Here is a 115343-nt window from a genome sequence, read left to right as displayed (position 1 = left end):
ATACCATTCCGAATGCCATTGCAGTGTTTGAGCGCTATGCAGGTCCTGAGTTTAAACATCAAGAAATGGGGCAAAAAAACGTTAGTACTGAGCGCCGTGAGCTGGTCGTACGCTGGATAAGTACGATAGGTAACTATGATTATATTTTTGACTGGGTGTTTGAGCCAAACGGTACGATCGGTATCGACGCTGGGGCAACTGGTATCGAGGCTGCTAAAGGCGTACTTGCAAAAACCATGCACGATCCAACGGCCAAAGAAGACACTCGCTATGGTACGTTGATTGATCATAATATCGTCGGTCCAACGCACCAGCATATCTATAACTTCCGTTTGGATATGGATGTCGATGGCGAGACCAATCATATCAAACGTATAGATCCCATCGTCGCTGACAATACACGCGGAGGGCCGCGTACTAGTGCGATGGAGACTCGCGAAACCACAGTGGTGACCGAGACGGCCGCCAAAGCAAACTTCGATCCTGCTTCTGTGCGTCTAATCAGTAATGCAAGCAAAGAGAACCGTATGGGAAATCCGGTATCGTATCAGATGATTCCGTTTGCAGGCGGGACTCATCCTATCGCAAAAGGCGCCAACTTCGCTGACGATGAGTGGATATACAATCGTCTTAATTTTATGGATAAACAGATTTGGGTGACCAACTATGATGCAGATGAGCAATATCCAGAAGGCAAATACCCCAATCGCTCTGACAAAGATACCGGCTTGGGGGCGTTTACGAAAGACGATGAAAACATTCATAACAAAGACTTGGTGGTGTGGCTAACGACAGGTACCACCCATATTGCCCGTGCTGAAGAGTGGCCTATCATGCCGACAGAATGGGTAAACGTGCTACTCAAACCGTGGAATTTCTTTGATGAAACGCCATCGCTGCATTTGAATCAAGATAAAGGTGAAAGCGAGAGCAAATAAGTACCTAAGTAAATAAACGCCTTTAGAATATTAGGCCATAACCCTAACCATAAGAGTAAAAAAATGAAAGAATTTAATTTAATTATCAACGGTGAAAGTGTTGGCACCACTGACTATTTTGACGTTATCAACCCAGCGGACAAATCTGTCATTGCTCGTTGCCCAAAGGCTACCACTGCGCAGTTGAATGATGCGGTAGCAGCGGCCAAATCAGCGTTCCCTACTTGGTCGGCATTGACTTATGAGCAGCGCCGAGATCGTTTGATGCAGCTTGCTGATGCTATCGAAGATAACGCTGAGGAGCTGATGACGCTACTGACCAAAGAGCAGGGTAAGCCGACCAAAGGCTTTGCAGATCTAGGTGCAGGCTTTGAGTTTGGTGGCACACTCGCTTGGATACGCGCGACCGCCAGTATGACATTGGAGCCGCAGGTCATTCAAGATAACGACACCGCACATATAGAGCTACATCGCAAGCCACTTGGGGTAGTAGGTTCGATTACGCCGTGGAACTACCCATTGCTGATAGGTATCTGGCACATTATCCCTGCACTATTGACAGGTAATACAGTTGTCATGAAGCCCTCTGAGATGACCCCATTGACCGTATTACGATTCGGTGAAATCGCTAAAGACATTTTGCCCGCTGGTGTGTTAAATATAGTGACTGGCGAAGGGGAAATTGGGGCTGCGATGACGTCACATCAAGATATTCAAAAAATCGTATTTACAGGCTCGACGCCCACGGGCAAAGCCATTATGAAAAGCGCAGCTGACAATCTTACCCGCTTGACACTAGAGCTTGGTGGCAACGATGCGGGTATTGTCTTAGCAGATGCCGATATTGCTGCTTGTGCGCCAAAGATATTTGCGACCTCTTTTATTAATAATGGCCAAACTTGTGCTGCCCTAAAGCGCCTTTATGTCCATGAATCTGTGCATGATGAGCTATGTGAAGCTTTAACGAACATGGCCAATAGCATGAAAACGGGCAATGGCTTTGATGAAGATACTGACTTTGGACCGCTACAGAATCAAGAGCAGCTTAATATCGTCAAAGCACTTGCCAAAGATGCCAAAGAGCGCGGCGCCAACTTCTTATGCGGCGGTGACGTCACGGACGAGAGCGGCTATTTTTATCCAATCACGCTCGTGAGCAATATTAATGATGGGGCAAGGCTGGTCGATGAAGAACAATTTGGGCCCATTTTACCTATTATTAAATTTAGCGATGTAGAAGAGGCGATAGATAGCGCCAATCGCTTGCAAGTGGGGCTTGGCGGCTCAGTGTGGTCGCAGAATATCGAAAAGGCACAGAAAATTGCTTCTCGCTTAGAGTGCGGTACGGTCTGGATCAACAACCATGCCATGATTCAGCCTGATGCGCCATTTGGCGGTGTGAAAGACTCAGGGTTTGGGGTGGAGTTTGGAGAAGCTGGCCTAAAAGAATTCACCTTCATCCAAACCGTACAGACGTTTAAATCTTAAAACCACTTTTACTGATAACAAGGGTCATTAAAGATTCTATGCTGTAGTCACGTTTGCAGCATAGAGTCTTTATTTGTATTTGACTCTGATTAGGCGCTGGCATATATTCAATGGTTGGTGATAATAATATGATGACTTTTAGCCATATAAAGAAAGGCTATGATGGCATCATACAAAATGGACTGCGTCATAAACAATGGAGTGTACAGAGTGAAAATATACAGTCATGAAAACTTAAGTCTGCATAGACCACTGCCTTACTTTTCGTATGGAAAAATGCATGAGCCGCTAGAGATACCAGAGCGTATGGTCGAGATGTTAAAAGCACCAGCGGCATTAGGACTGGAGGTGACGAATGCCAAAGAGGTCGGGATGGGACCGATCTTAGCGGTGCATGACTTTGGTTATGTTGAGTTTTTAAAGCATGGCTATGACGAATGGATGGCGGTAGAAGAGGACTTAGGGGACCAAGTACAGACAGGGATTTTTGTGCCGTATGACAATCCTGGACTGGGCATCATGGCAAAAGCGGCCAAATATCAGGCCGATGATAGCGCGCCAATCAGTGAGCATTCATGGATATCTATCTATTGGTCAGCGCAAACGGCGCTTAATGCAGCTGAGGCTTTGCTTAACGATGATAGCGACTCAAGCAATGACACCGATGTACAACTTTGCTTTTCACGGCCGCCCGGTCACCATGCACGCAAGAGCGCAGCAGGTGGATTCTGTTATCTAAACAACGCTGCCATCATCGCGGAACACTTACGACAAAAATACGCCAAAATAGCCATCATCGATACCGATATGCATCACGGTCAGGGTATTCAAGAGATATTCTACGAGCGTAAAGATGTCTTATATACCTCGGTACATGGCGACACCGTTAATTTTTATCCGGGTGTCACTGGTCATGAGTTTGAAAGAGGGACGGGTGAGGGAGAGGGTTATAACGTCAACTTCCCAATGCCGCATGGTACTGATGAGGACGGCTTTTTTGAGTATGTCGATAAATCCATCGATACTATAAAAACCTTTGATCCTGATGTCATCGTCCACGTCTTAGGGTTTGATGTCTACAAAGATGATCCAGAAGCGAGATGTAAGGTCAGTACAGAGGGCTTTAAGATATTGGCGCAAAAGATGAAAGCGTTAAACAAACCTTTGATTGTACTGGTAGAGGGTGGCTACTATATCCAAAAGCTCAACCATAATTTACAGGCGTTTTTATCTGGGTTAGTAGGAGAAGATAGCTAATCATTTGTCTGATTATTTGACTGACTGTTTGACTGGTTATCTGATAAAGATGGCTTTATTAAAACCCGACTTAAAATATAAAGGACACGGTAACAGTTATCGTGTCTTGTTCCATATTGTCGTATATTTGTCCATTGGTCGCCTAAAACTTAATAAATCTTTTGGCATATAAATGCCAAGTATTCTTTATAACGCTTATCCAACCTGTCAATTTACGCTATAATCATCAGCAATTTATCCAATCTAGTCGCATAAAGGGTCCGCGAGTCATGATTAATACCAAAATATATAAGTCCATTTATGTGCTAGCCGAAAAGCTACTAGAAGCCGATAGCAAAAATGATCAAGAAACATTTGACGCTCTCTATGCACAGCTAAAAGATCTTTGCATCGAAAATGAGAAGAGCGATAAAGACCACCCAGAGCAATGGGAGACGCTCGCTGACTTCACTGAAGACTTAGAAGCTGCGCTTATCATTTATGAAAAAGCACTCAAAAAAGCCACTGCTATTAATTCAAAAGATCATATGGCATCAATTGCGTTTTCTATGGCTGAGTTACAGATTGAATTGGGCCAAAAAGACGCGGCTCTCACCAATCTAAAAAACGCCAAAACCAGTGCCAATAAAATTGAAGATAAAGAATTTAAGACTGAGATAAACAAGCTACTTGCCACGCTATCGGCAGAGTAACTGTCATATAAAAGGGCGTTTGAACCGCTTTAATTTTAAAGTTAAACGTCTATACCTAAGCGCACCTGCTTGCCTTTTGTCGAAAAATTGTCCAAAATGCGACAACGAAAACGTGTTAGCGGGTTCGTTGCAGATTTACCTCATTGTCATGTCTGTTTTAGTATTCATTATTTTGAGGTTTTTTTAATAAGGAAGTTAATAGGAATATTGCTATGGGTTCAATCAATCACGAAGAGCGCGTCCGTCATGAAGGTTTGCGTGAAAAAATCATGTCTGCTGAACAGGCCGCTTCATTTGTACAAAACGGCATGACGCTTGGGGTCGCAGGATTTACAGGGGCAGGCTACCCAAAATTTGTACCAACTGCTATCGCTAATCGTGCCAAAGACGCTCATGCTCGTGGCGAAGCGTTTGGCATCGGCATGCTAACGGGCGCCTCCACCGCTCATGACTGTGACGGTGTCTTGGCAGAAGCCAACTGTATCAATTTTCGTGCGCCGTTCCAATCTGATCCTGCCATGCGTAACCACATCAATGCTGGTAATACTCACTACGTTGATATGCATTTATCACACTTTGAGCAGCAGGTTCGTTTTGGCTTCTATGGCGATATGGACATTGCCTTGATTGAAGCAACAGGCATCACCCCAGAAGGCAAAATCATTCCTTCAATGGGCATTGGTACTAATAACCAGTGGCTCAAAACGGCCAAAAAAGTCATCATCGAAGTAAACTCGCGCCAAAGCATGATGCTAGAGGGCATGCATGACATCCCAGCAGACCTTGGTGAGCCGCCGTTCCGTCAGCCTATTCCTATTGTCAAGCCAGATGATCGCATCGGTACGCCGTACCTAGAGTGTGACCTTGATAAGATCATCGGTATCGTCATGACCGATGCGCCAGATCGTAATAGTAAGTTTGCTGATCCAGATGAAAACTCAAAGACCATTGCTTCACAAATCATTGAATTCTTAGACCATGAAGTCAAAAAAGGCCGCTTGCCAAAAAACCTATTACCACTACAGTCTGGTGTGGGTAACGTGGCAAACGCTGTATTAATGGGTCTACAAGACAGCCCGTTTGATGATCTGATGGGATACACCGAAGTACTACAAGACGGCATGCTTGATCTGGTACTTAGCGGCAAAATGAAGTCAGCGTCGGCTACGGCACTGTCGTTTAGCCCAGATGCGCTAAAGCGTTTCAATGATAATATTGAGTTTTTGAGTGACAAGCTTATCTTGCGCCCGCAAGAGTTTACCAACCATCCAGAGGTGATTCGTCGTCTAGGTATCATTGCTATGAATGCGATGATTGAAGCGGATATTTACGGTAACGTCAACTCAACCCATATCATGGGTACCAAGATGATGAATGGTATCGGCGGTTCGGGTGACTTTACTCGTAACTCGCATTTTTCATTCTTTGTGAGTCCATCTACGGCTAAAGGTGGCGCTATCTCTACTATCGTGCCGATGGTATCGCATCACGACCACACTGAGCATGATGTGATGTTTTTGGTGACTGAGCAAGGATTTGCTGATTTGCGTGGTAAGTCACCGCGTCAACGCGCCAAGCTTATTATTGATAACTGTGCGCACCCAGACTATCGCCCAATGCTACAAGATTACTATGAGCGTGCTGCTAAGGCCAGTGGCTTACAAACCCCGCACCTTTTAAATGAAGCTTTGTCATGGCATCAGCGCTTTGTTGAGACGGGTGATATGCGTATCAATAAAATGCGCCTCGCGGTATAAGTGATTTATCGTTCTAAATTTATAGCAGTAAAATAGTATTAACGCCTCTTATCTGTCATCAGATAAGAGGCGTTTTTTTTATATCTAAAAATAGCTCCTAAATCGCTGTAGTCAGTTCACAATAAAAGAGATACGCTTAAAATAGCGTTCTGCTGGTATAAATTTTCCTCGCTTGCTATGCGCTTTGCACTCCAGAGGCTTCAAAAAATTTATCCCAGCAGCACTATGCTGTTTTTGAGAGGTGTTTTTTATTTATTAAAACTGGCTTGCAGGCTTCTATCCTTTAAAGTCAGCCAGCATCTTGGTGATGCGCTCATCTTTTTCGCGCCATATATGCTCAACCCATTCAAACATTCTGGCTTTGACGGCATCATCATCTTGATAACCACCATTTTGAACAGCTACAGATAAACCCTTTGGTATGTCGATATAGCGGACATCGACGCCTAAGCGCTTGATATTGCCTTTCCACAAGTCACTATAAGTCGGTACGCCATCAGGATAGACAATCGTTATATCCAATATACCGTCTACTTCGGCACCCAACGCATTGATAGCCAGCGCCAAACCGCCCGCTCTTGGCTTAAGCAGGTGCGTGTAGGACGACTGCTGTTTCTCATGCTTAACAGGCGTAAAGCGCGTTCCTTCTAGATAATTGAGCAAGGTAAAGGGCTTGTCTTTAAGTAGCGCGCAGGCACGTTGTGCTTCTTTGAGGTCTTGACCTTTTAAGGCAGGGTTCTTTGCGATATCCGCTTTAGAATGCCGGCGCATCATGGGGAAATCTAAAAAATAAAAGGTTTGACCGACGATAGGAATGTATAACAATTCAAACTTAGTAAAAAACCGCGTCAAAGGCAGGCGATCTTGGCTAATATACTGAACAATACTGGTATCAACCCAAGATTGGTGATTGCTAATCAGTAGGTATTTGCCGTCTATATATACATCATCAGGTAAGCTAATTCGCCAGTCTTTTTGTGGTAACACCATGTCAATCACAGCGTTATTACTATTAATCCAATGATTGGCGATTTTGATCACCGCCTTGTCAGCGATAGCTGCGCCAGTAATCATTTTGGTCGCACCCATAAGCCACACAGGGATGCTACCTGCAAAACTATTCCCTGCGATAACGCCCGTCGCCGTTGCGAGCGATACTACTTTGGCAAGTTTGGGCGTGCGGTCGTGCATTTTTTGAAAAACGGATGCCAAGCGCATATCAAATCCTTTCTATTTGTCTATTGTTGGTTATTATAAGCATCATGGCATAATTTTAGCAGATATACATACTTGTGCAGCACTGGCGGTGTGACTGGCTGTTACAAATAATGAATATAGCAGCAGAGAGTGAATGAGAGCGCATTGTAGGTGCATTTCAACTGCTATCATAATCGAGTGTTTGAGTTATCGTAAGAAGTAAAAATTCATTTTGAGTGAAATACTATTTTGGAGCGCAACTATGGAGATCATAGGAATTGTTTTATTTATTATCGGTGTCATCATCTCTTTTATCTACGGGATTAAGCTGATTATTATTGCCTTTCAAGAATCCATACTTTGGGGTCTGTTATATCTATTTCTTCCATTTGCCAACTTATATTTTATTATTACACGCTGGGAAAAGTGCAAAGCGTCAGTTTTTAAGATACTGATGTCAATTCCGCTTTTAGTGATAGGCGCTATGCTTGGTTCAATGCAATAAAATGTTAGAAGTAACGCCCTATTTATAAATCCTCAACCATGCCCCATATAGAAGAGAAGCATTTAAAAACCAATTATTTAAAAGAAATAAAAGACAACTATGATTTTTATCAGTAATACCATCAGCTTAAGCGATAGTGAAGTCGAGATTAGCGCCATCCGCGCGCAAGGGGCAGGCGGGCAAAACGTCAATAAAGTCTCCTCCGCTATTCATCTACGCTTCGATATCAATGCCTCGAGTCTGAATGACACCCAAAAACAGCGTTTATTAGATAGCAAAGACAGTCGTATCACTAAAGAGGGGATATTCGTCCTCAAAGCTCAGCAACACCGTACCCAAGAGCGCAACAAGATTGACGCGTTTGAACGTCTTAAAGCCTTCATCTTTCAATCTACCCAAGTCGCTAAAGCTCGCAGACCAACCAAGCCGAGTAGAAATGCTAAGCGTAAACGCGTCGATCAAAAGACGCAGCGCGGCAAAACCAAGGCATTGCGCGGTAAGGTTGATTATTAAGCGGGCTATTATAGTTAGTATTAAATAAAAAAGTTACAACGACTAAAAAGTGCTACTGGTATAAATTTTTAAGTCGCTTAGCCATATTAAATCGAATTTGGACACTATCCTATGCTAATTAATGCAGATTTTTCATCTCGAGCTGAGCTAACGGCTGAAGAGCATCAATGGATTAAATCACCGCAGAATGGTGTCGAGCGCGTCATGCTTGACCGCGTAGGCGCGGAGAAGGCGCGGGCGACTAGCCTTGTGCGTTATGCGCCTAATTCGTATTTTCCGCATCATCAACATCCGGGCGGCGAGGAGATTTTGGTATTGTCAGGTACTTTTTCTGCCGATGATAAGCACTATCCCACTGGCTGGTATTTACGCAATCCGCCAGCATCAGGCCATACGCCTTATAGCGATGAAGGGGCGGTGATCTTTGTAAAGCTGCGACAGATGTCACCATCTGAAGAGCGCCATGTCGCTATCGACACGCACGATAGTACAAACTGGCAATGGATCGGCAATCGTGAGGTGTGTGCTTTATTTTTGAACGATAGTGAACAGGTGAGCTTGCAGCGGCTGAGCGCAGATGATGCATTGTTTACAAAAGATCTTATGACTCACACAGTGGCAGGTGGCGCAGAGCTGTTGGTGGTCGAAGGTACGCTGCTAGAAGGCGACCAAACCTATAAACAAGATAGCTGGCTACGCTTGCCCGCAGGTGCGCAGCCACAGATAAAAGCAGGTGAGGAAGGCGCTACGGTCTATGTTAAGACTGGACATCTTGCTCACGTCATTGGCGCAGATATCGAAGGTTTAGACGTTTAATGAGCTAAAGCATGTTATCCATAATTTAAGATGTTAAGCGCTTTCAATGAAAAATAAAAAGAAAACTTCTATGCAAAAATTAGATATAACAAATGTACCTGTAGCAATTATCGGTGGTGGTTTGAGTGGTCTATATGCGGCTTATTTATTAGAGCAAAAAGGCATTGATTATATATTGTTAGAAGCGCGTGATAGTTTGGGCGGTCGCATTCTCGCTAGTAAGCTTTTAAAAGATTCGGCCTTAGAGCGACCGACTTCACAACATCTTGGCTCTGATAGTGTACAAGAGATAGATAGCTTTGATTTAGGACCTTCTTGGTTTTGGCCTGATTATCAGTCGCAGTTGAGCGATCTGGTCAATGAACTACAGCTGGAGACTTTTGCACAGTTTGAAGAGGGCGATATGATGGTTGAGCACGCTCCTAACGAGCCTGCTGTTCGTATGCAAGGCTATAAAAGCTCGCCACCTTCAATGCGTCTAGTCGGTGGTATGGCCGCATTGATTGATGCTTTATATCGTCGTCTTGATTCCTCACGTGTTTTTAATAGTCAAATTGTACGTCGGTTGCATAAAGCAGATGAGCACATAGAGATAACCAGCGAAGACACGTCTGGGCAATTCACGACTTGGCGAGCGCAGCATGTATTGCTGGCGCTACCGCCTCGTTTGGTGGAAGACAGTATAACGTTTGAGCCAGCTTTACCGTCCGATATGATAACGCAATGGCGCAACACAGCGACTTGGATGGCGCCTCATGCCAAGTATTTTGCCGTTTACGATACGGCTTTTTGGCGCAAGCACGGTCTCTCGGGAGCCGCGCGTAGCTCGCAAGGGCCAATGGTTGAGATTCATGATGCCTCTAGCATGGGTGGCAGGGGTGCGTTGTTTGGCTTTATAGGAGTACCTGCCTCCGTACGCCAAAGCGTCTCTGAAGATGTGTTAAAAGCACATTGCCGTGCGCAATTGGTACGTCTATTTGGCGAGCAGGCAGACACGCCCAAAGCTGAGTATCTGAAAGACTGGTCACAAGATAAATTCACCGCAACGACTGCCGACGCAAGTAGTGATGGTCAGCATGCGGTGGCACCTGTTTCTAAGGCAATATCAGGTGTATGGAGTGATTGCCTAACGGGGATAGGCAGTGAATGGTCGCCACAGTTTTCTGGTTATATTGCTGGTGCTATTGAAGCGGCAAGCCTTGCGGTACAAAACTTGCCTGAAAAGATGTAGTTTTTAATTTTATTAATAGTATTGTTATTAAGTAGCGTTCTTCTAAATGGTGAAGCTATTAACGTCCCGTCCATACTGCATGGCGCTTTTCGATAAAGGCATCAATGCCCTCGCTCACATCGTCTGCCATCATATTGCAGGTCATCACTTGTCCGGCATATTCATAAGCATCCGCTAAATCCATGTCCAACTGTTTATAGAACATATCTTTGCCCGTTTTGACCGCGACAGAGGATTTGGCAGTAATGGCATCGATTAAAGATTGCAGCGTTGCATCCAACTGATCCGCTGGCGCGACACGATTAATGAGTCCTTGCTGCAAGGCCGTATGGGCATCGATAAACTCACCCGTGATTAGCATCTCAAAGGCCTGCTTGCGAGACAAGTTGCGGCTGACGGCAACGGCAGGGGTTGAACAAAACAGTCCGACATTTATCCCAGAAGTCGCAAACTTAGCGTCATTAGAGGCCACCGCTAAGTCGCAGGCTGCCACCAGTTGACAGCCTGCGGCGGTAGCAATGCCTTGTACTTTGGCAATTACAACTTGCGGCATTTGATTGACGGTCAACATCATCTGACTACACTGCTTAAATAATGCACTGTGGAATGCTTCATCTGAGTGTGCGCGCATCTCTTTTAGGTTGTGACCTGCACAAAACGCTTTGCCATTCGCGGCAATGACGACCACGCGAATACTACTATCTTGAGCGATGCCGTCCAGCTCTGCTTGCATGGCGGATAACATATCGACTGATAGCGCATTGAATTGCTTAGGACGGTTTAAAGTAAGAGTGACGACGCCGCTTGCATCTTTGCTATCGTCTCTGATAACTAATGGCTCGCTGGTGGGGGCGTCTGTATTTGTAGTATTCATTTATCATCCTTGATAATTGGTGTGTAAACGTAAGGAAAGATCTAAAAAAGCATCCGAATAATACTCTAAATAGTAGCATGACTTATAAGTTATACAATAGAGTGCTGATATTGAAATTGCACATATGAAAATAGCGCATTCATAATATGAGTGCGCTATTCGTATCTTTATTAAGAATAAATCGACATGTAGAGATAAGTCCGATTTTTTTAACTTTCATAACGAAGCGTTATTTTACTCTTAAGCGCTATACCTAATACGCGCCTTCGCTATAAATAAGCTCATAGCTGTGGCTGTATATTTCAACGATATTGCCGAACGGGTCTTCCATATAAATCATACGGTAAGGTTTTTCGCCGGGATAGTAATAACGCGGTTTTTCCATACGCTTTTTACCGCCAGCAGCGACAATGCGTTCAGCGAGCTCTTCCACGTTTGGATCTTGCACGCAGAAGTGAAAAATACCTGTCTTCCAGTATTCAAAGTTGTTTTCAGGGTTTTCTTGATTTTTGAATTGAAAGATTTCAACGCCGATACGGTCACCGGTAGAGAGATGAGCAATACGGAAACTGCCCCAGCCTGAGCTAAAGACTTCCGTACACATCTCACCAATCGGGCTGTCATCTTCAATGATTTCAGTCGGTTCCATGATGGTGTACCAACCCATCACCTCGGTATAGAATTTTACCGCTGCTTCTAAGTCAGGGACGGAAAGGCCAATGTGTGAAAAGCTTCTTGGGTAAACGTTATTCATCGTTCATACTCCTGTTTTGATATGGGAGTAGTTTACAAAGCTATATCCATTACGTAAAATTATCCTTTATTATAAAGTTAAGTATATATCGTAATGATGAATATCACATGGCTACGTACGTTCTGTACCCTTGTTGAAGTGGGGCATTTTACCCGCACTGCCGAGCGCCTACATATGACCCAGTCAGGTGTCAGCCAGCACATACGTAAGCTTGAAAGTCAGTTAGATGTCGACTTGCTCATCCGTCAAGGGAAGCAGTTTTCATTGACGGATGCCGGCGAGGAGCTGTATAGGGAGGCGGGTGATATCTTGCAGCGCTTAACAAATCTAGAACAGCGTATCGGTGATGACCCCGCCTATGCAGGGCTAGTGAGACTCATGTCTCCTGGCAGCGTGGGCTTAAAGTTATATCCAAAGCTTTTGATCTTACAGCAACAGTATCCACAGTTGGTGATTGACTATCGCTTTGCGCCAAATAGCGATATAGAGCGAGCGCTTGCGAATCATGACATTGATATTGGGTTTATGACGGAGATCTCAGATGACGAGGGAATAAGTTGCCAGTCAATAGCTCAAGAAGCGCTCATACTAGTGACGCCTGTGATGACTAATGAGCTAAGCTGGGAGACACTCATAGCGCTTGGGTTTATCGATCATCCTGACGGTACTCATCATGCCAGCATGCTGCTGAGTGCCAATTATATCAAGTTCCAGCATATTAATGACTTTAAGAAAAAGGGCTTTTCTAATCAAATTGGTTTGATTTTAGAGCCTGTTAGTAGGGGGCTTGGCTTTACCGTATTGCCAGCACACGCGGTTGCAGCATATCCAAACCCTGAGCTTATTAGCAGCCATCGTTTGCCCGTGCCAATGAGTGAAACACTATATCTTGCCGTACGGTGCCAGCAAGCCCTACCTAATAGAATGCAAACCGTCATTAACGAGGTAAAAAAGTGGTTGTAAAATTATAAAAAATAGCGATATTTAGATTTGATGTCGGTCAATCAATTAACTTGTAGGCTGTTTCTATTTCATACTTTGCCCCAACTTCATAGCCGCGGCAATATTAACCGCGGTAGTCTCAATACTTTCATAAGCATTGCTTAGCACCTTATCAAGGGTGTCCAGCTTCTGGATACTCGGCATGACGACGTCAAATTGCGTGGTCTGAGCAGGATTTAAGCCGTCAACGCTACCGCAAATAGCGATCACGGGCTTGTGACTGGCTTTGGCCAGTTGACTAATACCGCCAGCGACTTTACCCATTAAAGTTTGTGCATCAAGCTTGCCTTCACCAGTAATCACCAAGTCAGCACTAGCAATGTGCTCTTCTAGACTGACAGCCTCAGTGACGGTATCAAAACCTGATTTAAGATTAGCGCCGCAAAATGTCATTAAGGCAAAGCCGAGACCGCCTGCTGCACCTGCGCCTGCTATATTCTGGTAATCCTGATAGCCGTGCTGTCCAAATACCATCGCAAAGTGACTCAAGGCTTTATCCAATAGCGCCACTTGCTCGGGACTGGCACCTTTTTGTGGGCCAAAGATAGCACTGGCTCCTGATAATCCGCATAATGGATTGGTCACATCGCATGCCACTTCAAAGACTGTGTCTCGCAGCTTTGGATGAAGCTTTTCGCCTTCTATCTGCTTTAAGTTAGCCAGTTCGCTACCACCTTGTGCTAAAGACTTACCGTCATGGTTATAGAAACCCACTCCCAATGCCATGAGCATACCGAGTCCTGCATCGTTGGTGGCACTACCGCCCAGACCGATAATAATACGTTTGACGCCCTCACTCAAAGCATCTGCAATAAGTTCGCCGACACCGTAGCTGCTGGTAATGAGCGGATTTCTTTCTTCACTTGTCAATAAATGCAAACCGCAGGCGTGAGCGATTTCAATTACGGCCGTCTCATTTTCTAATAACAGATACTTGGCAGTAATTGGTCGCATTAATGGATCGTTCACAACCACGTTTTTCCAGCGCCCGCCCAACACATATGACAACACCGCTGATGTGCCTTCGCCGCCATCTGCCATGGGCAATAACGTATAGTCTGCATCAGGGAAAATCTGACGAAACCCAGATTGAATAGCGCGACAAACTTCTAGCGCTTCTAAGCTTTCTTTAAACGAATCAGGGGCGATTAAAATTTTCATGAAGCTCTCTTGGAATATCTAAGTAAAAATAAAGTGGGTAAGCAAGTTTTTTTTATAAACGCTATTCTCTAGCAATTTATTTAATAAAATTAGTTAAATAAATACCAAAGTTAATAACCAGATAAACAATATGCTGGTAATACCTTGAATACCGGTAGCCATTGAATGAGCTTTATAAGCTTGTGCTACACTCATGCGGCTAAACTGGCTAACAATCCAAAAGAAGCTGTCGTTAGCGTGCGAGATGGTCATCGCGCCCGCACCAATTGCCATCACACAAAACACCCGTCCAAGCTCACTGTCGAGACCAATTTGACCTAATAACGGTGCGACCATCGCTGAGGTGGTGACCAATGCGACGGTGGTTGAGCCTTGCGCAGTTTTTAGCGCAGCAGACACAATAAATGGCATAAAAATTCCGAGCCCCAATGCCGATAGTGTGGTGCCTAAATAATCGCCTATTGGAGTGACTTTTAGCATCGCACCAAATGCACCGCCAGCCCCAGTGATCAAAAGGATTGGCGCTGCTACGACTAGACCTTGAGAGATAGCATCACTAACTTGTTGCGTTTTTTCTTTACCATTTATCAATAAAAATGATAAAAACAGACCAATAAGCAGCGCAGTAAGTGGATTACCAATAAATATGAGTATGTCAGCCAATAAGCCTTCGCCTAAAGGAGCGGTAGGGAAATTGGCAAAAGAGGATAAACATATTAAAACGATAGGCACGATAATCGGTAAAAACGCCATCGTGGCTGATGGCATACTGCCATAATCATCGCGTGTTTTAAGATTATCAGGCAATGTCGCTGCAGGGGCGTTTTCGGCATCTATATTGTCTGGCTCGACATTAAGGAAACGGTTTGACCACAACCAGCCCGCCAATACGGCGACGGCCGTAACGACAACACCAACCATAATGACCAAACCTAAATTTGACTCTAATCCTAAGTTCCCAGCTGCAGCAATGGGTCCTGGGGTCGGCGGCACAAAGGTATGGGTGGCGTATAGGCCAGTTGCTAAAGCAATACTCATGGCTACGCTTGATACTTTTAAGCGCTCCGCTAAAGATTCTTTTAACGAGTTTAGAATGATAAATCCTGAATCACAAAATACAGGAATCGAGACGACGGCGCCGACAATAGACATGGTCAGCGTAGGAAAACGTGGCCCTAAAAAGTCAATAACCGTTTCGGCCATTACAATTGCTGCGCCCGTCTTTTCAAGGATTAACCCGATAATAGTACCAAATACAATCACTAGACCAATGTAACCTAAGATGCCACCAAAGCCATCAGAGATAGTCTTAGCAACGGTATCAAGAGGTACTTGGTAAAATAGCGCTACCAAAAATGCCGATAGTATCAATACTAAAAAAGGATGCCATTTTAATTTTGCAGTGGCAAAAATAATAAAAAGAATGGTTAATACAAGCCAAAACACAATCATCGTAACCTCTATGGGGCTGTAGTATTTGTTATTTTAAGACGTGTTTCTTAAGGAATGTTCAAGACATCATTCTATAGCAAATGTTATAAGCTAGATAAGAGAGTTTGTTTAATGATTTGTTTAAGGCTATCGTTTTTAACAATTTAAATGGCTACTTGGTATATTTGTTAGAGAATAAGATAGGTAGCTCAAGAAAATAAGCATAATCTGCTACCATAGTCCCACGTTTTATTTATAACCTTTAGGATGCTTCCCTTGACCACCTTTACCGCGCCAACCATTGCCGATATAGAAAATAATAACTTACGCCAAGAACTGCAAAAGATTATAGATCTAAAGACCAAACCACTTGGCGCACTGGGCCGTTTAGAGACGCTGGCGTTGCAATTGGGCATGATTCAAGGGACAACAACCCCGCATATTAATCAGCCACAGATTCGAGTGTTTGCTGCTGATCATGGTTTAACTAAGCATGGCACCTCAGCCTATCCAAGTGCTGTTACCGCGCAAATGGTAAATAACTTCTTGCAGGGCGGCGCTGCTATCAATGTCTTGGCGCGTCAGCATAATATCGAGCTAAAAGTCGTCGATGCTGGGGTCGATGCAGACTTTGCCAACTCTCCTTTTAAAGACCATCTACAATTGCTCGATTATAAGGTCCGCCGTGGTAGCCGAGACGCGCTCACAGAACCCGCCATGACAAAAGAGGAGTGCTTAGCTGCACTAGAAAACGGTATGAAAGTAGTGAAAGGCTTGGCGGGTAATTTGCTCATCGTCGGTGAGATGGGCATCGGTAATACCTCAGCGGCGAGTCTTTTGCTGGCGAGATTAGGTGATGTACCGATCGCTGATTGTATCGGTCGTGGTACCGGTCTCGATGATGGAGGTCTACAACATAAGACGGATATTTTAACGCAAGTATTGGCGCGTCATAATGAAGCACAGTCTCCGTTAGATGCGCTCGCGGCATTAGGCGGGCTTGAGATAGCCATGATGGCAGGTGCGCTGATTCAGGCCGCTAGCGAACGGCGTATTCTATTAATCGATGGCTTTATTGCCAGTAGCGCGTTATTGGCTGCGGAGCGCCTATCACCCGGTGTCGCTCAATACGCCATATTCGCCCATCATTCAGTCGAGCCAGGGCATGCGCATTTATTAAAATTACTTAACGCTGAGCCATTACTCGATATGGGTATGCGCTTGGGCGAGGGTAGCGGGGCAGCGCTTGCTTACCCACTACTGCAGTCCGCTTGCGCCATCATTAATGAGATGGCAAGCTTTAGTGATGCTGGAATTAGTGAGCAAAATAAATAATGTCACAGCCATTAAAGCAGGAATCAAAACAGGCGTTAAATCAGCCAGAGCCGTTACAGCAGTCTTCGCCTAAAAGCGTTGGTCAATTCATAAAGCATGAATGGATATTGTTACTGGTCGCCATGCAGTTTTTAACGCGATTGCCCGTGCCGCCATTCAAAAATTATAATCCGCAGTGGTTACACCAAAGCAGCCGTCATTTTCCCGCCGTTGGTTTGCTGGTTGGGCTACTTTGCGCTGGCGTGTTTTGGCTTGCCAGTGTGCTATTTACGCCCTTAGTTGCTGCGGTGCTAAGTACGGTATGCGGGATTAAGCTCACGGGCGCTTTTCACGAAGACGGTCTTGCCGATAGCTGTGATGGTTTGGGCGGCGGTCTGACACGTGAGCGCACGCTGACTATCATGAAAGACTCGCGCTTGGGTACATATGGCGTGTTAGGTCTGGTCTCTGCGCTATTGCTAAAGATTTCCTTGTTAGCCACCATGCCGTTATCGGTGGCTATCGTCGCGCTGATTATTGGGCATACCGCGTCGCGTTTGCTATGTATTAGCCTGCTTGCTCTGCTACCGTATGGCGGTGAGATAGAACATGCTAAAGCCAAACCTATGGCGCAGCAGTTGACAGCGTTACAAGGATTGTTCAGTAGTGGTTGGTTGCTCGTGGCAGGAGTTTTAGTAATGGTTATATTTCCTAATGCCATACAGCAGATTAGCATCGGTCAGTGGTTATTGGCTTTGGTGTTGGCTTTAGTTGCCACTGATTATATGCGGCGCTTATTACGTAGGCGTCTGGATGGCTATACTGGTGATGGTTTAGGGGCGACACAACAGCTGAGTGAAGTTGCCATTTATGCAGGTTTGGCAGCGACTATACCTTTTTTATAATTCAAAAGAAATCTAAAGTATATAATCAGTCCTAAATAAAATAAGTGCAAGTATCATAACGCGCTACTGGGTAAATTTTCCTTGCTTGCTGTACCTACGCAGACAGATGCTACGAAAAATTTATCCCAGTAGCATTGTGTGCGTTTTATAGCGGATTGGCTACAAAAAAGAAGGCTAATCAATCAATGACTCTTTATATTTGGCGTCATCCTAAACCCATTGCTGCTGAGGGTATCTGTATTGGGCAAACAGATGTAGGAGTAGATAGGCGTAAATTAAAACGCCTTGCCAATCAAATCGAGCGCTTTACCCGTGTTCATCAATTACCTAAAGTGATTTGGGTCAGCCCATTACAACGCTCACTAAAAGTCGGGCAGATACTGGTGCAACGTGGCTTTCAATGTCGAGTCGCGCCTGAGCTTGCTGAGATTGATTTTGGCGAATGGGACGGTCGCCCTTGGGAGCAAATCGCTAAGCGAGAGATTGATGATTGGTGCAATAACTTTGCGCACTTCGCGCCCGATAATGGCGAAAGTTTGCAGCAGCTATTTGACCGTGTTAAAGGGTGGTTGAATAAAGTCTCGACTGAATCCGATCACACCCCAATACTAGCTGTTAGTCATGCGGGCTGGATTAATGCTGCTAAGATGATAGATGCTGGGCAGGAGGTACCGAAGGTAGCGGTTGATTGGCCATCTTCAGTTGCTTATAGGGAGTGTAGTTGTTTGGAACTTTCAGGAATATAGCTATCGCTCATTTATGTCTAAACGGCATTACCAATAATCCCCATAGCGAGGCATTTTGCTTGGCTGATGGATATTCTTTTAACCCAATATCTAGCTCATTATCAGGCTTCTGCGCTTGACCCTTATAACTACCAAAGATCCAATCCCACCAAATGACACTAAAGCCATAGTTTGAATTGGTCTCGCTGCCGCGCTGGCTATGGTGAATACGATGCAAGATTTGGGTCATCAATACGAGGCGTGCAGGTTTTTCAATGGCAGGTGGCAGACGAATATTGGCATGATTAAACATTGCCAAGCCATTTAGCGCAATCTCAAATATCAGCACTGCAATGGCAGGAACGCCCAATAAGTTGACGGCAACGAGCTTCACTAAAATGCTTAAGACAATCTCAATGGGATGAAACCTTAAGCCTGTGCTAGCGTCGATATGCGCATCAGCATGATGGACTTTATGCAAACGCCAAAGAATAGGTACGCGATGAAATAATCGGTGCTGCCAGTAAATAATAATGTCGAGCAATATTAAGCTTAATATGATAACGACGATGCTTGGCAAATCGATAATATTAAACAGACCAATTCCATGCTGCTGATTATAAAGCGCCACAGCCGTTAGACCGATAGGCACCGCTAGACGAGCAATAACGGATGACGCAAACACCAAGCCAAAGTTAGCAAACCAGCGTTTATGGCTTTTAATGGGTGCGGTGCGTGCAGGCATGCGCCACTCAATCAGCATCATGATGACTAAAATGCTTAAAAAGAACCCAAGTCGCCACCATACTTCATTAGTCATTGCTTACCTCTTGATTGGTACAAACTGCATATTTTTAATGGGCATTTACTTCTAGTTGTTTGAGGGTATGGTAGCCACCATGGATACGGGTAAAAATCGTAATGGCGCAGGCAGTTGCAAAAATGCCAGCGAGTAATATAAAGTGCTGCGGCCAAATGCAAAAGGCAACAAACAGCGCGATGGTTTCGGTGCCTTCCGTCAAGCCGTTTAAATAATAAAAGCTTTTATATTTAAACTGTGGTTTATCCAGTTTAAACTTTTCTGCAGCGATGGCAAATGCTAAAAAGCTGGAGCCTGTACCAATAAAAGCGGCGAGTAATAAAGCGCCTGCAATGGCGTTTTGTTCAGGATTTGCCAAGATAAAGCCTAGCGGAACTGCTGCATAAAATAAAAAGTCGAGCGTAATGTCTAAGTAGCCGCCTGCGCTTGAGCTTTGCTGTGCATGACGAGCTAGCGCGCCATCAAGACCATCAAAAATACGATTCAATACAATCGCTGCAAGTGCGCCATACCACAATTCAAACGCCAGCAGTGGTAAGGCTAACATGCCGATTAAAAAGCCCGCCACCGTGAGTTGATCAGCCGTGATACCGCGTTTGTGCAATACAACGACCACAGGGGCTAGCATCGGCTTAATCATGGGCGTGAGAAATTTGTCTAGCATGCGCTTGCCTTTTATATTTCGCTTCAATGTTTAAGGTTATAATTCTAAGACTACAGGTTTAGAGCTACAGGTCTAAATGAATGACTTTACCCTTTGCGGCCTCAGCATCGCTATGATCGTGCGTGACCATAATGGCGGGGAGTTTATGGGTGCGGATTTGCTCAAATACCAGTTGGCGCGTGTCTACTCGCAGCTGGGTATCGAGCTTGCTAAAAGGCTCATCAAGCAGTATCGCTTTTGGCTCGCTCAATAGTGTTCTAAGTAGCGCCACTCGTGCTTGTTGTCCGCCCGATAAATTATCGGGATGGCGATCTCCCATGCCTGCTAGCCCCACTTGTGCCAGCGCTTGTGCTATTTTTTCACGGCGCTGTTTTTTATTGCCCACTTTATTGCCTTTAGGCATCGCAAAAGCAATATTACCTGCGACCGATAAATGAGAAAACAGTAGAGCATCTTGATACAGTACCCCAATATGCCGTAGATGCGTCGGCAAATGACTTACGTTTTCATCATTTAACCAGACCTCACCAGTAGCAGTAAAACCATTGGGTAAGGTACCTGTTAGCCAGTTCAATAAGCTCGATTTACCACTGCCAGAGGGGCCCATGACGGTCAGTATCTCACCACCAGTAATTTGCTCATCTAGGCTGAGTAATAGCTCGTCTTGTCGATATAACTGTAAGTCTTTTATCTGTAACGATGATTGCATCAAGGGCCCTTTTTTGTGTTTTTAACGACTGAGTTTTTAACGTCTGGATTTCTAACGAGTGCCACTTTTAAAGAAATACTTCGGCAATACCCACGCCAATATAAAGCCAATTAACGGCAGTGCCATTTGGATGATGGCATACACCGCACTGGTGCGCCTACTGGCACCATTGGCGAGAGTCACCGCTTCGGTGGTGATGGTGGCGATACGTCCGCCGCCTGCCAGTAGCGTCGGCAGATACTGACCAAAGCTAATGGCCAAACCAAGGGCGATAGCAATCAAAATCGGTGCAAACAGCTGGGGCAATTTGACCTGCAAAAATACTTTAGCAGGAGTTGCACCAAGGCTCGCCGCCACATGAGCAAAACGCGGGTCTAGACGCCTGTAGCTACTGGCAAGCGATAAAAACACATAAGGCAGCACAAAAAGCAGATGGGTGAACGCCACATTAAAAAATGCCGTTTGGTTATTCATTAACTGCTGTAGCCATACCAAACCAAATAAAAAGGCAATGCTGGGCACTAATAGCGGCAAATAGATAATGAAACTGGTAAATCTTGAAAGTGGCTTTTTACTTAATTGCTCGGCTTCTAAACATAATAAAGTCAGCACAATGGCAAATACCGTACTCACGATACCGATCGTAACGGTATTAAATAATGGCGTACCCATTTGCATAAAGGCACTTTGAAAATGTAATAACACAAGCTGCTCTGGCAATACGGCGGGAAAGCGCCAAAAACCAGCCACAGACCACATGACCAGTCCAATGAGCGCCAGCAAAATAAAGCCAATCACTACAGTGGTAAGCGTGGCGGCGATTTTTTGCCAGAGTGCATCGGCATAGTGGCGCTTGCCATTGAGCAACGTGCCATTAAAGCAAGCTTTTATTGCTCTCTCACCACCGAGCCACAAGGCGATTAAGCCACCCGTCAACGCCAGCTGTAATAATGCGCCTGCCGAGGCTTTTATACGTAAGTTTAAATCCACATCGTTAAACCATTGCATGATGGTGACTGCTAGTGTTGGCGGCGTATTTGGACCGAGTATCAATGGCATTTCTACGCTGGCACTGGCATAAGCAAGGACGGCTAAGATAGGCAAACGTAAAAAAGGATAGAGAATTGGGAGGACAGCTTTAAAAAAGGCAGTGATGGGATAATAGCCGAGATTTAGTGCAACTTTATATTGTAGACGCAGCTTTTTACCAAGCTCTGGTTGTGCCAATGCGCCTAGTGCCATTAATAATAGAAACGGCAGCTCTTTTAACGTCAAACCTAAAATAATACTGATGCCGTAAGGGTCATGTGGAAACATACCGCTTGGCGCCAACTCCCAGCCACTTAGCCGCGGTGAAATGAGGCGTGAAAACATACCAGAAGGCGCAATTAAAAAGCCAACCGCGATGGCTGCCGCTGCATGAGGAATGACCAAGATTGGGCTCAACAGACGCTCAATACGAGTTAGCCAAACACTATTAAAAAATGCCGCCAATATCATTAAAGATATGACAAAAGCGAGTAGCGTACTTATCAATCCAGTAGCGATGCTGAGCGCTACCATTTGGCTAAGACCGGGCGTCTGCCACAGATCGTTAAATCCTTGTAGACTAACGGTCGTTTTTTCAAGTGCGGGCACCCAGCTAAAGGCAGGCAACAGCACGCTGATCAAACCACCGAGTACGGGTAATATTAACAGTAGCAGTAAAAATTTCGGACTTAACAATACAATGCGCGTAAATAGGTCTGTTTTATAAGGATCTATCGTTCTAGTGCTTGCATCAGCCGTTTTATTATTAGAATCTTTACTCATGGGCTGACTCCATAACGCGCCTGCCAGCCTTGCATAATGGCATCAACCCAGCTCGGATGTGGTTCATTCACGGTACGCTTTATAGCGTCAACCGGTAGGGCGCTCGGATGCGGTTTGCTAGTCTTAAATAGCGCTTGTTGCTCAGGGTCGAGCGTCGATTGGACAAGTACAGTTTTATCACCCCATACAGCAGGCATTTGCTTTTTAGCCTGTGCTTCTGGGCTCAGCAAGAAGTTTGCCACCAGCTGCGCGGCTTGCGGATGGCTGGCATTATAGGGAATGGCCACAAAATGCGTGTTACTCAAGCTGCCATCGCTCATCGCATAGCTACGAATACTCTTGGGTAAATCATAACGCTGCACAGCAGCAGGAATTTCAGGCGCGGAAAAGCTAAAGGCTAAGCTAAGCTCGGTATCATCAACCAAGCGCCGCATGTGCGCGCCCGTTTGCACAAATTGCTCACCCTTACGCCATAGAGTTGGATGTAAATCATCTAAAAATTTCCATAAAGGGGCTAATACCATGTTTGTATTCTGCTCAGTGGCTGGCAAGTTGAGCTGTGCTTTGATATTTTCGCCTGTTTTAGCATCCTGTTGTTCGTGTAGCATGACTAAAGCGTATTTTAAAAAGCTCATTCCTAAAAAGTCAGGTGGCTTTGGATAGCTAAAACGCCCGGGGTTTTGCGCCGTCCAATTGACCAGCTCATTTAAAGTGGTTGGTGGCTTGTCAGTTGATAAGCTGTCGTAATAAAAGGTCAGCGAGGCTTGACCCCATGGTGCTTCCATACCATTGGTCGGTACACCAAAATCAAAGTTAACGGCAGGATTATTCTCTGGATCGGTCAGTGCGAAGTTAGGCAGCTTGTTTGCCCATTGTTTCAGTAATAATGAGTTCTCACTCATGGTGGCAAAGTTTGCGCCATTTATCCAGATGAGATCGACGCTGCCTTCCTCATTATTATTGGCAGATTTTTCTGCGAGTACGCGACTAACGGCTTCACTGGTGTCACTCAATTTGACATGAACCAAATTGATATTATATTTATCATCGACTTGCTTGGCCGCCCACTGTAGATAGGCATTAATCTGCGGATCGCCGCCCCACGCATAGAAGTAAACGTCTTGGTTTTTACCTTGGGCTTCTATCTGCTGCCAAGATGATAAAGTTTGATTAAGGTCACCGGTAGTGGGTGAGACAGTGCTTGCTGATATGCTTGAAGAAATAACTGCACAAACGCTAAGCACCATAGCATAGGTGCTATAGCGGCTTAAGTTTTTTAACTTTGGCAAAGCTGGTAGAGATTTAATAACGTACATTTATGTTCTCGTTATAACCCGTATTAAATGACATTCAGTCATAGATTCTGAAGCGTGCCGTTGGTACAAATTTTCTTCGCTTGCTGTGTGACTCCGTCACTCCATAGGCTTCAAAAAATTTATCCCAGCAGCACTTATTTCTAAAGCAAATCGATCGTCTTCTATAAGTCGATAAAACTAATGAATGCTAACAGCATTGAGTTTCACTGGAAAGCTAATCACCCTCGACGCCATGTATGGTATTTCTCAAGCCAGTTTAATACCGTTTCAGGCGCATGATTGCGTTTCCATTCACCAGCTACGTATTTATTACCCTCCGCCCACGTTGGATACATATGAATGGTGCCGAGTATTTTATTCAGACCTAAACCGTGCTTCATCGCTAATATAAATTCCGGCATGATATCCCCAGCATGCTCAGCGACGATGGTCACGCCGAGTATTTTATCTTTGCCTTTAGGCGTAATCACTTTGATAAAGCCATCGTTGGCGCTTTCCGTAACCGCACGATCTAAATCTTTAAAGTCGTAGCAGGTAATCTCAAAGTCGATGCCTTTTTCAATAGCCTCTTGCTCATTTAAACCCACGCGCGCGACTTCTGGGTCTATAAAGGTCGTCCACGGAATCACGCGATAATCTACTTTAAACTTCTTTAGATGCCCAAATAGGCCGTTGACGGCGGCGTACCATGCCTGATGGGAGGCCACATGAGTAAATTGATAAGGGCCAACGACATCACCTGCCGCGTAGATATTGGGATAGAGGGTCTCTAGATAGTCATCCGTCTCAATAGTACGCTCAGTTTCAACACCTAATGCTTCTAGGCCATAGCCTTCTAAGCGCGCACTACGTCCAACGGCACAAAGCAATTCGTCATATTCAATCGCGATTTCTGCCTCATTGTGTTTCACCACAATATATTTTTTGTCGTCACGTATCTCACAGCGTATCGCTTGATGCGAGGTTAAGACATTTACGCCACTCTCAGTGAGTGCTTTTTGCGCAAATTCAGAGACTTCCACGTCTTCTTTTTTCATAAGACGTGCGCCTCTCTCGATTTGGGTCACGTTGGAGCCTAAGCGTGCAAAAGCTTGTGCCAGCTCTGAGCCAATTGGCCCGCCGCCAAGAACGACCAACTTTTTTGGTGCTTCTTCTAACTCGGTAAACTTGTTCCAAATAGTATCGCTGGTCACATAGCCAGTTTCTTCCAAACCTGGCAAGTCTGGTACAAATGGACGCGCGCCAGTCGCAATAACGATGGAGCGTGCGGTTAGTCGCTGCGTGCCGCCATCGTTTAGCGCAATCTCTACCGTCCATGGGTCGATAAATTTAGCATAACCTTTTAACACTTCGACACCCAAGTCCGTATAACGCTCGACGCTGTCGTTTGGCGCGATGTCAGCGATGACTTGATAGATACGGCTCATGACATTTTTGAATGAAAACTCTGGTGGCGTATTGTCTAAACCATAGCGCTCAGCATGGCGCATTTGTTCGGCGACTTTCGCGCTTTTAATCAGGGCTTTACTCGGTACACAGCCATAGTTTAAGCAGTCGCCACCCATTTCACCCGCTTCGATTAATGTCACTTTTGCTCGGACGGTCGCCGCGATATAGCTGGTGACTAGCCCGCCAGCACCAGCGCCAATCACAATCATATTACGGTCGAATTTTTTAGGTTTGCTATAGTTTTTATAGACGCGGCGTTTTTTTAGCATATTTAATATCCCTTTTGCTATTAATGGGAAGAAGCCTAATAACGCAAATGAGACAATTAAATTAAATGATAAAATCCCTGACAAGCTGTCAATTTGCGCCAGTTGCGTACCGGCATTAACGAATACAAAGGTGCCCGCAAGCATACCAACTTGGCTTACCCAGTAGAATGTCCTTGCTTTAATCGCGGTGACGCCCATGAGTAAATTAATCAAAAAGAACGGAAATATCGGTACTAAGCGTAAGGTAAATAAGTAAAACCCGCCTTCTTTTTCAACGCCAGCATCAATGGCTGCTAAGCGTTCAGGAAAGCGCTGCTTAATCGTATCACGCAGTAAATAACGTGAGGTTAAAAACGCTAGTGTCGCACCAATACTGGAGGCAAATGAGGCGACCAATAAGCCTTGCCATAAGCCAAATAATGCCCCAGCCGCTAAGGTTAAAATAGCTGCACCAGGTAAGGATAAGGCGGTGACGACGACATAAAGTAAAAAGAAACCGCCAATAATCAACAGCGGTGATTGCGCTTTATAGTCGTTAAATTGCGCCATCGACCCTTTTAAGCCGTCAAGCGTCAATAATTGATTTAGGTCAAAGTAGAAAAAGCTTGCCGCTAATATCAATATTAACAGTATCAAAAATATTCTTTTAATCATGAAATGTCCGGCTAAATAGTGGGGCAAAGGTTAAAGATACAGTTAAAGATACAATGGTTTTTTCGGTTAAGCATCTGCATCGTCTTAAGAGTAGCAGCCATTACATTGAATGGTTTGAACGGCCTATTGGTTTATTAACCACAAAACAGCCAACTTATCATTCTTAACAGTATATAGCCTGTGTTCTGCTAACTAGTATTTATATTACCATTATCAAAATGAGGACATGCTTTAGTCTAATAATAGGCACGATCTAATAAACTCTACTGAATAAGCTCTATTTAGTAGGTACTTTATGAGTTTGCGTTAAAAAGGTTTTTTTGCCTAACGTTAACGTGTCCCAATCTCGCATTAAAAATAACGCGACACAGGCAGCTAACATTGGCCACGCGGCAAAAAACAGTAGATTATCAAAAGGTTTGAGGTATAAGCCAAAGGTTGAGAAAGTCGAGATAGCATGGAGCAATAAGACGGCGCCATAAGTCCAAGTTTTAAATAAACCGACAGCAAATGTCAAAATAAGAACCAATTGAGCGATACCTATAGCGAGGAATATCGTCTCACTCATGGCCTCAAGACCATAAAATTTTGAGAAAACACCTGCAGCGTGTTCGGGATGAATAAGCTTGTCGAGCGTCCAAACTAAAAAAACAATGAAAATACCAAGTCGAAGCAATAATAATGAAAGTGGCAAATATTTTGGCATAACTTTTTGCATAAGTTTTCGCTTTTGAGAAATTTTGAAAGTGGGTTCAAACAATTAATGAATAAAATGAGTACTGATACTTTTCATCATCATAGAACAGACATAAATAAAATATTTATCATATTGAGTGATTGCTCAAAAATGAATACAATATTGCTGCTAAACACTATAAAGAAACTTATTGTAGTTGTTCTTGAATGATTGTTCAAGTTTGTATTGTCTGGTACGTTACGGTTATAAGAATTCGTTACACTCTTTTACTACATTAGCAATGCTAGCTTAAAGGTGATTATTTTATATACACTCAACGTTATATATGATTAGCCTTTTGAGCTGCACAAATCGTAATAGGAAATATTTTTCCTAATTAATTTCAGCAAAACGCGATTTTAAATAGAAACGGGTAAAAGAGATAGACAAATAAAAAAGGCTGAGCCAATGCTCAACCTTTTTTTAAATCAGATATCTATAATACGATATCTAAAATACTGTGTTAGATAATTAACCTTTCAAAACTTTGACCATCGCATTGGCGACATAGTCGACGTTATCGACATTTAGGCCAGCGACGCACATACGCGAATTGGAAACCATGTAAATACCAAACTCGTTTTGCATGCGTTCAACTTGCTCAGGCGTCAATCCTGTAAAGCTAAACATGCCGTTTTGATTAGTCAGGTAATCAAAGTTACGATCAGAAATTTTGGCCTCTAGCACCGACTTTAGCTTCATACGCATGGCTTTAATACGGTCACGCATGCCATAAACTTCACCGATCCATTGCTCGTGCAAGGCTTCGTCATTCATGATGATATCGACGACGCGTCCGCCATGTGATGGTGGGCTTGAGTAGATACGGCGTACTGTAGAAGTCAGCTGACCAAAGACACGCTCGGCTTCATCAGTAGTTGGGCAAACGACTGATAAGCCGCCGACACGCTCACCGTATAACGACAGGTTTTTGGAGAATGAGTTGCTGACAAACAGCGGTAGACCCATATCGACTGCCTTACGAATAGCATAAGCATCGCTGTCCATATCTTCGCCAAAACCTTGATAAGCGATATCCATGAATGGAATCAGCTCGCGCTCCTGAATGACGTTTAGCACTTGATCCCACTGCTCTTTGGTCAAATCCACGCCCGTTGGGTTGTGGCAGCAAGGATGAAGTAAAAGAACATCGTCTTTGTTTAACGTCTCAAAAAACGCAATCATCTCATCGAATTTGATGCCGCCAGTGGCTTTATCGTAGTAGGGATATTTGCCAACTTCAACATCACTGCCCTCAAAGATAGCAATATGGTTGCCCCATGTTGGGTCGCTCACATAGCATTTAGATTGCGGGAACCACTCATGAATAAATTCAGCACCTACTTTTAATGCGCCAGAGCCGCCGATAGTAGCGATGGTAGCGACAAGACCGTCTTCTAATACTTGTGCATCTTTACCGAATAACAGTTCCTGACAACCTTTACGGTGACCTGGCAGTCCTGCCATCGGTAAATAAGGACGCGGAGAGACAGGGTCTGCAATGCGCTGTTCGGCAGTTTTTACACATTCAAGTACCGGCATTTTACCGTCTTCGTCGTAGTACACACCCACGCCCAAGTTTACTTTATCGGGATTGCTGTCTTTTGCAAACTTGTCCATCAGCCCCAAGATTGGATCACCCGCGTAGTAGTCGATACGTTCAAACATTTTTTTTCCTTACAAGAATAAAATAAAGCACAAGAATAGACACGAAGCCGCCAAAAAGCATAAACCAGATTGACAATTAACTCAACGATAGATTCAACCATATTGATTAATTAACTGATTAGATGAGCTATTTGATCATCTAAATATATTTTTAGCCAATTAAATGGCTAACAACCATTTAAAAATAGCGTCTACTTACGTTAGCTTCCTTTATAATCGTTAAAATGGCTTGCAAAATAAGTCTGCAAAAACTCTTTAAAAGCAATACTGGCAGGCGATAGCGCTCGCGATGAACGCTGATATATAAAGAACCTACGCACTTTAACAGGCTGTGCGAGTGGGCGCATTTGTAGGCCATTGGCACTTACCCAATCAATGACTTCTGGCATATAAGGCAAGCATAAAGTAATACCAAAGCCCTGACGCGTCATCTCAAGTGCAGTCGACATAAAGTTGACTTTATAGCGTGCTTGCTGAATATGAGAAGCAATGGTCTCATCCAGCTCGGCGGTCACTTGTTCAATAAAAGGCCCTTGTAAGGTAATAAGCGGAATATCTATCAAATCCTGCCAGATCACCTCGCTTTGCTTAGCCAGCGGATGATTATCTGGCATCACCACGCAAAATGGCAACTCATATAACAAATCGGCTCTGATGTCGTCTTCACTTTCCATGAAACCAAGCTCCGTACCAACGCCCAAATCGACTTCAATATCTTGAATATGTTGCAAAACGTTTTCTGCAGAGCAATCTATTAAAGACACGCTGATATCAGGATATTCTTTAGCAAACTGAGCGATAACCGCAGGTATAGAAGAAGCAGCAAATTGTGACACCGCTAGCCGGACTTGACCTTGCGCAAGACTCATCAGACTGCTCGCTTCGTTTTCAAACAATTGCATCTCATTAAGGACCCGCCGAGCTTGCGGCAGTAAATGTCTGCCTACGACCGACAAAGATAGCTGACGCGTGGTGCGATCAAACAACACGATGCCAAGACTGGTCTCCAACTCTTTGATCAATCCGCTCACAGCTGATTGGGTCAAATACATCTGATCACTAGCACGGGTAAAGCTGCCACTATCAGCGACTTTGATAAAAGCGGTCAATTGGCGAATACTGATATTCATAAGTAAACCTGATAAATAAATTAAAAAAAACAATTAGTCTTATAAATAAAGCTACTCTAAGATGGACACATCGTCAATACATTGCATTGATATATACAACTTTTATATGGATTTCATACCACCGATTAACGTTAAGGATGATTACAATGGCAGATTTATTTGAAAACCCAGTAGGCTTGCAAGGGTTTGATTTTGTCGAATTCGCCTCACCACAACCTGAAGCAGTAGAAGCGCTTTTTGAGCAGCTTGGTTTTACCCATGTCGCCAATCATCGATCTAAAGATGTCTCTTTATACCGTCAAGGTGACATCAATCTTATATTAAACCGTGAGCCAAGAAGCCAAGCCAGTTACTTTGTAGAAGAGCATGGGGCAGGAGCTTGTAGCATGGGTTTTCGTGTGAAAGACTCCAAAAAAGCTTACGAGCTGGCAATTAAAAATGGTGCCCAGCCAGTAGAGGTACCGACAGGGGTGATGGAGTTAAGACTTCCTGCTATCAAAGGTATCGGCGGCTCACTGATTTATCTGATTGATCGTTTTAAAGATGGTGAGTCTATCTATGACGTCGATTTTGAGTTCTTCCCAGATGTAGATAAGTATCCGGTTGGTCATGGCTTCAAGGTTATTGATCACCTGACCCATAACGTTTACCGTGGGCGCATGGCTTATTGGGCAAACTTTTATGAGCGCATCTTTAACTTCCGTGAAATCCGCTATTTCGATATTAAAGGCGAATATACTGGCCTGACCAGTAAAGCCATGACGGCGCCTGATGGCAAAATCCGCATTCCGTTAAACGAAGAATCAAAGCAGGGCGGCGGACAAATCGAAGAGTATCTAATGAGCTTCAATGGTGAGGGTATTCAGCATATTGCTTTAGCCAGTGATGACTTATTTGCCAGTATCGATAAACTAAAAACGGCGGGTATACCGCTTATGACCGCGCCAACGGCCGCCTATTATGAAATGCTGAGCGAGCGCTTACCGAACCATGGTGAAGACGTCTCTGAATTACAAACGCGCGGCATCTTACTCGATGGTACTACCGAGGGCGGCACACCGCGTCTGCTATTACAGATTTTCTCTGAAACTATCTTAGGTAGCCCAGTATTCTTTGAATTTATCCAACGTAAAGGCGACTATGATGAGGGCTTTGGTGAAGGTAACTTTAAAGCACTATTTGAATCGATAGAGCGCGATCAAGTGCGCCGCGGCGCTATCGGTCAGTCTGAGACAGAAACCGAAACAGAGTAAACTTATCCACCAAACAAACATGGCAAGGCAAAAGGCGATTTGTCTTGCCATCGTTCACGCTGTAGTATCGAACATATAGCGTTATTAAAGTACTGACACAAATAAAACGGATATACGGAAAAAGGAGCATCGGCATGGAACGCCAAAACAAACAACCCTATCTCTCGCATCAACCTGATGCCAATGGTCACATTCACTACAGTGATGATGAGCATGCCATGTGGCAAGCGCTGCTCGAGCGTCAAGCCAAACATACACCCAACCGCGCTTGCTCAGAATATCTAGAGGGACTTAAAAAGCTCAATCTACCGTCAGATCGTATCCCGCAATTGCACGATATCGATGAAGTGCTACAAGCGACGACAGGTTGGCAAACAGCCGCGGTGCCTGCTTTGATTAGCTTTGGTAAGTTCTTTAAACTTTTGGCCAATAAATCCTTCCCTGTTGCGACCTTTATCCGCCGCTTTGATGACATGGATTACATCGAAGAGCCGGATATCTTTCATGAGATTGTCGGACACTGTCCGCTACTGACTCATCCTGCTTTTGCTACCTTCAATGAAACTTATGGCAAGCTTGGTCTTAATGCCAGTAAAGAAGAAAGGCTATTTTTGGCACGTCTTTATTGGTTTACCATTGAGTTTGGTTTGGTCGGGCAAACGCAGGATACCCGCCGAATTTATGGCGGCGGTATTTTGAGCTCACCATCTGAAACCATTTATGCGCTCAGCAACGAGACTCAAAACCAGTCAAACCCTCAATCCCATCATCAACCTGAGCACCGAGCCTTCGATTTGCTAGATGTGTTACGTACCCCTTATCGTATTGACCACATTCAGCCTATCTACTATGTTATTGATGATTTAGATACGCTATTTGATATCGTGAATAGCGATATCATGGGAGTGGTCAAGCAGGCGATGTCACTTGGCATGTTTGAGCCAACATATCAGGTTGAAACCAGTTGATCATTTAATAATCGATTACTTAATCAACGAACGACTTTACCAAAAGTACTGCAACATAGATTGTTTAAGTAAACAATCATGTCAACATAGACGTGCATTTAATAAAAACTTAATAGTTAAAATAAAAGGAATTTACTATGACAACATTATCTCAAGCCAGCTGCGAAGCCTGCCGTATCGGTGCCCCAACAGTCGAGGAAGGTGAAGCACGTGAGCTGCTGCAACAAATACCTGATTGGTCACTCATTGAAGACAATGGTATCAATCAGCTACAGCGTCAATATAAATTCAAAAACTTTGTCACCGCTATGGCGTTTGCCAATCAGCTTGCAGATATTGCAGAAGCTGAAGGTCATCATCCTGGCATATTGGTAGAGTGGGGCAAAGCGACGGTTACATGGTGGTCACACAGTATTAAAGGTCTGCATCGCAATGATTTTATCATGGCAGCCAAGACAGATAGTCTATATGGTCAATAATGAGTATAGTAATAATCAAAGCGACTTAGTAAACTTACCACATTAAAATCCAACCCCAAACCAATTTTAATTGGTCATTTAAGGATGTGTGATGCCGCCACAAATACTTACTCAGTTTTCACCTAGACTCGCATTTACTATCGCCATCACTGTCATCGCTATTATGGGTATCACCATGATCGGCTTTGGCTGGGTACCTCATTTGTCGTTGATACTTGCTATCTGTGTGCTATTGGCTATTGGACTATTCAAAGGTCTAAGCTTTGATGACATGCAAGGACAAATGGCCTCGGGCGTAATGCGCGGTATCGGTGCTATTTATCTGTTTTTCTTTATTGGTTTGATGGTTGCTGCACTTATGATGTCTGGCGCCATACCGACACTGATGTATTTTGGCTTTGAGCTGATATCACCAGAGTTTTATTACATCTCAGCCTTTGTACTTACCTCGATCATCGGCATTGCACTGGGCAGCAGTTTGACCACTGCGGCGACCTTGGGCGTGGCGTTTATTGGAATGAGTAATGCGTTCGATGCCAATGTCGCTATCGCTGCTGGCGCTGTGGTATCAGGGGCGTTTTTCGGTGATAAAATGTCGCCATTATCTGATACCTGTACCATCGCTTCATCAGTCGTAGGTATTGATTTATTCGAGCACATTCGCAATATGATGTACACCACGGTACCTGCTTGGATACTGACGGTCATACTGTTCTGGTTCTTCTCAGGACAAACTGTCAGTGGTGATTTGAGTCAAGTAACAGTTTTGCAAGGACAGCTGATCGAAAGTGGTTTGGTACATGGTTATGCAGTATTACCGTTTGTGGTACTTGTAGGGTTGGCCTTGTTTCGGGTTAATGCCATCTATACCATTATTTGTACCATTGTTGCGGCATTGATTGTCACCTATTTGCACAGTTCACCGAGCCTTGGACAACTAGGAGGATACTTCTTTGCAGGCTATGCGCCCGCTGAGACATTGGAGCTTGGAGAAGTTGGCGGTATGCTCTCACGTGGCGGCGTACAAAGCATGTTCTTTACTCAGATGATTGTGATATTGGCACTGAGCCTTGGTGGCTTGCTAAGCGCTTTAGGTATCCTGCCAGCGCTGCTATCAGGTATCAAAGACACTTTGACCAGCTCGGGGCGCGCAATATTTGCCGCGGCCATGTCAGCACTAAGCATCAACGTGCTGATCGGTGAGCAGTATTTAAGTATCTTACTCTCAGGTACCGCGTTTCGTCCGATATTTGAGCGCTTAAACTTACATCCAAAGAACTTATCTCGTACCATCGAGGATGCAGGTACAGTCATCAATCCACTCGTACCTTGGAGTGTGTGCGGGGTATTTATCAGTCAAGCATTAGGCGTGCCAGTACTGGATTATCTACCTTATGCGTTTTTCTGTTATTTATCGCTACTGTTGACGTTGTTATTTGGTTTTACGGGGCTTACCATTAGTCGTAAGGATGGCACCAAAGTATCCGCTCGATAGTTAAGTTTTAGTGACGATTCTATATTTTGCTAATGCTTACTTAAACCAATAAAGCCGTCCCAAATTTTTGGTGACGGCTTTATTGGTTTTGAGTCAGTCAAAGGCTGATTTTAGGCTATCTAACAGTTTTGCTATCTGTCTATCTCACTGTCTAACCTAACAATGTCATTATCTAACAATGTCATTATCTAACAATGTCATTATCTAACAATGCCACTATCTAAGGCTTTCGCCCAACTCTTACATTCACAGCGCACGCACCGCTGATCTGGTTTAATAATATAATCGACATAACCACAATGCATGCAAGCATAGCAATGCTTTGGGTCTATCTCGTCAACTGCTTGGTACTGCTTAGGAAAAAGTGGCAAACCATACTGTGTTTCATCGGGCGCAAATAGCAATAAACTAAATGAGCCATCAGTTTCTAATAAGCCGACACGTACCTGGCCTAAGTGTTCAACCCCTTGTTGGCGCATTTCAGCAAAAAATTCGTCATGTGACATTTTGCCTCTTTTAATTTTATCCAGTACTAACGTGCCATCTTCGACGATATAAAGCGACTTTCCTTCCAAAAGATCCTCAAAAGGCTGATATTTCATCATCATCCAAGTGCAGAGTCGATACATGATAATCACAATACTCATGATGAGCAGTGCTTGAATGATGGGTAAGTCCTCGGTAAACATCGGATCACCAGCGATAGAACCTAGTGACAAAATAATCGTCAGCTCAAAAATAGACAGCTGCCGGACACCGCGTTTACCAGTAAAACGTAAAAATATAATAATCATGCTAAACATTACTACTACGCGTATCACGATTTCGGCGGCAAATGCCCAAGTAGTGTCATGAATAAAGATGCTTGCCAGATCCATGTATGTTTATCCTTTTTTAGTGATCGATTATTATTATTAATCATGCCATCGTTATTACTACTGCCTTCAATTAAAGTCATGCTTTGCTGCAATGGTTTCACGTCATAAATAGAGCCTATGACAAACCGCTACAGCGTGTTTGAATGACTGCCGCATTATAAATCAATATCTTTATACCTTATAACGTAAAGCAATATAAAAGCTAAAAATAAGGATTAAAAAATAGGGACTAAAAACATAGATATTAAAAACATAGCTACTAAAAAAACAAAACGTTCGAACATAGATGAGTTTTCCTAACTTACTCAAAAGCCTAGGAATCGCTTGCAATATTGATGAATTTAAATTACCTTATACGTAAGTAGTTAATCTATACGTAATTTTATATTTGTGATTTATCTATAATTATTTGATAAGATTTGTCTTTTATCACAGTGATTTTTACAAAAATAGTTTTTAAACCAATTAGCTAGCAAGGAGCCACCTATGTCAACGAGTGACAAAAACCTTTCCTCATTTCTCGATATCGCAAGCGATTCTGATTTTTCTATCCACAACTTACCTTATGGCATCTTTAGTGACACTGCCGATGGTAAGCGCCGTGCTGGTGTCGCCATTGGTGAGCACGTTTTAGACTTAGCGGTACTTGAAGCCGAAGGCTTACTTAAATTAGAAGGCGGTAGCTATTTTGATCAGCCGACATTGAACGCCTTTATTGATTCTGGTCGGAATAATTGGACTAGCGCGCGTAGCACCATTCAGACCCTGTTATCTGCTGACACGGACACGCTACGTGATAACCAAGACTTGCAAGGTAAGGCGTTATTTAAGCAAGCCGATGTCACGATGCATCTGCCTGTTCATGTGCCTGGTTACACTGATTTTTATTCGTCCAAAGAGCATGCTACTAACGTTGGTACGCTGTTCCGTGATCCTGCTAATGCGCTATTGCCTAACTGGACAGAGATGCCAGTCGGCTACAACGGACGCGCCAGTACGGTCTTTGTGACAGGTGCTACAGATATCATTCGTCCGTCAGGTCAGCTCAAGCCCAATCCAGATGAGCGTCCTATTTTTGCGCCTTGTAAGCGTCTTGACTTTGAGCTTGAAACCGCCTTTATCGTGGGGCAACCTAACAAAATCGGTGAGCCAATTTCTATCAAAAACGCATGGGATCATATTTTTGGTATGGTGCTGTTTAACGATTGGTCAGCCCGTGATATTCAAAAATGGGAGTATGTGCCATTAGGTCCTTTTAATGCCAAAACCTTTGCTTCAGAGATATCTCCTTGGATTGTCACCTTAGATGCGCTAGAACCTTTTAAAACGTCAATTCCAAACCAGGATCCCAAGCCATTGGCTTATCTACAAGAAACAAAATCTGATAACAGCTTTGATATCAATTTGTCAGTAGAGTTGCTTCCAGAAAATGCGGAGAGCGCTACCGTCATCTCTGAAACCAACTTTAAATACATGTATTGGTCGATGGCGCAGCAATTGACGCATCACACCATTACTGGCTGTAAAGTTGAGGTCGGCGATATGATGGGCTCAGGTACTATTTCAGGACCAACGCCAGATTCGTACGGCTCAATGCTTGAGATTGCTTGGAACGCGACCAAACCTGTTGAGCTCGAAGGCGGGAGCACACGTACCTTTATCGAAGATGGCGATACGGTCATTATGAAAGGCTATAGTGAAAAGGATGGTATTCGAGTCGGCTTTGGTGAAGTACGCGGAAAGGTGCTACCAGCTTTAAACTTTGATTTTGACGTATAAAATTTACACAGTATAAGCGCAAAACAGTCAATAGCTGTTATTAATATGAATATTATCAATAGTTTCATCGTTAATATAAACAGCTACTTGGCTTAGGTTGTATGCCAAAAACACTAGTGAAAGCATTCCTCTTAGGTTTTGCGCCTTATCAAAAGGATATTGATATGAGTTTTAAAATAGAAAAAATTCACCACGTAGCCTATCGCTGCAAAGATGCTAAAGAAACCGTAGAGTGGTACAAAAAACACTTAAACATGGACTTCATTTTAGCGTTCGCTGAAGACCATGTGCCTTCTACCAAAGCCTTTGATCCCTACATGCATATCTTTTTAGATGCTGGTAACGGCAATGTATTGGCATTTTTTGAAGTGCCCAATCAGCCTGAGATGGGGTTTGACCCTAATACCCCAAGTTGGGTGCAGCACTTAGCACTTAAAGTTAAAGACCGTGACGAGCTTATGGCTGCCAAAGAGCAGTTAGAGTCTGCTGGCATCGATATTGTTGGTGTGACCGATCACGGTATTTTTCACTCTATTTATTTCTTTGATCCCAATGGCCATCGCTTAGAGCTGACCTATGATGACTCTGCCTCAGAAGCAAAAATCTCGATGATTACTGAAGAGATGAAGCAAGAAATGCTTGATGAATGGTCACGTACTAAACGTGCACCAGCTCATACGCAGTTTTTGCATGCCGAAGAGTTAAAAGAAGCTAAAGAGCAAGTACCTGTAGGGGAGTAGGTATCGCTTCATACTAAGCTTTAATAGGTATTAATAGTGAGAACTCAATCATCAAGAAAGGACTCTACGATGAAAACCAAACTATCTACTAGAATCGCTCTGGCTACCGTAATTACTATGTCTGGGCTATCATTATTTGGATGTTCTGATAATGATCAAGCTACATCAGCCAATGGTGCCCCAAATGATGTGACGACGCTTAGGTTCTCACATTTTATGACAGCTAACGATAATATGAATACTGAAGGCTTTGAGCCATGGGCCAAAAAGATTGAAGAAGAGTCAAATGGTCGTCTAAAGATTGAAATTTATCCTTCCGCTACTTTGAGCAAGCCGGGCGCCACCTACGATGCTGCGGCAAAAGGCACCGTAGATATTGGTATGCAAGTGCAGGGCTATACCGCTGGACGCTTTCCTTTGACTCAAGTCGTAGAGCTACCAGGCATATCCAATACAGCAGAGCAGCAGACCTGCATTCTATATAAACTCTACGACGATGGAATTATTTCAGATGAATATGAGGACACTCATCTGCTTGCTTTAATGGGTTCAGGACAGGGAGCGCTGCATACTGTTGACAAGCCTATACGTACGCCAGCAGATATGAAGGGTATGCGCATTCGTCAACCATCTGTGGTTGCCAGTCACATTATCGAAGCTACTGGTGCAGCGCCCGTCGGGATGCCCGCCAGTGATACCTACACTTCGCTACAGCGCAGCGTCATTGATGGTCTAGCTTTCACTTGGCAACCTATACAAGCTTTTCGTCTTGATGAGCTACTTAACGCACACACCAATATACCTTTTTATAACTCTACCTTTGTAGTCACCATGAACAAGGATAAATACAATAGTCTGCCTGATGATCTCAAAAAGGTGATTGATGATAATTCAGGACTAGTCATGTCAGATCGTATCGCCAAAATATTTGACAAAAGTAACGAGGAAGCAATGGCTGCCGCTCGTGCCAAAGGCGATACGATGATAGATATTCCAGATCCTCTAAATGATCCTGAGTGGCAAGGTCCATTACTCGAGGGTACGCAGAGATATCTAGATGAATTAGCGGCCAAAGGCTTGGATGGTCAAACCGTTTATGAAAAAACCAAAGTGGCCAGCACAGCCTGTCTGTAAAGTTTAACTATCTCTGATAGATTAAATGAGCGATTTTTGCAGATACACTAATTAGTAAAATAGCTAAGTAATCTGATAACGCTTAGCTATTGCTAATATTCTATCCCTGACTTGCTGATTATCTAATGGAAGTTGTTCAGCAGTACCGATAATAGTGAGCGCATATTCTAATAGCACATCGTTAGTAGATGAGTCGATATCGTTAATATCTTTAGACTGCGGTAAAATGACGGGTATGCTAATGGCATTAATCCCCATTAGCATATCTCCAGCAACCGTGGCATAACCTTGCGTACGAATATCGGTTTGCAGTTTAGTAAACGCTTGCCATTTAGCAGATAGTTCAGCGTTATCAGGCTTGGTAGTGGGAACGGCAGCCAAAATATTAATATCTCCTTGCCACTCTGCAAGCACCAAAGGTTTGATAATAGTCTCAGGCTGATAGCTGGCAAACAGTCTACCTGTCGCAGAAGACGCCAGCGGCATACGTGAGCCTATACGAGTAATGATACTGATCGGACTGTCCGGCTCAAAAGAATGAATAACGATGGGCCCTTCACTGAACCACTTAGCGATTTGTACCCCGCAGTTAATGGTATCTTTGATTTCAGTCGCCGCATGGGTTAGGCGCTGCAAAATATTGTTTTGATCGAAGCTATTGTGTCCCAGTGCATTGACTCGGTTACCGAGCCCGTAGCGTCCATCGCTCAGCTTGCGTGCATAGTCTTTACGAATGAGACTGACCAAATAACGATGCACTTTTGCAGGGTGCATTTGCATCGCTTCAGCAATGTCTTTTAGCATCATAGGTTTATGGTAATCTATAAGCACATCTAGTACAGAGAGACCAATCTCAAGTGATTGAATACCGCCTTGATTCTTATTTACTGCTGTTTCTGTTGATGACATCGATGACTCAGTTGAATAAAAAAACGATTTGATGGTTAGGTTTGACAGGTTTACTACCATGGCTAATTATATAGGTAATAAAGAGCGTTTGGTATATATAGAAAAACGCTCATTACTAATAATACAGTGATAAGTTTGGCCGAATTTTTTGAATGGAATCATGTGTTGCTCAATATCTACAGCTCAGCACTTACAACGACATAGGCAGGAGAATAACTATGATGACACTTTATGGCTACTTTCGTAGTGGCACTTCACACCGTACACGTATCGCGTTGAACCTAAAGGGTTTAGATTACGATGCAATCTCTATTAATTTGGCAAAGGATGAGCAGTCTGAGCCAGTATTTAAAGCTATTAATCCGCAAGGCCTAGTACCAGCCTTACAGACGGACGACTTATTGCTTTATCAAAGCCCAGCTATTTTAGAGTGGTTAGAAGAGGTTTATCCGCACAATCCATTATTGCCCAAAGACGCTGCTGGCCGTATGCAAGTACGAGCGCTAAGTGCGATGATTGGCTGTGACATTCACCCGATTAATAACCGCCGTATTTTGCAATACCTACGCAATGAGTTGTCAGTTGACGAGGATGAAGTGTTGGCATGGTGTCAGCGCTGGATAGAGGAAGGCTTTGCTGCATTAGAGACGTTACTGGCAAAAGATGAGGCGCGCGGCAAATTCTGTTACGGTAACAGTCCAACGTTTGCAGATTGCTATCTAATCCCGCAAGTCTATTCAGCTCGCCGCTTTAAGGTGGATTTAACACCTTACCCAAATATCATGGCCATTGATGAGCACTGCCGTACGCTCCAAGCATTTTTTGATGCAGATCCTATGAATCAGCCTGATGCACCGCATTAAGAATAACGCTTAAATGCGTTCACCGCTGATTTAACTATTAATTATTTTATTGTCATTCATTTCATTAAGCCGATAGCTATTTTGTTATCGGCTTTTTGCTGTCGTTTTATGACTGATAGAATGTTTTTTTAAGGTAATGCTTTTGATTAGACTATCAAAGAGCGTGAATCATTAGGCTTAATATCAGTACCTACTGTCCAATCCTTCAATCCAATGTCTCAATTTGAGATATAATCTTAATACTTGAACAAGAGTTTTTATTAATAAGACGATCAGCGTCGCCACAATAATGCGCAAACCGTTTGCCAGTTTAGATAGGCTTATACAGTTTGCATAATTAAATGAAAGCGATAGTCAATCAGCTTTTGCTGCTTTTGTATTTACATGAGATAAAAATTATAAATGATGAAAACCGAAACCAGTAAGCCCCTTGCGTTTAGAAGATATCCATCGACGACTGCGCTGCAATGTTTTGAGACGGCCGCGCGGCATCTGAGCTTTACCCATGCCGCGCAAGAGATGCATATGACACAAAGCGCCATCAGTAAGCAGGTTGCGCAGTTAGAGGAGATGTTAAACATTTCACTCTTTTATCGTACGCCGCACCGGATTTCATTGACGCCAGCTGGCAAGACTTATTACCTTGAAGTGCTAGAGATTCTCAAGCATATTGAGGTGGCGACCACTAGTTTGATGTCACATAGTGATAATACAGAAGTGCTCAAAATTGTCTCACATCCCACGTTTTGTTCACGCTGGCTGATACCTGCGCTAAAAGGGTTCAGCCAAGAGCATCCGTTGATTAATATAGATATTAAAGAGCTGGCTGAACCCTTTTTTTCTGAGGATCAAAACGTCGATATTGCTTTTTTATATGGTGATGGCATTTGGGGCGGTATGGAGGCGATTAAGCTGTTTGATGAATATTGTGTGGCGGTCTGCCAACCAGAATATTTGTATGATAAAAATCAAGATAAAAAATTTTGTACGAGCAATGCAGACGATTGCACCTTGCTACAGTTGAGCTCACGTCCAAGTGCTTGGTATGAGTATTTTAAACAACAAGACATTAGTATCGATGGGACGTTTGTCGGTCCGCGTTTTGATACTTTTCACGCGTGCATTGCTGCTGCCCTGCTTGGTTATGGTATCGCACTCGTACCCCTGCGGTTGGTTGCTCCTGAGTTGCAATCAGGGGCGCTAGTGACAGCATGGAATTATGCATCAAAAGGACGGGGCTCTTACTATATAACTTATCCTTTATCTTTGGGACGTTCCCACAAGGTAAAAGTCATTTTAGAATGGATCTCAGCGTATCTTGAAACCTCTAACCAGCATGAGAATGCGATAGATTTTGTGTTTTAATCGTTGAAATGGTTTTATATTTACCCTTATCGGCAAGTCTATGTCGGACTCTACCCAAAGACCTTTCTTTATTCAAAACTTGCTTTTTATCTAAAGCATATCCTAAAGCGCATCGCTAAACTTAAAATCAATATGTAAACATATATGTCTTAGCAAAGAGGAGTGATTTTTCTTTGCTAACTCATGTATTAAATCTAACATTCTATCGGCAATGACAAAAAGGAATGAGCGCATAACTATTATTCGTTTGCTGAGCAGGCAGGGTTTTGCTCAAATCAGTGACAAGCGTCAAATAAAATTTCTGAGATTTTAACAAGGATGTCTATCTGTGAATCATACGTTTATAAGTCGCGATGATATTCGCCACGAGTTTTCTATGGCGATGTCGACCATGTACCAAACCGAAGTCCCACTATATGGTGATTTGCTTGATTTGGTTGCTAAAGTGAATACTGAGGTGCTAAACCAAAACCCTGAGATTAAAGAGCAATTGGCGCACACCGGAGAGCTTGATAGACTCAGTATGGAGCGCCACGGTGCGATTAGATTGGGCACAGCGGACGAGCTTAGCATGATGCGTCGTCTCTTTGCTGTCATGGGTATGCACCCTGTGGGCTATTATGATTTGGCACCTGCTGGCGTGCCCGTTCATTCTACGGCTTTTCGAGCCATTGATGCGCAAGCATTAAATCAAAGCCCGTTTCGTGTATTTACCTCTTTACTGCGCCTTGACTTGATTAATGATGAAGCATTAAAACAAGACGCCATAACTGCGTTAGCCAACCGTCAAATCTTTACCGATAATGTCGTTAGCCTGATTGAGCGCTTTGAAGCGCAGGGCGGTTTGACGGCAGAGGAAGGCGAGAAATTTATAAAAGAGGCTTTAGAAACCTTTCGCTGGCATGATAAAACACCGATTTCAAAAGAGCTATATCAACGCTTATTAGCGCAGCACGGTCTCATAGCTGATGTGGTCGGTTTTAAAGGCCCACATATCAACCATTTGACTCCTAGAACGCTGGATATAGATACCGTACAGCAAGGCATGCAGGCAAAGGGCATCCCGCCAAAAGCAATTATCGAGGGGCCGCCAAAACGGGAGTGTCCGATTTTATTAAGACAGACGAGCTTTAAAGCATTAGAGGAAGCCGTTCTTTTTAAAAACCCAAACGGCGAGTACGAACAGGGTCATCATACCGCACGCTTTGGTGAGATTGAGCAGCGCGGTGTGGCATTAACACCAAAGGGTAGAGCGCTATATGACGAGCTGCTTAGCCAAGCACGCAGTCAATTAGGCGCGACTCCGAACGCAGACAATGCCTCGGAGTATTATCAAATTTTAGAGAGGGCGTTCGACGCGTTCCCTGATGATTATCAAGCCATGCATAATGAGGCGCTCGCTTACTTTTATTATCAAGCAGTCGATAATGCTGCAGATGTAGACAGTGCTATGCTTCATTTAGAAACCGTTGATGCACAAACGGTCGATTCAAAACAAGTAGTAAACGCTTTGATTGAGAAAGGCACTATCCGGATTGAACCTATCGTTTACGAAGATTTTCTGCCTGTTAGTGCCGCTGGTATTTTTCAATCTAATCTTCAGCAAGGCAAGCAAAGCAACTATGATGGCAATTCAAATCAGCATGAGTTTGAGCAAGCGCTTGGCGCTAGTATCTATGATGAGCTGGCGTTATATGAAGAGATACAAGCTCAAAGCTTAAAAGACTGCATAAATGCTTTAAACAGTTTTGTATAGGAGTACGGGTGTATATAAAACAGCTATGGCCGAAGGGCTGTTATGTATAACAAATACATATAGCGGTTTTATTTATTCGCTATTCCAAAATGGAATGACTGTAAGAAATTTATTATTTTGCAAGTTATCGCGTTGCAAGGTAGCTTAAATATCTATTAAGGATATTACAAATAACTATACAAGGGATTGAGTATGATTGAGCAATACATGTCTGCCATGGGTGTCAAAGAAGAGCAATATCAACATGGCGATTTTGAAGTCAATACGCCTATAGACGGTACGGTTATTGGCAAAATAACCTTAGATAGCGTCGATGAGGTTAATAATAAAATCCAAAATGCCAAAAAAGCGTTTAAGGAGTGGCGGGTCGTTCCTGCGCCCAAGCGTGGCGAATTGATTCGTCTGCTCGGTGAAGTGCTGCGCGAGCATAAAGAAGATTTGGGCATGCTGGTGTCGTTTGAAGCTGGCAAGATCAAAGAAGAAGGCCTAGGTGAAGTACAAGAGATGATCGATATCTGCGACTTCGCTGTCGGCGTTTCACGTCAGCTCTATGGCTTGACGATTGCCTCTGAGCGTCCAGGTCACCATATGCGTGAGACGTGGCATCCGCTTGGTGTTATCGGTGTCATCTCTGCGTTTAACTTCCCTGTGGCAGTATGGTCTTGGAATACTGCGCTGGCCATCGTCTGCGGTAACCCTGTAATTTGGAAACCGTCAGAGAAGGCACCTTTGGTCGCTTTGGCCTGTCAAGCCATGTTTGAAAAAGCCTTGGCAAAGTTTGGTGAGGCACCAGAGCATCTATCTCAAGTGATATTGGGTAAGGTAGATGTTGGTAATGCTTTAGTTGAAAACAAAGACGTGGCTTTGGTGAGCGCTACTGGAAGCACGCGCATGGGTAGAGCTGTCGGGCCAAAAGTTGCCGATCGTTTCGGTAAATGTTTACTAGAGCTTGGTGGTAATAACGCTATGATCTTGGCGCCGACAGCCGACTTAGATCTTGCGTTACGTGGCATTATATTCTCAGCGGTTGGTACAGCTGGTCAGCGTTGTACCACATTACGCCGTCTCTTTGTCCATGAATCTATTAAAGACGATATTTTACCACGTGTAAAATCTGCTTATGAGACCGTCAGTATTGGTCATCCCTTAGAAGGCAATTTGGTCGGTCCACTGATTGATGAAGACAGTTTTAACAACATGCAAGCCGCGCTAGAAAAGGCTCGAGAAGCAGGCGGCACAGTCACAGGCGGTGAGCGTGTCTTAGCAGACAAATATCCTGATGCTTATTATGTCACGCCTGCCATTGTAGAGTTTGATGAGCAAAACGACGTTGCTAGAAGCGAAACCTTTGCGCCGATTTTATATGTCATGACCTATAAAGACTTTGATGATGCTATTGAGATGCAAAATGATGTTCCGCAAGGGCTCTCGTCATGTATCTTTACCAATGATTTGCGTGAAGCTGAAACTTTCCTCAGCGATCGTGGTAGTGATTGCGGCATCGCTAACGTCAATATCGGCACTAGTGGCGCAGAGATTGGCGGTGCGTTTGGCGGTGAAAAAGAAACAGGCGGTGGACGTGAGTCAGGCTCTGATGCATGGAAAGCTTATATGCGTCGTCAAACCAACACCATCAACTATTCGACAGAGTTACCACTTGCCCAAGGTATTAGCTTCGGTTAATACAAGTGTGTGCAGTCAGTAATTAAAGTTTCGATTTAATTTGTAGCTTCTATATAGATTGATTGAATATATATTGCTCAGCACAAAACATTACGTACAAATCGCTGGACACCAACTGCCAAGTATACTCCACGTAGGCTTGGCAGACTAAAAATAATAAGCAACTAAGGATTGGTTGCAAGACCTATTGACGACTACTAAGGAAGGTAGATCTATTATGATAGATGACAAACCGCACGACCCCGCGAACGACGGCTATGGTCCGTCTTCTAGTTTCTTGCTTGATATTGCCCCTCTAGTATTGACTGCCATGATTCTTATGGTGCAGTTTTTCGTATTTAAAGACTTTACCCCGCATATACCGCTGGCTTGCGGCATTTTGATCACTGGCTTATTTATGAAGATGCGTGGCCGCGACTGGCGAGGTATGGAAGAGCGATTTTTAAAAGTTATTAAGATAGGCTTACCGGCGATGATTATTCTAATGGGCGTCGGTATGCTCATTGGCTCATGGATTATTGCAGGGACAGTTCCGACCATTCTTTATTACGGTTTTAGTATTTTTTCTCCTTCCTCATTCTTATTTTCAGTCTGTATTATTTGTGCCATTATTTCTGTCGCCACCGGCACCTCGTGGGGCACAGTCGGTACGGTTGGTCTCGCGATGATGGGTATCGGCATGGGACTTGGTATTCCAGCGCATTTTACAGGCGGCGCTATCGTCTCCGGTGCTTTTTTTGGGGACAAAATGTCGCCATTGTCAGATACTACCAACCTAACTCCTGCTGCTGCAGGCGTTGAGCTTTGGGATCATATTAGAGGTATGCTGCCGACGACCGTCCCAGCGATGGTTACTGCTTTAGCGATTTATGCTTGGATTGGCATGGGTTATGGCGATGATAGTATTGATTTATCTTCTATCCGAGCCTTACAAACAAGCCTAGCTGACAACTACAATTTAAGTATTATTACCTTACTGCCTGCGCTTGTGGTTGTTATCGCGGCTGTCATGAAAATGCCAGCAATACCGACTGTGTTAGGTGGTGTCGTCGTGGCATCATTGATTGCGTTTTTTCTGCAAGGCGTTGGAGTTAGTGAGATTTTTAACGTTTTACAAAATGGCTTTGTCAGTGAAACGGGTTTTGACGTTGTTGATCAGTTGCTATCAAAGGGCGGCGTCATGTCGATGACATGGGTCATTACCTTGACCATTTTCGCACTCGCTTTTGTCGGTTCGCTTGAGCATTACGGTACACTAAAAGCCATCATGGCAAAAATCAACCATTTCGTGAAGTCACGCTTAGGTCTGATTTTTACGACTTACGGTAGTGTCCTTAGTGTAGGGACCCTTATCGGAGACGTTTATACGACTTTGGTATTACCAGGACGTTTATTAAAAGAGAAATATAAAGAGATGGGCTATAAGCGCACAACGCTAACACGCTCTATCGAAGACAGTGGTACGCTATTGTCACCGCTTATCCCGTGGAATATGGGTGGTAGCTTTGTCGCGGCTACGCTTGGAATTGCGACATTAACCTATGCACCTTTTGCATTTGCCTGTTGGTTGTCGCCTTTATTTGGCTTATTATGGGCGTTCCTTGATAAGTTTATACCGCGTGAAGAGCCAACCGTAGAAAAGCTCGACACTGACACTTCTTCTGCTAATTCAATTAGTGAAGTGTGATAAAGGGAGTATGAGATGTTGCAAGAGCAATGTTTATGGAACATGACTGCGCCCAATATTGACACCTACAGCCAGATGAGTAGCGATACCCAAGCGACTATCTGTATCATTGGAGGCGGTTATACAGGGTTATCGGCTGCGATTCATTTGGCCGAAAAAGGTGTTAAAGTTATTTTGCTTGAGAGCCAAACGATCGGTAGTGGCGGCTCAGGAAAAAGCGTAGGACTGGTCAATGCAGGTACTTGGGCACGTCCCGATGATTTGAACATTGCACTAGGCGAAGCGGCAGGCGAGCGTCTGACAGAAGCTCTTGGACAAGCGCCAAGCTTAGTATTTGACTTAATCAAGCGTTATGATATCGATGCGCAAGCCACGCAAGCTGGTAATATTCACATGGCACACAACGCTAAAGGTGAAATCGATGTCGATATCAGATACGAGCAGCTCAGCCGTCGCGGTGCAAATGTTGAGGTGTTAACTGGCAACAAATGTCATGAGTATTGTGGTACCAAAAGTATCAATAAAGCACTGTTAGATCACCGCGCCGGTACCATAAATCCGCTGGCCTATGTCAGAGGACTGGCAAAAGTAGCGACAGATCTTGGCGTGACTATCTACGAGCATTCAGCCGTTGAAGCATTAGAGAAAGTAGATGACCATTGGTACACAAGGACTTCTAAAGCCCGCGTAAAGTCTGAGCGCGTCATTATTGCGACGAATGCCTATACCGAAGGCGAATGGACAGAAATTACCAAGACGTTTTATCTGGTTTATTACTATCAGATTGCGTCCGAACCGCTGAGTGGAGAGGCTGCAGATCGTATTTTACCTTATAAGACAGGCGCATGGGACACGCGACTAGCGTTATCTAGCTTTCGCCGTGATGACGATGATCGCTTATTATTGGGAACGGTAGGCGGTACCCAGCTTAAACCAAAATCTTTTTACCAATCATGGGCCAACGCTGTGCAAAAAAGCTATTATCCAGATTTGCCAGCATTTAAATGGCAATATGAGTGGACGGGCAGCTTTGGCTTCACCCAAGATCATATCTTCCGAGTCATGGAGCCCGATGAAGGCTTACTGACAGCCACGGCTTATAACGGACGCGGCATTACCACAGGCACGCTAATGGGTAAGTGCTTTGCAGACTATATACTGACGGGTAATAGAGAAAGTATCCCTTTACCATTTAAGACCTTAGAAGAAGCGAAAGTCTCTTTTGGAGGAATTAAATCTGGATTTACTGAAGTAGGATTAACGCTGTATCATGCAGGGCAATGTTTAAAAATCATCAGATAAATTGATGAGCATTCTTGTAAGCTATATAAATCAGTAAAGTATTGATTAATAACCGTATTAGCATTATGGTTAAAGCCAGACAGCATTTATGTTGTCTGGCTTTTTTCTTCTATTTTCATCATTCATAAAACAGTTATATTTAAAAAAATGGACACTCACATGCAGGCACCTAGCAATAAAAATCTCACTCATATGGCTAATGTAGTGAATAATAAAACGTGGTTATTCGTCCCAGCGACTCGAATAGATAGGGTAAGCAAAGCCTTTGCTAGCGGTGCAGATGCAGTGATTGTTGATTTAGAGGATGCGGTTGCTCAAGAGGATAAGGGGCAAGCGCGCAAAGCATTGCAAGGATATTATGATAGTGCAGACGATCAACCAGTTTGGGTACGCATTAATCAAGCAGGTAGTACTGATTTTGCTGAAGATATAAAAGCATGTGAGCAGATGCCCAATCTTGCTGGCGTCATATTACCTAAAGCTGAACAGGCCACAGATATCGAATACATTCATCATTTAACCGGATTATTTGTCATTGCATTAATAGAAAATGCCATCGGTTTGCATCAAGTCAATGCTATGGCAAAAGCGACAGGACTGGTCGCATTCAGTTATGGCTTTCTAGACTTATGCAATGATCTGGGAGTCCAAGTAGGGACGCTAGCGGCAGATATCGTCGCCAATCAGATTCGCTATCAATTAATCCTTACTTCAAAAATCAATCAGCTGTCGCCGCCCATTGATACGGTGTATCCCGATTTTAATGATGCCAAAGGGTTGAGCGCGCGCGTACAGCTATGGTCACAAATGGGCATGTCCGGCATGCTCTGTATTCATCCTAAGCAAGTGGTTGTTGTGCAAAACGCGCTGCAACCAACAGATGCTGAAATTGAGTTTGCTAGGCGTGTGATAGAAGAGTATGAGCGCAGTGGACAAGCTGTGTTTAAAGTAGATGGTGAAATGGTCGATGCGCCAGTGATTCAGCGCTGTGTACAGCTGTTAGCTAAGTAGGTTGAGAAGCAAAATCTACGTTTTATCACACTTATTATGTACACAGTTAAATTTACAATTTTTACATATAAGCCACTTTGCCCGTCGATATACTCGCTTTTAATTTGAACTGGAGAAACCCATTGCGCGCTGTCAACTATAAGTATGTGATTGTTATCGTACTGCTGCTGCTTGCCGTTGGTTTTGTGATATTCCGTTGGTGGCGAGGGCCGTTGTTGCCTAGTTACAGCGTCTCATCCATGCCACTGGTACAGACGGTGGTAGCGACCGGACGTGTAGTAACGACGTCACGTACTCAAGTGGGTAGTGAAGTAACTGGTGTGGTACTTGAGCGCTTGGTACAAGAAGGTGACCAAGTTGCAAAAGGAGATCTATTACTGGTACTAAGTTCAGATGGCGTTGCTGCTCAAGTGCGTCAAGCTGAGGCTGAGTTGGCTGAACTTATAACTAGTACACGACCACAAGCCGTAGTGGATTTGTCCAAAGTGAAAGTGCAGCTAGCGCAAGCTCGTCGTAACGTAGCACGTCGGCGCGAGTTGGCAGCGATTTCGGCAATTTCAGATGAAGAGATGGAGCAAGCAGAGCAGGTGGAAGATCAGGCTCGTAATGATCTTAAAGCAGCACGTTTGCGAGCAGAAGCATTAGCATCTGGCGGCGTTGAGGAGGTTTTACTACGTGAGCGTATCGCTACCTTGCAAGCGCAACTTGATAAAACTAAAGTACGTAGCGAGGTATCAGGGACGGTATTGACCCGTGATGTAGAGCCTGGTGATTTGGTGCAGCCTGGTCGAACTTTATTTACCATTGCGCTCGATGGAAGTACAGAGATTGAGGTGCCACTTGATGAGCGTAACTTGTCACGGCTAGCATTGCAGCAGAGTGCGATAGGCGTCACTGATGCCTATCCAGACAAACCTTTTGCTGCTCGTATCAACTTCATTGCACCAAGCATTGACTCACAGCGCGGTACAGTCGAGGTTAGATTAAGCGTTGATCCAATGCCTCAATTTTTGCGTCAAGACATGACGGTATCGGTAAATATCGAAACAGGTCGCCGCGAGCAGGCGCTAGTGATTCCAAATGATGCTTTAGCGAATGTCCAAGAGGATAATGCCCAAGTACTGCTATTGCATAATGGTAAAGTACAACGGCAGAAGGTAACTTTAGGCCTGCGTGGCTTAGCAATGTCTGAAGTTATCAAAGGTCTAAACGTTGGCGATCAAGTATTAGTTGATGCAACTTCATCATTGGCTGATGGCGCGCGAGTACGCACTGAAGTACAAGCAATGCCATTCTCTGAAAGTAGCAAAGATGTAAATAGCAATGTGCCAACTAACGATAATAATTCAGCTACCCGTAATGAACCAGCGGTGAAATTAAATTGAAAAATTTCTTCGGGCGACTATGGATTGAAGCAACCATTGCGATGAGTTTTTTGCGCGAGGGGCGTGCGCAGTCGTTAATGATTACCGTAGGCGTAGCAGTGGGTGTGGCTGTTATCATCTTTATTACGGCTCTGGTTCAGGGGTTGCAGTCTAATCTTATCGAAAACACTTTGGGCACTCAGGCGCATATTCGTTTGTTGTCACCGGATGAAGTCAATCGGGTGATTCCGCCTAAAGCTGGTACTGTACAATTGGTACAAGAAGATAAACGCCCACAGCGACTACGATCAATCAATAACTGGCAACAGGTAACGACGACTTTGGATCAGCTGCCATTGTTGACGGCAGTATCACCGACGGTATCAGGGCCAGCATTTGTCCGTCGCGGTGATGCATTAGAGTCGGTAGCACTTGTTGGTACCGACCTTGAACGTTACCAGAAGATCATTCCGCTGGAAGATTATCTCATTAGTGGCAAGCTGCGAGTAGGCGCTGATGATGTGCTGATTGGTAGCGAATTGGCAAAAAACCTAGGAGTGCAAGTAGGTAGTAAGCTGCGCATAGAAACTGGGCAACAGAATAGTGCAGTAGTAAATATCGTCGGTATATTTGACTTAGGTGTACGTGAGTTAGATGCTCGCTATGTCTACTTGGATTTGAAGCAAGCACAATCACTACTCAGTCTTCCAGGCGGGGTCACCGTAATTGATTTAACCGTCGCAGATATCTTTGCAGCAGAAGATATCGCCGCGCAGGTAGGTCGCTTGACTTCGTTGCAAGCAGAGAGCTGGATTGAGACCAACTCGCAACTGATGAATGCGCTTTCCGCACAAAGCTTATCTACCAATATGATTATTGTCTTTGTGGCTATCTCGGTGGCCTTTGGCATTGCGAGTGTGCTGTCCGTCAGCGTTGTGCAGCGCACTCGAGAGATTGGTATTTTACGTGCAACTGGCGCTACCCGTCAGCAAATCTTACGAATTTTTCTGATTCAGGGTGCAGTCTTTGGTTTACTTGGATCAATGCTAGGTAGCGTAGCCAGTTACGCTCTAGTATGGGTGTTTAATACTTTTGGACCAGGTTTATTTTATATTCCAGTGTCTGCAAACTTAATCATGCTGGCAATGTTACTAGCGACGCTCACTGGTATTCTGGCTGCTGCGATACCATCACGTCGAGCCGCTGCTCTGGATCCAGTAGTGGCTATTCGCTATGTTTAATCACATGCCAAATCATGAGTCCAATACTATGTCTGACAATACATCTAATAACTTTCATAATTCTCATAACATTCATAACTCTAATAACCCTCATGAAGTCCTGCGTTTAGAGGCGTTGAAAAAATCTTACAACATTGGTCAGCCTAACGAGATTGAGGTATTGCATGGTATTGACTTACGCATTGATAAACACGATTTTGCTGCACTGATTGGCCCTTCTGGCTCTGGGAAAAGTACGTTGCTAAACGTGCTTGGTTTGCTTGATAAGCCGACCAGTGGTGAGATCTATCTGTTAGGACAGGCCACTAGTAATATGGATGATGCTGGACGTACTGCTTTGCGAGGCCATAGTATTGGTTTTGTCTTTCAGTTTCATCACCTCATTCAGGCGTTTACAGCGTTAGACAATGTGTTGATGCCACTGATGCTGACTCAAGGTCGCCCAGATAAGCTGGCGTTACAAAAAGCACGTGACTTACTGGCTGCGGTTGGGCTGGAGAAGTTTGCTGATACTAAGCCGAACGAGCTTTCGGGTGGTCAACAGCAGCGAATAGCCATTGCAAGAGCGCTTATAACGGAACCTGCGCTATTATTGGCTGATGAACCGACTGGTAATCTAGATACAGTCACAGCTGCTGAAGTGTTTGAGCTGTTCCGTAAGGTCAATCGTGAACACGATTGTGGCGTACTTTTGGTCACTCATGACCCACGTCTGTCGGCTTCCTGTGATCGTACTATCAATCTGGTAGATGGGCTGATCGAAAGTGACACGTTAAATACTAAATAAAATTAGTGGATACCTTATTAAAGAATACCTTCGAATATACCATCAATATACTTTTCTACCGCATCCGTATCATTGCTGACTTGCGCATAAGTTCTTAAACCCATTACTTGAATTTGAAAGTAGCGGGCCAGTTCAGCTGGATCTTTATCACTGCTAATTTCACCATTATCAATGGCTTGCTGAAAGGTCTTAACAAAAGAAGCTTCAACACGTTCTAAAATGCTTGTCGCGTGATTAAGCAGTTCTGGACTATCGTTTTGCGTCAACTCACCAATAGTTTTGACCACCATACATATGCCGCTGGGTGCGGTGCCTTTACTACAAACAGTAACGCTATGAATAAACCGTTTTAGGCCAGCAAGCACTGTTTCTTCTTGGGCAATGCTATTGGCGAGATTCGCAGCACCTTCTTCCGCATATCGATTTAATGCCTCTTTAAACAAATTGTCTTTATTGCCAAAAGCGGCATAGATACTACCGGGGCGCATATCGACGACATCTTGCAGATTTCTCATAGAGGTAGCGTGATAGCCCTTTTCCCAATAGAGGTTTTTGGCTTTTTCGATGACATCATCACGATTAAACTTCGCTTGTGCACTCATAATTTTCACCTTAAAAGCTAGTATCTTATTAAAGATATGAGCTTATTAAAAATATAGTCTTAAAATCTGGAAAACCAAGTCACACTAATATTATTGGCAGAGATTATTGGTAGCGTTAATCCTAAACAACAAAAGCATAACCATTATAACGTGCTGCTAGGATAATTTTTTCTTGCATTATAGCTAGCCGTTCAATGCTGCAAAAAACTTATCCCAGCAGCCCTGTATTGGTGAGAACCAATTACTCTGGTTTTAGTGCCAACACTTTATCGATATCTGTCGCACTATGGCGATTTTCCAGCTGTTCCCATTCTTCACCGTGAGTACGGTTAACGATGCGGCCACGTTGTACGGCTGGTCGCGCTAAGATAGCTTTTGCCCAGCGCTGCACATGGGTGTAATCATCGACTTGCAAAAAGTCCTTGGCCTCATACTGATTACCCAACACCAAATTGCCATACCAAGGCCAAGTGGCAATATCAGCGATACTATACTCATCACCAGCAATAAATTCATTTTTCGCTAATTGCTTATCGAGTACGTCCAACTGGCGCTTGGTTTCCATTGTAAAGCGATTGATGGCATATTCAAACTTTTCGGGTGCATAAGCGTAAAAATGCCCGAAACCGCCACCTAAGTACGGCGCAGAACCATGTAACCAAAATAACCAGTTGAAGACTTGGGTACGTTTGCTGCCTTTTTCAGGCAGTAGTACGTCAAACTTTTCAGCAAGATAAACCAAAATAGAAGCCGATTCAAACACAGCTTCAGGCTCAGCGCCAGAGTTATCAACGAAAGCTGGGATTTTAGAGTTAGGATTGATATCTACAAAGCCTGATGAGAACTGATCGCCTTCGCCAATATTAATCATATGGGCGTCATATTCTGCGTCTTTGCCCAGTGCTAACAACTCTTCTAGCATGATGGTGACTTTTTGACCGTTAGGCGTGCCCATTGAATATAGTTGCAAAGCATGTTTGCCTATTGGCAACTGTTTTTCATGGGTAGCACCTGAAACGGGGCGATTCACACTGGCCCACTTACCGCCACTCTCTGTATCATGCGTCCAGATTTTCGGGGGTACATATTGGTTTTCCATTATTATTCCTATTTCTATGTCTGTGGTTATTCAGCGTTTTTCGCAAAGTTTTGTGGATAGAGGGCACGTGCAGCTGCGTCATCAAAGTCAGATTTGAACTGAATGTCTTTAGCAATATTGCGGGCTTTATCTACCGCAGGACGAGTGTTTATACTAGTAAACCAACGTTTGAGGTTTGGATAATTATCTAATCCTTCTTCGCCCAATACAAACGTTGCTTTATCAACCCAGCCCCAAGCTGAAATATCCGCAATAGAGTAGTCGTCACCGACCAAATATTCACGGCCTTCCATATGCTTATCTAGCACCTCATAATGACGCTCGGCTTCACGAAGATAGCGATTGATCGCATAAGGTATTTTTTCGGGCGCTTTATGTTTAAAATGCACGGATTGACCAGAAAATGGGCCTAAGCCGGTCGCGACAAACATTAGCCATGAGAGCATCTCCCCCTCGGTCTTCTGGCTTTCCTGCAAGCTGGCCTGTTTTTTCAGCCAAGTACATCAAAATAGCCGTCGAATCAAAGACACGGTTGCCATCATCTTCGATAGCTGGCGTTTTACCATTCGGGTTAATCGCGCGATATTCAGGCGTATGTTGCTCACCTTTCATCGTATCTATTGGCATGAGCTCGTACGCGAGACCTGTCTCCATCAGATAAAGAGCTACTTTCATAGGGTTTGGGGTTTGATGAAAATAAAACTTAAGCATGTTGGTATCCTTAAAGGGCTCGAAAGGTTTAGGTATTAGTCTTACAACCACTATAAACAAAAATGAACGACCGTTCAAGTTGTTTTGAGCAATCGTTCATTTCATTGGAGTAACTATAAAAACGTCTCTTACTAAGCAGATTTTTGCGGACGTAACAATAAAGCAAGTCCAATCGCTACAAAGGCTGCGATGCCAGACACCATATAACTGATGCTAAAGTCTCCCGTAATTTCTGCCAGATAGCCTGCTGCCACTGGCCCAAGAGCCTGTCCACCTGAAAAGGCAAAAGTCAGCGCTGCAAGTGCACTTGCCGCCGCTGCAGGTCCAAAATAATCGCCGGCAGAGGCCGCCATAATGACAGGAACGCTCCAAACCACTAAGCCAAACAGGATAATGGACAAATACAGTCCTAAAGTCCAATCAGTCAATCCAACCAGCAGATAAGCGATGGCAAGGAAGAAAAAAGCCAGCGCGAGACCAAGGCGGCGGCCAATGTGGTCAGAAATCCAGCCAAACAACATGCCTGAAAAGACACTAAGTAGACCTATCCATGCCCAAATACCGCCCGCAGTCGCTTCACTCAGTTGATACGATCCAACCATGCTAGTCACGATAAAGGTCACGTAAACCATATAAGTGGCGCCATAAATGGCAAAAATGATACCCAAATGTACGAGCAGTTTGACGTTACTACGTTCTAGCTTTTTCTTATTTTTTACAGGTGAGGTTGGTACACGTCCAAAAGGATTTTGATTGACATCGTCTGGATGATTGCGGATCAAAGTGAAAGTAAGCCAAGCTACCACGATATTGATAACCGCAAAAATCAGCCAACCCGTTTGCCAAGACAGTAGACCAGAGATAGGTAAGAGTTTTGGAACCACAAAGCCCGATAGAATAATGCCAAACCCAGGGCCAGCCATGACCAGTCCTAAGGCGAGACCACGATGCGAAGGGAAGAACCAATGCGACATGACGCTCATCATCGGTAAGACCACACCGCCGCTACCAATGCCAGTCAATACGTAAAGTGCGCAGAGTAGAGGAAAGCTTGTGGTAAAAGCCATACCGAGCATAGAGACTGCTATTAAAAGCAGGCTGGCAGTACCAGTGATTCGAGTACCAAACCGAGGTATGATTAGCGGGCTTAGCAGAACCGCAACGAGGTATCCTATCAGGTTAGTGAATCCCAGTATTCCGCTTTGAGTGTAATTTAATCCCAAAGAAGACGACATCGATGGTAGCAACATACCAAATGCAAATCGTCCTAAGCCAAGTCCACAAAACATCGCTATAGAGCCTGTCGCAGCTACAATCCAAGCATAATTTAACCCGCCTAGTCTGATAGGAGGAGTGCTATGTTTATCTTGTTGAATGATGTCCTCAGGCATTGTGATTCTCCGAGTGGCCGAAGAAGGTGAATGTCACGCTCACAATACGAAGGGTAGATAGAGATAAACCGAATGACGTAGCTATTTTTCTTGAAAGATTGCCCATTTTACACTTATCCTTGTGTGTTTGATGCAGTACAAACGAGTCCGATAGCAATGAGTATAGCTTTGCCTGAACACTCGTTCAATAGAAGTTATAGAAGTTTATGTAAATTGCTAAGATATAGTGGTGGGTAGCATAAAAAAATGCCAACCCATCTAAGTGGCTGGCATGTGGCTGGTTCTTATCTGATTGCGTTAATTTTGATTATAGCCAGTTCAATATAAAAAGGTTACAGTGAGACTGGGATAAATTTTTTACCGCATCTGTCGGCGCAGGCACAGCACGCAAGAAAAATTTGTACCAGTCTAGCGAATTTATGCAGTGTATCTCTTTTATTTAGTAACGTAACGACTATACTTGCGGTTACTTACGGTTAACAGCAGTAACGATTTGGGTGTTTGTTAGCCAAGTCTTCTACTCAATTCAGAAAAGCGCTTTATCATATAGAGCATGAGTAGCAGAGCCACACTAGCAATAGCGGCCCCAACATAGCCTACGCTTGATAAAGACAGATGCGTCACCGCGTATCCACCAAAGAGCGCGCCTGTCCCAATCCCTAAGTTGATAATACCTGAAAACATTGACATCAGCATGTCTTGGGCGTTGACGTCGACCATAATGACTTTCGCTTGCATGGAAATAATCAGCAGCATCAGTGCCGCGCCCCATAACAAGGCAATTAGGCTGAGTGCCCAAATGGAGGTCACGACGAATAACAGCACAAGCATAGAAAAAAGCATTAATATCGTCGATATCAGCATCAACCGTGTGTTAAATCGATCACCCCAGCGACTAAATATCACACTGCCTACAATCCCTGCGACACCGAATAATAATAGTACAAAAGTGGCTGAGTTCTCACTGACTGAGCCGACCTGTCGCATAAAGGGCTCAATATAAGAGTAGGCGGTATAGTGCGCAGTAAAAACCAGTAGAATAAGCAGGTAAAGACAGACCAATAAGGGATTTTTTAATAGCTCGGGAATTTTTCTAAAGGAGCCTTCAAACATACTGGGCAAGGTCGGTAACAGCTTCGCTTGTAGAATGAACACAATGAAAGCAATTCCGCCAATGCCACCAAACGTCGCACGCCAGCCAAACCACTGCCCGACCAAGCGCCCCAAAGGCACGCCCAGCACCATCGCTAATGAAGTGCCCGTCGCAAGCACACTTAGCGCCAGTGCTTTTTTGCCTTCAGGTGCCACGCGTATGGCGATCGCGGCGGTGATGGACCAAAATATTGCATGCGATAGCGCGATCCCCACTCGGCTGATCAGCAGCACATCAAAACTCCATGCAAAGACTGACAGCACGTGGCTGGCAATAAATACCGCAAACAAACCTAAGAGTAAGCTTTTACGCTCAAAGCGACTGGTCAGTAGCATCAGCGGCAATGACATAGCCGCGACAATCCACGCATAAAGCGTCAACATCCAGCCAGTCTCAGCTGTAGTGATAGAAAAATCTTGGGCAATGTCACTGAGTAGGGCGACGGGGACAAATTCTGTGGTATTCATGATAAAGGCACTGACGCCCATCAAAAATACTTGAAAATACTGAGTCCGGCGAGCATCTGGGCTCGCCTCAATGTTGTGTTTCATAAGATCCAATACAAGAAAATGCTAGAGCGTGTCCTCACTCGATAAATAATAAAAATGAGGACAAGCCCTAATACGATAAGAAGATTAGCCAATAAAGGGGTAAAAAATGCTGTGTGGTAAACACCTTTGGCAATATAGGAATGGCGAGGCAAGATACCAAGACCGTGACATTAGTTAAAGGGATTTTTTGCTAATGATTGTTAATGAGTAGTTTAGCGTTATATGTTACGGACTAACAATAATTCTAAAAAAGAAGCACACATATCAGTATTTATTTCTTAGCAGTTGATGTGCTATTATCATTCAACAAACTATCGTGGGTTTAACAGTTTTGACATCGCTAACCATACTTATAATAAATGGTGGCGTACAAACCTTGCAACTTCCAGCGCGATATAAAACAATCCTGGTAAAGCGCATGAGCCTGTACTCCGACGTCCTCATTTGTGCCTGATATCATAATTTTTGTCGGAGTTATAGGAATCTAAGGTGTTCAATATCATGAGCCAATCAACCAATCCATCCAAATATACCCGCCGCTATCATCCGCGTCATCCACTGGCTCAGTATGCGATTATTCAAATAGAGACGCTTGAGCTGCGTGCGCAGGACATCATCAAAACCATGGGTTATCCTTTAAAGCATACTATACCTGCTTGCGAGCGCTTACGTCATGTATTGTGTCATCGCTATCTTGGGCTTGATGGTAGCTATATGGACAAATATTTTACAGCTGATGAGTTTTTAGCAAAGCTATTCACGATACTTGAGTTGCCTTATGAGCCATTTGCAGAAGATATCGCACAGATTAAATATGAGTTGGGACATGACCCTAATTCTCTACCAAAGCATCACTTACAAGCAGAGGTAGGTTTTGACTGTGTCGATACAAATTGGGTATCTTGTGACGCAGCCTCACGTTTGGCTCAGCTACGGCTGTCATCAGCGTTTGCCACATTGGATGAAACTGAGCGACAGACAATTGTTCAAGAACGTATTTGCGAGTATTATCAGTAGTAGGTGGTGATCTGTCTTAAAGCGATATCATCAAGTGGTATTAATTATCAGTCAAGAGAATCAAGAGGTCGATAATGTAGAGCATAAGTTGCCATGCCCTAATGACAACTATAAATTGCTTTGTTCCAAATTTGATAAAAACGCGGCAAAACCGTCATTTACCCGGCCGTTTACCCGGCTACTGGTGATGACTCGCACGCGATTGCTCCAAGTGATAGCATAACCTTGGGTCTCAAATTTTTTGACCAAATCCACATCTTCATGACATGGTAGGAGACTAAAGCCACCAACAGCAAGGTAAGCTCGACTACTAAAACTCAAATTTGCTCCATGAATATGCCGATGTCCCATCTTGTCTTGATAGTGAGCAACATAATCGTGTCGCGTTTGCGGTGACAAGTTTGTCCAGTCATCGATACTTACCACACCGCAAATCATATCAGTCGACTGCTGAGTTATATGAGCGATTTGTTGCAATAGCCAATCTGTAGTCACAACCGTGTCAGCGTCTGTACAAGCAATCCACGTCGCCCCCTGTGTGATCGCATGTCGAATACCCAAACCTCGTACCCGTCCCACACAACGATACTCACAACTTATATGATTGACTGCTAGGTGTTTGACAATAGAGAGGGTGCCATCGGTGCAGCTATCAAGCACGACAAGTGGATATGCGGTAATGATCGAGGGGAGTCGTTCAATGGCAGTTTGCACCGACTCTAAGCAGGCGCTAATAGTCGATGCCTCGTTGTGAGCGGGAATCACTATACCGATTTTTATATCGTCCATAATTTTCTCATTGTTTAGCGACTGGTCTTACTCCGTCATACTTCATTATATTCGTCATATCAGATTTTCTTGCATGGCGACCGAGCGCGGAGAACGTTGCCAAACGTCTAATAAAAAATCACAATCTACAATCTGGCTTTGATGATTAAACGTTGCTTGCGGCGTTTCTTTGTCATTTATAGTATGAAAGGTTTGGTGCAGACGTTGATGTACTGTCTCGCCCGTCATTACAAAGCCATCAATACTATATCGCCAATGGCAGAACAGTATGGTGCCACCTATTGCAAGGTTTTGCTGAGACCAAGCGATAACCTTATCGATATCAGTGGGCGATAAATAATACAAAATTTCACTAATAACAATTAAATCAAAAGGAGGATTATGCGTGTCTAAAACCTCTGGTTCTGATAAAGGATAGGCTTTTAACAGCGCATCTTGTAAATTCAACAACGTATTAGGAATAATCCCTTGAATCATCTTAGTATGAGCGTGTTTCGTCAAGCGTTGTTTGGCAAGTGCTACCGCCTGATGATTGCCATCTACGCATGTCAAAGTCTGACAACGTTGGGTCAATAACTCGCTGAATACGCCATTGCCAGAGCCCAACTCGATGGCATTGTTATACTCTGCCTGTGGTAGTATCGCTAGACAAATATCACGTTTTCTTTTTTCATACCAGCGGGTCTGATACTCCCATGGATCAGTGTTGTCGTTATATAGGGCATCAAAATACGTTTCTGAGTAGGCATCAGTGTGATTGTCAATATGAGTAGAACTGTCCAAGGTCGTGTTGGCGTAACTATCAGCAAGGTCGGCTGATGACGTCGATTTAGGTGAGTGGCTCATATAGATAAACTTCCCAAGGTTGGCTAATTCTAGCAATGGTTTGAGTAGATAAAATAGGGGGGTTGCCTGTACTTTCATCAACGGTAATTTGACTGTCAAAACAAGTAATGGCTTGGCTTTTACGCTGTAATTGCTCAGCGTTCAAATCAACTCTAACGGCATGATGCCAAGGAATGCGAGTGTCGGCAGGCTTAGCCCAGTGCCATGCCCAAATCAATACCTGATAACATGCTAGATGCTGCTGCTTAGCAAATGCAGTGACCACGCGCCCTGTCGCCTCATGATCAGGATGGCCGTCGTGCGTAAAAGGCGTCACTAAAATATCATCAGGCTGGATAATAGCGGCCAGTTTTTGCCAAAACTGCTCCTGCTCGGTAAACACATTGCCATCCGTCAAATTTAGCGCAACGATGGTCACTTGGTGAGCGATACCCAATACTTCTAACGCCGCTAGGCTTTCTTTTGGACGGATAATATCAAGCTGCTGCGGAGGATAAATCTGTGAGTCTGGATGGCTTTGCGTGCCATTGGTCACGTGAATTAGCATAATAGGATTGCCATTAACCGCTACTTGCTGTAGCAAACCACTAGAGCCTAATATTTCATCATCAGGATGCGGGGCAAAAATGCACAGCCGTTGGTTTGGCGAAAAACGCTTGGCAATATCTAACCGAGGTAGGTTTTGTAGTCCTTGCCAGTTTTTCCAACTCTCTATACTGGTGCCATCGCCTGCTATCATACGATCGCCAACGATTGGATGATGACTCTCAGACGTAGCCATATTAGAAATTACAGTTGCCATATATTTACCTGCCCGTCTGTTAAATCACTGGTTGCAATGCTAGATAGCTCGCCAATTTTTTGTAAATCAAACGCGCCATGACTTTGACGGATAAACACGCTTAGATCTGCTGATAATCTTGCAAAATGCGCGTTACCACAAAATGGTGCCGCGCCCAATGCTTGTCCAGCACTCTCTATTACTTGCCGAGCGACTTGCTCGACATGCGCCCTTAATTCGCGAATAGCCAACTCATGGGACAGCGTGGGCTGGGTATCTATAAGTTGAGCGACATGATGAAAATACTGTTGAGTCACACTCAATGCTGTACTGACTTGCCCAGAATACATGGCTTTATAGTCGTTTGGTTTTTTTTGATAAGACTGCATTAAATAAGTGGCTATACATGAGGCTGCGCCATACCAGCAAGCAGCAACTCCTGCCGCTCCATGCCAAAATCCTACGCGCTCTAGGTACGCATCGGCTTTCCCAGCAGTATTAGCCGTTACTTGTTCGAACGTTATAGCGGCAGTATCAGTGGCTTGCATACCTACTGCTTGCCATCCACTATTATCAATCGCAATGCCATCTTGCTGCATATCTACGACAAGCAGTTGTGAGCGCCCATGCTCATCTCGATAAGTCATTACGCCATAGTTGACAATATTCGCGCCTGAACACCACGCTTTTGTACCACTTATTTTGTCTTGCTCATAGCGTATGGGATCAGGGTGGCCTTCTGACGCCCAAACTGCGCATAGCCCTTTTACTGCTTTGTCATAACCCAGTTCGTGCAAGATGCTTAAGGCATCTAGGTGCGACTCAAACCACTTTATAATCGTTAAGTCGATACTAGCAACATACGCCAGCACTTGCCAACGGACTAATGTGCGTGAGTCCGTTCCATTATTACCGGCAGCACCGCTGGCAGGATGCGGGATTTTGTCACTATAAGTGATTAAGAGATTCAATATGTCACGGCGCAACTCGTCCGTTATGACAGGCAAGTCAGTATCTGTTAAATCGGTACTTATCACGTCTCTTATAGCGGCTTTAATGTCCTGTAATAAAGTATCTTTTGCGTCTAGCATAAGGGTTCCCTAATTATTTTTATAAATAAGCTATTGGGACTGCGCCCAAGGACTAGCATGGGTTAAATGTTATTAATCATAAACCAACGACAAAATATCATCGGTATAAATCCTCTAAAAAATCTTGCTGCCAAGCTTGTAAGTCATACTCCCAAAGACCTTGCAATAACGTCTGATAGCGAGACTTACGCTCTTTTAAGGGCATTGTTAGAGCGGTTTTTAGACCTTTTACAATGCTCTTTGGATTGTGCGGGTCGATAATAACCGCTGCCTGCATTTGCTCGGCCGCTCCTGCATAATCAGAGAGTAGCAGTACTCCAGGATTGTCTGGATTTTGTGCAGCAATATACTCTTTGGCGACTAGGTTCATGCCGTCTTTGAGCGAATTTACCCAGCCAATATCGCTGTACCAAAACGCTGCCATCAATTCTCCATGACTTAACACGTTTTCACTATAGGTAATCGCCTGCCAATTGTTTGTAGAGCCGAAAGTATCAAGTTTACAGTCTTCTAAATCGTCAATTTTGAAAGCATCTGATTGCACCCCAATCGGTGAAAATTGCTGATTTACCTCATGGACAGTCTGTCTAACATCGTCATAGAGCTGCTGATAAACGGGCAGATCTAGGCGACTAGGACAAGCAATTTGAATCAATTTTAGCTGATTTTGATAGGCGGGATACTGCTGCAAAAACTGGCGGTAGGCCGAAAAACGCTCTAACAATCCTTTGGAATAATCAATCCTATCTACCGCGATTATCTGCTGGACGGCTGTTTTTATATCAGTCTTCTCTGGCATTTGTCTTTTATATTGCGAAGATAAATATGAAGATGAGTTGATGACCTGTTGTTGTATTTTGTCGACATCTATACCGATTGGATAAGCATCAATCATTATATGGTGCGGAGCATCTAAGTCTAGGTTAAGCTCCAACTGCGCACCAGTCGATCGATTGGACTTAGCAAAATTTTGTGCTATATGTGCAGGGTTATTTGTAGACTCTTTGAGCATATTATTAGTTTTTAACATGCTATCGGTTTTTGACATACTATCGGTTAAGTGGCGGGTATTTAAATAGCTGTCCTTTAAATAATGGTTAAAGACCGCCAGACAATTTTCTTTATCTTGCTCAGTTTGTGTACCGAATACATCGTAATGAGCAAGGTGCTTAATCAATTCAGGACTTTGATCAAGCTTTTGCCAAAATGTGAGGGGAGCAAACGGGATGTGCAAAAACAAGCCAATACGGTTATTTAAGCCCAGCTGCCTACAATAATATGCCACACTTAAAAAGTGGTAATCATGTACCCAAATGACATCGTCGGGTTGAATAATCTTTTTTAATTGTTTGGCAAAAAGCTGGTTGACCGCTTGATAGCCTGCATAATCTTCTGGCGCTTGGCTAATCAGATGGGCTTGCTCATGCAACAGCAACCACAATACATTGTTAGCAAATCCGCAATAAAAATGCTGATATTGTTTAGAGGTGAGGGCAGTGGTCATATAAGTAATGTTCTTATTTGCCACTTGAACATCGGCATCGGTTGCAGTCGCTTGTCCATCACAGTTAAACTCATTGTCAACGCTGTCATCACAAGTGTCCACAATATCACCATTCCAGCCCATCCAAATGCCTGAGTTTCCTATTAGCATGTCATGCAGGGCGACGGCAAGTCCGCCTGCCATTGGGTTATTATCAGGCATTTTTACCCGATTGGATAAAACGATTAAGCGGCTCATATAAGACATCTCGTTGTTTTTTTAGTAATAAAGGCATTGGGAGCGGATGATTCAGATAAAAGATTGGCTCTGCTTTGACAAAAGTCTAAAAAGCTACGCAGTAAAACCGTTACCTCAGCAATGTCATGTATGTAGTAATGAGCACAAGTGGCTTCACTACCTACTTTAATGCCCATGCCTTTTATAGGCTGATCAAGATGAGTCAAAGATGTATTTTCGCTTAGGGCGTCTTCTTGTTGTATGGCTCTAAATCCCGCCTCATCAGTGATATCATCACCGATAAAGATAGGACAAAGCTTATGATCAGTTTGCATCTTTTTTAATAAGGTCAAAATAGCTGCGCCTTTATCCGCCCCTTTTGGTACCGCTTCCCAGACATATTTGCCTTGTTTCAATGTCCAATTAACACGATTTTTTACCGTTTTTGCCATAATGGCATACGCGGTGTCAGTTAAGTCAGGGTTTTGGCGATAGTGCAGAGCGACGGAGTAAGGCTTATCTTCTATAGTAAAGTCATCATAAGGTTTGCAAGATTGGATAATGGCCAGTTTGATGGCACTAAGTTCAGTGTTATCACATTGCAAAGTATCTGTATTATCGTAGCTTGTACCTTGAGCTTCATTACGATCAAATTCTATTTCGAGACCATGAGTGGCTGCAATCGGTACTTGTATAGGAGATAGCATTTGCTTTGCTTCAGCCAAGCTACGTCCCGTCACAACACCTATGTCAACGCCGCAACTTTGTATGTCTTTTATGAGGGACAAGGTTGTATCAGGAATGCTGCTGTCTTTTGGATCAAGCGTAAAATCAGCAAGCGTGCCATCGATATCTAAAAACAAGCAATAATCCTGCTGAATAGTCAGATAATCAGCAAAATCTCTTGGTTCGATATACACCGGTGGTATATTTAAACGAGGGTTTTTTGCTAAAGTCACACTTTTCCCCTTTTAGTTAATAAGTCATCATATTATATCGTTGTAATTTGACTTTACTTAATTTTGATACAAAATAGGCTTTTATCTCTAAAAGTGAATATATCTTTAAGTATCTGTTTATAAAATAATAATCGATGAAGTCTGGTGATAAGTCTGCCACAAACCGACTCACACTGCGACACAGCGAATGTGTCATTTAGTATGAATTTTTTTAGTGTAAAACTTTTAATGTATCAAACAATGTGGTTGATGATAAGATAATAGACTTCATCTTTAAGCTCATTCATCCAGATCCAATTGCGAAAAATATTTATGACTTCCTCACTTCATCGCCTGTACTCTTTTCGTCGCTGTCCTTATGCCATGCGTGCTAGGCTTGGTATCTTATTTGCTGAGTTGCAAGTGGAGCTGCGAGAGATAATATTAAAAAATAAACCGCCACAGATGCTAGCGATTAGCCCAAAGGGAACTGTGCCTGTTTTACAGCTTACAGATGGTGAAGTTATTGAAGAGAGTCGAGAGATCATGATATGGGCGCTTAAGCAAGACGATCAGCAAGGGCTACTTGATACAGAAGTTATTCACCAAGCAAATGCGTTGATTAACAAAAATGATAATGAATTTAAACATTGGCTGGATCGTTATAAGTATGCTGATCGTCACCCTGAGATGACCCAAGAAGCGTATCGACAACGGGGTGAGGCGTTTTTGCATGTTTTAGAAGAACTGCTAACCAAGCATACTTATCTTTTAGGGGAGAGCATAACCATTGCTGATATTGGGATTATGCCTTTTGTTCGTCAATTCGCTCATGTGGATCGCGAGGTTTTTTATAGTCTGCCTTATCCAAACCTGCAGCGCTGGCTACAGCATTGGTTGGCGCACCCAGTATTCATACAAGCGATGACGAAGTATCAGCTTTGGCAGGAAGGAGATGAAATGGTGGTTTTTCCATGACCAGTAATGTTCCTTCTTAAAGGCAAGCACTAGCGTTATGAAAGAACATTTATACAAAACTATTGATATAATGCACATTGTTACGAAATAAAGAAATCAAATTATGGAACAAAGACAAGACGCTGTAGAACACAAACCCGTATTTATGCCTAGAGTCAACAGTGACAATCTGGTAAAAACAGATATGGTTAGGTTTGAGCGGCATGTGGGATTTGCCAGTCGGCAAAAGAAAAAATCCATCAACGATATGCATCAAGTCATTCGTAAAAAATATGGATTCAACCACGTCTTAGAGCTATCTAGTAAGTCTGGCAATAAGCTAAGTTTTTTGCTCAGTCCACTTAGCTTAAAGCTCACTGACGAGCACAATGGCGCGCAGCATAATGTCGAAAACATCTTTCAGGCGAGCAAGGTGTTTGAACATGGTGGTCCCTATAGTGACTTGCTGACAGTGCCACCAAGACAGGCCAAAAAAGACGAGCGCTTGCAATCGTCTGGTGAGCTCATTGGTTACAATGATTTTGGTATGGAGTGGAATCTAGAGCCGCTAACTGCGTTTTATGATTGGCTGTATGTTAACGCACTAAAGCAGAACACTCAGCTCCACGAAGAGGTCATGCAATATCAAGCCTTTACAGACCTTGAATTTAATCCCAAAAAGTCTATTCATTGTCCGGCTTATTCGCTGGCGATGTTTGTAGCACTCAATAAACGCGATTTACTTGATAACGTTGAAGACCCAGGAACGTTTTATGACTTACATACTGAGTTTAAATTGAGTAATACAGCCCATCTGTTAGAAGAAGGGTGGTTTTGAATAGTTCGACTAGAGATTGGCTTCGTTTGTCCGTCGCACATCTTTCAATTCGTATAGGTTTTTTGCACTTTTGGCATCATTAGAAGCTGTTTGACACAACTTCGATTTGTACGATTATGCACATATTTCTAGATTTTGTTCTCTCCTTTAAAATGGGTACTGAATTTCCTATATAATGTGAGCCACCTCGCTGATGATAATCCACTCAATTTAGTCTTTTTCTTAGCAAAAAAGGCTTTTTATTAGGTAAAAATGGCACTTTATGTTTAACACTTCCTCGACTCGTTTAAATAAATACATCAGCGAAAGCGGTATTTGCTCCAGGCGAGACGCTGACCGCTTTATCGAACAAGGTAATGTCTACGTCAATGGTAAGCGTGCTCAAGTAGGCGATCAGGTGGTTGCTGGAGATACGGTAAAAGTCAACGGACAGCTCATTGAGCCGCGAGAGGCCGATGATTTTGTTTTTATTGTATTGAATAAGCCAGTGGGTATTGTAAGCACCACTGAAAGCTCCGAGAAAAATAACATTGTCGATTTTGTCAGACATGGAGTACGTATTTTTCCAATTGGTCGTTTGGACAAAGATTCTCAAGGTTTAATATTTTTGACCAACAATGGCGACCTAGTGAACAAGGTCTTACGTGCTGGTAATAATCATGAAAAAGAGTATTTGGTGACGGTTAATAAACCGATCACCGATAGTTTTATCGAGGGTTTGGCAGGCGGCGTGCCTATTTTGGGAACGATGACCAAAAAATGCCCGGTGACTAAGGTGGCACCCACCGTGTTTAACATTACGCTAGTGCAGGGGTTAAACCGTCAAATTCGTCGTATGTGTGAGCATTTTGGTTATGAAGTCGTGAAGCTTGAGCGTACGCGGATTATGAATGTGACTCTTAAGGGTCTTCCAGTTGGAGATTGGCGAGATTTAACCCCAAAAGAGTTGTCTGTTTTACTTAACTCTATAGAAGATTCTTCTTCGCAAGACAAAAATGCGGCTAAGAAATCTCGCAATACATCAAGAAAAAACGCTCGTACTAATAGCTCGTCAAAGTCAAAAGCGTCTTCTAAATCAACAGGCGCGGCAAAAGGGAATGGTAAACATCTTAAAGACGATGCCAGAAAACCAGCAGGTTCTAAAGATAGGCGTCCTTCTGGTCGTGGTAAGAAGACTGGTGGCAATGGCAAGCCTGCAGTAAATGGCAGGCGCCCTGCAAAAGGTCGAGGTTCTAAGCGGTCTTCAAAACGATAGCTCAATGTGTAATGGTCAGATAATAATTTTTGATAAAGTAGCGCCTACAAGTGAGTTTAGCGACCAAGGTAAGTAGTGATATAATTCCCCGATAATGAATATTTTATAAAGGCTTTACATTATGGCTCGTACCGCTAGCGCATTACATATTTTAGTAAAAGATAAAGAGTTGGCGGAGGATATTATCGCCAAGCTTAAAAAAGGTGCGCATTTTGATATGCTTGCCAAAAAACACTCAACCTGCCCGTCAGCTAAAAAGGGCGGTAACTTAGGTGAGTTTAATAAAGGTCAAATGGTGCCAGCATTCGATAAAGTCTGCTTCACTGGCAAACTATTTACCCCACATTTAGTAAAGACAAAGTTTGGCTGGCATGTGGTAAAAGTGCTTTATAGGACGTAAGCGTTAGGCTTTTTTCTTTCGTAATACAGATAATAGGTCATACCTAAAAAGCCAGACAACTAAGCGGTCTGGCCTTTTTTATGGTTAATACTTATCTACCTGCCGAAAACTATGCTCACATATACAGGTACTTCAATCGGATAAAGATAGTTGTAGAATATTGGAAAACTTTAGTAAATAATAAGCTTGAGCAGCGGTATCTGTATTTTATGCTGTTCAAATTGCTTTAAAAGAGGCTGGGTTGATCATCTGAACTATTTGTTTTTTAATACATAAACTTAAAATTATAAGGAGTTGAGGATGGAATATCCGATAACAATCCAACAAGGTGACGACAATACTGCGTATGGCATCATTATCCCAGATATAGCGGGCTGCTATTCAGCTAGTGATGAGTATGGAAATATTTTAAAAAATGCTAAAGAAGCTATTGTGCTTCATATAAGTGGCATGATAGACGATGGCGAACCAATTCCTATGCCTACTGATAGTAATAACTATAAAGATGACCCGGGTTTTGAGGGTATGTCTTGGGCAACGGTCGATGTTCAAATAGATGAGCTTTATTGATAAAACTGAATAGCCATAAATGTATGCAATAGATGAGAATGGAACTCATACTAGTTGATACAGTCATATTGCTATAAGCCACTACTAGACATTAGTAGATTAAATAGATCAGTACTCATAATGTAGATAGCGTTTAGATGAATTGCTTATTTAAATGCTATTTATGCCAGACAAGTTGTGAAAGAGCATTTATACAAGATCATTGATATAATGCACATCGCTATAGAACATGGAATGAGCAGATGCTATTAGAACTAAAAGAAAAAATACATGTCGTAAGCTATGCCGAAGCTCATTTGAGAATGAGCTGTTAACTTCGCCGATTGTGATAAGTACTAGGTATTTTGACAAATCAGAACTGTTAAAAATGTTGTTGGATGTGATTTTTCGGATTGATGATGCACAAGGCTTTGACTATAAGCATGAATAGATATGGATAAAGAGTTTAAATAATATTTGAGCACAATACTGAAAAGAATATCAGTCAGAATTTCCCAAATCTACCTTTAAAATAATTGGTTTGTCGTTCTAATTTCGTATCTCATTATTAAAAATAGGTGTTTTTACACAGCCTAGAAGCCTAACAGAAGCTATCAAGATAAAAACTCTTCCCCAATACTTATGCTAAAAAAAAGGGGGATCTGTAAAATACCTTTTTAGACTTTCAATAAAGAATTTTTTGCTCTACTCAGTTTAGAAATAGGCTACGATCACTCATTTTCTGTTTCATATTTACGTCCTATTTAGTGGTAATGGGCAGCTACCTTTTCAGCATCTGTCATAGTATCGATAGTCTTCCAACTTCCGTCAGGTAGCCGATATAGTTTTGGTCCGCTATTCGGATTAGTATTAATTTGAGTTGTGTTATTATTTGAAGAATATGTGCCTCTTATTCTAGGGTTTGGATTTGGAGAGTGAGTTCTCACTTCAACTTTAGTATGAGGTGCATCTTGTATTTTCCTAAATAGTAAATTGTCATGAAACCAAATAGGCTTCTCAGGATTCATTTTTAGCTTTATGTTTGTTAATCCCTGTCCAGTAAGCCTCATTTTTCCACTGTTAGCAGGTAAAACCCAAAAATTAAAACTTATTGAATTATCTATCGCTAAGTCAACTTCTGCGTCAAATGTATCAACTCTTCGATTTTTCCCTTTTATCATAGTGTCATTTGGTACGCGAGGTGCTCTAGGAGCATTCATAAATTTTGCTCTTGCCATACCTACTGTTGTTCCAAACTCAACTATAGACCTTGCAGCGTTGCTCCTTAGAGCCCAATTTCTGAATCCTTCTTGATCAACAGCATGATCATAGATTAAGCCATTTTCTGGATTAACAACACCTTCTAAATGCCATGAATCCTTTGACACATGGCATGCTGTACATCCCCAACCATTTTTTATCCAATTTTTGACAATTTGTTGATCATCTCCTAAACTATTATAAAGTCCTCGCGCGTTCGGACTCATGCCTCCTCTAGCTCCTGCCAAAGCATCTACAGTATCGTTAAACCAGTCTGGCCCGCTAATCACTTTACCCCAAAATGATCTTTCGCCCTGACTAGTATTGCCATTGAAAACTTTTTCTTTTCTATCTGTGCCAAGCGGGTCAGAAAAGTCTAGAGGACTACTACTAACATATAAATACAGGTTGGTATCATCAACCATTCCTTCTGGATCACGCTGCACAAATCGACCAACCTTAGGGTTATACTGCCGCGCCCGATAGTCATAAGTTTCAAGCTCAATGTCAAACCTCCTTGCCGTGTAACGCCAAGGGTTATAAATGTCATTAACCGGTAATTCAATTAACTCGCCAAAGGCCGTATAGCGATAACCTCCAAATGAATCACCGTTAGCATCAGTTAGCAGACGAATCGACCCTGCTAAGTCCGCATGATACCAATGCTCAGCACCTTCAGCTGCAATATGTAGAGGGCTATCTATACCATTATCATAAATATATTGTGCAAAGAGGTTGCCATCTCGATACTCAGTAATAACGTCATCTCCATCAGAAACTAACTGGGTAACATGACCACCGAGTTGCTCAAGAATACGCCGCCCAAGCGCATCGTGCCAGAAGACAGCAATTTCATTAATACATTCTTTATCTGCACATACTTGCACTAGTCTGTTGAGCGAATCGTAAGTAGAGAAACGCTGTTGGTCATCCTTAAGGTTGCCGTTGTCATCATAGGTGTAGCTTGTGTTACCGCGAGACGTGTATTGATCCAATTGATTGGGATTATAATTGATGATATTGCCATCAGACGTTCTTTCGATATCGCGATTACCGACTAGATCATAATCATAGGTTTTCGGTACTTGAGGCAGCTCTAACGCACCTATCAAAATTGTGATAGCGGATTGGCGATTGGGTAGCGGGTTTGCTAGTTCCGTATTTGATATTCCAAAATTAGAGAAGTCAAAGGATTCAGCCGTATCTGGCTTAAATTCATGCGCGAGTCGGTAAATTGAATCATAAGCAAAGCGTTCCGTACGGAGGCCAGCTGTCAGCACATCATTTCGTATACGTACATTATTAGCGGCATCGTAAAGGTATTGGATTATTAAATGCGTTGCATTCGGTCCACTGTGAGCTATCTCAATCAAGCGCCCACCACCATCATGTCGATAGCTTGTGCTGGCACCGTTAGCAAAAACACATTGATCAGGTTGTAGACCCGCGTAAATCATTTGAGCGATTGGACGACTATCAATCGATGCTGAGTCGCCAGGATAATTAATCCCATTTGCGATGTTTTGTGTGTTTGTCCTTCTGTTTAAGTCATCCCGATCTATGTGTAGACTGCGCCCACTAGGGTAAGTCAAATCTGTAAGAGCACCGACATCATTGAACTTTCTAGTGGTGGTGAAAGGAGTTTTAAGCGGGGCTTCATTTACAATATATGTAATAGTCTCTTGCAATTGCCAGCTCAGTGAATTATATCGGAAAGAACAAATAGCAAAATCATTCTCGGCCATTATTAGGCGATCAAGACCATCATACTCATAGCGTTCAAAAGTTGCTCCAGCAACTACGAGATTAGTAGATAAATTAATTGTATTTACATCTATGCGTATCGTACGGTTTAACGCATCAAGTGTAAAAAAGCGCTGTAAGCCATTATTGTCCTGCGTACGAATTACATTACTATTTTTATCGTAGTCAGTCAGCATCTTACTGTCATTCGGGTAAATGATGGCCCGACGGCGATCGAGCGCATCATACTCATATCTGGTTTTACGACCTAGTGCATCAATTACTGATATCAAGTTATTGTTAAGATCATATTCTTGTTTCGTCATCACTGGTATTGCTGCTGGTGTGACTGGTCCTATACCAGTATCGGTTAGAAAATTAGTGGATTTAATGAGCCGGTTAAATATATCAAAAGTTAGTCTTTGTTCATTTTCCAAGGGGTCGACTTGGCGTACTATATTGCTTCGACTGTCATAAAAAAGTAGAGTAACATTGCCCAAGCTGTCAGTTTGACTTGTCACACGATCAAGTTCATCGAATGTTGAACTGCTTGCAAAAAATCGTTTACTAATTTCTTTGTCGTCTTCTGCAAGCACACTACCAATCTGATCTGTGCGAATGACATTATTATGCTCATCATATTGAGTGAGAGTTTGATTGCCTAGTGAGTCGGTAACAAGAGTAGGGCGATCGAGGTTATCATATGCAAAATGCACTTCACGCCCAAGCGGATCAACAGTTTTTACAACTCTGCTATTAGCGTCATATACTGTTTTAGTTTCGACTAAACCAGCTGGATTGGGTGAATCTAACATTATGGTATCAAGCTGACTTAATAAAAATGGGCCTAATGGTTCTTCAAAGCGATCTACGCCATTACAGATGGCACGATTGAGCTCATCGTATTCGGTCTCACTACGAGATAATAAAAAGTAACCGTTGAGTCGTTTTTCGAAGACTCGTATGCAGGTAACATTACTGGCTTTGTCGTAGTCAGTTCGTGTGATGTGACCCAAAGCATCTACTGTGGCGATAGCACGGCCAAATACATCAAATTCGAATGTCGTTGGGTTACCAAGAGCATCAAATGAGCGATGCACTCGTCCATCAACGTCATATTCTATCCGTGTTGTGGCTGCATCTTCCGATCCTACTCCAGTCGTTTGAGAGGCTGGTAAATATCGTTCGTTATAGCAAGTACGGACTTGATTACCCTTAGGTGAAATGGTCAGGATTCGTTGACCAGCACTGTCATAAAGATGCTTGGTGACTAGATGTGTGTCTAAATCAATACCTCCTGTTGTGGTCTTAACTAAGTTAAACTCTTCATCATAACAAAAGGTAGCGACGCTTGACCCACCTAGTTCTGCTTGCCCGAACTCATCTCTTAAATCTGTATCTATTCTTTCTAGCTTACCGGTTCGATCATAAAACTTTTGGGCTTTGAAATTGAATGGAGCTGGAGATGTTGTTTCGATAACTTGGTCGAGCTCGTTATATGAAGTGTGAGTCACAAATCGTCCGTCAGCTGCAGCTACTGATTTTGGTGCATGAACAGCAGTTATACGACCAAGCTCATCTATCTCATTACGCACCGTAATCTCAAAACCGCCGACATCGACAACAATTTGCCGCAAATGTCCAAAAGATAATTCGTTTTGATCTTCAAAAAAGCTCCATTGTGTAACTACACCAACTGGATTTATTGAGCGTAGCAATCGGCCTTTTGGATCGTAATCGGTAAATAGTTCAACAACGATTGGTTGTGGTTGATCATCGGGCAAGTGTGGCTGAGGGTATTCGATTTTTGAAAGAAGTTTGGTGATTCCCGTGTTGGTGTTTCCCATATACCTATAATGGGTAAGCGTATCGTCATACGATTGAAGTTCGTTTGCATCAGGGTCAGCACTTTCGGTATATCGGGGGTCAGAAATAGTGAGTAGCTGACCAAATTCATCTTCATAAGTCATTTTGACAATGATATCTTGGCTTCGATCTATAGTTGTAGGGAAGTGACCATCAAGGATGTCAGGGAAATTTCCCCATATACCTTGTGTTAGAGTAAAGCTATTAAAATTTGCATAGCCACCACGTCGAGTGATGGTAAGGATTTTTCCGAAGGCTTGGCGCTCTCTCCAAGTCAATGGGTCTGTCGGGATATCTCCATTTGCCGTCAACGGATGATGACGAGTAAAATAATCTCGTCCGAATAGATATTGGGTCAAAACACCTTCAGGACTCAGTGATGAAACGACATTGCCATCTCGATCATAACGGTACTGTTCGACTAGTTTTCGTAGTAGACCATTCTCAATGACACACTGTTCTCGCTGCAATAAATTTCCAAACTTATTATATACGTGACATATAGATTGGCCGTTTCTTTCAATCAGGGTGGTTTTATTGGTTGGTCGCTGTTCTTCTGGATAAACAACATCAAAAGCTTGATCGATGATCTCATACGTAAATTGATATTGACCGCCGCCTTGACGTTGCCGAGTGACACGGTTGTAATTCTGTAGCTCAGGAGAACTACCGTATTCTGTTTCAAGATATATTTGTCCTGTTGCATCAATTATTCGGGTTAAGTTATGTTGCAAATCTCCAGTTTGGAATGTGGAGCTATATTCATAGCAAACTGTTAGGCCGCATTTGTAACGGTCTGTTGAAGGTGAAGTAACTGCAATCAAGTCGCCGATAGAGTCGTAAGTATAATACCATTGTCGATTGGTATAATCACTGATAGAGCAAATACGGTTTTGCGTGTCGTAAGTAAATTGAACATATCTTCCCGAATGGTTTATTTCAATATCTTTTAATTGGTCGGTAGCGGGATCATAACTGAGCGTTAAATGATTTTTAAAACGGTCTTCTACTTTTGCCAATCGGTGTAAAAAACTGTGTTTTGGATCAACTTCAAATACCTGCCGATCACCATTGGGCTGACGAAGTACATAGGAGCCGTTTTTTGCAAAGAAAATGCCATGGCTTCCATCCGGTGGCATCCAGTAATCAAATTCATTACTTATTGTCTCGCCGAAACGGGGATGTTTTATATACGTTTCTTCACGAAAATCACCTGTAGATAGGAAAATAGAGGATGAGCCTTCCCTTAGCCAAACGTGAAAGCTGTGTGTCCAGTTATAACCAAGCGGCCCATTGAATATGGTCTGATTTCTATAGCGGCGGCTAAAAACAAAATCAATACCCGCGCCATTGATACGTATGTCATCTACATTGTGAATGAACTGACCTTTATACATCATGACTGGATCAGCACCGACATCGGCCAAGTTATCCTTATGTTTGTCTGCGCGAACAGGCTGTTTTTTTTCTGTGATTGGAATCAGCTTTTCTAATATTTCAATTTCCAATACAGGATTGCTCGACTGACTCATCTCACCTGCAATGAAGTTCGCGACATCAACAGGATCTTTTCCTTCTTGCTGAGCCGCAGCAAGCTCTTCTGCTAAGGCTGGAAAACACTCTAATATCGCATTGATATAGCGAGTCTGATAGTCTTCATTTTCATTATTAGGTTGGATATTAAGCTCATACAGCTCAGAACAGTTAGGGGTATTCACAATCTAGTACTCCTTACTATTTAGCCTGCCGCTTTTATCATCGGGTATAGATATACCCAAAAGTAAGCGTCTCGCGTTTGATGCTTCTTCTACACCTAGGCCTGTTTTTCGACAGAATCGCGCCAAGTCGATGGATAAAGCCTGTTCAACTGTTAGGCTAGCTCCTAAAGTCTTTATTAATCTTTCCGGTAGTCCCTTAATCTTAGATATAGGAGTTTCTAAATATTCCTTTGGCAAAATGTCTTTAATCTGATTTTTAAAATAGTCACTTTCTAAAAACCCTACTTTGTCATCTAACGAATGACGGCTTATACTATTGTGACTTCTTGTTAGTGCGGACTGTACTTTTGAGAGAAATTCTTTTGCAAGTGGTGCTCTGTTTTGACGAATTGCACTTTTAGTCATTAATGCTTTATTAATTCTAATTTTTGGCTCATCGACTATGAATTCAATAATATCAAGGTCTTCTTCCCGTTCAGGTGGAGGGGTACGAGGTGGTGGAATAATCTCTATACATTTTCCTGATTTGAAACAAGTACAAAGTTTACGACTAGTGATAAATAAGCTTCCTATATCTGCATGAGACTCTGCGTGACTGGTTTTTGGAAGCTCTGATCTAAGAAAAACCCTGAAAGTTCCTTGGAATTTAGACGTTGTACCATCAATTGATAAAGCATCAACAATTGCTTCTATAGCCTGCCCACCACAAAGAACTCCTGAAACAATAAGTGATCCGTTAGTCACTCCATAGTTTAATGTTGGGCTTCCCAGTCCGGCATTCGAACCAAGGAAAGACACACCAGGATGACCATCATCCCAACCTATCTCAGGTGATTCAGTCGCTAATCTTTTTCTTTCTAGCCGTTGATCCACGACGTAGCCTACTGGCATATCCCAATGTTCTTCAATGTTGACACATTGAGCCGCCTTATCATTAAATGGTATGGAACTTAGTACTTCGCCTTTCGCTTTATAAAATTTGGTTTTAAAGTCTAAATGTGTTTCATCATACTCTTCAGGTGCCTCATTAATTACAGTATTTTCTGGATAGTTTCCTGTTTCTAGAGATGTCTCGATGCAAAGCCCTTCTATTTCTTTTGGCCTAGAAACTATCAAGAAGTAATCTTGCATTCCTTCAATTGCTCTAAGACCTTGAACAAAGGTTCTATAATCTGTAGGCTGGAGTACATGAGGGCGTGCTAAACTAAGGAATACAGCTCGATTTGTACCAGAATGGTAACCAGTTAAAAGATTATACATTTGGCTTAACTGTGTAGTGGTTCCTTGTGTTTCGCGTCTCTCACGAGAGGCGTCAGTCTGTACGCTCCACTGATCTTGATCCGTTTCTTTATTCGTTTGTTGGGTTTTAACAGAGGCATTCACACCAATAGGAAATTCTGGAATGGGTATAATGGCCTTTAACCCAGCCTCAAAGCTAACACTGTTTTCAGTACTCTCAGTATGAGTGAGCGCTTTAGTTGTAGATAATTCCGATCTTGATCCTGTAAGAACTTCACCAGCTTCAGTTGCGGCTTGATATAAATCTCTGCGTTTAGGTTCAAAATCGATTATATGAGGGAAGTTCTCTAAATCAGTCGCCTCTTCTTTTCCTAATACAAAATAGGCGAATTCGAGAAGTGAGGATTTACCTCCAGATGTAGCAATTATTACTTTTTGAATACCTTCTGCTTCGATGATCAGTTTATGAACTTGATTAGGTTCCAACTCTGATAATTTTGTACCAACCAAGCCATTTGTAGAAAATGCTTCCATCTTTACAACTGTACTTTCTAAATAAATGATTTTAGCTTCTACAGCCGCTATTCCCGATGTATCCGGAATTTCTATAACCATCTCTTTTTTTAGGTCAAGTTCAGCATCTGTGTTGTTAGCCAAACTTATAAGATTAACGAGGTCATTAGATGGTTGACCAGAAGTAAAGCTTACCCCGCTTTCTTCGTATGGGTCTTCTAGCTTGGTTCCCACTTTCACTAGGGGAGCATCGATTGGTGCGCCTTGTTCTCGTAGTTTAGAAAAATCTATTCTATTACGCTCTAATAGAGCTTTGTTAGAACTCGGGAAGACCGCAACGTTAAGCATAACTCCATAACAAGCGAAGTAGTCTTGTGCTATTCGATCTATAACACCTCTAAAACCTTCTTCCGGAAAATCAGGAAATTGAACTCCAGTTGGACCGACAATAAGGTCTAACAAACCTATTTCTTCTTTGGTTGGCTGATAGCCTGTTATAGAAGTAGTAACCTTAATATAAGTGATTTGATCTCCACATAGCTCTTCAGGTAACTCTTCAGGCTTAGGTTCATAAACTGATATCGCCATTGAAGAGCGCCAAGGAAATGGAAATCGTTTGTTGCAGAATTTTTCATCCATCATATCTGGACTGACTGCAATTTGTCTCCAAGGAATACTCTTAGGTAAATTAAAATATTGTCCTGACATACATTTCTCCTTTGAAGTTTTGCAACTACCAAAACTTTTTACGTTTATCAAATAGGGTGGTACGGAAGCCTAAATGATGTATAAACTAGAGAGTACTCAATATTTAATGATAATAATTTTCATTATCAATTATATTATATGCAGAGTATTGAATGTAATGAAATGTCTATTTTGTATCCATCGCTTAGAGTTATTAGCGAAGATTAAAAACTAATTTAATTGAGAGCGTAATGTACTTGTTGTACAACAGTATGTTCTACGAGAATTCGTGCTACGTCCTGAAAAAATTCTTGATCCTTAATTGTAGAGCTTCTCTAAGTGTGTTCAACTTATTCACATCCTAAAGCCTTTTCAATTATTAGTATAAATTCTAGTAACAGCTTCGCTTCGTTTTTCATACATATATAATTTAGAAAAATGTTCTTTCATACCATTATCATCATCTTTTTGAAAGCATTCGACCTATGGTTACTCAACAACTTGTCATAACTCTTCTAAACAAAAACCACAGTAATACTCAAAAAACAGACAAAAAAAAGCCTCACTGCTCGTATAAAGAGTAGTGAGGCTTTCTTAATATTTGGAGCGGGATAAGAGATTCGAACTCTCGACCCCAACCTTGGCAAGGTTATGCTCTACCACTGAGCTAATCCCGCTAATTCATCGTTTGATTAACTATCATCAGATGATGAAGGCGTATTATACGCGGTTTTTCTAGGCTGTCAACAACCACCATGAAAAAAAGTAAAATTTAATAAAATAGGCATGTCATCGTACCATTGATGTATGATATAACAGTTTTTTATAATAGGTATTCCAAAAGATTTTTGTCGCACAGATAATTTTGAGATACGATTTTATAATTATTTTCAACCGTTTATATTATTACTAGTATTTATGAATATAATTCTTAAGGATAAGAGCTATGAGCCAACAGTATACCATCGCTGACTATTTGTTCGATCGCATCGCTGAAGCAGGTGCGACTGAGATATTTGGCGTACCAGGTGATTTTAACCTAACATTTTTAGACAATGTTATTGATTCTGATAAATTGCGTTGGGTAGGTAATACCAATGAGTTAAATGCAGGTTACGCTGCTGATGGTTACGCACGTGAGCGTGGGTTTGCAGCTATGGTGACGACCTTTGGTGTGGGCGAGCTATCAGCGATCAACGCTACCGCAGGCTCTTTTGCAGAGTATGCGCCAGTATTGCATGTTGTCGGTGCGCCCAGTACGGCTTTGCAAGATTCTAAGCAACGCATTCACCATACGCTTGGTGATGGGGTATTTAACCACTTTATCAAGATGGTAGAACCAGTAACAGTAGCACGTGCACACCTTACCGCCGAAAACGCAGCTTCAGAGATTGATAGAGTCATTCGTGTGACCCTCAAAAAACACCGTCCAGGCTACTTGCTACTATCACCAGATGTGGCACGTCAGCCTATTTACCCACCATCTACTAAGCTTGTCGATAGTGCAGAGAAAATAACCAGTGAAGCTGCCTTGGCTGATTTCAAAAAAGCATTGAAGGCGTTTTTGCCGAACAAGACCACCACTTTGATGGCGGACTTGATGGTGCATCGTTTAGGACTACAAGACCAGCTCAAAGCTTTGATTGCGGATACCGAGATTCCTTATACGACGCTATCTTGGGGTAAGACTCTATTGGATGAGCAAAGCGATCGCTGGGCTGGCACATATGCAGGCGTAGCATCACGTCCAGTAGTGAAAGATGCAGTAGAAAACTGCGAATGCCTCATTAAAATTGGGGTACAGTATACCGATACGACGACTGCAGGATTTAGCCAAAATATTGACAAAAAAACAGTCGTAGATTTGCATTATGAACGCGCGACCATTAGTGGACAGAACTTTGCTCCTATTGCGTTAGAAGATGCGCTACACGCATTACATGAAGTCATGACATCAGGAATCAATATCGTACCAAAACCCTTTTGTAGAGAAATTAGGCCGCATGAGCAACATGGCACTGATGAAGAAGCCATTCGTCAAGACGACCTATGGCATGTTATTGCAGACCATTTGGATCATAACAATCTAGTGTTTGCCGACCAAGGAACTGCTTACTTTGGTATCAGTGATGTACGTCTACCAGAAGGCGTGACTTGTTATGGTCAGCCAATGTGGGGCTCGATTGGTTATACCTTACCGGCAAGCTTAGGGGCAGCTATCGCATCGCCTGATAAACGTAGTGTATTACTCATTGGCGATGGCTCAGCATTATTGACCATACAAGAAATAGCAACGATGATTCAAGAGCGTATCAACCCTGTCATCATGCTTATCAATAACGACGGCTATACCGTTGAGCGTGCCATTCATGGTGAAAACCAGCATTATAATGATATTCCTAAGTGTAACTGGCACCTGATGCCGCAAGCTTTTGGTGCAGATGAACAAAACAGTCTTGTATTGAAAGCAGAGACAATGAGCCAATTGAAAGCTGCTCTAAAGACAGCCGCAGCAACGACAGATAAAATGGTGTTTTTAGAGGTGATGACGGACAAGCACGATATTCCGCCTTTGTTGGCAGATATTAGTGCAGCGCTGAAGCCAAAGGCAGATTAAGTAGTTGCATATATAGTTATTTATAGCATAAGCATTAAAAAGCCCCGCTCAAAAGTTTAAGCGGGGCTTTTTAATTTTATATTAAGCGTTGTAACAGTTGCTTATAAGGTTTAGAAATGGAACTTAACTAGTGCACTGGGGACGCTTTGATCTACGCCATCAAAACCGAATTTGTTTTTCCAGTAGCTGTATTCCATACCCACTTCAATACGGTTGTCGATACCCAATGCATCTTGTAGGTTGTACTTAATTTGTGGATTAATATGTAACTGATCAGCTTTGTCATCGTTATTAAAAGAGTAATCGATATAGCCATCAACGACGAAGTTGTTCTTCTCCCAACCATAGGTTAAGGTAATTTGCTGATCATCGGCATCACTGAACGTATCATCGTTGAAAGCATGATAGATTGATGCTGAAGCATACTTCATACCATCGATTGGTATGTTTAAATCAGCGCCAATACCCACCAAAAAGTTATCTTGCTCAAACCCACTTTCACTGGTTCCAAACTCATATTGACCAGCCAAGTTCACCTGTTTGATAAAGCTATTGCTGTAGTCGGATATTTTAAACTTAGGCGCAACTTCGCCATAAATATCTTTTGAACGACTGCCGCTGACATCTTCATTGCCTTGCAAGCGATCAACGAAAAAGAACAGACCGCCCCAATCAAAGGCTGAGGCATGCTCAAGGGTGACGGTGGTTATTTCCTGTTTTACACCTGCAGGCCCGGTTTTATAATTGTCACCATAAAGCACAGAGATGCTGGTATCAGAAAAAAAGCGTTTGGCGTTGGCACTCGTAGACATTGCGCCCATAGCGATAATAGCGGCGGCGGCAATAGTAAGTGGCTTGATAGCAGAGGTAGTTGAATTAAAACGCACAGTATTACTCCTTTAATTACAGTCGTTAATTTCCCTCAAAAGCACAGTTATAGGATCATACAAACGTCAGTTTTAACATCCTGTCAAAACGCACTATTACTGCGAAGGAAAGACAATTTGATAGAGTTGACCATTTAGTCAAGATTTATATTACTACAAAGAGATTACAATTAGTAGCACTAATGAATTAAAAAGTAGAATATAAAAAAGCTCACAGTCACCTGTGAGTTTTTGATGCTTTACGGAGTATAAACGTCATGACCGCTCATACTTTAATTGAGCAGACGTAGACATACGATTTACTATGTAAGTCATTGATTGTCAATAATATTTAATGTCTTTTAACAGTTTTGGCCAACTATAGCAACCTACTATATTTAAACTTATGAGTTAAATATAGTAGGTTTGGATTTTTGCCGCGCAATCACGTAGTATTGGTAAAAACTGTTCGATCAAAACGTCATGAGAGATGCGTAAGGCATTGGTGCTAATATTAATAGCGCCAATAAGCTCGTTATTTGCTTTATAGACTGGCAGTGCCAGCGATAATAAACCTGTATCTAGCTCTTGATTGACCACGACATATTGTTGATCTTTAGCGTCTTTCAACACTTGATTAAGCTGATTACGATCGGTAATGCTGTAGGGCGTATGAGCACATAGCTCAACGTTATTAACATAATTTTTAAGCGGTTCATCAGGAAGGTTGGCAAGTATCGCGCGACCCATAGAGGTATAAGCTGCAGGTAGTCTTGTGCCAATCGCTAGGGTAATAGACATTAGGCGATGTTCAGTCGCAGAGCGGGCGATATATACCACTTCATTGCCATCCAATACGGCAAACGAACACGACTCCCCAGTTTGTTCAGTGACGCGTTCTAAATAGAACTGGATAATATCGTGATGGTGGACACTACTCAAGTAACTGACACCAAGGCTTAGCGTTTTAGGCGTTAGACGAAATTGACGCTTGCTTTTATGGACATAACCCAGAGCGTGCAAGGTTAATAGATAACGCCTAGCCTTTGCTCGATCTATCTTGGCACGCTCAGCTACTTCGCTTAACGTCATGCTAGAATGGTTTTCATCAAAAGTGAGTAATACACTCATTCCTGCCGCAAGCGATGCAACAAAATCTGGACTATCAACAGGTATTTTCTTATCTTGTTCTTTATTCATGCTATTCAATGATTACCAAAATTAGAGATTCTAAATGAAAATTACTCAATTAATCAATCAGCCATTTATGCATACTAATACTGTAGAGCACTTTTCAGATCGGCTGTTTGTGCAGGCTATGATAGATTTTGAGCTGGCCATTATAGAGGCCCGAGAAGGTCATAGCCTCATTCCAGCAGGCATTTTACAGCAAACCAAAGAAGCGCTAACGATAGATTTGTTCGATATTGATGAGATTGGAGCGCAAACCTACCTTGGTGGCAATGCAGCTATTCCTTTTGTCGCTCAGGCCAAAACCTTGTTACCTCAAGACATAAAACCGTACTTTCATCAGACCGTCACCAGCCAAGATGTTATTGACACAGCGATGATGATGATGCTTAAGCCTGCTTTAAAACGTATCAATAATGATTTAACCGATATACTACAAGCTTGCGCTATATTAATTGAGAGTCACCGCGCGACACCGATGGCAGGTAGAACCCTATTACAACAAGCATTACCGATTACTTTTGGAGTAAAAGCCTCGCAGTGGGCAGCATCGCTTATCGCTGTTTTGCCAAATTTAATGCAATTAGAGCAAGCAGGTTTTTATTTACAATGGGGCGGCCCTGTTGGGGTTAGTAATGAAGAGAATGAACGTTATAAGCTGCCTCAGCAAGTAGCGACATTGCTCGGCCTATCGTTACCGCTGCTGCCATGGCATACAAATAGACAACCTATTCATGCGCTCGCTTCTGGATTGGATGCTTGTGCTTGTGCTATGGAAAATATCGTTGAAGATATAGCATTGATGTGCCAGTCTGAGCTAGGCGAGTTGGCGGAGCCTGCTATTGAAGGGATGGGCGGCTCATCATCGATGCCGCATAAGCGCAATCCTGTATTGTGTGCACTAATTAAGACCGCTACGTTAAGGATGCATGGACACCTAAGCGTGATTAGTAATACAACCGCTCAGCCTTTTGAGCGCGCATTGGGCCAGTGGCATGCAAGCTGGATGCCTTTAATGGAAGGGACCGCTTTGCTCGCGGGTGCTGCAAATTATCTGAAGACTTTATTACAAGGGTTGCAAGTGTATCCTAAGCGCATGGCGGCCAATCTTGATTTAAATAGTGATGCGTATCTTATTGAGCCTTTGAGGTATCATTTTTTAGAGCATCAAGAGCAAATCTATCCTTTAATAAATCAAGCGAGCGAGCAAGCACATAAAGAACATAAAGGCTTTGTAAAAACGTTTTTTGAGACAATAACACACTCATCTATACAGATTAGCGATCATGACTCAAATGAGCTTGCGACACTTCTATCTCCTTTGACTTACTGCGGTGCTGCAGACAAACAGTGTCAGCTAATAATACAAGCAATCGAATCGATAGTTGCAAAACCAACCAGCATAAATAAATAACCTGATTGACAGAAGCTTAGAAAAGGGTTACGTTAATTCACTATACGAACAAGGATTCTTATATAGAACAATTGATAAAGATTTTAATCCATTTATCTTTACTCATCAAAAAAGGAATTTGTGATGAAAAAAATGCTTTCTATTAGTATCGCATTGACGGCTTTAATAGGCTTTGCAGGCTGTTCACAATCAAATGATACTGCTAATGATACTAGTGCGACAAGCTCAGAAGAGACGACTACATTACGTTTTGCTCACTTTTGGCCAGCGACTTCAGCGACGCACAAAGACGTTTTTGCACCTTGGGCAAAAAAGGTTGAAGAAGAGTCAAACGGTCGCCTAAAAGTTGAAATCTTTCCTTCTGCCACTCTTAGTAAAGCCGATGCCGCTTACGATGCTGCTGCTAAAGGTACCATCGATATTGGCTCTCAACTTCAAGGTTATACCAATGGGCGCTTCCCATTAACTCAAATCACAGAGCTTCCTGGTCTCTCAAATTCAGCCACTCAAATGAACTGTATGCTCCAGACATTGTATGATGATGGGGTGATTTCGAGCGAATATGAAGACACGCATTTGTTATTTATGATGGGTACTGGCCCTGGAGGTATTCATACAATTGATAAAGAAATTCGCAAACCAGAGGATCTAAAAGGCTTACGTATTCGTCGTCCTTCTGCCATCGCTGGCGACATTATTGAAGCAGCAGGAGGCACGCCTGTCGGTCTACCAGCTCCTGATCTTTATACTTCGCTGCAACGCGGCGTACTGGACGGTTTAAGTTTGCCGTGGGATGCAACTGGCTCATTCAAACTTATCGAACTTGTAAACACTCATACCAATATGCCTTTTTATAGTTCCGCTATTATGGTGACGATGAATAAAGACAAGTACGAAAGCCTACCTGATGATCTCAAAAAAGTTATCGATGACAACTCCGGTATGGAGATGGCTGCCATCGCTGGTGAAGTGTTTGATGGTGAAGATGCTAAATTTATGGCTGAGGCCGCAGCCAAAGGCGATACCATGATAGACATCCCTGATCCATTAAATGACCCTGCATGGAGCGCACCATTGGAAGCTGGTACACAAAAATATCTAAAAGACACTAAGGCCCTTGGCTTGGATGCCCAAACAGTCTATCAAAAAGCCAAAGACGCTAGTGCAGCGTGTAAAGCCTAGTTTATATAATCATAATAGACTAACCTTATACAAGAAGTTTGCATGATTTTAATTTATCTACAAGGATGTGATGAAGATGTTTTTTAAAATTAAAAGGGGCGCCATACCTTTATCTTTGCTAATGGCATTAGGCATGTCAGGCTGCTCTAATCAATCTGAGGAAGGTGTCAATACCGATTCAGGCGCAGCAGATGTTACGACGCAGGAAATTACGACGCTAAGGTTCTCACACTTTTGGCCATCTACAGCAGCTTTGCATACTGATGTGTTTGAGCCGTGGGCCAAAAAGATTGAAACAGATTCAGAGGGGAGGCTAGAGGTTGAGATTTATCCTTCAGCCACTCTAAGTAAACCTGATATCACTTATGATTCGACTGCTAAGGGTACTGTGGATATAGGGGCGCAAGTTCAGGGCTATATCAGTGGCCGTTTTCCGTTAACTGAGATTACCCAGCTACCCGGCCTTTCAAGCTCAGGTGCTCAATTAAGCTGCATGCTACAAACCTTGTATAACAATGATGTGATAGCAGATGAGTATGAGGATACCCATCTGCTATTTATGATGGCGTCAGGACCTGGCGTTTTTCATACGATTGATAAACCTATTCGTGAACCAGAAGATCTCAAAGGCATGCGTATTCGCCGCCCGTTAGAGATAGCGGCCAATATTATCGAAGCGGCAGGGGGCACACCTGTTGGTATGCCGGCATCTGATCAATATACTTCCTTGCAACGCGGTGTGATAGATGGAGTGAGCACGCCTTGGGATGCGGCAGGCGCCTTTAAGTTAGCAGAATTGACCAACACGCATACGACTATACCTTTGTATAGCTCCGCTTTATTGGTAACCATGAATAAAGACAAGTATCAAAGCCTACCTGATGATCTCAAAAAAGTTATCGATGACAATTCAGGTATGGATATGGCAAAGGTTGCGGGCAGCTTATTTGATAGTGAAGATATCAGGGTTAAAGCTGAGTCCAAAGCTCGCGGCGATACGATGATAGAGATTCCTGATCCATTAAACGATCCTGCTTGGAGCGGTATACTCAAGACAGAAATTGAGAAATACCTCAATAACGTGGAAGCGCTTGGATTAGACGCACAAGGCGTTTATGAAAAGGCACAAGAAGCGAGTGTTGCTTGTAAGGTTTAATTTTTATTAGCGAAAAATTAGTAATCGTATTGAAATATTGTTTTTTCAGTTAATGTAGTAAAACTCATTTTCAACAATTTTTAAGGGATTAAAAATGGTTAATAGTGTTCACCCCACAGGACTTTTCGATAATAGTGCAAAAGATTATCAGCATATTACTGCTCATCCTTTAGCTTCTGCTATGGGCGCAGAAATTAGAGGTGTAGATTTAAGCGATGTCAGCGACGATGTCATGGCTGAGATCGAAGATGCCCTTTATCGACATAAAATGATTTTTTTTAGAGATCAGGAAATATCTTTTACTGATCACGAAAACTTAATCCTTCAGCTTGGTGAGTTTGGGACAGATGCTTATACGACTGGTGTTCCTGGTCATCCAAATGTTCAACCGCTTATTAAAGAAGCAAGCGTAACTACCAAAAGCGTATTTGGTAGTGGCTGGCATGTCGATTCAGCTTTTTTAGAGTGCCCGCCTTCTATTGCCATTAATTATGGGGTAGATATACCGCCATACGGTGGCGATACGATGTTCGCCAATGCTGTGTTGGCTTATAACTCTTTGAGTCCAGCGATGCAGGAAATGATAGCGCCGCTAAAAGTATGGATGAGTGGTAAAAACGTCCTTGCCAATATGCAATCAGAAAAGCAATCTCAAGAGTCAGGTAAAGTAGGGGCTATTGGCAATATTGAACTGGATTTAAATACCCAGCAAATGCTAGAAGGTTTTTATCATCCAATGGTCAGAACCCATCCGGTTTCAGGTGAAAAGTCACTGTATGTCGATAAGATTTATGCCTGCGGTATAGAAGGCATGACAGAAGATGAGTCGCGACCTTTACTTGATTTTTTATCCAGCTTTGCCACTCAAGAATCTTTTACTTGTCGTTTAAGATGGGAAAATAATACCGTTATTATGTGGGATAATAGGATTTGCTTGCATCAAGCTTTTAATGACTACGATGGTTATCGGCGCGAGATGTATCGGGCGATAGTCATGGGCGAGAGGCCAGTATAATAAGTTTTTATACGGTCAAATAAAAACTTCAAATTTAGTAAAGATCAACTTCGACAGCGATAAGGTGGAAAACCCATCTTATCCTATCAATCAAGCGGTATGCCTCACATAGCTTTTTATGAAGGCAGATCAGACGCGTATTGTGTTAGGCACGGCGCATTAAAACGTATTTTAAGAAGTAAAACATATATAGCTAATACAAATTATAAAATGAGACAAGCCTATATGAATGATGACTTTTATTTTAATACGATTAATAAAGGGGTCAGTTTCGATGGTAAACCGACGACATCGTTAAAACCGCCAAATAAATTTATTTGGCGGTTTTAAAATACATTCGTTAATATAAATAATTATAGCGAAATTTGCTGAGCTTCGCCTTTTTCAAGCGCCAAGCGTGCTGCTGCAGAAGCAACCGCTAAATCTTGCAGGCCAACACCAGTCCCATCAAACAAGGTAATCTCGTCATCTGAGCTACGACCCGGATGATCGCCGTTAATCGCAGCACCAAGAGTGGTAATATCGCTCTCTTTGATAGCGCCAGATTTGATGGCATGTTGCGCTTCACCAAGGCTGATTGATTGGGCGATTTCATCAGTAAAGACAGTAGCAGAGGCTATCAGCTCAGCATCAACTTCTTGCTTACCGACTGTATCAGTACCCATGCAAGCGATGTGAGTGCCAGGCTTGATCCACTCTTTCATCAGTAGCGGCTCAAATGCTGAAGTAATAGTAATAATTACGTCCGCTTGCTTACACAGCTCTTCACGCTCAACCGACTCAAATGCTACGCCTGCTTCTTCAGCGACAGCTTGTAGGTTTTTAAGGCGATCTTTGTTGTTGTTCCAAGCGACTACTTTATCAAAATCACGTTGCTCAAGTGCGGCGCGTAACTGAAAAGTAGACTGATGACCGGCACCAATCATACCGATAACTTTGCTGTCTCTGCGAGCCAAATGAGCAATCGATACGGCAGAGGCGGCGGCAGTACGTACAGCGGTCAGATAGTTACCACCGACGAGCGCGCGCAATTTACCATTATCAGGATTAAACAAAAAAATCGTCGATTGATGGTTGGTCAAGCCTTTGGCTTCGTTACCTGGCCAGTAACCACCTGATTTTAGGCCCAATGATTTACCAGCGCGATCAAACCCTGATTTAAAACCATATAAAGCATCAGCATAGCCAATCGCTTCACGAATCACAGGGAAGTTATAAGCATCGCCGCGTGACATGGATGCAAATACATTTTCCACGGCTGTGAAAGCTGAGGCGCGATCAATGACTGATTTACAAGCGTCTTCTGAGACGATCAATAAACCGTCGTTATTGCTGCTATTTTCTGCACTCATTATAAATTCCTTTTTATGCTTTTTAATTGATATTTCTTGAATCTTAGTTTTGAAGTGTTCGTTTTCAACTAGCATTTATTAAATAAAAAGAGGCTATTGTAGGCTACGGCTACAACAGCCCCTTTAAAAAACGATAGTGATTTAATTCAGGAATTAGTATGCGCGGCCACGTGCAGAGACAGGCCATACGCTTTCAACTTTGCCGTTACGTACGCCGACATACCAGTCATGAATGTTACAAGTCGGATCACAATGTCCTGGCACCAGCTTTAGCTTTTCATTGATTTTAAGTACACCTTCAGGATCGCTTACCACGCCATGCTCATCCGAGCATTTTACGTATTCAACGTCATCACGGCCGTAGATGAAGGGTAGGCCACTATCGACTGACTGTGCTTTTAGACCGGCATCAACGATAGCTTTGTCAGGTTTGGCGTGGCTCATAACAGACGTCAATAAGAATAACGCATTTTCCCACTCGCCTGCATCGATACGATTGCCGTCCTCGTCCAAGATACGACCGTAGTCAGCATCCATAAAGGCGTAAGAGCCGCACTGTAATTCGTTATAAAGACCTGAATTACTTTCAAAATAGTAACTACCAGTACCGCCGCCAGAGATAAATTCTGGTTTTAAACCAATCTCTTCTAAGGCATCAACGGCGTGTTGAACTTGATCGATAGCAGCTTGGGTCTTAGCTTTACGATCGCTATAGCTGTCCATATGCTGCATGGCGCCTTGATACGCCTGAATACCTGTAAACTTCAAGTTTTCAGCGGCATCGATGGCTTTAGCAATCTCTACGACTGCTTCTGTAGTAGTGACACCGCAACGGCCTGCGCCGCAATCGATTTCGATATAGCAGTTAAGCTCAGTGCCGTTTCTAACGGCGGCTTCTGATAATTCAGCGACATTATCGACGTCATCAAGACAAACGGTGATTTTCGCACCTAATTTTGGTAATTTAGCTAAGCGGTCAATTTTTGCTGGATCACGTACTTGGTTTGATACTAAGACGTCTTTGATGCCGCCGCGTACAAACACTTCCGCTTCAGAGACCTTTTGGCTACAAATACCCACTGCGCCGCCAAGCTCTTGCTGTAGTTTTTGCACATCAACTGACTTATGCATCTTGCCATGGCTACGGTGGCGCATATTATGATCTTTAGCATAATCACCCATTTTTTTGACATTACGCTCAAGCGCATCAAGATCTAATATCAAGCAAGGGGTCTGGATATCTGCTTCGTCCATACCAACTTCAGCCGGGACGTTAAAACCAACTTCCAATTCTTCAGTAATCATATTCAAGCTCCATTTGTTTTCATTGATTGTATTTACTTAATTATACTTAAGGACATTTAAATGCGTTCAAACTTGCGCATGACTAGCGCTTAGTTAACGCTTGATTCGTCATCAATTATTGATAATGAATTGCCAAAATTAATTCCAAGGCAACTTGTTAAGATCAACGTTACCACCTGTAATGATGATGCCAACCTTTTTTCCTGCAAAAACGTCTTTGTTTTTCAAGATGACTGCAAGTGGTACCGCGCAGCTTGGCTCGATGATAATTTTCATATGTGTCCAAGTAAGCTTCATCGCCTCAACGATTTCTTCTTCCGTTGCGGTCAAAATGTCAGTCACGTAATTGCTGACAAAGTGCCATGTTAACTCTTTAAGCGGTACTTTTAGGCCGTCGGCGATAGTATCCGGTGCATCATCAGCGATAATATGACCCGCTTTCAATGAGCGCGCAGCATCATCAGCATTTACAGGTTCAGCAGCGTAGATTTTGACATCAGGGGCTAGGTTCGATAACGTCAAGCAGGTCCCTGAGATCATACCGCCGCCGCCAATTGGGGCGACAACCATATCAGGCTTCACGCCACGCTCTTCCATTTGCTCTAAAAACTCACGTGAGCAGGTGGCTTGTCCAGCGATAACGCGTGGGTCGTTGTATGGGTGAACAAAATCGCCACCGGTTTCTGCTTGAACCTGAGCAAATACTTCTTCGCGAGAAGTGGTCGATGGCTCACATTCAGTAATGATACCGCCATAGCCGCGTACTGCCGCTTTTTTAGCTTCTGGTGCGCTGTGTGGCATGACCACGTGACAAGGGACACCGCGCTGGCCGGCGGCATAAGATAAAGACAGCGCATGGTTGCCTGAGCTGTGTGTGCAAACACCATTTTTGGCTGCTTCGTCAGACAGACCAAACACTGCATTGGATGCGCCGCGTACTTTAAAAGCGCCGGCTTTTTGAAAGTTCTCACACTTAAAGAACATCTCACAGCCTGCCATCTCATTTAAAAACCGCGAGGTTAAAACCGGTGTGCGATGGATATAAGGCTTAATACGCTCATGCGCCTCTAACATGTCATCAAGCGTTGGAATCGTTAAGCCATCGTCATTTGTGATCATAAAAAATATTCCTTCATTTTTTAATTGTTTGTTATTTGATAACTTTTATCTAGTTATTGCGGTAATACTCTTGTGCCGCAGTGACGCCTTGACCTAGCGTGATAGGATAATTTAAGTCAACCATTGCCATCTCAATAGCTGCGAGTCCCGCTAGAACCATGACTTCAGTAAGTGAACCCAAGTGTCCTATTCTAAAGGCGCGACCAGCCATCTCACCTAAGCCAACACCGAAAGATATGCCATATTTATTAAAGGCGTGATCGGTCAGCTCATTACTATTGAAGCCTTCAGGAACATATATCGCACTTACAGTCTCAGAGTATAAGTCAGGCGATACTGCACATAACTTAAAGCCCCAAGCATTAACCGCTTGGCGTACGCCTTCAGCCAAGCGATGATGGCGCGCGTAGACATTCTCAAGGCCTTCTTCAAACAGCATATCAAGACTGGCTCTCATGCCATAAATGAGATTTAGGGGCGGGGTATAAGGAAAGCCGCCATTAGCATTAGCTTTTAGCATGTCACGAAAGTCAAAATAGGTCCGTGGCAGTTTAGCTTGCTCCATTGCTGCTAGTGCTTTTTGACTAACGGCTAGTATCGCCATACCCGTTGCTAGCATGAAGCCTTTTTGCGAACCAGCTACCGCAATATCGACGCCCCATTCATCCATTTTAAAAGGAACACAAGCGATTGAGCTGACTCCGTCAACAAATAGCAAAGCAGGGTGATCTGCGCTATTCATAGCACCACGTACAGCACCAATATCGCTTAATACACCCGTTGCTGTTTCGTTATGCGTGACCATCAGTGCTTTGATTTCATGATCTGTATCTGCTGCCAAGATAGCTTGGAACTCATCAGCAGGAGCGCCCGTCCCCCAAGGACATTCAACCACTTGTACATCCAATCCATGACGCTGGCACATATCGATCCAGCGATGAGAGAACATACCATAGCGAGCGATTAGTACTTTATCACCAGGAGATAGAGTATTGCTGATAGCCGCTTCCCAGCCGCCTGTACCGCTTGAAGTGAATAAAAAGACTTCACCGTCTTCAGTGCCAAATACTTTTTTGGCATCAGCAAGAACTGGTAAAAAGGTGTCTGAGAAATCAGGGGCACGGTGGTCTTGCGTTGGAACGTTCATCGCATGACGCAATCTTTCTGGTATGTTGGTAGGACCAGGAATAAAAATTGGGTTTTGTAGTGACATGATTCACATCCTTGTAAGTGCATATAAAGGGGTGCAATAATTGTATAAGCAGGATTTCATGCGAATTCAATGCAAGAGTCTTCCTGACTCATACAGTTTGATTTATGCGTATTTCGAATTTAAAAAATTAACCATGTCAAAGAAAGGAGTTGCAGGTGATCGGTCACTTTACTACTTACTGCGTTCTTTTTATGGTGTTCTTGCGGTAACGATTTTTACGAAGAAGATACTAAGAGGTTTTGGTCAAAGAGTGTAGGTACTCATTAACTGATTAAAATATAGCACTAATGACAAGTCGTAACAAGTAGTTTTAAATACCCTTTGTAATAAAGTTGTCTCAACTATGACTGTGGTTGTGTTAACTAAATAGCTGATATTACTGTTATCTGTCTTACTATGTTTGAACAAAAATAATTTATAATAGCTCTGTCATATGGCTATACTTAACCAATTCTGAACTTAACCAAAGCTAATCTATACTATCATTATCCCAATTGTCGAGAAGTTGTCCTAAATTTAATGTTATCATCTGCTAATTTTTTGACAGCCTTTGCTTTAAATTCTATATTATAACTCTACATTTTCTTGGTCATGATAAACTTCTTGTTAGATGGTTAGTTTACTAAGCATATCTGTATATTTTCTTTAGCATGACTTATGTGAATTAACTATTAATTTGGTATCAATTACTTGTTTAGATAAACAGACATCACAAAACAATCAATTTACCCTTGAGGTTAAGCGCTTATAAAAGACATTTGACTGGTTAAGGGTAGCAACTCTTAGTGGTGTTAAATTGAATAATTTTAAGAAAGTTAGACCAAGAACTAGATTTAAATGATGTTTATTATTTTATGGAACGATAAAAACAGTTAACTTTTTACTATCATACCCTTATTAAGAAGATCTTATTATGACAAACCAACGTCCTTTATACATTCCCTTTGCAGGTCCTGCACTATTAGAAACCCCTTTGCTAAATAAAGGTAGCGCCTTTTCACCAGAGGAACGTGATAGCTTTAATTTGACAGGTTTATTGCCTCATGCCATTGAGACGATTGAAGAACAATCACTACGCGCATATCATCAGCTCAGCTCCTTTACTAATGATATGGACAAGCATATTTACTTACGCAACATACAAGATACCAATGAGACCTTGTTTCATCATTTGATTGAGCAGCATATTGAGGAAGTTATGCCGCTTATATATACCCCAACGGTTGGCCAAGCTTGCGAAAAATTCTCTCAGATTTATCGCCGTAAACGTGGTTTATTTGTCTCTTATCCTGAGCGTCATAAAATCGATGATATGCTGCAAAATGCAACCAAACAAAAAGTAAAAGTGATCGTCGTCACCGACGGTGAGCGTATATTGGGCCTAGGCGATCAGGGTATTGGTGGAATGGGAATCCCAATCGGTAAGCTATCACTATATACCGCTTGCGGTGGTATTAGCCCAGCTTACTGCCTACCGATTTTATTAGACGTTGGTACCAACAATCAAAAGCTGCTTGATGACCCTATGTATATGGGCTGGAGAAATCCTAGAATTTCTGGCGATGAATATAATGAATTTGTAGACTTATTCATTCAAGCGGTGAAACGTCGTTGGCCTGAAGTGTTACTACAATTTGAAGATTTTGCACAGGAAAATGCGACACCATTATTGAATAAATATCGCAATCAATTATGTTGTTTTAACGATGATATTCAAGGCACTGCTGCGGTTTCAGTCGGTACGTTGATTGCAGCATGCTTAAATAAAGGCGAGAAACTTAGCCAACAAAACATAGCATTTTTGGGGGCAGGGTCAGCAGGTTGCGGTATTGCAGAGCACATTGTTCGTCAAATGCAGCGCGAAGGGTTAACTGAAGAGCAAGCCCGTAGCCAAGTGTTTATGGTGGATCGTTATGGCCTTTTAACTGATAGCATGACAGAGCTACAAGAATTCCAAGCACCGTTAGTACAAAAAGAAGCCAATATTCAGCACTGGGATAAGAGTGAGCAACTGGGCTTAGCACAAGTGATTGAGCAAGCAAAAATAACCGTATTATTTGGTGTCAGCGGGCAAAAAGGTTTGTTTACCAAAGAGGTGATCGAAAAGCTATGTGCTAATACTGAGCACCCAATTGTATTACCACTTTCAAATCCAACGTCTCGTGTCGAAGCCACACCGCAAGAAGTGACTAGCTGGAGTCACGGTCGCGCCATTATTGCCACAGGTAGCCCTTTTCCTCATACAACGTTTGAGGGGCAATCTTTCGAGGTCTCACAGTGTAATAACAGCTATATATTCCCAGGTATTGGTCTCGGTGTCTTAGCAGCACGAGCGACAGGTATCAGTGACAATATGTTAATGGCTGCAAGTCAGGCCTTAGCAGATATTTCAATGGAATATGACAAGGCACCAGGGGCAATATTGCCGCCAATAAAACTTATCAGAGAGATCAGCGAAAAAATAGCCTATGCAGTAGCCTTACAAGCGGTTGAAGACAAACTTGCTTTACCAGTAACATTAGAAACTTTGGAGCGTCGTTTAAAAGCCAATTTTTGGCTACCTAAATACCGCAACTATCGTCGTACTTCTTTTTAGAATTTAAAAAGTAGCTGCTAAAAAGCACTTAAAAAAAGCGCACAAAAAAGCCGAATGTTATTAAAAATAGCATTCGGCTTTGTTTTTTATTATATTTTACTAAAGTTTAAGCAATAAAAAACTCCTTTAAATTTTAAGAATTAAAAGGGTTTAAAAATAATTAACCTTAGTCGATTAACGAGAGTAGTATAGTTGATCTTCAGCAGTATTTGAGCTAACTGTTGACAAGCTTTAGCTTATATAAATATTACCTTCAATATTATTCTTCATATGCAGTAGACGAGGAGCAATATCTTCTTCTAACTTAGTACGGCTAAGCACAAAACTTGGCGCGCCACAATTAAAAGTTAGTAATCCCTCAGTAGGGTGCATCATGGCAGTAGCAACAGCATTGACGTCTTTTTGCCATTCACTAATCGAAAAACAATACCCATAATCTTCATAATCTTTAAATGCTTTGTCCAGTCCTCGCCTAATTTTTAACCAGTCGTCTTTATACTTACTACGAATGGCATCAAGGATAAATTCTTGTTCAGCAGGTGGCATACTGGCTAAGCAAGCTCGTCCCATAGAACTTAAATGAATGGGCAGGTATGAGCCAACATTGCGTCGCATGGTAGTCGTGCCAGACCCTTGCACGACATTTAGATACACCATCGTCAGTCGATCGCGGGTTGCCATGGCAACCGCACTATTGGCATAATCCGCCAACTCTTCCATGTACGGTGTGACTAAATTGTTGATAGAGATGTTCGCCATCATTGTATAACCAAACCCCAACACACCCGCAGAGAGCTGATATTTACTACTGTTGGTCGATTGCTTTAAATATCCTAATTTGACCAAGGTATAAGTAAGACGCGTAATCGTCCCTTTAGGCAGACCTGTCATTTGACTTAGATCTTGATTGCCGAGATAAGGGCGCTGCGGGGTAAAACAACGTAGCAGCTCTAGTCCTCGGGCCAAAGCCGTAACAAACTGCCTGTCGTTTTTATCTTTCATCTCTGCAATCGGCTCTAACAGCTCAATGTGTGTTGCTTCATTAGAGTTTTCATCAGCAAGGGTATTAGTAGTCATACAAAGTTTATTAGTCTCAATTAAATTAATGTGAACATTATAAAGAATACACTACTTAAGGTGTTTTATAAAAAAACAATAAAATGGTGGTACGCTAGTACTTACTGGTTTGCACCTTTAATAAGACTATCTTAAAGATTCAGTATTAAAGGTGCAGTAAACTTCTTAACATAGCTATTATAAGCTATTTCGCTATGCGGTATATATGGACTTAATATTATTACGCTTTTTGTGGATCATACTGTTGCTCTTTGATGAACAAGGTCGGAATAAGACCGCATAAGAAGTACGCGCCTGCCATGAGTAATAAACCTGCACCGATAGAATTTTGCATAGCCATATAACCGATGGCAACAGGTGCAATAACTGATCCAAGCCGTCCGATATTGAATGCACCGCCAATAGCAGTCCCGCGAATAGCAGTAGGAAAGCTTTCCGTTAAATAGGTAGCATTAATAGCATAAGGAATACCATATAAGAAACCAAAGGCTATCATCAACCAGCCAATATTGTCTGGGGTATGCATATAGACCAATACTGGAATGAATAGGGCGGTGCCCATGGTGCCAAAAGCGAATACTATTTTGCGACCGATTCTATCAGCTACTATACCTGCTACGAGTTTTGCAAACATCATGGTCAAATAAGTACCCGCCATATATAGAGCCATCTCTTTAAATTTGATACCCAGCTCAGTTTCTAGATAAGAAGGTAACCAGTTGCTTACCCCGAAATAACCAAACAGTAAAAGTCCTGAACTCATCGACCATAAAATGAACATGATGCGATGTTTTGGATTTTCGAAAATTGCTTTGTAAGGATTTTCAGGTTTTTGCAGCGAGTTTTTCGCGCCACTGAGTTTCAGTGCCCGTGCCTCTTTCCAAGAATTTGGTTCAGGTATAAGAAAGTACATCGCTACTGCGAGAACAACAGGTAGAAACGTTAAGAGATATAGTGTGCGCCAACCATAGCTGGGAATAATCCAAGCAGAGACGCTAGTGATCACTAAAGACCCTAACGTAAAACCTGTCATCAACATTGCAAGCACAGTCGTCCGGTGTTTGGTGGGCACCATTTCAGACATCAAGGTATTAGTCGCAATATATAAACTACCAAGACCTAAACAAGCGGTGAACCGTAATGCTACAAACTGCTCATAGCTCTGCACAAATCCACTGAAACCAGATAACAAAGAGAACATCGCTGTCGCAATTACGATAACACGTACTCGTCCAAAGCGATCACAAGCCCAACCGCCGAAGAATCCACCGATTGCCATACCAAACAATGACCAACTGCCCAAAGCACCAGCTTGTACGTTGGTCAATCCAAATTCTAGCTTTAGGCTTGAAAGCGTAAAGGCGAGAATACCAATATCAGCTCCATCACATAATAGAACTAAAAAACAAAAAAAGAAGGCCAGTTTCCAAGGTTGCTTCTGGACAGAGCTTAAGCTTGAATCTGAAGTTATAGCGGCACTTTTCACAATTTATATCCTTATTGTTGTGAGAATGAAAGACTATAGTCATAGTGAGGTGACTCGTAACTTAGGTATCTGCGTCCTAGCAAATACCTCAATACGCTTTGAGAATGTAAATACCTGTTAATAATCAAGTAAATAGCATTCAAATAAATAGTATTTAAATAAGTGGAAACTACTCGCTAACTTCTTTGATCATATTGCGGGCGATAATAATTTGCTGGATTTGAGTAGTGCCTTCATACAAACGATATAAGCGCACATCACGATAAAAACGTTCAATACCATAATCCGCAATATAGCCCGCACCGCCATGAATTTGCACGGCTCTGTCAGCAACACGGCCGCACATTTCGGTGGCAAACATCTTGGCGCATGACGATTCGGTCACGACATCCTTACCTTCATCGCGTAGACGTGAAGCGTCTAGTACCATAGATTTAGCCGCATAAATCTCTGCTTTTGAATCAGCGAGCATGGCTTGAATAAGCTGAAAATTAGCAATTGGTTGACCAAACTGCTTACGCTCAACAGCATAGTGTAAGGCATCATCTAACATTCGACTTGCGGCGCCTGTACTTGCTGCTGCAATATGTAGGCGTCCTTTATCAAGTACTTTCATAGCCGTTTTAAAACCTACACCTTCAACGCCACCAATCAATGCATCAGCAGGCACTACGCAATTATCAAAGATAACATCACAGGTATGCGCGCCTTTTTGGCCCATTTTTTTATCAATTTTACCCAACGTAATACCAGGGGTGTCGCTCTCAACGATGAAGGCTGAAATGCCACCTGACCTTTTATTTTGTGGATCAGTACGTGCCATTACAGTAAAGATGCCAGCTTCAGGGGCATTGGTAATATAACGTTTAGTACCGTTGATAACATAGGTATCACCATCTTTAATGGCAGTGGTCTTTAATGAAGCAGCATCTGAACCAGAATCCGGCTCGGTCAAACAAAATGAGCCGATAATTTCACCGCTAGCAAGTCTTGGTAGGTATTTTTGTTTTTGCTCTTCGGTACCATCAATGACTAGACCAGATGAGCCAATACCATTATTTGTTCCTATTAGTGAGCGAAATGCAGGAGACGTGCGTCCTAATTCAAATGCCAGTGTGACCTCTTCTTCCATGGTAACGCCAAGCCCGCCGTAAGCTTCGGGAATAGTAAGTCCGAACAGCCCTAACTCTCTCATTTGATTAATGATATCGTCTGGAAGACAATCGTTTTCTGCGACCCAATGTTCCATTGGTATTAATTGGTTGCTAACAAATTGACGGATAGTTTCGGTAATTTGGTTAAGAGTTTCCTTATCTCTGATCATGTGGTTCTTCCTTGTTTGATTAATACTTAGAGTGATAACGACTTCGTAATTACCTTGAACAAACAGCATAATTGATAGTTTATTAAAATACAATACTTTTGGTTTAAATAACCGCTATGCGGTATTAATTAAAAAATTGAAGTCTAAGTAGTCCGTATATTTCTAAAATTGACTAAGATTTACTCTTCACAAAAGAAAATAAACAGTATATATTGGTCTTGAATATCGCTATGCGGTATTATATTTTATAATTAGTAATGTATTTTAAAGATTGCGATATTTTACTTAACGATAATATCTAAAGGACAGCATCATGGAAGAGCAGATCATTATTTGTGAAACGTTAGAAAATGGCGTAAGTCTGATAACACTTAATCGTCCCAAAGTTCGCAACGCTTTAAATGCTGAACTACGTGAGCAAATGGCAAAGATTTTCATTCAATTAAACGATGATCCACAAACCAAGGCTATCGTACTGACTGGTGGCGATAAAGTGTTTGCGGCTGGTGCTGATATCAATGACTTTTTAACCGCAAAAACGGTTGATGTCTATCTACGTCGTAGCGAGCAGTATTGGGATGCTATTACTAATTGTCGCAAGCCGATTATTGCAGCGGTCAATGGCTATGCGCTTGGCGGCGGCTGTGAGCTTGCTATGCACGCTGACATCATTGTCGCTGGTAAGTCTGCCAAGTTTGGCCAACCAGAAATCAAAATCGGCTTAATGCCAGGAGCTGGCGGCACGCAGCGATTGTTTCGCGTGCTTGGCAAACATAAAGCCATGAAGCTGATATTAACGGGCGATATGATAAGCGCTGATGCAGCAGATCAAATGGGGCTGGTCTCTGAAGTGGTCGAAGATGAGGCGACTATTAAGCGTGCTATTGAGATTGCCGAGCAACTAGCGGGTTATTCACCGATTGCTTTAGAACAAATTAAAGAAGTTGCCAATCTTGGGGTGGATATGCCACTACAAGGCGCATTGGCCTTAGAGCGTAAAGCCTTTCAGATTTTATTCGATACTGAAGATCAAAAAGAAGGGGCGAAAGCTTTTTTGGAAAAGCGTGACGCCAATTATAAAGGTCAGTAGCTGGCTGAAAAATAGCAAATATACTTTGAAAACGAGATTGTTCAACAAGACCATATAGAGCGACAAGAGCTCATAAAGTAACGAGACCATATAAAGGATTATTATGACTGTTAAATCATTGGCCATTATCGGCACTGGCGTTATGGGCATGGGCATTGCGCAAATCGCTGCCCAAGCTGGCATTCAAGTGCTTTTATTTGATGCCAAAGCGGGCGCCGCTGCACAAGGGCGTCAATCCCTACAAACCACACTCGAAAAATTAGCGGCCAAAGGCAAATTTACCGATGAGCAGCTGCAGTCTACTTTATCGAATCTAACAGTGATTGAAGAGATAGCTAAAATCGCCGAGGTAGATGTCGTTATTGAAGCCATTATTGAGAATTTAGAAATAAAACAACAGCTTTTTAAACAGTTAGAAAGCATCGTCCCTGCCGAGACGATTTTGGCAACCAATACTTCATCGCTAGCGGTGACCGCGATTGCTTCTAATTGTCAGCACCCAGAGCGCGTAGCAGGATTTCATTTCTTTAATCCAGTGCCGCTCATGAAAATCGTTGAAGTGATTCCGGGACTCTCTACCAAATCTTCAGTGGTAGAGACGCTTACGGATTTAGCCAAACGCATGGGACATTTAGGGGTGGTGGCAAAGGATACCCCAGGTTTTATTGTCAATCATGGTGGCAGAGCTTATGGCACAGAAGCTTTAAAAATATTAGGCGAGGGAATCGCTAGCTTTGAGGATATCGATCGTATTTTACGTGAAGGCGCTGGCTTTCGGATGGGACCCTTTGAGCTGCTTGATCTCACTGGCATCGATGTGTCGCATCCAGTTATGGAATCGATTTATAACCAATATTACTTTGAGCCTCGCTATCGCCCGCATCCCTTGACCCGTCAAATGCTAATAGGGAAAAAGCTGGGTCGTAAAGTTGGTGAGGGCTTTTATCACTATAAAGACGGTCAAAAATTGACAGCGAATACGTCGCAACAATCATCGTTTGAAGCATCAGTGTCCAAAGTAAGGTCTGATGTATCAAACGTAACAGTTTGGATTGGCGCAGACTTAGCAGAAGATAAAAAGCAGTTGGTTGATTATCTAAACGCTAACAGCATCAATATCGACGACAGTGATAAGCCAAATTCTGACAGCTTAATATTGCTGGCCATCTACGGCGAAGATACGACCAATGCGGCTATTCGCTATCAAGTGAACCCTCAACAAGCGGTCGCCATTGATATGCTGACTGACTTATTCAAGCATCGTACGTTGATGCCAAGTATCGTTACGCAAGATAACTTTGTAGCGCAAGCTTATGCCCTATTTGCTAGCAGTAATAAGTTTGCCAAAAGCTTAAATGATCACTCGGATGAGGGCTCAAATGTTGCTGTCGATGCCACGCTAATTTCCGAAAGTACTGGCTTTGTGGCGCAGCGAGTCGTGGCTATGGTCATTAATTTAGGTTGTGATATTGCGATGCAAGGTATTGCCACGCCAGAAGATATCGACAATGCCGTCAAGCTTGGATTGGGCTATCCGTATGGTCCTATCTCTTGGGGCGATGAGCTTGGTGCCGAGCGTATTTTACTCATCTTAGAGCGTATCTATGGGTTAACGGGTGATCCGCGTTATCGTCCTAGTCCATGGTTACAACGCCGCGCCAAGCTAGGCATCTCATTATTTACTCAACAGAGCAATTGTCAATGCTAGATTGCTGATGCTAAGAGCTAGACCAATTTAATAAACGCTATATTTTAATAATGCAAATTCTTAAAACACAACAAGGAACAGTTATGTTAGACGCCTATATTTATGACGGATTAAGAAGCCCTTTTGGTCGCCATGGTGGAGCATTAGCAACCGTGCGTCCTGATGACTTAATCGCCACAGTGATGAAGACTCTGGTCGAAAAGCATCAATTACCTAACGATATCTTTGATGAAGTGCTGATTGGTAATACCAATCAGGCCGGCGAGGACTCACGCAACATCGCTCGTAATGCTGCATTGCTAGCGGGACTAGATGTCAAAACACCCGGACAAACCATCAACCGTCTGTGTGCTTCGGGATTATCGACCGTCGTTGATGCTGCCCGTAGTATCACTTGTAACGAGGGTGACATATTTTTAGCAGGTGGGGTTGAGTCAATGACCCGTGCACCATTTGTCTTTGCTAAGACCGAGCAGCCTTTTAGTCGTGAATTTAAAGTATTTGATACCACCATTGGCAGTCGATTTCCCAATCCTCTTTTGACTAAAGAATTTGGTAGCGATAGCATGCCGCAGACGGGCGATAATGTCGCTCGCAAATACGGTATCACTCGTGAAGAGGCGGATAAATTCGCAGCAGCCTCGCAAGCTAAATATCAAACCGCCAAACAAGCGGGGTTCTTTGATGAGGAAATAACGCCAATTATGGTATCGCAAGGTAAGAAGTTACCCGAAAAAGCGATAACAGAAGATGAGCATCCTCGCGCCAGCTCTACTGTGGAAGCACTGCAAAAACTGAAACCGTTAAATGAGAATGGCGTAGTTACGGCAGGGAATGCATCGGGCATTAACGATGGGGCGGCTGCGCTGATTATTGGCTCAAAGCAAGCAGAAGAAAAGTTAGGCTTTAAGCCTATTGCCAAAATTCTCTCATCCGGTGCCATGGGTGTTGAGCCCAGTATTATGGGCGTAGGCCCTGTTGAGGCCATTAAACTGGCATTGAAACGCGCTGATTTGACCCTTGATGATATGTCCATCATCGAGATTAATGAAGCATTTGCCTCGCAGGTACTCGGTTGCCTAAAAGGTTTAGAGATTGACTTTGATGACAAGCGTATCAATCCCAATGGTGGCGCGATTACCGTCGGACATCCACTTGGCGCATCGGGCGCTAGACTTGCCTTAACTACAGCGCGCGAGCTACAGCGCACAGGCGGACAATACGCGATAGTCAGTTTATGTATTGGTATTGGGCAAGGGCTTGCCATGGTGATTGAACGAGTCTAACTCCATTAGTACTCTTGCCATACTATTTTATTATCAAGGATGACAATAATGACAACGATACTCAACCAACATGAGAACTACCAACAAGCCGAAGAAGCGTATGGTTTTCCTTTGATTATCAAACAGCTGCTAAACCGTGCAAAGATCGCCTCTACTCAGCAAACCATCAGTTATGCCGATAAGGTGACTTATACGTATGCTGAATTTTTTAAGCGGGTTAATCGCTTGGCAAACGTACTTAAAAATATGGGTTTGCAAGCAGGTGATGTGGTTGCGGTCATGGATTGGGACAGTCATCGTTACCTTGAAGCGTATTTTGCCGTGCCCATGTCTGGCATGATTTTGCAAATGGTCAATGTACGCTTGGCTGAAGATAAAGTGCTGTACACCATTAACCATGCCAAACCAAAAGCCTTGTTATTAAATGCTGAATTTGAGCCCATGGCTAAAAATTACCGTCATGAAGCCCCTTCTATTGAGAAAATTATCTGGCTTGATGACACTGACTTTGATGGTACTGGTTTTAATGAAGCTAAGTTTGATGATGCTGATTATAGCGAAGACACTATAAAAGCTCAGCAAGCCAGCATGCCAGATTATGTCGAAGGTGAATATGAAGCCATGCTAGCTGCGGCCAGTGATGAGTTTGATTTTCCAGATTTCGACGAAAATACCATCGCCACCACGTTTTATACCAGTGGCACGACAGGAGACCCAAAAGGCGTCTTTTTTACCCACAGGCAAATCGTATTACAGACGCTATCGAGTACTCTAGCATCCGCACTCAGTGCCGAAGGTCAAGGCGCTCGCTACAATGATGTCTACATGCCAATGACGCCATTATTTCATGTGCATGCATGGTGTTGGCCGTATGGGGCAACCATGATAGGGCTCAAACAAGTGTATCCAGGGCGATATCTTCCTGAAGTATTGGTTGACTTGATTGAACACCACAAAGTTACCCTCTCACACGGTGTCCCAACCATTTTACAAATGTTAATTAAAGAGATGGCAACACGAGGACGCAAGTTCAACGGTCTTAAGTTGTCAGTAGGGGGTTCCAAATTAAACGAAGGCCTAGCTGAAGCTGCTCTTGAAAGCGGTATCGAGTTTATCTCAGGGTTTGGGATGTCAGAGTCCTGTCCTGTCCTTGCCAGAATGGCATTCGGTGATCAGACAAATACTATGACAACGACAGAACAGATCAATTATCGTTGTCTTTCTGGCTCTCCGATTATGCTGGTATCAATGGAGATTTGGGACGAAAATGGCAAAGCCCTACCCATGGATGGTGAGTCGACAGGCGAGCTGGTTGTGCGAGCGCCTTGGCTGACCCAAAGCTATTTTAAGAATGCCGATGCTGGCAATGAGTTATGGCGTGGCGGTTGGATGCATACCCAAGACATTGCTTGTATTTCACCTGATGGCACGCTAAAGATTACCGATAGACTCAAAGACGTCGTTAAGTCTGGCGGCGAATGGATATCCTCGTTGGAAGTCGAAAATATTTTATCATTTCATCCAAGCGTGGCTGAAGTGGCCATAATCGGAGTAGCGGATGAAAAATGGGGCGAGCGCCCTTTAGCGTTAGTAGTCTTAAAACCTGAGCATGCCGATACCAAAGCGGAGGCTATTTTAGCGATAGGTCATCAAGCGGTTGAGAAGGGCTATTTACCAAAGTATGGCGTGCCAAGTGAAATAAAATTTTTAATAGAAATGCCGAAAACCAGTGTGGGTAAGCTCGATAAGAAAAAGATGCGCATGATGTACACAGAAAAATTGATTTAACCCATAGCGATAATTGCAAAAAATATATGAGCTTACTGATAATTTTAACGTTGGTTAAACGTTGGTTAAACGTTGGTTAAACGTTGGTTAATAACACCTACGCTCATTAGCATAACTAGAAGAGAGAACTATGAAGGCTGTAGCGATATTACCAGAAATACAAGAGACGCTGAATAAAGATAAACACCATCCCATGCATGGTTTTGCAGTTGTTTATTCTCAGCAAGTAGAGTGGGGCGATATGGACTTCTTTGGCCATGTTAATAATGTGGTCTATTACACTTATGCCCAAAACGCTCGTATTTACTATAACACTCAATTAAATCTATTTAACGAAAACACCTTTTCAGTCATGGCAGCGTCTTCCTGTCAATATTTTAAGCCAGTGATTTATCCTGATACCTTATGGATTGGGGTTCGAGTCAAGAAAATTGGCAATGCCAGTGTGATTCATGAATATACCTATTATAGTACGGCTATGAATACTATCGTCGCGAGCGGTGAGTCAGTGCTGGTATATCTTGATAAAACTACTGGACAAAAGAAAAACATTGATGAGACCAAAAAAGCCGCGATCAACGCTTTTGAAAGTTTTAACTAAACTGTGAAGTTCAACTAAACTGTGAAGTTCAACTAAACTGTGAAGTTCAACTAAATTAGGAGGTAATTTTTTTATAAGGAGATAGTGCTGGTATTTATAGGGTTAAAAAATACGGTAACAATAGAGATTTAAAGGGATTTAAATTAACTTAAATGAATTTTAAAACAACACAAGGAATGTGTAGATCATGCTTTATATCAAAAAGTTGTCTTTTGGTTTGGCTGTCTTGGGAGCATGTGTACAAGCACAAGCAATAGAGCTTGTCACCAATGGCGATACTACTTTAAGTATCGGTGGTTATGTTAAAGCAGAAGGTATATTTTATTCTCCAGACGAAGGAGAGTCTGAGTTTAAAGGAAGTGGACGACAATCTAGGATTAACCTTAAAACCACCAAGAACATAGAGGATAAAAAATTAACAGGTTTTATTGAAGGGGACTTTTATGGCAATGCTGCAAATGGCGGTTCAGACTTGCGACTTCGCCATGCTTATGCTCAAATCGATGATTTGACAGTCGGTAAGACGTGGAATGGTCAGTTCTTAGCGGTCTACCCACTTTTAACTGAGCAGCTTGACTTTCGAGGCACGGGCTTGGGCACCATCTCTGGTGGTGGCGCTTATATTCGTCCAGATTTGACGGTACATTACGTTCATAAAGGGTTTCGTTTTACGGCTCAAGAACCTGTTGATGACGAAGCTGATTTGCCTGATATGGTTGTTAGCTACAAGGATGATATATCTGATCTTAGCTATAACTTGGCGGTTACGGCTCGTGAGGCCAAAAATGGAGAAGATTCAGATATAGGCGTCGGTGTCTCTTTGGCTGGCAAACTGAAAATAGGCAATGATTCGCTACATGCGAGCGTATACAATGGTAAAGGGATGGGCGCCTATTCCACCGTATGTGTTGGAAGAGTCCTTGGTTCGACTGACGATGTGGATTGTGATGCCGAAGACGGTAAGCTTGTATCACAAACTGGCTTCACGGTAGGGTATAGGCATAAATTTACAGAAAAACTGATGAGCAACATGCGCTATGGTGAAATTAATGTGGATGATGCGGTAGATACCTCTGTGAACGTGAAAAGCATCAACCTTGTTTATGAGTATTTTCCAGATCTGGATATTGGTATTGAGTGGAGAGATCGAAGCGATAAGACCACTTTAGAAGTAAGAAAAGGTCAGCAAGTTGAAATAATGGCCAAATACGAATTCTGAGCTGAATATTTGAGTTCGGAACGTATTATATAGAGAGTGAAGGTATAGAGCAGATTGCAAATTTATATAATCTTATCTTATTAAGCACTTAATAAAAAACCCCTTCAAGTCTAATAGATTTGAAGAGGTTTTTGTTCTTTCTAATATATGGTGGGCCCAGTAGGACTTGAACCTACGACCAAAGGATTATGAGTCCTTGTTTTTACAACAACAATACACAATGAATGGCGATAATTAGCTGTGATTATTGGCTTAAAGCCCTTTGTATTAAAGGTTTAGGTTAAAAGCTAAATATATTTATCAACAAGCAGATATGCTTATCAATAAATTCGGAGTATCAAAATAGTATCAAAATGGATAGTTTCAGCAGATATTTTAAAAGTAAGGGTCTACAAATGAAACTTTTAAATGATTGGCAATAAAGGATATATCTTTCATTCAAAGTATAAAAAAAGCTAGGAGCTGGTTACTCTTGTTTTTACATCTCGTATTGGTCAGTAGATCCTACTCATAAATATGTAGGAGATATTGAAAAAGCGTACCCACATCGTGAGTACGCTAAAAACTAATAAGTATAAAACAAGAATATCTGAATGAAAATAAAGTCTAAATCAGATTTAAGTCGCTATAGGTGTATCTAAATTGACTGGTTTCTCTTGAATTTTTTTACTATCTACTGCTGCATTTAAGTTTACAAGGAAAATAGCAGTGGCTGCAATTATTCCTGGTATGGCGATAAACAAAAAGTTAGTTTGGTGACTTAGCTCTAGTGTAAGTAGCGCCCCAGTTAAGATAGGACCTACGATAGCGCCAATGCGACCGATACCCGATGCCCAACCCATAGCAGTGGTACGTACAGCAGTAGGATAATATTGAGCGACAAAGGTGTAGAGTAATATTTGTGAGCCAATAGTAGTGGCGCCTGCAATCGCTATAAGACTATATAGCACCACTTGCGGGCTGTTGTATCCAAGTAGTATTAATGCTGCAGCACCAGCGACAAACATAATGGTTAATACTGGCTTTAGATGAAATTTATCAGCCAGCACACCGCCACCAATAGCACCGATCATCCCGCCAATATTAAGTGCAAATAAGAACAGCATACTAGCACCTAGCGAGTAACCTGCTTGAATCATCAGCTTCGGCAACCAGCTGGCAAGAGCATATACCATTAATAAGCACATAAAGAAGGCCACCCAAAACATAATGGTAGTAAAGCCACGATTCTTTAGAAATAGCGCTTTGATAGGAGCGTCATCACCTTTGGTTGGTTCATCTAAGATTAAGTTGGTCGAAGCCGTGATGGTCTCTTGTGGTGCAAGTTTGCGGACGATTTTTTTGGCTTCATCATGTCTTTTTTCTTTGACCAAATACATTAAGGACTCAGGAAGCATTTTCCAGATAATTGGCAATAGCAGGGTAGGTATTCCTGCAATATAAAACATAATCTCCCAACCGTAATCTACCACCAAAAACGAGCCTAATAATGCTGATGCCATTCCGCCTATCGCGTAACCACTAAACATAATAGCGACCAGAGTACTACGGATACGTTTTGGGGCATATTCAGAGGTCAGCGCTACACAGATGGGCATCACGCCGCCGATACCAAGACCAGCAATGAAGCGTAAAGCAGCAAACTGCATCGGACCATTAGCAAAAGCACCGAAAAAGGTAAAGCTACTGAATAGACCGACGCAGATCATGATGGTCTTTTTTCGACCGATTTTATCAGACAAAGTACCAAAAATCATAGCACCAAACATCATGCCAAAGAGTGCTGCGCTAGCAAGAAAGCCTGCTTGTACCGCGGTCAATGACCACTCCTCCATGAGTAACGGTAGGGCCACGCCATAAATAATAAGATCATAACCATCAAAGATAATGATCAGTAGACACCAAAACAGTACCTTCCAATGAAAAGGAGCAAATTTGGCTTCATCAATAACTTTATTGATGTTTAAGGTTGGTGATTCCATTCGTATTTCTCCATGGGTAATATCCTTATAAGTGTCTAACAAGTTATTGTTTTCTAATGGTCAAGTCAAAAACCATCTAAGTATTAGTTTATACCTAGAAGGTATGGCGTTTTTATTAAGAGATAGGAGTGTAAGGGTGTATAGATAGCTTTGTTAAAAGAAGCGGAAAATGAAAAAGAGGTTTTCTTTAAGCAAACGCTGTAATAACCAATCAGGCTACTGATATCCGTTATATTTATTTTTTATGAGAAAGGTATGTGCTTATTATTAATAGCTGATACCTATTAAAAGATAGGTAAAAAAAAGATTGCTCATATATCTAAAAGATATATGAGCAATTTAAATGTGAAGAATAGCCGTCATACAAACACCACCAACATTGCACATGGCAGTGAGGGTAGTTGGACAAAGGCTATAGCACTATTAGTGTTTCAAATACTGTCGCACGAGTTGATTAAATGCTTCTGGCTGTTCAATATTTGAGATATGCGAGGCATCGATAGTAGCTAGCTTAGCGTTAGGGATATGATCGACCATATACTGACCATCGGCAACCGTCGTCACTGGATCCTCGATACCTGAAAGCACTGTAACAGGCACGCGGACATTTTTTAACTGCTCGCGAGTATCAGCGACTGACAGCGCCTCACAGCAGCTGGCATAACCCTCGCTACTACCAGCTGCGAGAGCGTCAGATAATGCTTTAACTACATCAGGATGATTATCGATAAAACTTGCTGTGAACCAACGCGTGGCAGCCGTAGCGGCGATAGGATCCAGACCTTGTTCACGTACCAATTGCGCGCGATCTACCCAGGCCGATTCATTACCAATCTTTGCGGCGGTATTGCATAGCATCAAGTGATGGAAGCGCTCAGGATGATTGATAGCTAACCATTGACCAGTCATGCCGCCCATAGATATGCCACAAAAAAATGCTTTATCAATGTTTAAATGATCAAGCAAATCAATCACATCTTGTCCAAGCTGATCCAAATTATAAGGACCTTTTGGTGCGGAAGACTTACCATGGCCACGGGTGTCGTAGCAGATAATAAAATAATCGTTTTGTAAGGCATCGATTTGCGGCTGCCACATATGATAGCTGGTACCTAAGGAGTTGGATAATAGTAGAGCAGGGTTGCTTTTATCGCCAAAAGTGGCATAGTTTAGGGCAATTTCTTGGTTATTAAATATGGGCATACTAAGCATCCTTATTTAGGATTAAAATGTTGAAGGCACATGTAGGGATGAGTATCACGCTTGATAATTAACCCGCTCAATAATCATGGCAATGCCTTGTCCAACGCCAATACACATCGAGCATATGGCATAACGCTTATCAGTTTTCTCAAGTTGATTGAGTGCTGTTAAAATTAAACGTGCTCCTGAGGCGCCGAGTGGATGACCAAGCGCAATTGCACCGCCATTAGGGTTGACGCGCTTGCTATCATCAGCTAACCCTAAGTCACGCGTACAAGCGAGAGCTTGGGCGGCAAAGGCTTCGTTTAATTCAATGACATCCATCTCATCAAGTGACAGTCCAGTTTGCTTAAGCAGCTTTTTCATCGCTGGTGCTGGAGCAAAGCCCATAATACGCGGTTCAACGCCTACCGTAGTTGAGGCCACAATACGTGCACGCGGCTTTAGATTAAACTCTTTAACGGCTTGCTCTGATGCCACTAAAAAAGCCGCTGCGCCATCATTGATACCTGACGCATTGCCAGCCGTCACGGTACCATTCGCGGTGACGATAGGGCGCAGCTTGGTCAACTTCTCAAGCGTGGTATCAGCACGAGGATGCTCGTCAGTATCGACGGTGACAGGATCGCCTTTGCGTTGCGGGATGCTGACAGCAGTAATCTCATCTTTGAAGAATCCTGCTTCTTGCGCCACTGCGGTACGTTGTTGACTACGTAGTGCAAATGCATCTTGGTCAGCACGATTGATATTGAATTGCTCTGCGACATTTTCAGCAGTTTGCGGCATGGTCTCCGTGCCATATAGCTCATCAAGCTTTGGATTGATAAAACGCCAGCCCATCGTGGTATCTTCGAGCTTTTGACTACGACCAAACGCTTGATCTGACTTGCCCATTACCAATGGCGCACGGCTCATGCTCTCAACACCACCTGCAATAATTAGATGCGCTTCACCCGCTTTAATCGCACGAGCGGCGATGGCTAACGCATCCATTGACGAGCCGCATAAGCGATTCACCGTAGTGGCAGGCACTTGATAAGGTAGGCCAGCTAGTAACGACGACATACGCCCGACGTTGCGATTGTCTTCACCGCTCTGATTAGCACAGCCGTAGATGACGTCATCTACTTGTACCCAATCGACATTGGCATTACGTTCCATTAACGCCTTGATAGGGATAGCCCCTAAGTCATCGGCACGGACAGGGGCTAGACCGCCGCCGTAGCGTCCAAAAGGGGTGCGAATGGCATCGATAATATAAGCGTTGTTTAAACCAGTGATTGAATCAGTCATCATCCTTGTCCTTTTTATTATTTTGAATTTGTAGCGTCAATTAATGTCGCACCCGTCAATGCTTGTAAGTCCGCAAAGCTTAAGCCATCGACCATTTCAGTGACGGCTAAACCTTTATCAGTGACATCAATGACACACAAGTCAGTATAAATGCGATCAACGCAGTTTTTGCCAGTCACGGGGTAGGTAAGCTTGCTAACGATTTTAGGGTCGCCAGTTTTGGTGGTGTGATTGGTCATCACAAAGACTTTTTTGGCACCGACGGCTAAGTCCATAGCGCCGCCAACAGCAGGTATTGCATCTGGCGCACCCGTGCTCCAGTTGGCCAAATCGCCATTGGCAGCCACTTGAAACGCGCCTAATACACAGATATCAAGATGACCACCGCGCATCATCGCAAAAGAGTCGCCATGATGAAAGAAGCTGCCGCCATCGAGCATGGTGACATACTCTTTTCCGGCGTTAATCAGTTCGGGATCCTCTTCACCTTTGGCAGGTGGTGGTCCAAAAGCTAGTAAACCATTTTCTGAATGCAAAAATACATCTTTATCATCTGGTAGGTATTGGGCAATTTTGGTCGGTAGTCCGATGCCTAAATTGACATAGGCACCATCTGGAATATCTTGTGCAGCACGCTCGGCTATTTGATCGCGGGTCAAAACGGTGTAGGAAGTATGGTTCATGATGACGCTCCTTATAGTTGGCAGTATTAAGCGGTGGCTGTAGTAGCTGTGCTAAAAAGTTCAGTACTAGCAGGCTGAATTTGCACCACATGCTGCACAAAAATACCCGGCGTAATAATGTGTTCAGGATCAAGCGTGCCAAGCTCAACCGTTTCGGAGACTTGGGCGATAGTCACGTCAGCTGCCATTGCCATAATTGGACCAAAGTTACGGGCAGACTTGCGGTACACCAAGTTGCCCCAGCGATCGCCTCTAGAAGCTTTGATTAAAGCAAAATCAGCCTTGATGGGATATTCAAGAACATAGTCTTTACCATCGATTTCTCGAGTCTCTTTGCCTTCTGCGAGTAAAGTACCAAAGCCTGTGGGCGTATATACCGCACCGAGTCCCATACCTGCTGCTTGAATACGGCAAGCCAAATTCCCTTGTGGTACGAGCTCAAGCTCAATCTTGCCAGCATGATAAAGCTCATCAAATACCCAAGAGTCCGATTGACGCGGGAAAGAGCAAATGATTTTACGCACAGCGCCCGTTTTTAAGAGCTTGGCAAGGCCATGGTCGCCGTTACCGGCATTATTATTAATGATGACCAAATCCTTTACGCCCAAATTAATAAGCCCATCAATGAGTTCAGCGGGTTGACCTGCTGTGCCAAAGCCGCCAATCATGATGGTGGCGCCATCTTTAATTTGACTAAGTACGTCAGTGATATTTTTATCTGCTTTGTTAATCATGTTTATATCCTATAAAAAGTCATATGAGGTAGTGTCTTTAGAATTAATAAGTGGTACATGGGTTGGACTCATTGCTCTGACACTACTTAAATTTTTTCGTAAGAGACTTGCTCTTAATTGGCTTCATTATTAGAGGTCGTTAATGAGATAGATGATGTTGGTAGTAGGCGTTTTTTGGTCAGAATATAGTGAGCAATCATGCCGATAAGAATGCCCCAAAACACAGAGCTTAATCCCAAAAAGCTCATACCCGATGCTGTCGCCAAAAAGGTAATTAACGCCGCATCTCTTTGCTCATCATTTTTCATAGCAATGGTGATATTGGCAGAAATGGCACCGATTAATGCAAGGCCGGCCAGTGCCGCGACAAGCTCTTTTGGAAGCAAGCTAAATACCATCACGATACTGCCAGCAAATAAACCGCCAAATAAATAGAAGATGCCATTAGCGACACCTGCGATATAGCGCTTTTCCTTAAGTTCATGCGCATCTTTGCCAGTACAAAGCGCGGCTGTGATAGCGGCAAGTACGATAGTGATACCACCAACACATGCAACTGCTAACGAGGCGAGGCTTGTAACACTCACAATAGGCTTGGCTGGCGTGTCGTAACCGCTAAGATTTAAAATAGCCATACCGGGTAAAAACTGGCCAGTTAAGCTCACAAGGATGAGTGGTATAGCGAGGTTAAACGTTGAGTTCCACGACCATTCAGGGGCAATAAAAGTAGGTATAGTGATGGCTAAATCGAAATGGACAGGGTTCATTTTGCCAAGTAAGACGCTTAAGATAACACCGCACAGTAGTACCCAAATCATCGTATAGCGCGGCGAAAAGCGTTTGGCTAATAAATAGCAACCGAGCATGCTAAAGACGATAAATGGCATGCTATCAGTGGCTTTAAATAATTCTAAGCCGAATTGAAATAGAATCCCTGCCATCATGCCAGCGGCGATACCGTTAGGAATCCATTTTAATATTTTGTCGAAGTAACCTGTTGCCCCCACGATAAATATGACAATCGCTGAGATGATATAACCGGCAACAGCTTCATTAATACTCATCTGTGGAAATAGGGTAACCAGTAAAGCGGTACCAGGGGCGGACCATGCTGTAATAACCGGTGTTTTATATTTAATGGATAAATATATACCAGGAATGGCAGCACCGATGGAGATACCCCAAATCCAAGACGCCATCATGGCATCTGAAACTTGTGCGGCTTGTGCGGCCTGAAAAAAAATAATTAAAGGCCCCGCATAAGAAATAAGAACCGCTAAGAACCCTGCAACCGATGCGGAGAGCGACCAGTCGCTTTTTAAGGTTTGGATTACAGAGGCCATATTGCTTCCTTGCAAATTAGCATTCGTTACGGGGTTGCAAATTAAGATGCATGCTACTGATTGGCAGATTTATTATTAGCCTTCGTCGCCACCGCCCACAGGAATGGTACTTCCAGTAATATAAGAAGACTCATCGGATGCTAAAAACAAGATGGCATTGACTTGCTCATCAATCGTGCCGTAGCGTTTCATAAAGGTGCGATCAATGGTCTGATCAACCACCGCATTCATCCATGATTTTTCATCATCAGTTAATGGTTTGGCGTTACGTGGAATCTTTCTGGGCGGCGCTTCAGTACCGCCAGTTGCTACAGCATTCACACGGATGCCATCGTTTGCATACTCAAAAGCGAGCGATGCGGTCATGGCGTTCACGCCGCCTTTCGCTGTCGAATAGGGTATGCGGTTGATACCGCGAGTAGCGATAGAGGACACATTAACAATAGTGCCTGACTGCTGTTTGACCATGGTTGGTAAAACAGCATGACAACACCATAATGTTGGAAATAATGAGCGGCTGATTTCCTTTTGGATTTCTGCTTCAGAGAAGCTGGTAAAAGGTTTCATCCATATTGCGCCGCCGACATTGTTGACCAATATGTCGATGCGCCCATAGCTATCAAGTGCCTTATCAATAGCCTCTTTAGCACCTTGATGGGTTTCAAGGTCAGCTTGAATGGTAACGGCTTCTCCGCCATAAGCAATGATTTCAGCCAGCACCTCTTCTATTAATGGAGAAAAGTCTGCCATGACGATTTTTCCGCCCTCACTTGCTAAACGTAAAGCGACTCCGCGTCCGATGCCTTGGGCGGCACCAGTAACGATACATACTTTATTATCAAATCTTTTACTCATGACAGTCTCCTAAAAATCTTGCTCATGCTTTGCTAGTAGAGTAATACGGCTAGGCTACGTTATTGTTCACTGGGCGTGAATTTTTCATAGTAAAAATTACTCGGTTTTAGATTACTGCTGTCTAACCAATTACTCACCGCATCCACCATCCCTAACGGACCACACAAGTAGACATCGACGTCACCATCGTTCAGCCACTCATTATCAACATGACCGGTAACATAGCCTTTACGCTCATGCTGGCTGTCTTCAGTGGCGACACAGGTGCGGTAGTCAAACCAAGGGTGGTTTTGTTTGACTTCTTCTAGTTTCTCAACTTCTATAAGATCAAAGTCGTTGGTGACGCCGTAGACCATTCTGACAGGATGATGAGCACCAGACACCTCTAAACTTTTTAGCATCGATAAAAAAGGCGCGATACCGGTACCGCCTGCTAGAAATAGGGTCGGG

The 115343-nt window shown here is 42.9% G+C and carries 95 protein-coding genes and 1 tRNA gene (2 of these 96 cut by a window edge); 48 read left to right on the top strand and 48 right to left on the bottom strand.

Features of this window, described 5'->3' with window-relative positions; genetic code table 11:
* The 5 genes from tynA to ACS8FB_RS03045 form a co-directional block, all read left to right on the top strand.
* Positions 1–938, top strand: partial view of a primary-amine oxidase gene (gene tynA / locus ACS8FB_RS03065; RefSeq protein ID WP_439260951.1) — the 3' end only. It extends 1405 nt beyond the left edge of the window; the window shows 938 of its 2343 coding nt (coding positions 1406–2343); its start codon lies beyond the left edge, outside the window; the stop codon is at positions 936–938.
* A 63-nt stretch (positions 939–1001) separates the two neighbouring features.
* Entirely contained in the window at positions 1002–2426 is a 1425-nt protein-coding gene (locus ACS8FB_RS03060; RefSeq protein WP_439260950.1) for an aldehyde dehydrogenase family protein, read from the top strand.
* A gap of 210 nt (positions 2427–2636) precedes the next feature.
* On the top strand, positions 2637–3683 hold the full coding sequence (locus tag ACS8FB_RS03055; RefSeq protein WP_439260949.1) for a histone deacetylase family protein: 1047 nt from the start codon (positions 2637–2639) through the stop codon (positions 3681–3683).
* Between the two features lie 269 nt (positions 3684–3952).
* Positions 3953–4375 carry a tetratricopeptide repeat protein gene (locus tag ACS8FB_RS03050; protein WP_439260948.1) on the top strand — a complete coding sequence of 141 codons (423 nt, stop codon included), beginning with the start codon at positions 3953–3955 and terminating at the stop codon, positions 4373–4375.
* Positions 4376–4587: 212 nt separating this feature from the next.
* Positions 4588–6132, top strand: a complete 1545-nt coding sequence (locus tag ACS8FB_RS03045) for an acetyl-CoA hydrolase/transferase family protein (RefSeq protein WP_439260947.1) — start codon at positions 4588–4590, stop codon at positions 6130–6132.
* A 276-nt stretch (positions 6133–6408) separates the two neighbouring features.
* Here the strand turns inward: ACS8FB_RS03045 and ACS8FB_RS03040 are convergent, their stop codons facing one another.
* Positions 6409–7350 carry an acyltransferase gene (locus ACS8FB_RS03040; RefSeq protein ID WP_439260946.1) on the bottom strand — a complete coding sequence of 314 codons (942 nt, stop codon included), beginning with the start codon at positions 7348–7350 and terminating at the stop codon, positions 6409–6411.
* A gap of 241 nt (positions 7351–7591) precedes the next feature.
* Here ACS8FB_RS03040 and ACS8FB_RS03035 point away from each other — a divergent pair, with 241 nt between their 5' ends.
* From ACS8FB_RS03035 to ACS8FB_RS03020, 4 genes are all read left to right on the top strand, one after another.
* Positions 7592–7834, top strand: coding sequence for a hypothetical protein (locus tag ACS8FB_RS03035; protein WP_439260945.1), 243 nt, complete (start codon positions 7592–7594; stop codon positions 7832–7834).
* Positions 7835–7933: 99 nt separating this feature from the next.
* Positions 7934–8347: an alternative ribosome rescue aminoacyl-tRNA hydrolase ArfB gene (gene arfB, locus ACS8FB_RS03030; RefSeq protein ID WP_439260944.1), complete on the top strand. Its 414-nt coding sequence runs from the start codon at positions 7934–7936 to the stop codon at positions 8345–8347.
* Positions 8348–8458: 111 nt separating this feature from the next.
* Positions 8459–9163, top strand: coding sequence for a cupin domain-containing protein (locus ACS8FB_RS03025; protein ID WP_439260943.1), 705 nt, complete (start codon positions 8459–8461; stop codon positions 9161–9163).
* Between the two features lie 70 nt (positions 9164–9233).
* Complete coding sequence (locus ACS8FB_RS03020) at positions 9234–10394, top strand: flavin monoamine oxidase family protein (RefSeq protein ID WP_439260942.1); 1161 nt, start codon at positions 9234–9236, stop codon at positions 10392–10394.
* A 58-nt stretch (positions 10395–10452) separates the two neighbouring features.
* On the opposite strand, the gene ACS8FB_RS03015 is transcribed toward ACS8FB_RS03020, so the two are convergent.
* Positions 10453–11268, bottom strand: coding sequence for an enoyl-CoA hydratase (locus ACS8FB_RS03015; RefSeq protein WP_439260941.1), 816 nt, complete (start codon positions 11266–11268; stop codon positions 10453–10455).
* A gap of 253 nt (positions 11269–11521) precedes the next feature.
* On the bottom strand, positions 11522–12022 hold the full coding sequence (locus ACS8FB_RS03010; RefSeq protein ID WP_439260940.1) for a lactoylglutathione lyase family protein: 501 nt from the start codon (positions 12020–12022) through the stop codon (positions 11522–11524).
* A 93-nt stretch (positions 12023–12115) separates the two neighbouring features.
* On the opposite strand from ACS8FB_RS03010, the gene ACS8FB_RS03005 reads away from it, so the two are divergent.
* Positions 12116–12985 carry a LysR family transcriptional regulator gene (locus tag ACS8FB_RS03005; RefSeq protein ID WP_439260939.1) on the top strand — a complete coding sequence of 290 codons (870 nt, stop codon included), beginning with the start codon at positions 12116–12118 and terminating at the stop codon, positions 12983–12985.
* A gap of 63 nt (positions 12986–13048) precedes the next feature.
* Here the strand turns inward: ACS8FB_RS03005 and ACS8FB_RS03000 are convergent, their stop codons facing one another.
* Together ACS8FB_RS03000 and ACS8FB_RS02995 are read right to left on the bottom strand one after the other, a co-directional pair.
* Positions 13049–14185, bottom strand: coding sequence for a glycerate kinase (locus ACS8FB_RS03000; RefSeq protein WP_439260938.1), 1137 nt, complete (start codon positions 14183–14185; stop codon positions 13049–13051).
* Between the two features lie 93 nt (positions 14186–14278).
* Positions 14279–15637: a GntP family permease gene (locus ACS8FB_RS02995; protein WP_439260937.1), complete on the bottom strand. Its 1359-nt coding sequence runs from the start codon at positions 15635–15637 to the stop codon at positions 14279–14281.
* 246 nt (positions 15638–15883) lie between these two features.
* Here ACS8FB_RS02995 and cobT point away from each other — a divergent pair, with 246 nt between their 5' ends.
* The 3 genes from cobT (at position 15884) to ACS8FB_RS02980 (ending at position 18581) form a co-directional block, all read left to right on the top strand.
* Positions 15884–16951, top strand: a complete 1068-nt coding sequence (gene cobT, locus ACS8FB_RS02990) for a nicotinate-nucleotide--dimethylbenzimidazole phosphoribosyltransferase (RefSeq protein ID WP_439260936.1) — start codon at positions 15884–15886, stop codon at positions 16949–16951.
* A complete protein-coding gene (gene cobS / locus ACS8FB_RS02985) occupies positions 16951–17835 on the top strand; it encodes an adenosylcobinamide-GDP ribazoletransferase (RefSeq protein WP_439260935.1) in 885 nt (294 codons plus the stop codon). Before cobT ends, cobS begins: the two co-directional genes overlap by 1 nt.
* A gap of 185 nt (positions 17836–18020) precedes the next feature.
* Positions 18021–18581, top strand: a complete 561-nt coding sequence (locus ACS8FB_RS02980; RefSeq protein WP_439260934.1) for a histidine phosphatase family protein — start codon at positions 18021–18023, stop codon at positions 18579–18581.
* 7 nt (positions 18582–18588) lie between these two features.
* Here the strand turns inward: ACS8FB_RS02980 and ACS8FB_RS02975 are convergent, their stop codons facing one another.
* The 9 genes from ACS8FB_RS02975 to ACS8FB_RS02935 all read right to left on the bottom strand — a co-directional run bounded on the left by ACS8FB_RS02975 (position 18589) and on the right by ACS8FB_RS02935 (position 29787).
* Positions 18589–19380, bottom strand: a complete 792-nt coding sequence (locus tag ACS8FB_RS02975) for a sterol desaturase family protein (protein WP_439260933.1) — start codon at positions 19378–19380, stop codon at positions 18589–18591.
* A gap of 34 nt (positions 19381–19414) precedes the next feature.
* Positions 19415–20044 carry a CDP-alcohol phosphatidyltransferase family protein gene (locus ACS8FB_RS02970; RefSeq protein ID WP_439260932.1) on the bottom strand — a complete coding sequence of 210 codons (630 nt, stop codon included), beginning with the start codon at positions 20042–20044 and terminating at the stop codon, positions 19415–19417.
* Between the two features lie 64 nt (positions 20045–20108).
* Entirely contained in the window at positions 20109–20753 is a 645-nt protein-coding gene (locus ACS8FB_RS02965; protein WP_439260931.1) for an ATP-binding cassette domain-containing protein, read from the bottom strand.
* Between the two features lie 51 nt (positions 20754–20804).
* Entirely contained in the window at positions 20805–22565 is a 1761-nt protein-coding gene (locus tag ACS8FB_RS02960) for an ABC transporter permease (protein ID WP_439260930.1), read from the bottom strand.
* Complete coding sequence (locus ACS8FB_RS02955) at positions 22562–23881, bottom strand: ABC transporter substrate-binding protein (protein WP_439260929.1); 1320 nt, start codon at positions 23879–23881, stop codon at positions 22562–22564. The genes ACS8FB_RS02960 and ACS8FB_RS02955 overlap by 4 nt, the downstream gene beginning before the upstream one ends.
* A 218-nt stretch (positions 23882–24099) precedes the next feature.
* Positions 24100–26253 carry an FAD-dependent oxidoreductase gene (locus ACS8FB_RS02950; RefSeq protein WP_439260928.1) on the bottom strand — a complete coding sequence of 718 codons (2154 nt, stop codon included), beginning with the start codon at positions 26251–26253 and terminating at the stop codon, positions 24100–24102.
* 277 nt (positions 26254–26530) lie between these two features.
* On the bottom strand, positions 26531–26971 hold the full coding sequence (locus tag ACS8FB_RS02945; RefSeq protein ID WP_439260927.1) for a hypothetical protein: 441 nt from the start codon (positions 26969–26971) through the stop codon (positions 26531–26533).
* Between the two features lie 489 nt (positions 26972–27460).
* On the bottom strand, positions 27461–28657 hold the full coding sequence (locus tag ACS8FB_RS02940; RefSeq protein WP_439260926.1) for an amino acid aminotransferase: 1197 nt from the start codon (positions 28655–28657) through the stop codon (positions 27461–27463).
* Between the two features lie 200 nt (positions 28658–28857).
* Complete coding sequence (locus tag ACS8FB_RS02935) at positions 28858–29787, bottom strand: LysR family transcriptional regulator (protein WP_439260925.1); 930 nt, start codon at positions 29785–29787, stop codon at positions 28858–28860.
* Positions 29788–29933: 146 nt separating this feature from the next.
* Between ACS8FB_RS02935 and hppD the strand changes: the two genes are divergently transcribed.
* From hppD to ACS8FB_RS02915, 4 genes are all read left to right on the top strand, one after another.
* On the top strand, positions 29934–31040 hold the full coding sequence (gene hppD, locus ACS8FB_RS02930) for a 4-hydroxyphenylpyruvate dioxygenase (protein ID WP_439260924.1): 1107 nt from the start codon (positions 29934–29936) through the stop codon (positions 31038–31040).
* Between the two features lie 134 nt (positions 31041–31174).
* On the top strand, positions 31175–32008 hold the full coding sequence (phhA, locus tag ACS8FB_RS02925) for a phenylalanine 4-monooxygenase (RefSeq protein ID WP_439260923.1): 834 nt from the start codon (positions 31175–31177) through the stop codon (positions 32006–32008).
* 137 nt (positions 32009–32145) lie between these two features.
* Positions 32146–32487, top strand: a complete 342-nt coding sequence (locus ACS8FB_RS02920) for a 4a-hydroxytetrahydrobiopterin dehydratase (protein WP_299219637.1) — start codon at positions 32146–32148, stop codon at positions 32485–32487.
* Positions 32488–32578: 91 nt separating this feature from the next.
* Entirely contained in the window at positions 32579–33982 is a 1404-nt protein-coding gene (locus tag ACS8FB_RS02915) for a Na+/H+ antiporter NhaC family protein (RefSeq protein ID WP_299219640.1), read from the top strand.
* A gap of 200 nt (positions 33983–34182) precedes the next feature.
* Here ACS8FB_RS02915 and ACS8FB_RS02910 read toward each other — a convergent pair whose 3' ends face one another.
* Positions 34183–34860 carry a DUF421 domain-containing protein gene (locus ACS8FB_RS02910; protein ID WP_439260922.1) on the bottom strand — a complete coding sequence of 226 codons (678 nt, stop codon included), beginning with the start codon at positions 34858–34860 and terminating at the stop codon, positions 34183–34185.
* A gap of 486 nt (positions 34861–35346) precedes the next feature.
* On the opposite strand from ACS8FB_RS02910, the gene fahA reads away from it, so the two are divergent.
* The 3 genes from fahA to ACS8FB_RS02895 all read left to right on the top strand — a co-directional run bounded on the left by fahA (position 35347) and on the right by ACS8FB_RS02895 (position 38513).
* Positions 35347–36639 carry a fumarylacetoacetase gene (gene fahA / locus ACS8FB_RS02905; protein WP_439260921.1) on the top strand — a complete coding sequence of 431 codons (1293 nt, stop codon included), beginning with the start codon at positions 35347–35349 and terminating at the stop codon, positions 36637–36639.
* A gap of 164 nt (positions 36640–36803) precedes the next feature.
* Positions 36804–37379, top strand: coding sequence for a VOC family protein (locus ACS8FB_RS02900; RefSeq protein ID WP_439260920.1), 576 nt, complete (start codon positions 36804–36806; stop codon positions 37377–37379).
* 69 nt (positions 37380–37448) lie between these two features.
* On the top strand, positions 37449–38513 hold the full coding sequence (locus tag ACS8FB_RS02895) for a TRAP transporter substrate-binding protein (RefSeq protein WP_439260919.1): 1065 nt from the start codon (positions 37449–37451) through the stop codon (positions 38511–38513).
* Between the two features lie 63 nt (positions 38514–38576).
* On the opposite strand, the gene ACS8FB_RS02890 is transcribed toward ACS8FB_RS02895, so the two are convergent.
* On the bottom strand, positions 38577–39422 hold the full coding sequence (locus ACS8FB_RS02890) for an IclR family transcriptional regulator (RefSeq protein ID WP_439260918.1): 846 nt from the start codon (positions 39420–39422) through the stop codon (positions 38577–38579).
* 221 nt (positions 39423–39643) lie between these two features.
* Between ACS8FB_RS02890 and maiA the strand changes: the two genes are divergently transcribed.
* From maiA to ACS8FB_RS02840, 10 genes are all read left to right on the top strand, one after another.
* The gene (gene maiA, locus ACS8FB_RS02885) at positions 39644–40285 is read left to right on the top strand and encodes a maleylacetoacetate isomerase (RefSeq protein ID WP_439261292.1); all 642 of its coding nucleotides are present in this window, start codon (positions 39644–39646) and stop codon (positions 40283–40285) included.
* A gap of 402 nt (positions 40286–40687) precedes the next feature.
* On the top strand, positions 40688–41650 hold the full coding sequence (locus ACS8FB_RS02880) for a LysR substrate-binding domain-containing protein (RefSeq protein ID WP_439260917.1): 963 nt from the start codon (positions 40688–40690) through the stop codon (positions 41648–41650).
* A 328-nt stretch (positions 41651–41978) separates the two neighbouring features.
* Positions 41979–43406 carry a 2-oxoadipate dioxygenase/decarboxylase HglS gene (gene hglS, locus ACS8FB_RS02875; protein WP_439260916.1) on the top strand — a complete coding sequence of 476 codons (1428 nt, stop codon included), beginning with the start codon at positions 41979–41981 and terminating at the stop codon, positions 43404–43406.
* A 192-nt stretch (positions 43407–43598) separates the two neighbouring features.
* Positions 43599–45089, top strand: coding sequence for an L-piperidine-6-carboxylate dehydrogenase (gene amaB, locus ACS8FB_RS02870; RefSeq protein WP_439260915.1), 1491 nt, complete (start codon positions 43599–43601; stop codon positions 45087–45089).
* A 217-nt stretch (positions 45090–45306) separates the two neighbouring features.
* On the top strand, positions 45307–46776 hold the full coding sequence (gene nhaC / locus ACS8FB_RS02865; RefSeq protein WP_439260914.1) for a Na+/H+ antiporter NhaC: 1470 nt from the start codon (positions 45307–45309) through the stop codon (positions 46774–46776).
* Between the two features lie 15 nt (positions 46777–46791).
* The gene (gene amaA, locus ACS8FB_RS02860; protein WP_439260913.1) at positions 46792–48078 is read left to right on the top strand and encodes an L-pipecolate oxidase; all 1287 of its coding nucleotides are present in this window, start codon (positions 46792–46794) and stop codon (positions 48076–48078) included.
* Between the two features lie 159 nt (positions 48079–48237).
* Entirely contained in the window at positions 48238–49089 is an 852-nt protein-coding gene (locus ACS8FB_RS02855) for an HpcH/HpaI aldolase/citrate lyase family protein (RefSeq protein ID WP_439260912.1), read from the top strand.
* 122 nt (positions 49090–49211) lie between these two features.
* Positions 49212–50474: an efflux RND transporter periplasmic adaptor subunit gene (locus ACS8FB_RS02850; RefSeq protein WP_439260911.1), complete on the top strand. Its 1263-nt coding sequence runs from the start codon at positions 49212–49214 to the stop codon at positions 50472–50474.
* Positions 50471–51694: an ABC transporter permease gene (locus tag ACS8FB_RS02845; RefSeq protein WP_439260910.1), complete on the top strand. Its 1224-nt coding sequence runs from the start codon at positions 50471–50473 to the stop codon at positions 51692–51694. Before ACS8FB_RS02850 ends, ACS8FB_RS02845 begins: the two co-directional genes overlap by 4 nt.
* Positions 51695–51722: 28 nt before the next feature.
* The gene (locus ACS8FB_RS02840; RefSeq protein ID WP_439260909.1) at positions 51723–52481 is read left to right on the top strand and encodes an ABC transporter ATP-binding protein; all 759 of its coding nucleotides are present in this window, start codon (positions 51723–51725) and stop codon (positions 52479–52481) included.
* A gap of 17 nt (positions 52482–52498) precedes the next feature.
* Here ACS8FB_RS02840 and ACS8FB_RS02835 read toward each other — a convergent pair whose 3' ends face one another.
* The 6 genes from ACS8FB_RS02835 to ACS8FB_RS02810 form a co-directional block, all read right to left on the bottom strand.
* Positions 52499–53083, bottom strand: coding sequence for a TetR/AcrR family transcriptional regulator (locus tag ACS8FB_RS02835; protein WP_439260908.1), 585 nt, complete (start codon positions 53081–53083; stop codon positions 52499–52501).
* A gap of 241 nt (positions 53084–53324) precedes the next feature.
* Positions 53325–54185, bottom strand: coding sequence for a glutathione-dependent disulfide-bond oxidoreductase (gene yghU / locus ACS8FB_RS02830; protein WP_439261290.1), 861 nt, complete (start codon positions 54183–54185; stop codon positions 53325–53327).
* 23 nt (positions 54186–54208) lie between these two features.
* Positions 54209–54571, bottom strand: a complete 363-nt coding sequence (locus ACS8FB_RS02825; RefSeq protein WP_439260907.1) for a glutathione binding-like protein — start codon at positions 54569–54571, stop codon at positions 54209–54211.
* Positions 54561–54893 (bottom strand): glutathione S-transferase N-terminal domain-containing protein, encoded by a 333-nt coding sequence (locus ACS8FB_RS02820; protein WP_439260906.1) that lies wholly within the window; start codon positions 54891–54893, stop codon positions 54561–54563. The genes ACS8FB_RS02825 and ACS8FB_RS02820 overlap by 11 nt, the downstream gene beginning before the upstream one ends.
* A gap of 131 nt (positions 54894–55024) precedes the next feature.
* A complete protein-coding gene (locus ACS8FB_RS02815) occupies positions 55025–56284 on the bottom strand; it encodes an MFS transporter (RefSeq protein WP_439260905.1) in 1260 nt (419 codons plus the stop codon).
* Between the two features lie 504 nt (positions 56285–56788).
* Entirely contained in the window at positions 56789–57988 is a 1200-nt protein-coding gene (locus ACS8FB_RS02810; RefSeq protein WP_439260904.1) for a sugar transporter, read from the bottom strand.
* Between the two features lie 501 nt (positions 57989–58489).
* Between ACS8FB_RS02810 and ACS8FB_RS02805 the strand changes: the two genes are divergently transcribed.
* Complete coding sequence (locus ACS8FB_RS02805) at positions 58490–59005, top strand: hypothetical protein (protein ID WP_439260903.1); 516 nt, start codon at positions 58490–58492, stop codon at positions 59003–59005.
* Positions 59006–59113: 108 nt separating this feature from the next.
* Here ACS8FB_RS02805 and ACS8FB_RS02800 read toward each other — a convergent pair whose 3' ends face one another.
* The 6 genes from ACS8FB_RS02800 to otsB all read right to left on the bottom strand — a co-directional run bounded on the left by ACS8FB_RS02800 (position 59114) and on the right by otsB (position 65191).
* Positions 59114–59785, bottom strand: coding sequence for a glycosyltransferase family 2 protein (locus tag ACS8FB_RS02800; RefSeq protein ID WP_439261288.1), 672 nt, complete (start codon positions 59783–59785; stop codon positions 59114–59116).
* Between the two features lie 63 nt (positions 59786–59848).
* A complete protein-coding gene (locus ACS8FB_RS02795; protein ID WP_439260902.1) occupies positions 59849–60640 on the bottom strand; it encodes a class I SAM-dependent DNA methyltransferase in 792 nt (263 codons plus the stop codon).
* On the bottom strand, positions 60624–61442 hold the full coding sequence (locus tag ACS8FB_RS02790; protein ID WP_439260901.1) for a PIG-L deacetylase family protein: 819 nt from the start codon (positions 61440–61442) through the stop codon (positions 60624–60626). The genes ACS8FB_RS02795 and ACS8FB_RS02790 overlap by 17 nt, the downstream gene beginning before the upstream one ends.
* Entirely contained in the window at positions 61430–62512 is a 1083-nt protein-coding gene (locus ACS8FB_RS02785; protein WP_439260900.1) for an acyl-CoA dehydrogenase, read from the bottom strand. Before ACS8FB_RS02785 ends, ACS8FB_RS02790 begins: the two co-directional genes overlap by 13 nt.
* 97 nt (positions 62513–62609) lie before the next feature.
* Positions 62610–64253: an alpha,alpha-trehalose-phosphate synthase (UDP-forming) gene (locus tag ACS8FB_RS02780; protein WP_439260899.1), complete on the bottom strand. Its 1644-nt coding sequence runs from the start codon at positions 64251–64253 to the stop codon at positions 62610–62612.
* Positions 64250–65191 (bottom strand): trehalose-phosphatase, encoded by a 942-nt coding sequence (gene otsB / locus ACS8FB_RS02775; RefSeq protein ID WP_439260898.1) that lies wholly within the window; start codon positions 65189–65191, stop codon positions 64250–64252. The genes ACS8FB_RS02780 and otsB overlap by 4 nt, the downstream gene beginning before the upstream one ends.
* Positions 65192–65503: 312 nt before the next feature.
* On the opposite strand from otsB, the gene ACS8FB_RS02770 reads away from it, so the two are divergent.
* The 5 genes from ACS8FB_RS02770 (at position 65504) to ACS8FB_RS02750 (ending at position 69190) form a co-directional block, all read left to right on the top strand.
* The gene (locus ACS8FB_RS02770; RefSeq protein ID WP_439260897.1) at positions 65504–66148 is read left to right on the top strand and encodes a glutathione S-transferase; all 645 of its coding nucleotides are present in this window, start codon (positions 65504–65506) and stop codon (positions 66146–66148) included.
* 103 nt (positions 66149–66251) lie between these two features.
* On the top strand, positions 66252–66965 hold the full coding sequence (locus ACS8FB_RS02765) for a DarT1-associated NADAR antitoxin family protein (protein WP_439260896.1): 714 nt from the start codon (positions 66252–66254) through the stop codon (positions 66963–66965).
* 262 nt (positions 66966–67227) lie between these two features.
* The gene (gene rluF / locus ACS8FB_RS02760) at positions 67228–68220 is read left to right on the top strand and encodes a 23S rRNA pseudouridine(2604) synthase RluF (RefSeq protein ID WP_439260895.1); all 993 of its coding nucleotides are present in this window, start codon (positions 67228–67230) and stop codon (positions 68218–68220) included.
* A 121-nt stretch (positions 68221–68341) separates the two neighbouring features.
* Entirely contained in the window at positions 68342–68620 is a 279-nt protein-coding gene (ppiC, locus tag ACS8FB_RS02755) for a peptidylprolyl isomerase PpiC (RefSeq protein WP_439260894.1), read from the top strand.
* Between the two features lie 300 nt (positions 68621–68920).
* Complete coding sequence (locus ACS8FB_RS02750) at positions 68921–69190, top strand: type II toxin-antitoxin system HicB family antitoxin (protein ID WP_439260893.1); 270 nt, start codon at positions 68921–68923, stop codon at positions 69188–69190.
* A gap of 743 nt (positions 69191–69933) precedes the next feature.
* Here ACS8FB_RS02750 and ACS8FB_RS02745 read toward each other — a convergent pair.
* The 3 genes from ACS8FB_RS02745 to ACS8FB_RS02735 all read right to left on the bottom strand — a co-directional run bounded on the left by ACS8FB_RS02745 (position 69934) and on the right by ACS8FB_RS02735 (position 78872).
* Positions 69934–75756 carry an RHS repeat-associated core domain-containing protein gene (locus ACS8FB_RS02745; protein ID WP_439260892.1) on the bottom strand — a complete coding sequence of 1941 codons (5823 nt, stop codon included), beginning with the start codon at positions 75754–75756 and terminating at the stop codon, positions 69934–69936.
* A gap of 3 nt (positions 75757–75759) precedes the next feature.
* Positions 75760–78216, bottom strand: coding sequence for a hypothetical protein (locus ACS8FB_RS02740; RefSeq protein WP_439260891.1), 2457 nt, complete (start codon positions 78214–78216; stop codon positions 75760–75762).
* 581 nt (positions 78217–78797) lie between these two features.
* A tRNA-Gly gene (locus ACS8FB_RS02735) sits at positions 78798–78872 on the bottom strand.
* Between the two features lie 269 nt (positions 78873–79141).
* Between ACS8FB_RS02735 and ACS8FB_RS02730 the strand changes: the two genes are divergently transcribed.
* Complete coding sequence (locus ACS8FB_RS02730) at positions 79142–80812, top strand: alpha-keto acid decarboxylase family protein (protein WP_439260890.1); 1671 nt, start codon at positions 79142–79144, stop codon at positions 80810–80812.
* Between the two features lie 110 nt (positions 80813–80922).
* On the opposite strand, the gene ACS8FB_RS02725 is transcribed toward ACS8FB_RS02730, so the two are convergent.
* Entirely contained in the window at positions 80923–81699 is a 777-nt protein-coding gene (locus tag ACS8FB_RS02725; RefSeq protein ID WP_299219921.1) for a DUF5020 domain-containing protein, read from the bottom strand.
* Between the two features lie 390 nt (positions 81700–82089).
* A complete protein-coding gene (locus ACS8FB_RS02720; RefSeq protein ID WP_439260889.1) occupies positions 82090–82878 on the bottom strand; it encodes an IclR family transcriptional regulator domain-containing protein in 789 nt (262 codons plus the stop codon).
* Positions 82879–82912: 34 nt separating this feature from the next.
* Here ACS8FB_RS02720 and ACS8FB_RS02715 point away from each other — a divergent pair, with 34 nt between their 5' ends.
* The 4 genes from ACS8FB_RS02715 to ACS8FB_RS02700 all read left to right on the top strand — a co-directional run bounded on the left by ACS8FB_RS02715 (position 82913) and on the right by ACS8FB_RS02700 (position 87636).
* A complete protein-coding gene (locus tag ACS8FB_RS02715; protein ID WP_439260888.1) occupies positions 82913–84283 on the top strand; it encodes a lyase family protein in 1371 nt (456 codons plus the stop codon).
* Positions 84284–84406: 123 nt separating this feature from the next.
* On the top strand, positions 84407–85465 hold the full coding sequence (locus ACS8FB_RS02710; protein ID WP_439260887.1) for a TRAP transporter substrate-binding protein: 1059 nt from the start codon (positions 84407–84409) through the stop codon (positions 85463–85465).
* Between the two features lie 76 nt (positions 85466–85541).
* Positions 85542–86621 (top strand): TRAP transporter substrate-binding protein, encoded by a 1080-nt coding sequence (locus tag ACS8FB_RS02705; RefSeq protein WP_439260886.1) that lies wholly within the window; start codon positions 85542–85544, stop codon positions 86619–86621.
* A 94-nt stretch (positions 86622–86715) separates the two neighbouring features.
* The gene (locus ACS8FB_RS02700) at positions 86716–87636 is read left to right on the top strand and encodes a TauD/TfdA dioxygenase family protein (protein WP_439260885.1); all 921 of its coding nucleotides are present in this window, start codon (positions 86716–86718) and stop codon (positions 87634–87636) included.
* 353 nt (positions 87637–87989) lie between these two features.
* On the opposite strand, the gene bhcD is transcribed toward ACS8FB_RS02700, so the two are convergent.
* The 4 genes from bhcD to bhcA all read right to left on the bottom strand — a co-directional run bounded on the left by bhcD (position 87990) and on the right by bhcA (position 92625).
* Positions 87990–88988 (bottom strand): iminosuccinate reductase BhcD, encoded by a 999-nt coding sequence (gene bhcD / locus ACS8FB_RS02695; protein WP_439260884.1) that lies wholly within the window; start codon positions 88986–88988, stop codon positions 87990–87992.
* A 153-nt stretch (positions 88989–89141) separates the two neighbouring features.
* Positions 89142–90293, bottom strand: a complete 1152-nt coding sequence (gene bhcC, locus ACS8FB_RS02690) for a 3-hydroxy-D-aspartate aldolase BhcC (RefSeq protein ID WP_439260883.1) — start codon at positions 90291–90293, stop codon at positions 89142–89144.
* 138 nt (positions 90294–90431) lie between these two features.
* Positions 90432–91412 (bottom strand): beta-hydroxyaspartate dehydratase BhcB, encoded by a 981-nt coding sequence (gene bhcB, locus ACS8FB_RS02685; RefSeq protein ID WP_439260882.1) that lies wholly within the window; start codon positions 91410–91412, stop codon positions 90432–90434.
* A gap of 49 nt (positions 91413–91461) precedes the next feature.
* The gene (gene bhcA / locus ACS8FB_RS02680) at positions 91462–92625 is read right to left on the bottom strand and encodes an L-aspartate--glyoxylate aminotransferase BhcA (RefSeq protein WP_439260881.1); all 1164 of its coding nucleotides are present in this window, start codon (positions 92623–92625) and stop codon (positions 91462–91464) included.
* Between the two features lie 913 nt (positions 92626–93538).
* On the opposite strand from bhcA, the gene ACS8FB_RS02675 reads away from it, so the two are divergent.
* Entirely contained in the window at positions 93539–95221 is a 1683-nt protein-coding gene (locus tag ACS8FB_RS02675; RefSeq protein WP_439260880.1) for an NAD-dependent malic enzyme, read from the top strand.
* Positions 95222–95452: 231 nt separating this feature from the next.
* On the opposite strand, the gene ACS8FB_RS02670 is transcribed toward ACS8FB_RS02675, so the two are convergent.
* From ACS8FB_RS02670 to ACS8FB_RS02660, 3 genes are all read right to left on the bottom strand, one after another.
* Positions 95453–96298 (bottom strand): IclR family transcriptional regulator, encoded by an 846-nt coding sequence (locus tag ACS8FB_RS02670; RefSeq protein ID WP_439260879.1) that lies wholly within the window; start codon positions 96296–96298, stop codon positions 95453–95455.
* A gap of 220 nt (positions 96299–96518) precedes the next feature.
* Positions 96519–97784, bottom strand: a complete 1266-nt coding sequence (locus ACS8FB_RS02665) for an MFS transporter (protein ID WP_439260878.1) — start codon at positions 97782–97784, stop codon at positions 96519–96521.
* Positions 97785–97953: 169 nt separating this feature from the next.
* Positions 97954–99108: an acyl-CoA dehydrogenase family protein gene (locus tag ACS8FB_RS02660; protein WP_439260877.1), complete on the bottom strand. Its 1155-nt coding sequence runs from the start codon at positions 99106–99108 to the stop codon at positions 97954–97956.
* Between the two features lie 313 nt (positions 99109–99421).
* On the opposite strand from ACS8FB_RS02660, the gene ACS8FB_RS02655 reads away from it, so the two are divergent.
* From ACS8FB_RS02655 to ACS8FB_RS02630, 6 genes are all read left to right on the top strand, one after another.
* Positions 99422–100198 (top strand): enoyl-CoA hydratase, encoded by a 777-nt coding sequence (locus ACS8FB_RS02655; protein ID WP_439260876.1) that lies wholly within the window; start codon positions 99422–99424, stop codon positions 100196–100198.
* Between the two features lie 97 nt (positions 100199–100295).
* A complete protein-coding gene (locus ACS8FB_RS02650; protein ID WP_439261287.1) occupies positions 100296–101906 on the top strand; it encodes a 3-hydroxyacyl-CoA dehydrogenase in 1611 nt (536 codons plus the stop codon).
* A gap of 83 nt (positions 101907–101989) precedes the next feature.
* Entirely contained in the window at positions 101990–103192 is a 1203-nt protein-coding gene (locus tag ACS8FB_RS02645) for a 3-oxoadipyl-CoA thiolase (RefSeq protein WP_439260875.1), read from the top strand.
* A gap of 48 nt (positions 103193–103240) precedes the next feature.
* A complete protein-coding gene (locus ACS8FB_RS02640) occupies positions 103241–104980 on the top strand; it encodes a fatty acid--CoA ligase (RefSeq protein WP_439260874.1) in 1740 nt (579 codons plus the stop codon).
* Between the two features lie 130 nt (positions 104981–105110).
* Positions 105111–105581, top strand: coding sequence for an acyl-CoA thioesterase (locus ACS8FB_RS02635; RefSeq protein WP_439260873.1), 471 nt, complete (start codon positions 105111–105113; stop codon positions 105579–105581).
* Between the two features lie 187 nt (positions 105582–105768).
* Positions 105769–106800 (top strand): hypothetical protein, encoded by a 1032-nt coding sequence (locus tag ACS8FB_RS02630; RefSeq protein WP_439260872.1) that lies wholly within the window; start codon positions 105769–105771, stop codon positions 106798–106800.
* Between the two features lie 617 nt (positions 106801–107417).
* On the opposite strand, the gene ACS8FB_RS02625 is transcribed toward ACS8FB_RS02630, so the two are convergent.
* From ACS8FB_RS02625 to benC, 8 genes are all read right to left on the bottom strand, one after another.
* Complete coding sequence (locus ACS8FB_RS02625) at positions 107418–108782, bottom strand: MFS transporter (RefSeq protein ID WP_439260871.1); 1365 nt, start codon at positions 108780–108782, stop codon at positions 107418–107420.
* A gap of 423 nt (positions 108783–109205) precedes the next feature.
* Positions 109206–109985, bottom strand: a complete 780-nt coding sequence (pcaD, locus tag ACS8FB_RS02620; protein WP_439260870.1) for a 3-oxoadipate enol-lactonase — start codon at positions 109983–109985, stop codon at positions 109206–109208.
* A 54-nt stretch (positions 109986–110039) separates the two neighbouring features.
* Positions 110040–111278 carry a 3-oxoadipyl-CoA thiolase gene (pcaF, locus tag ACS8FB_RS02615; protein ID WP_439261286.1) on the bottom strand — a complete coding sequence of 413 codons (1239 nt, stop codon included), beginning with the start codon at positions 111276–111278 and terminating at the stop codon, positions 110040–110042.
* A gap of 17 nt (positions 111279–111295) precedes the next feature.
* Positions 111296–111961: a 3-oxoacid CoA-transferase subunit B gene (locus tag ACS8FB_RS02610; protein WP_439260869.1), complete on the bottom strand. Its 666-nt coding sequence runs from the start codon at positions 111959–111961 to the stop codon at positions 111296–111298.
* A gap of 26 nt (positions 111962–111987) precedes the next feature.
* Positions 111988–112695 carry a 3-oxoacid CoA-transferase subunit A gene (locus ACS8FB_RS02605; RefSeq protein ID WP_439260868.1) on the bottom strand — a complete coding sequence of 236 codons (708 nt, stop codon included), beginning with the start codon at positions 112693–112695 and terminating at the stop codon, positions 111988–111990.
* A gap of 113 nt (positions 112696–112808) precedes the next feature.
* A complete protein-coding gene (gene benE, locus ACS8FB_RS02600; RefSeq protein ID WP_201619410.1) occupies positions 112809–114038 on the bottom strand; it encodes a benzoate/H(+) symporter BenE in 1230 nt (409 codons plus the stop codon).
* A 75-nt stretch (positions 114039–114113) separates the two neighbouring features.
* On the bottom strand, positions 114114–114893 hold the full coding sequence (locus ACS8FB_RS02595) for a 1,6-dihydroxycyclohexa-2,4-diene-1-carboxylate dehydrogenase (RefSeq protein WP_439260867.1): 780 nt from the start codon (positions 114891–114893) through the stop codon (positions 114114–114116).
* A 59-nt stretch (positions 114894–114952) separates the two neighbouring features.
* On the bottom strand, positions 114953–115343 hold the 3' end of the coding sequence (gene benC, locus ACS8FB_RS02590) for a benzoate 1,2-dioxygenase electron transfer component BenC (protein ID WP_011513598.1). Its footprint extends 626 nt past the window's final position; 391 of the gene's 1017 nt are visible here — the last part of the coding sequence; its start codon lies off the right edge, out of view; its stop codon occupies positions 114953–114955.

The sequence above is a fragment of the Psychrobacter sp. 1U1 genome, from assembly GCF_051847535.1.
Lineage (GTDB): Bacteria > Pseudomonadota > Gammaproteobacteria > Pseudomonadales > Moraxellaceae > Psychrobacter > Psychrobacter saeujeotis.
Note: the sequence above shows the minus strand (reverse complement) of the source record. Positions and strands in the feature narration are given on the sequence as shown.

Bases quoted from the DNA above. Each gene is read 5' to 3' on its own strand.
- ACS8FB_RS03060 (WP_439260950.1), top strand. From the start codon at position 1,002: ATGAAAGAATTTAATTTAATTATCAACGGTGAAAGTGTTGGCACCACT.
- ACS8FB_RS03050 (WP_439260948.1), top strand. From the start codon at position 3,953: ATGATTAATACCAAAATATATAAGTCCATTTATGTGCTAGCCGAAAAG.
- ACS8FB_RS03045 (WP_439260947.1), top strand. From the start codon at position 4,588: ATGGGTTCAATCAATCACGAAGAGCGCGTCCGTCATGAAGGTTTGCGT.
- ACS8FB_RS03040 (WP_439260946.1), bottom strand. From the start codon at position 7,350: ATGCGCTTGGCATCCGTTTTTCAAAAAATGCACGACCGCACGCCCAAA.
- ACS8FB_RS03035 (WP_439260945.1), top strand. From the start codon at position 7,592: ATGGAGATCATAGGAATTGTTTTATTTATTATCGGTGTCATCATCTCT.
- arfB (WP_439260944.1), top strand. From the start codon at position 7,934: ATGATTTTTATCAGTAATACCATCAGCTTAAGCGATAGTGAAGTCGAG.
- ACS8FB_RS03025 (WP_439260943.1), top strand. From the start codon at position 8,459: ATGCTAATTAATGCAGATTTTTCATCTCGAGCTGAGCTAACGGCTGAA.
- ACS8FB_RS03020 (WP_439260942.1), top strand. From the start codon at position 9,234: ATGCAAAAATTAGATATAACAAATGTACCTGTAGCAATTATCGGTGGT.
- ACS8FB_RS03015 (WP_439260941.1), bottom strand. From the start codon at position 11,268: ATGAATACTACAAATACAGACGCCCCCACCAGCGAGCCATTAGTTATC.
- ACS8FB_RS03010 (WP_439260940.1), bottom strand. From the start codon at position 12,022: ATGAATAACGTTTACCCAAGAAGCTTTTCACACATTGGCCTTTCCGTC.
- ACS8FB_RS03005 (WP_439260939.1), top strand. From the start codon at position 12,116: ATGATGAATATCACATGGCTACGTACGTTCTGTACCCTTGTTGAAGTG.
- ACS8FB_RS03000 (WP_439260938.1), bottom strand. From the start codon at position 14,185: ATGAAAATTTTAATCGCCCCTGATTCGTTTAAAGAAAGCTTAGAAGCG.
- ACS8FB_RS02995 (WP_439260937.1), bottom strand. From the start codon at position 15,637: ATGATTGTGTTTTGGCTTGTATTAACCATTCTTTTTATTATTTTTGCC.
- cobT (WP_439260936.1), top strand. From the start codon at position 15,884: ATGCTTCCCTTGACCACCTTTACCGCGCCAACCATTGCCGATATAGAA.
- cobS (WP_439260935.1), top strand. From the start codon at position 16,951: ATGTCACAGCCATTAAAGCAGGAATCAAAACAGGCGTTAAATCAGCCA.
- ACS8FB_RS02980 (WP_439260934.1), top strand. From the start codon at position 18,021: ATGACTCTTTATATTTGGCGTCATCCTAAACCCATTGCTGCTGAGGGT.
- ACS8FB_RS02975 (WP_439260933.1), bottom strand. From the start codon at position 19,380: ATGACTAATGAAGTATGGTGGCGACTTGGGTTCTTTTTAAGCATTTTA.
- ACS8FB_RS02970 (WP_439260932.1), bottom strand. From the start codon at position 20,044: ATGCTAGACAAATTTCTCACGCCCATGATTAAGCCGATGCTAGCCCCT.
- ACS8FB_RS02965 (WP_439260931.1), bottom strand. From the start codon at position 20,753: ATGCAATCATCGTTACAGATAAAAGACTTACAGTTATATCGACAAGAC.
- ACS8FB_RS02960 (WP_439260930.1), bottom strand. From the start codon at position 22,565: ATGAGTAAAGATTCTAATAATAAAACGGCTGATGCAAGCACTAGAACG.
- ACS8FB_RS02955 (WP_439260929.1), bottom strand. From the start codon at position 23,881: ATGTACGTTATTAAATCTCTACCAGCTTTGCCAAAGTTAAAAAACTTA.
- ACS8FB_RS02950 (WP_439260928.1), bottom strand. From the start codon at position 26,253: ATGATTAAAAGAATATTTTTGATACTGTTAATATTGATATTAGCGGCA.
- ACS8FB_RS02945 (WP_439260927.1), bottom strand. From the start codon at position 26,971: ATGCAAAAAGTTATGCCAAAATATTTGCCACTTTCATTATTATTGCTT.
- ACS8FB_RS02940 (WP_439260926.1), bottom strand. From the start codon at position 28,657: ATGTTTGAACGTATCGACTACTACGCGGGTGATCCAATCTTGGGGCTG.
- ACS8FB_RS02935 (WP_439260925.1), bottom strand. From the start codon at position 29,787: ATGAATATCAGTATTCGCCAATTGACCGCTTTTATCAAAGTCGCTGAT.
- hppD (WP_439260924.1), top strand. From the start codon at position 29,934: ATGGCAGATTTATTTGAAAACCCAGTAGGCTTGCAAGGGTTTGATTTT.
- phhA (WP_439260923.1), top strand. From the start codon at position 31,175: ATGGAACGCCAAAACAAACAACCCTATCTCTCGCATCAACCTGATGCC.
- ACS8FB_RS02920 (WP_299219637.1), top strand. From the start codon at position 32,146: ATGACAACATTATCTCAAGCCAGCTGCGAAGCCTGCCGTATCGGTGCC.
- ACS8FB_RS02915 (WP_299219640.1), top strand. From the start codon at position 32,579: ATGCCGCCACAAATACTTACTCAGTTTTCACCTAGACTCGCATTTACT.
- ACS8FB_RS02910 (WP_439260922.1), bottom strand. From the start codon at position 34,860: ATGGATCTGGCAAGCATCTTTATTCATGACACTACTTGGGCATTTGCC.
- fahA (WP_439260921.1), top strand. From the start codon at position 35,347: ATGTCAACGAGTGACAAAAACCTTTCCTCATTTCTCGATATCGCAAGC.
- ACS8FB_RS02900 (WP_439260920.1), top strand. From the start codon at position 36,804: ATGAGTTTTAAAATAGAAAAAATTCACCACGTAGCCTATCGCTGCAAA.
- ACS8FB_RS02895 (WP_439260919.1), top strand. From the start codon at position 37,449: ATGAAAACCAAACTATCTACTAGAATCGCTCTGGCTACCGTAATTACT.
- ACS8FB_RS02890 (WP_439260918.1), bottom strand. From the start codon at position 39,422: ATGTCATCAACAGAAACAGCAGTAAATAAGAATCAAGGCGGTATTCAA.
- maiA (WP_439261292.1), top strand. From the start codon at position 39,644: ATGACACTTTATGGCTACTTTCGTAGTGGCACTTCACACCGTACACGT.
- ACS8FB_RS02880 (WP_439260917.1), top strand. From the start codon at position 40,688: ATGATGAAAACCGAAACCAGTAAGCCCCTTGCGTTTAGAAGATATCCA.
- amaB (WP_439260915.1), top strand. From the start codon at position 43,599: ATGATTGAGCAATACATGTCTGCCATGGGTGTCAAAGAAGAGCAATAT.
- nhaC (WP_439260914.1), top strand. From the start codon at position 45,307: ATGATAGATGACAAACCGCACGACCCCGCGAACGACGGCTATGGTCCG.
- amaA (WP_439260913.1), top strand. From the start codon at position 46,792: ATGTTGCAAGAGCAATGTTTATGGAACATGACTGCGCCCAATATTGAC.
- ACS8FB_RS02855 (WP_439260912.1), top strand. From the start codon at position 48,238: ATGCAGGCACCTAGCAATAAAAATCTCACTCATATGGCTAATGTAGTG.
- ACS8FB_RS02840 (WP_439260909.1), top strand. From the start codon at position 51,723: ATGTCTGACAATACATCTAATAACTTTCATAATTCTCATAACATTCAT.
- ACS8FB_RS02835 (WP_439260908.1), bottom strand. From the start codon at position 53,083: ATGAGTGCACAAGCGAAGTTTAATCGTGATGATGTCATCGAAAAAGCC.
- ACS8FB_RS02820 (WP_439260906.1), bottom strand. From the start codon at position 54,893: ATGCTTAAGTTTTATTTTCATCAAACCCCAAACCCTATGAAAGTAGCT.
- ACS8FB_RS02815 (WP_439260905.1), bottom strand. From the start codon at position 56,284: ATGCCTGAGGACATCATTCAACAAGATAAACATAGCACTCCTCCTATC.
- ACS8FB_RS02810 (WP_439260904.1), bottom strand. From the start codon at position 57,988: ATGAAACACAACATTGAGGCGAGCCCAGATGCTCGCCGGACTCAGTAT.
- ACS8FB_RS02805 (WP_439260903.1), top strand. From the start codon at position 58,490: ATGAGCCAATCAACCAATCCATCCAAATATACCCGCCGCTATCATCCG.
- ACS8FB_RS02795 (WP_439260902.1), bottom strand. From the start codon at position 60,640: ATGAGCCACTCACCTAAATCGACGTCATCAGCCGACCTTGCTGATAGT.
- ACS8FB_RS02790 (WP_439260901.1), bottom strand. From the start codon at position 61,442: ATGGCAACTGTAATTTCTAATATGGCTACGTCTGAGAGTCATCATCCA.
- ACS8FB_RS02785 (WP_439260900.1), bottom strand. From the start codon at position 62,512: ATGCTAGACGCAAAAGATACTTTATTACAGGACATTAAAGCCGCTATA.
- ACS8FB_RS02780 (WP_439260899.1), bottom strand. From the start codon at position 64,253: ATGAGCCGCTTAATCGTTTTATCCAATCGGGTAAAAATGCCTGATAAT.
- ACS8FB_RS02770 (WP_439260897.1), top strand. From the start codon at position 65,504: ATGACTTCCTCACTTCATCGCCTGTACTCTTTTCGTCGCTGTCCTTAT.
- ACS8FB_RS02765 (WP_439260896.1), top strand. From the start codon at position 66,252: ATGGAACAAAGACAAGACGCTGTAGAACACAAACCCGTATTTATGCCT.
- rluF (WP_439260895.1), top strand. From the start codon at position 67,228: ATGTTTAACACTTCCTCGACTCGTTTAAATAAATACATCAGCGAAAGC.
- ppiC (WP_439260894.1), top strand. From the start codon at position 68,342: ATGGCTCGTACCGCTAGCGCATTACATATTTTAGTAAAAGATAAAGAG.
- ACS8FB_RS02750 (WP_439260893.1), top strand. From the start codon at position 68,921: ATGGAATATCCGATAACAATCCAACAAGGTGACGACAATACTGCGTAT.
- ACS8FB_RS02740 (WP_439260891.1), bottom strand. From the start codon at position 78,216: ATGTCAGGACAATATTTTAATTTACCTAAGAGTATTCCTTGGAGACAA.
- ACS8FB_RS02730 (WP_439260890.1), top strand. From the start codon at position 79,142: ATGAGCCAACAGTATACCATCGCTGACTATTTGTTCGATCGCATCGCT.
- ACS8FB_RS02720 (WP_439260889.1), bottom strand. From the start codon at position 82,878: ATGAATAAAGAACAAGATAAGAAAATACCTGTTGATAGTCCAGATTTT.
- ACS8FB_RS02715 (WP_439260888.1), top strand. From the start codon at position 82,913: ATGAAAATTACTCAATTAATCAATCAGCCATTTATGCATACTAATACT.
- ACS8FB_RS02710 (WP_439260887.1), top strand. From the start codon at position 84,407: ATGAAAAAAATGCTTTCTATTAGTATCGCATTGACGGCTTTAATAGGC.
- ACS8FB_RS02705 (WP_439260886.1), top strand. From the start codon at position 85,542: ATGTTTTTTAAAATTAAAAGGGGCGCCATACCTTTATCTTTGCTAATG.
- ACS8FB_RS02700 (WP_439260885.1), top strand. From the start codon at position 86,716: ATGGTTAATAGTGTTCACCCCACAGGACTTTTCGATAATAGTGCAAAA.
- bhcD (WP_439260884.1), bottom strand. From the start codon at position 88,988: ATGAGTGCAGAAAATAGCAGCAATAACGACGGTTTATTGATCGTCTCA.
- bhcC (WP_439260883.1), bottom strand. From the start codon at position 90,293: ATGATTACTGAAGAATTGGAAGTTGGTTTTAACGTCCCGGCTGAAGTT.
- bhcB (WP_439260882.1), bottom strand. From the start codon at position 91,412: ATGATCACAAATGACGATGGCTTAACGATTCCAACGCTTGATGACATG.
- bhcA (WP_439260881.1), bottom strand. From the start codon at position 92,625: ATGTCACTACAAAACCCAATTTTTATTCCTGGTCCTACCAACATACCA.
- ACS8FB_RS02675 (WP_439260880.1), top strand. From the start codon at position 93,539: ATGACAAACCAACGTCCTTTATACATTCCCTTTGCAGGTCCTGCACTA.
- ACS8FB_RS02670 (WP_439260879.1), bottom strand. From the start codon at position 96,298: ATGACTACTAATACCCTTGCTGATGAAAACTCTAATGAAGCAACACAC.
- ACS8FB_RS02660 (WP_439260877.1), bottom strand. From the start codon at position 99,108: ATGATCAGAGATAAGGAAACTCTTAACCAAATTACCGAAACTATCCGT.
- ACS8FB_RS02655 (WP_439260876.1), top strand. From the start codon at position 99,422: ATGGAAGAGCAGATCATTATTTGTGAAACGTTAGAAAATGGCGTAAGT.
- ACS8FB_RS02645 (WP_439260875.1), top strand. From the start codon at position 101,990: ATGTTAGACGCCTATATTTATGACGGATTAAGAAGCCCTTTTGGTCGC.
- ACS8FB_RS02640 (WP_439260874.1), top strand. From the start codon at position 103,241: ATGACAACGATACTCAACCAACATGAGAACTACCAACAAGCCGAAGAA.
- ACS8FB_RS02635 (WP_439260873.1), top strand. From the start codon at position 105,111: ATGAAGGCTGTAGCGATATTACCAGAAATACAAGAGACGCTGAATAAA.
- ACS8FB_RS02630 (WP_439260872.1), top strand. From the start codon at position 105,769: ATGCTTTATATCAAAAAGTTGTCTTTTGGTTTGGCTGTCTTGGGAGCA.
- ACS8FB_RS02625 (WP_439260871.1), bottom strand. From the start codon at position 108,782: ATGGAATCACCAACCTTAAACATCAATAAAGTTATTGATGAAGCCAAA.
- pcaD (WP_439260870.1), bottom strand. From the start codon at position 109,985: ATGCCCATATTTAATAACCAAGAAATTGCCCTAAACTATGCCACTTTT.
- pcaF (WP_439261286.1), bottom strand. From the start codon at position 111,278: ATGACTGATTCAATCACTGGTTTAAACAACGCTTATATTATCGATGCC.
- ACS8FB_RS02610 (WP_439260869.1), bottom strand. From the start codon at position 111,961: ATGAACCATACTTCCTACACCGTTTTGACCCGCGATCAAATAGCCGAG.
- ACS8FB_RS02605 (WP_439260868.1), bottom strand. From the start codon at position 112,695: ATGATTAACAAAGCAGATAAAAATATCACTGACGTACTTAGTCAAATT.
- benE (WP_201619410.1), bottom strand. From the start codon at position 114,038: ATGGCCTCTGTAATCCAAACCTTAAAAAGCGACTGGTCGCTCTCCGCA.
- ACS8FB_RS02595 (WP_439260867.1), bottom strand. From the start codon at position 114,893: ATGAGTAAAAGATTTGATAATAAAGTATGTATCGTTACTGGTGCCGCC.